Below are 115,343 nucleotides of genomic sequence, written 5' to 3' on the forward strand. Positions count from 1 at the left end.
CTCGATCGACAATCTGTCGCTGATGGCGTTGACCATCGCGACCGGCTTCGTCGTCGACGACGCGATCGTCGTGCTCGAAAACATCTCGCGCCACATCGAAGACGGCGTGCCGCGCATGAAGGCCGCGTTCCTCGGCGCGCGCGAGGTCGGCTTCACGGTGATGTCGATCAGCATCTCGCTGGTCGCCGTGTTCCTGCCGATCCTGCTGATGGGCGGCATCGTCGGGCGGCTGTTCCGCGAGTTCGCGCTGACGCTGTCGCTGGCGATCGCGGTGTCGCTGGTCGTATCGCTGACGCTCACGCCGATGATGTGCTCGCGCCTCCTGCGCGAGCCGCACGAAAAGCATGAGGAAAACCGCTTCGGCCGCTGGCTCGAACGCGGCTTCACGTCGATGCATCGCGGCTACGAGCGCACGCTCGGCTGGGCGCTCGTCCATCCGCTCCTGATCGTCATGGTTCTGCTGCTGACCATCGCGCTGAACGTGGCGCTTTATATCATCGTGCCAAAGGGCTTCTTCCCGCAGCAGGACACGGGGCGCCTGATCGGCGGCATCCAGGCCGACCAGAGCACGTCGTTCCAGGCGATGAAAGGCAAGTTCTCGGAGATGATGGCGATCGTCGGCAAGAACCCCGCGGTCGACAGCGTGGTCGGCTTCACCGGCGGCCGGCAGACCAACTCGGGCTTCATGTTCGTGTCGCTGAAGTCGAAAAGCGAACGCAAGCTGTCCGCCGATCAGGTGATCCAGCAACTGCGCGCGCCGCTCGGCGACGTGGCCGGCGCGCGCACGTTCCTGCAGGCGGTGCAGGACATCCGCGTCGGCGGCCGGCAGTCGAACGCGCAGTATCAGTTCACGCTGCTCGCCGACTCGACGCCCGATCTGTACAAGTGGGGGCCCAAGCTCACCGAGGCGCTGCAGGCACGCAAGGAACTCGCGGACGTGAACTCCGACCAGCAGCAAGGTGGTCTCGAAGCGATGGTGACGATCGACCGCGCCACGGCATCGCGCCTCGGCATCAAGCCCGCGCAGATCGACAACACGCTGTATGACGCGTTCGGCCAGCGCCAGGTGTCGACGATCTACAACCCGCTGAACCAGTATCACGTCGTGATGGAAGTCGCGCCGCAATACTGGCAGAGCCCGGAGATGCTGAAGCAGATTTTCGTCAGCACGTCGGGCGGCAGCGCGAGCGGCGCGCAGACCACCAACGCGCCGGCCGGCACCGTGACGTCCAGAGCGACCAGCACGTCGACCACGACGAGCGCGGCAACCGGCGGCATGGCCGCCACCACCGCGACGAGCGCGGCCAGCATCGCAGCCGACTCCGCGCGCAATCAGGCCATCAACTCCATCGCGGCGAGCGGCAAGTCGAGCGCGTCGTCGGGCTCGGCGGTGTCGACCGCGAAGGAGACGATGGTGCCGCTGTCGGCGATCGCGAGCTTCGGGCCGGGCACCACGCCGCTATCGGTCAATCACCAGAGCCAGTTCGTCGCCTCGACGATCTCGTTCAACCTGCCGCCGGGCGTGTCGCTGTCCACCGCCACGCAGGCGATCTACGACACGATGGCCGAGATCGGCATGCCCGCCACGATTCACGGCAGCTTCCAGGGCACCGCGCAGGCGTTCCAGCAGTCGATGTCCGACCAGCCGATGCTGATCCTCGCCGCGCTCGCGGCGGTGTACATCGTGCTCGGCATCCTGTACGAGAGCTACATCCACCCGCTGACGATCCTGTCGACGCTGCCGTCCGCGGGCGTCGGCGCGTTGCTCGCGCTGCTGCTGTTCAAGACCGAGTTCAGCATCATCGCGCTGATCGGTGTGATCCTGCTGATCGGCATCGTGAAGAAGAACGCGATCATGATGGTGGACTTCGCGATCGACGCATCGCGCAAGGGAATGTCGTCGCGCGACGCGATCTACCAGGCCTGTCTGCTGCGCTTCCGGCCGATCATGATGACCACCTTCGCCGCGCTGCTCGGCGCGTTGCCGCTCGCGTTCGGCAGCGGCGAAGGCGCGGAGATGCGCGCGCCGCTCGGTATTTCGATCGTCGGCGGGCTGATCGTCAGCCAGATGCTGACGCTCTATACGACGCCGGTCGTCTATCTGTACATGGATCGCATCCGCGTGCGCTGGGAGGAGAGAAAGGCACGCCGCGCGGGTGGCGCGGCGCCGACGTCGTCATGATGTAGTGAAGGTGGCGCTCACAGCTTCTGCTCGATGGCCAGCGAGAAAATCCGCTGCCATCGGCGCGCCGCCCGCTCGTTCGACATCGGCACGAGCCACTCGCCGTGCCGTGAGTCCTTGACCTTCAGCGCGAGCCGCGCCTGTGCGTCGCGGCCCTGTGCTTCGGCGCCGAGCAGATCGGCGAAGATATACGCGCCCTGCTGGTCGCCGACGCGAATCTCGCAGAGCCGCTTGGCCGCCGCGAGCCGCACCGAGCCCCAACTGCCCTTCAATTCGTGCGTCCAGTCGCCGTCGCGCACGTTCGGCGCGACTTCGCGGCGCCGCTGCCGCCAGTACGCGAGCGCACCGGCGGTCAGCAACGCAACCAGCACAGCCACACCCTCCGCCACCGCCAGCCCGAAAGCGGCCTGCAGCGCATAAAAGGCACGCACCGCGCCGTACCCCAGCGCGATCAGCGCAATCAACGCAACGACAATCGGCATCGCAAGCTCATCCGGCAAATGGTTTTGGTCGGCTAGCGCGGGCAAACGCGACGGCGCGTTCGGCTCCTCACTGCCCCTCACTGCCCCTTATGCGCGGCCGACCACGCCTTGAGCGCGTTCAGCGTGTACTCGACATGCTTGTCGGGCGACAGGCTCGTGTACTCGTAGATGATCTTGCCGTCGGGCGAGATCACGTACGACACGCGATTCGCCATGCCGGCCTTGAACGGCATGGCCGCGTCGTATGCGTTGATCACCTTCGCGTCGGCGTCGGCCGCGACCGGGAATTTGCTGCGGCATTCGCTGACCGAAAACTTCGTCAGCGTATCGATGTTGTCGTGCGACACGCCGATCACCGTCGCGCCGTACTTCTTGTATTGGTCGACCGCATCGGCGAACTCGTGCGCCTCGATCGTGCAGCCCTTCGTGAACGCGGCCGGATAGAAGTACAGCACGACCGGGCCCTTCTTCAGTTCGTCGGCGAGCGAATACGCGTAGGTCTTGCCGCCGAGCGAGGCCTCGGCGGTAAACGTCGGCGCCGTATCGCCGGGCTTCAGGGTTGCCGAGGCGAGCGGCGAATGCATTGCGAATCCGAACGCCATGACGGCGGCCAGTACCGCCGGTATGTGTTTTGTCTTCATCTGCTCCTCCACGCGTGAGCGCACGCAATTGATCGGGTCCATTGGAGACAGCTTCGGCCGACGTCACAGGCCGTCGCTGAACTTTCTATTGGACCACGGATGCGCACGCGGCGTGGGTCGTCGCCCGGATCACAGGCGAATCGAAAGGGTGCGGCGCGCGAGCTCGACGCCTCAAACGCCCAATTCCGCCACGTGCGCGCCGAACCACGCCGCCGCCGACAGGTTCAGCTCCGACAGCACGTCGGGCGTCAGCGCGTGGAAGCCCGCCGCCGTCGCGACCGGCGCCGCGTCGCCGCCCTCGCCCGCGACCTCGGCGATCAGCAGCAGCGCGCCCAGTTCGCCCTTGCGCGCGACGATCGCGTCGCGAATCTGCGGCGCGAGGCCGAGTTTCTCAAGCACCGTGTCCGGCGTGCTGTCGAGCACGATGTGCACGAGCGAAAAAATCCCGGTCATGAACGCGGCGTCGGCGAATTCGCCGTCGGCCGGACGCAGCCAGTTCGCGGCGAGTTCCATGAAGCGCGAGCGCGTCGCCGCCAGTTGCACGAGCGGATCGGCGCGCCACGGCAACTCGCCGGTGTCCGCGTACAGCAGCAGTTGCGCCCAGCGCGCGATCTGCCGCGTGCCGGTCGCGATGATCGCCTCGCGCAGCGACGCGATGTTGCGCCCGAGGCCGAATGCACTCGAATTGACGAGCCGCAGCAGTTGCACGACCACGCCCGGGTTGACCTTCAGCTCCGCCTCGAGCTCGACGATGCCGGCGTCGCGCGACAGCAACGCGAGCAGCCGCAGCAGGCCCGGACGCAGCGAGCGGTTGCGCGGCGCGGCCAGCACCTGCGGCCGCGCGAAGAAGTAGCCCTGGAACAGATCGAAACCGAGCTCGTGGGCGAGCGCGAAGTCCTCGCGCGTCTCGACCTTCTCGGCGAGCAGCGTCTTGCCGTGGCCGCGCAGCGTCGACGCGAGCTGCGCGACGGTGCGGCGCGGCGTCTGCAGGAAATCGATCTTGACGATGTCGGCGTACGGCAGCATCGCGCTCAGCTCGTCGGACAGATCGTGCACGTCGTCGAGCGCGACCTGGAAGCCGGCGCCGCGCAACTCGCCGAGACGACGCGCGAGCGAGGCGTCGTAGCGCACGGTTTCGAGGATTTCGAGCACGAAGCGCTCGGGCGGCATCAGATGGACGATGTCGCTAAAGAGCAGCGCGCGATCGATATTGACGAAGCCGCGATGCTGGCCGAGCACGGCGGGTACGCCGATTCCGCCGATCGTGCGCGCGACCACCTGCGCGGTGGCCTGCGTGTCGTCGCTGATTTCGGCGTAGTTGTACGTTCCGGCACGGAACAGCAGCTCGTAGGCGTGAAGCGCGCCATCGCGATCGAGAATCGGCTGGCGGCCGACATAGACGTACTGCGGGGCAGCGTCCAGCTCCCCGTGCTCACGATAGCCGGCCGACGCGCCGGCGAGGACATCACGCACCTCGACGTCCCGCGGGACGGGCCGTGGGGCTCTGGCGGACCTGACGACGGGGCGTTCGGACATGGATCATCAGTGCAAGGTTCGGAAAGTCTATGCAGCGCGACGTCATCAGCGTCGCCAATTAAAGGGGATTCGCCGTGTTAACGGCCGCGAAGCGACGTCACTTTAACCGAATCGTCCCGGCGACGGCGCCGGGCTTCTCCTTACCAGATGTTTTTCTCCACGGGCCGCTAAAGATTTCCCCGCATGCGTCGTTATCTCGTTCTGATGGGGCGGCCTGCTATCTCCTGGCCGCCCGGAGCGGAGGACAAGCAGCCCCGCCCGCGGACGAACCCAGGTTGCCAGCGACAAACATGGAAGCGAACACGATCACCGCGCCCCGCCGGGGCTCCTTGCGCACGGTCATCGACCGGCTGCGGGCGTTCGGCCGGCGCGAGGACGACGACCAGCCGAGCAGCGCGAACCGCCCGCCCCCACTGGAACAGGTGGTCGGCGCGGTCGATCTGCTCGCGCACGTCGACGACGCGCTGCGCTTCATCTACGTGTCCGACGCGAGCCTGCGCTTCATCGGCTATCACCGCGAATACCTGAAAACCGCGACGCTGCACGATCTGGTCGCGCCCGCCGACGTGCCGCGCCTCGACGCGCTGCTCAAGCTCGCGGCGGCCTCGGGCAACGTCGAGAAAGCGACGCTCGGGCTCGTCAAGTCGCTGACCTATCCGATCACGGTCGAGCTGCGGGTCGTGCGCAGCAGCCACGACGGCGTCGACGGCTACGCGATCGCCGGCTTCGACGTGTCGTCATGGCGCGCCACCGAAGAGCGCCTGACCCAGGCGCTGCATCTGGACCGGCTGACCAGCCTGCCGAACCAGTCGGGCTTGCTGCACGCGTTGCTCGACGCGCAACAGAAGGCCGACGCGCACGGCACGCCGGTCGCGCTCTTGCTGCTCGATCTCGACGACTATCAGCGCGTGAATCGCGCACTCGGCTACGACGCCGGCGACGAGATGCTGCGCGACACGTCGCGGCGGCTGTTGAACATGACGAGCCCGAACGAAACGATCGCGCGCGTCGCCAGCGACGAGTTCGCGATCCTCGTGAAGCCTGCCGCGAGCCGCACCGACGCGGCGGCGGCCGCGGAAGCGCTGGCGCGGCGTCTGTTGACCGCGATCCAGCAGCCGTACGTGTTCAAGGGTCAGCAGGTGCACCTGTCGGCCAGCATCGGCATCGCGCTGTACCCGGACGTGCGCCACGCCAACGACACCGGCGGCCACGACACGCACCTGCTGCGCTGGGCCGACCACGCGCTGTTGCAGGCGAAGGCCGCGGGCGGCAACACGCTGGCGTTCTACGTACCCGACGACAACCCGGCCGACGCCGAGCGCCTCAAGCTCGAGGCCGACCTCTACGACGGCGTACGCAACGGCGAGTTTTCGCTACACTTCCAGCCGATCACGAGCAGCCGCACGCGGGGCGTGGTCGGTGTCGAGGCGTTGATTCGCTGGACGCATCCGGTGCATGGCCTCGTGCCGCCGTCGATGTTCATTCCGCTCGCGGAGTCGATCGGGCTCATCAACTTTCTCGGCAACTGGGTGCTGAAGGTCGCGTGCATGCAACTGATCCAGTGGGACGCCAAGGGCATCTCGCTGCAGTACGTGGCCGTCAACGTGTCGCCGCAGCAGTTTCGCGATCCGCGCTTCAAGGACTCGGTGTGCGAGGCGATCGAGCTGACCGGCATCGATCCGCGCCGCCTCGTCTTCGAGATCACCGAAAGTCTGCTGATGCACGATCCGGCGCACGCGAAAGGCTTGCTCGAAGAGCTGACCGCGATGGGCATCCGCTTCGCCGTCGACGACTTCGGCACCGGCTATTCGAGCCTCGCGTACCTGCAGCGCTTTCCGCTCGCGAAGCTGAAGATCGACCGGAGTTTCGTCGAGAATCTGCTAACCTCGCGAAACGATCAGGCAATCGTTAGCGCTGTCGTCGGCCTTGCGCAAACGCTCGACCTCGAACTGGTAGCCGAGGGCGTCGAAACGGAAGCGCAACGCGCGTTGCTCACCGAGATGGGCTGCGATCACATTCAGGGCTGGCTCGTTTGCAAGGCGCTGCCGTCCGAGGAACTCGCGCAGCGCTTCGAATCGCGCGAGCTTCAGTTGCACGGCGCGTAACGGGCGATGCAGACACGACGCCCAGGCAGCGCAACAAGCCGGCTCACGACCGGCATGGCATTCACTGGAACACGTATGGCTTTTGCGGGACTCACATGGTAAAGGCGGCAGTGCTCGACCGGCTCTGGACGCGAATGAGCGAGCGCGGCGATTTCCCTATGCTGTCGCAATCGCTGCGCACCACCATGGCGGCAGTGACCAACGACGACCTCGACTTCACCGGCCTCGTGCAAGTGGTGCTGTCGGACTTCGCGCTCACCCAGAAGGTGCTGCGCCTCGCGAACTCGGCGATGTACATCGCGTTCGGCGGCAACATCACGACCGTGTCGCGCGCGTTGATGGTGCTCGGCATGGATGCGGTCGGCCATCTGGTCGTGGGTCTGAAGATCGTCGATCACTTTCATCAAAGCGCGCCGCGCCGCATCGACGCGAAACTCGAACTGAACCGCACGCTGCTGTCGGGCTGCGTCGCGCGCAAGCTGACCGAGCGCGGCGACCTGCGCGCCGGTGAGGAAGCGGTGGTCTGCACGCTGATGCGGCAGATCGGCAAGCTGCTGGTCGTGTTCTATCTCGACGCCGAATGGGACCAGATTCGCCGCCATATCGACGGCGGCGCACTCGAAACCGATGCGTGCGTGCTCGTGCTCGGCGTGACGTTCGATGAAATCGGCGCCGAAGCCGCGGTGCGCTGGCGCCTGCCTGACACGATCCGCTCGGGCATGGGTGAGTTCGATCCGGAGGATGTGACGCAACCGCGCCAGGTGCAGTGGCTACGCGCGATCACCAATTACTCGACCGCGGTCGCCGACGTGCTCACCCAGCAGAACATGCCCGAGGGGGAGCGCGAGGCACGCATCGGCGAGCTTGCGCACGAGTATAGCGGCGCGCTGAACACCGACCCCGAGGTGCTGCTGCAGATGAGCGTCGCGCTATCGCGTGAGGATGGCGGCGACAGCGTGATGCGCGAGATCGTCGAGTTACGCGCGAATGCCGATGCGATCGCGCGCGAGGCGCTTACACCCGAGGCGCGCATCGAGATCGGGGTGAAGGATCTGCGCGGCCTGCCCGAGGGCAGCCCGCTCGCACCGACGCTCGCGATGGCCGCCGAGACCGTGCTCGCGGCGCTCGGCTTCTCGCGCACCGTGGTGTACGTCAAGCACAGCAGCGGCACGTTCAAGGCGCGTCTCGGCTTCGGGCCGAAGATCGACGCGGCGCTGCCGCGGCTCTCGTTCAGCACCGCGTTCGAACCCGACGTATTTCATCTCGCGATCGCGAACTCGGTGGGCATCTTCATCGAGAATGCGCGCGATCCGAAGATGGTCGCGCGGCTGCCCGAGTGGTTCCGGCGCTCGTTCGACGACGCGCGCGCGTTCGTGCTGCTGCCGATCGTCGACGAAACCGATCAGACGGTCGCGCTGCTCTACGGCGACTGGTCGCATACGCAGGAGGCGCGCCGCATCTCGCAGAAGGAGATGAGCGTGCTCAACGAACTGGCACGGGAGTTAGGACGTTTTTTCGGCCAGGGGCAGATGCGGGAAATGGAGACGATGTGAAGACCTGGCGTGATCGTTGATCACGCCGCTTCACGTCGATCCTTTCCGTGTTTGCCCGCAAACGATTTTATCCGGGCACCGTGTGGGGCTTTTACCCCACTCAATCCTCGATTCGCTCGAGCCCTTCCGCGCTGCGATCCGCGACGCCAGCCCATGCGCCGGCCGCGAGACCCATCTGCGCGACCTCTTCCACGGTCAACGGAGCAAGACGCTCGCATAGCGTGGCGACGCGCTCCCATGCGCCGCCTTCGAGCGCTTCGACCGCGCTCAACAGCAGACCCAGCCTGCCCTCCCGATGCAGAATCGCGGCCTGGATCGGTCGCGACAGCGTAAGGATGTTCAGCGTATTTTCGAGCGAGCCGCCGAACACCGCATCGACGAACGAAAACACACCGGTCAGGAAGGCCGCATCGGCTTCGTCGCGGCCCGCCTCGGGCATGCGCTCGATCGCGAGTTCCATGAAGCGCGCGCGCGTGGCCGCGAGTTGCAGCAGCGGATCGTCCTCCAGCGCGACCTTGCGGCCGTCTGCGTAGAGCAGCAGTTGCGTCCAGCGCGCGATGCGGTCGGTGCCGGTCGCGTTGATCGCGTCGCGCAGCGTCGTCACCTTGTGACCGACCGCGAGGCCGCTCGAATTCGCGAGCTTCATCAGATGCATGACGAGCACCGGGTTCAGCTTCAGCTCGGCTTCGAGCTGCGCGACCGTCGGGTCGCCCGCGAGCAGTTGCAGCAGATTGAGCAGCGCGTGGCGCGGCGCGCTGACGCGGCGCGTCGCCGAGCTTTGCGCGCGCGCGAAGTAATAACCCTGGAAGCGGTCGAAGCCGAGCTCGTGCACCGTTTCGAAGTCGGCCTGCGCATCGATACCTGATGCGAGCAGCAGCTTGCCAGCCGACTTCAGCACGCTCGCGAGCTTCGGCAGCAGCGCGCGCGGGGTGCGCGTGACGTCGATCTTGACGACTTCGGCGTACGGCAGCAGCTTCGCGAAAGCCTCGTTGGGCTGCGTGACGTCGTCGAGCGCGAAGCGGTAGCGGCGGCCATGCAGATACACGATACGCGCGATCAACGCGTCGTCGACTTCGAGCGATGAAGGCAGCTCGAGCATGAAGCGCTCGGCGGGCAGTCTCAGGATCGCGTCGTCGAGCAGCAGCTCGCGGCTCACGTCGACGTAGGCCGGATGGCCGGTCAGCGCGCCGCGCACGTCGCCCTGCACGAGCCCGCGCACGATCGCGCGCGCGACGCGTTGCACCGCCGTGGGCGCGCGGCCCGGCAACGCGTCGGTTTCGGCAGGGAGATCGGTATCGGCTTGCGGGGCGATGCGGTCCGCGTCGGCGAGCGGCAGCTCGGGCGCACGCACCTTGATCTCATAGCCGCACAGCATGCCGTCCCGATTCAGAATGGGCTGCCTTGCGTAGCTGGCGGTGAGCGACGCGTCGTCGGTCGTGCCGCTGTGGCTCAGAGTCTCGATTGCGATGGTGGTCATTCCAGTCCCCCGCTCGGCGCCGCTGGCGCCTGGCCGCTATGTTCTGTTTTTCGCTGCACGTTGGCGCGTTCCTGTGACGTTGCAAGCTCCGTCGCGCGCGCAGTGTGCGTCGCAATTTTATCGCAGCGTCATTGGGCACGAACAGGCTTACGAGGCAATATCTCGAAATATTTGTTGAACGTTTGCGACACGCGTGCAGAAAGCAAAACGGCCGCAACGCGCGGCCGTTTTGCACACTTCGATGCATCGTTACTTCAGCACGACTTTCACGTCGAAGTATTTGGCGGCGAGGCGGTCGATCGTGCCATCCGCCTTCAGCTCCTTCAGCGCGCCGTTCAGCGCATCCTTCAGTGCCTTGTCGTTCTTGCGCACGCCGTAGCCGACACCCGCGCCGAGCAGCTTGTCGTCGCTGACGGCCGGACCGGCGAACTCGAAGCCCGCGCCCTGCGGCTTCTTCAGAAAGCCCTTCGATGCCGCTTCGGCGTCCTGGAACGACGCATCGAGACGGCCCGACGCGAGGTCCGCGTAGATCTGGTCCTGCGTCTGATAGGGCACGACGTCGACCCCGGCCGGCGCCCAGCGCGCCTTCGCATAGGTTTCCTGGATCGTGCCCTGCAGCACGCCGACGTGCTTGCCCTTCAGCGATGCGGGCGTCGGCTGCAGAGCGCTGCCCTTCTTCGCGATCATCTGGTTCGGGATCGTGTAGATCGGATCGGTGAAGTCGATCGCCTGGCGACGCTGGTCGGTGATCGTCATGTCCGAGTTGATCGCGCTGAACTTGCGCGCTTCGAGCGCCGGGATCAGGCCGTCGAACGAGTTCTCGACCCACACGCATTTGGCCTTCAGCTTCGCGCACACGGCATTGCCGACGTCGATGTCGAAGCCCTGCAACTCGCCAGCGGGCGACTTCGATTCGAACGGCGCATACGACGCCTCGACGCCGAAGCGCACTTCCTTGATCTCAGCCGCCGACGCGGTGCCTGCCGTCAACACCGCCGTCGCGACCAGCGCGAGCGCGGCCAGGTTGGGCCAATTCTTCTTCATTACGGATGTTCCTTTACGGTGTGGACTGAAACGGAGCCGATTCGGCGCGCACAGGCGGATTACGCCGGCCGCGCTTCGGACTCGCGCGGCCGGCGTGACCCGTAGATGCGACAGCCGCGAGGCCCGCGATTGTACATGGAACCTGTCTAGACAAGCCTGGACAGCGTATCGGCGGTGGTGTCGACGACGAGCAGACCGGCGCGCAGCCCGGGCTTGACCGTCGGGTTCGGAAACACGATGCGCTCTTCGTCGCGCTGCACCGTGTATTGATAGTCGCCGTCGCGCGCCAGCAAGCTGCCCTTTATGAGCGGCGTGAAGTTCGGCACGTCCGGCGCGAGCAGCAGCTCGAATGCGTCGCTTTGCTTGGTCAGCTGATCGACGACGGTGAACACCCGCGGCAGAGCGGCTTGCGCGTCGGCTCGCGTGCCGGCCAGCAGCGCGCGCACCGCGAGATCCGCGCCCTCGAAGCGTGTCAGGTCGTTCTCGCCGAACGGCCGCACCTTGCCGAGTTCGAGCGTGCACGCAGCAGCGCCACACGCTTGCGCGGTGAAGTGCGAATAGGTGTTGCCCTTCGTCGTGTGCAGCAGCACCGCGCTGATACGCGCGTCGCCGAGCCATTCGAACATCGCGCGCGCAAACGGCTTGCCGGTATGCGGCAACAGCGCGAAGCGCTCGAACACCGACGCGCGGATCGCCGTATGCATGTCGATATGCCAGCGCGCGCCGGGCGTGGCGGATGCATCGGCGAAAAAGCGCGTCGCGGCCTGTTCGAGCGCGGCCGCGCGCGGCGCCTCATGACTGTGCGGCAGTTGCAGATGACGGCCGCTGAACAGCCGGTTCAGATCGTCGTCGCGATAGCGGCCGCCGTCGCGCATCGCCTCGATGTTGCCGAGAATCACGAGCAACCGGCATGCAAGCACGGCGCGGCCCTGCGCGATATCGGCGACGATGCGCGACAGCAGTTCGATCGGCGCGGTTTCGTCGCCATGCACGCCGGCCGACACGAGCACGCTACGGATGTCCGCGTGCCGCTCCGCGGGCTCGATGACGAGCACACCGTCGCCCTGCCACGTCCAGCGCACGCCGTTCGCACAGGTGCCTTGCGCTTGCTGCGCGGCAGGCCGGGACCCCGCGAGCGTCCACGCGAGAAAATCGTCGAGCATCGCGCTCGGGGCCGCCATCGCGTGCTCAGCGCTGGAAGTCATACAGCGAGCCCAGAGCGAGGATTTGCGTCAGCTCATCGAGCGCGGTGCGCGACTCGACCAGCAGCTTCGGATCGGTCAGATCGGCGGGTGCGAGACGATCGCGGTAGTGCTTTTCGATCCACGCATCGAGACGGCCGAACAGCGTATCGTCGATCCACACTCCCGGCGCGACCGCCGCGCGTTCGGTGTCGTCGAGTACGACGCGCAGCCGCAGACATGCGGGGCCGCCGCCGTTCTTCATGCTCTCGCGCAGATCGAACACGAGCACTTCGTCGATCGGACCGCTGTGGGAAGTCAGCTCATCCAGATACGCGGCCACGCGCGGATTTTCGCGGCACTCCTGCGGCACGACCAGCACCTGCTTGCCATCGGGCCGAGTCAGCAGCTGGCTGTTGAACAGATACGACGTCACCGCATCGGCGACGCTGACCTGGGCGTCGGGCACTTCGATTACGTTGAACCCTGCGTGCAGGCTCGCGAGCTTCGCGCGCAGCTCGTCGTACACCGCCTGCTGCTCGACGAACGCGAGCTGATGGCAGAACAGCGTGTTGCGATTGCCGACCGCGATCACGTCGTTATGGAACACGCCCGCGTCGATCACTTCAGGGTTCTGCTGCGCGTACACGGTCGCCGCTTCCTGCAAGCCATGACGATGCGCGACCGCGCGGCTCGCCTCGAACGTCTGGCGCGCCGGATAGCGCTTCGGTTCCGGCCCGCGACGATACTCGCTGCGGCCATACACGAAGAATTCGACACCACGCGCCTTGTATTGCTCGCAAAAACGCGTGTGATTCGCCGCGCCCTCGTCGCCGAGCGCGGGCGTGCCGGGCAGCGCCTCGTGCACGACGAAGCGGTCGGTGTCGCTGAACATCGCGCGCAGCGTGCGGCGTGTCGACTCATGTTCGATCGCGCGATGCAGCTTGCTGCACAGATTGGCCGGCGTGAAATGCACGCGGCCGTCGTGCGTATCCGCGGACGGGCTCACCGTCGCCGCGTTCGCGGTCCACATCGCCGAGGCCGAACTCGCCGCCGCGAGCAGTTCGGGTGCGTTGTTCGCGACGCGCGCGATCACCGAAGCATCGTCGCCGGAAAAACCGAGCTCGCGCAACAGACGCATCGACGGACGCTCCTGCGGCGGCAGCACGCCCTGATGAAAGCCGAGGTCCGCCAACTGCTTCATCTTGCGCAGACCCTGGCGCGCGGCGGCCTTCGGATTCGCGACCGACTTCTCGTTGTTCTGCGACGCGACGTTGCCGAACGACAAGCCCGCGTAGTTGTGAGTCGGGCCGACCAGGCCGTCGAAATTGGCTTCAGTGGCTTGCAGCATCGTCGATCCTTAGAATTGAAGGCCCGGCGAGACGCTCGCGGGCATGTTCAGTTGCGCGCTCTCGACCGAGGCCATTGGGTATGCGCAGTAGTCGGCCGCATAGTACGCGCTCGGTCGATGATTGCCGGAGCGGCCCGGCCCGCCGAACGGCGCTCCTGAAGAAGCGCCATTGGTCGGCCGGTTCCAGTTGACGATGCCGGCGCGAATCGTGCGCTGGAAATGCGCCCAGAGCGCTTCGTCGTCGGCGAGCAGGCCCGCCGAGAGACCGAACTCCGTATCGTTCGCCCGTTCGAGCGCGTCGTCGAAATTGCGGTAGCGGATGATCTGCGCGAGCGGACCGAAGTGCTCCTCGTCGGGCAGGTCCTTTACGTCGGTCACGTCGAGAATCGCGGGCGTGACGAAGCCGAGTTGCGGATCGCGCTGCTCCATTTTCAGCAGAGCCTTCGCGCCGCTCGCGAGCAGACGCTCCTGCGCGCCGATCAAACGCGAGGCCGCGCGCGCCGACACCACGGCGCCCATGAACGGCTGCGGCTTGGCGTTGTATTCACCGACGCCGATGCGCGCGGTCACTTCCGTCAGGCGCGCGAGGAAGCGCTCGCCGAACGCATCGTCGGGTACGAAGATGCGGCGCGCGCACGTGCAGCGCTGCCCCGCCGACAGAAACGCCGATTGAATCGTGTGGTGCACGGCGGCGTCGAGGTCCGCGACCGGGCCGATCACGAGCGGATTGTTGCCGCCCATTTCGAGCGCGAGCACGATCTCCGGCCGTCCGCCGAACTGTTTGTGCAGCAATGTTCCCGTATCCGAACTACCAGTGAAGAACAGTCCGTCGATCTGCCGGTGATTCGCGAGCGCGATGCCGGTGTCCTTCTCACCCTGTACGAGATTCAGCACGCCGGCAGGCAGCCCCGCGTCGCGCCAGATCTGCACGGTCAGCGCCGCGACGCCGGGCGCAAGTTCGGACGGCTTGAACACGACCGCATTACCGGCGATCAGCGCGGGCACGATATGCCCGTTCGGCAGATGGCCCGGGAAGTTGTACGGCCCGAACACCGCCACCACGCCATGCGGACGATGCCGCAGCACCGCGGTGCCGTCGGCCATCGCCGAGCGCTTTTCGCCGGTGCGTTCGTTGTAGGACTGAATCGAGATCTCGACCTTCGCGGCCATCGAGGCCGCTTCGGTGCGCGCTTCCCACAGCGGCTTGCCGGTCTCGCGGCCGATCGCTTCGGCGAGCGCTTCCTTGCGCTCTGTCACGAGCGCGGCGAAGCGGCGCACCACCGCGCAGCGCTCGTCGAGCGTCAGCGCCGACCACGCGGCGAACGCGCGGCGCGCGCTACGTACCGCGCGATCGACGTCGTCCGCCGACGCGCTGTTGCCTTGCCACACCACCGCGCCCGTGCCGGGATTGCGCGATGCGAATACGGGTCCTGTGCCGGCGGCCCATTCGCCGTCGATGAAAAGCTCGCTCATGATCATCCTTGTTTGTGTTTCAACGGCAGCACCCGCAGCGGATCGCCTGCCTGCACGCGAAGCGCGTCGGCCTCGGCCGCGCTCAGGCGGCACACACCGTTGCGCGGCACGCCCGCCACGACGCCAACGCGAAAATCGCCGAGCGACGTATTCGATACCATCGACTTCGGCCCGTCCTGCGCCGCTTGCTCCGCTGCCTCGCCGATTTCAGCCGCCACCAGCACGCTTTCGCGCACCGTGCGCAAATCGGCGATATGGCATTCGAGCACCGGACCCGCGTCGAAAATATCGACGTGATTCTCATAGCGCAGCCCTTCGGCTTCGAGCATGCGGCGCGCGGGAATCGTGTCGCTATGCGTGAGGCCGACGCAGCGCTGCGCCTCCTCCGGCAACAGTTCGACGTACACCGGATAGCGCGGCATCAGCTCGGCGAGAAACGCCTTGCGGCCGTGCGAGCTCAGATAGTCGGCCGCGTTGAAATCGATCTGGTAAAAATGCGAGCCGACCGCGCGCCAGAACGGCGACGTGCCCTGCTCGTCGAAATGGCCGCGCAACTCCGCGCACAGACGCTGCGGAAAACGCTCGCGAAACTGCGCGAGAAACATGAAGCGCGAGCGCGACAGCAAGCCGCCGACGCCGCTCGTGCGATAACGCGGGCTCAGGAACAGCGAGCACACTTCCGCATAACCGGTGAGGTCGTGCGAGATGTTCAGCGCGTGCATGCGCGTCCAGATGCCGAGATCCTGGCTCGCGTGCACGACCGTGCTCACGCGATAGTTGTAGAACGGCTGCTGCAGACCCACCGCCGTTTCGATACCGCAGACGCCGGCCACGTCGCCGGTCGCGGTGTCTTCCATCACGAAGAAATAACCGGCCTCGTGCGGCGCGGCCTGATCTTCCATCGTGCGGCGCGCGCGCTCGACACGCGCCGCGAGCGCGTCGCGATCCGGTTTGAAGGTGGTCAGACCGGGCCCGGTTTCCTGCGCGAGCCGCATCAGCGCATCCACATCGCCTCGTTGTACTACGCGAACGACGATCATTGCGCTTCTCCCGATTGTTCATCCTGCGGCTGATGCAGCGGCACGCAGCGCACCGCATCGCCTTCCCGTACGCGGAGCGCGCCGCGCGCCGCCTGTGACAACCCGGCGCCCGATTCCTTGCCGGGCGGGAGATCGCCGAGCACGCAACGGAACTCGCCGGCGGCGCCGTTGTGCGCGATCAGGTACGTTGCGCCGTGCGTCGCAGATGCCTCGCGCACGACGCGCGTTTCGTTGTGCTGCACGCTGACACTGCGATCCACCTGCGCGGTCAGTACCGGACCCGCGTCGAAGATATCGACGTAGCGGTCGGTCTCGAAACCTTCCTCGAGGTGAATCTCGTAGGCGAGCAGCGCGTTCGCGTCCGGTTCGCCGAGCACGCGCTGGGCCGCCTCGGGCAATAGCGGGACATACACGGGATAGGTCGGCATCACTTCGGCGATGAAGGTGCGGCTGCGGCCGCCCGATTCGACTTCGATGTCGGCGAAATCGCGGCCGAAAAACTTGCGCCCCACCGCTTCCCAGAACGGCGATACACCGTTTTCGTCCGTCACGCCGAGCAGCAGCGAGAACACCTCGGCCGTGAAACGCTTGCGATTCGCGGCGATGTACATCATCCGCGCGCGCGACATTAGTTGCGCGGCCGCGTCGCCGCGCAGCGACGGGTCGATGTAGTAGCCCGCGAGCCGGCTCTTGCCGGTCAGCTCGTGCGACATCGTCAGCGCGTGAATCTTGCGATTCACGTGCAGTTCGCGCGACGCATGAATCAGCGCGTCGTTGCGAAACACGTAGAACGGGTCCGCGTAACCGGCCGCCGCGACGATGCTCGCGGTGCCCATCAGCTTGCCGCTCTCCGAGTCTTCGAGCACGAACAGATAAAACTCCTCGCCCGGAAAATCGACCTCCGCGCGAAACGAGTCTTCCGACAATGCGACCCGCGCTTCGAGCGCGCGCCGGTCGTGCGGCAGGGAATGCAGCACCGGCTGCGCGGTGCGCGCCATATGCTCGAGCGCATCGAGATCGGCAAGGCGGCCTGGACGTACGAAGAGCATCATCGTTCCTGTTGAATGTGACGCATGATCCGCTGCATCAGCGTGGACGTGCGGGACTGCCTGAACATCAATGCGACGCCGCCTGCGCGTTCGCGCCGACGAGTTCGCCGAAGGCCGTCTCGAGACGCGCGAAGCCTGCGGCCATGTCGTCGAGCGGCATGATCAGCGACGGCACGAAGCGCAGCACGTCCGGACCCGCCATCAGCATGATCACGCCGTGCTGGCCGGCCGCGGTGACGAAGTCCTTCGCGCGGCCCCGGAACGTGTCGTTCAGTTCGGCGCCGATCAGGAGACCCTTGCCGCGCACTTCGGTAAATAGCCCGAAGCGCTCGTTCAGTTTCGCGAGATGACCCTTGAGCACTTCGCTGCGCGAGCGTACGCCTTCGAGCAGCTTCGGGTCGCTGACGAGTTCGACCACTTTTTCCGCGATCGCCGAGCCGAGCGGATTGCCGCCGTAAGTCGTGCCGTGCACGCCGACCTTGAAGTGCGCGGCGAGCTCTTTGGTGGTCAACATCGCGCCGATCGGGAAGCCGTTGCCGAGCGCCTTCGCGGTGGTCAGGATGTCCGGCGTCACGCCGGTGTCCTGGTACGCGTAGAAGAAGCCGCTGCGGCCCACGCCGGTTTGCACTTCATCGAAAATCAGCAGCGCGTTGTGCTGGTCGCACGCTTCGCGCAGCGCCTTCAGGAACGCCGGATCGGCCGGGATCACGCCGCCCTCGCCCTGGATCGGCTCGACGATCACCGCGCAGGTCTGCGCGCCGATCGCCTGCTTCGCCGCTTCGATGTCGTTGTACGGCAGATGCGTGATGCCGGCCGGCACCGGGCCGAAGCCTTCCGAGTACTTCGGCTGGCCACCGACGCTGACGGTGAACAGCGTGCGGCCGTGGAACGACTGTGCAAACGAAATGATTTCATCTTTCTGCGCGCCGTGACGGTCGAACGCAACGCGGCGCGCGAGCTTCAGCGCGGCCTCGTTCGCCTCGGCGCCCGAATTCGCGAAGAACGCGCGGTCGGCGAACGTGAGGCTTTCGAGGCGCTTCGCGAGGCGCAGCACCGGCTCGTTCGTATAGCCATTGCCGATGTGCCACAGCTTGCCGCCCTGCTCATGCAAAACCTTCAGCAGCTCGGGATGCGCATGACCGAGCGCGGTGACGGCGATGCCGCCGGCGAAGTCGATATAGTCGCGGCCTTGCGTGTCCCACACGCGCGAGCCGAGACCGCGATCCGGTACGAAGGCGGCGGGGGCAAACACCGGCACCATGACTTCGTCGAAGGTCTCGCGTGTCACAGTCAGGTCGTTCATGGCAATTCCTTTTACGGGTGACAGGTAATACAGCTAGTGTAGGAAACCGCGCGCGGCACGTCTTGCGCATACGCGACGCTTTCTATGAGGTTCCGCGCGTCGCGGCTGTCGAGCTTTGCGCTGAACTTGCCGCGGTTTCGCTTTCAGATGGCTTGCGTCAATCGAGCTCGGGCCGCTCGATCAGCGCGGCCGGCCGCGGCTCGCTCGCGCCGCCGTGCGCGCCGCTCTGGCGGTCGATCCAGTTGCGGCGATCCTCGCGCGGCGTGACGCCGAAGCGCTCCCGATACGCATTCGAAAAGTGCGCCGCCGACGCAAACCCGCATGCGAGGCTGATCTGCACGACGGATTTGCTGGTGCGCTGCAATTGCGTGCGCGCCTTCGACAGCCGCAGCCCCAGATAGTATTTGGACGGCATCGAGCCGAGATACTGGCGAAACAGGCGCTCGAGCTGCCGCCGCGAGACGCCGACGAAGCCGGCGATTTCATCGGTGGTCAGCGGGTCCTCGATATTGGCTTCCATCAGCAGCAGCGCGTCGTTCAGGCGCGGGTGGCGCTCGCCCGGCGCGGTCACGAACGGAATGCGCTGACGCTCCTCGCCCGCGCGCAGCACGCCTACGCCGAGCGTATCGGCGATGCGCTCCGCGAGTTCGGGCCCGTGCTCGCGGCCGATCATCGCGAGCATGAAGTCGACGGTCGCCTGGCCGCCCGCGCAGGTCGCGCGATCGCGATCGATTTCGAAGATCTGCTGCGTGACGATCGAGCGTTCGAACTGTTCAGAGAACTGCTGATAGGTTTCCCAGTTCACGCTGACGCGATAGCCGGACAGTTGCCCCGCCATCGCGAGCCACCACACGCCGTGGTGGATACCGGTGACGAGCGGCGTGCGCTGGCCGACGCGCGCGAGGCGCGCGAGAAAGAGGCGGTAGTCGGCGAACTGCTGGAACCGCTCGCTGACGATGATCAGCCAGTCACACGCGATCGCGTCGCCGAACGCGGCATCGGCCGGCCATTGCGCGCCGCCCGCGAGCGGCACCGCGCGGCCGTCCCACGAACATACCTGCACGCGATACAGCGCGCGGCCGTCGATTTCATTGGCGAGATTGAGCGCGTCGACGATCGGCCCGACGCCCGACATCGACACGGGCGGCAGTGCCACTATCGCGACCTGGGTCGTGCGAGCCGGGCTGGACGTGCGGGCCATCGGGTGTCCGTGAAAAGCGAGCCGCGCGTTACTTCAGGCTGCCGGACAGGAACTGCTTCAGGCGCTCGCTGCGCGGCGCGCTGAGCACCTCGGCGGGATTGCCCTCTTCCTCGGTGCGGCCCTGGTGCAGGAACATCACATGGTTCGACACATTGCGCGCGAAGCCCATTTCGTGCGTGACGACGATCATCGTGCGGCCTTCCTCGGCGAGCTTCTGCATCACCTTCAGCACTTCGCCGACCAGTTCGGGGTCGAGCGCGGAGGTCGGTTCGTCGAACAGCATCACGTCCGGGTCCATCGCGAGCGCGCGCGCGATCGCGACACGCTGCTGCTGGCCGCCTGACAGATGCGACGGATACTGCTTCTCGAGACGCGGCGCGAGCCCGACCTTCTCCAGATACTCGCGCGCCCGGTCCTCGGCCTCCTTGCGCTTCAGACCGAGCACATGAATCGGCGCTTCGATCACGTTCTCGAGCACGTTCATGTGCGCCCACAGGTTGAAGTGCTGGAACACCATCGCGAGCTTCGTGCGGATGCGCTGCAGCTGCTTGTGATCGGCGACTTCGAGATTGCCGGCGCGATCGGTCTTCGTCTTGACCGCTTCGCCGTCGACGATGATCTGCCCGGCGTTCGGCCGCTCGAGAAAATTGATGCAACGCAGGAAAGTGCTCTTGCCCGAGCCGCTCGCGCCGATGATGCTGATCACGTCGCCCTTGTTCGCGTTGAGCGACACGCCCTTGAGCACTTCGTTGTCGCCGTAGCGCTTGTGGATGTCCTGTACGGCGAGCTTGCAAGCTTCGGTTTGAGTGGTATGGAGCAAGATGCTCTCCCAGTGAGAATACGGATCGGTCTGGTGCGGACGCCGCCGTGCCGAAGCTCGAGGCGCCCGATGCTATGTCGTCAACGCGCGCTCAGTGCGTGCGCACCGCGAGATGCGCGAGCCAGCGACGCTCGGCGCGCCGGAACAGCGCGACGAGCGCGAACGACACCACGAGATAAATCAGCGCCGCGAGCCCGAACGCGTTGAACGACTGGTAGGTCGCCGAGTTCGCGTCGCGCGCGACCTTCAGGATGTCGGGCACCGTGGCCGTGAACGCGACCGTCGTCGCATGCAGCATCAGGATCACTTCGTTACTGTACAACGGCAACGCGCGGCGCAGCGCGGACGGTATCACAATGCGCCGGTACATCGTGAACGCGCTCATGCCGTAGGCACGCGCCGCCTCGACTTCGCCGTGCGAGGTCGAGCGGATCGCGCCCGCGAAAATCTCGGTCGTGTACGCGCAGGTGTTCAAGGCGAACGCGAGGATCGCGCAGTGAAAGCCGCTGCGAAAGAACGCGTCGAGCAGACTGTGCGAACGCACGAACGCGAGACTGTACACGCCGGTGTAGATCAACAGCAGCTGGACGTAGAGCGGCGTGCCGCGAAATACGTAGGTGTACAGACGTACCGGCGTCGACAGCCAGCGCTTCTTCGACACGCGCGCGACCGCGAGCGGCACGGCGCACACGAAGCCGATCGCGATCGACGCGACCAGCAGCCACAGCGTGACCGCGAGACCCGACAGGCGTTGCCCGTCCCAGAACAGATACGCCTTCCAGAATTGATTGAGGATGTCGATCATGACGCTCAGAGCTCCGCGTGTCGCACGCCGATCGAATAGCGGCGGTTCAGCCAGATCAGCACGAGGTTCGATACGGTGGTGATCGCCAGATAGATCAGCGCGGCGACGAGGATGAAGAAGAACATGTTGAAGGTACTCTTGCCCGCGTCCTGCGCGGCCTTGACGACGTCGGCGAGACCGATGATCGACACGAGCGCGGTGGCCTTCACGAGCACCTGCCAGTTGTTGCCGATGCCGGGCAGCGCGAAGCGCATCATCTGCGGGAACAGGATGCGCGTGAACACGCGCACGCCGCTCATGCCGTACGCGCTGCCCGCTTCGAGCTGGCCGCGCGGCACCGCGAGAAAGGCGCCGCGAAAAGTCTCGGTGAAATACGCGCCGTAGATGAAACCGAGCGTCAGCACGCCGGCCACGAACGGATCGATGTCGATCTGCTCGATGTTGAACATGTCGGTCAGATCATTGAGCCAGATCTGGATGCTGTAGAACAGCAGCAGCATCAGCACGAGGTCGGGCACCGAGCGGATCAGCGTCGTGTAGCCGGTCGCGATGACCCGCAGGGGCCGGTTGAACGAGAGTTTCGCCGCCGCGCCCGCGAGGCCGAGCAACACAGCGGCCGCCAGCGACAGAACGGACAGCTCGATCGTCTGGAGCGTGCCGGCGAGCAGCACGGGACCAAAGCCGTATAGGAACACGCGTGTCTCCATCCAGGTTCGTAGAATTGGCGCGGATGGCGGCGGCTTCATGGGCTGCTCGCTGCTCCGGCATGGCGCGGAGTCTCGCAAGCTGAAATCAATTTCTCAAATACCGGGCGGGTGGTTTGCTGCGACGCAACATGGCACTTCGACGCACGACGGGACGCTCGTAGCGCTTGGTTTCACGGGGGTTGTCGTGTTGTCGGGCGTGCGGCGATTTCGCAAGTTTCGGGTCGCTTTTTCGATAGGCCGCGCCGACGGCGGTGGCACCGCCCGAACGCATCGCGCCGTTGCATCAGCGCGTCCACGCCGGCTCCGACGCCTGACAGCTCGCGCTCAGTCGAGCCCGAGCCGCGCGCGAATCGCCGGCAGCATCTGCTCGACCGCCTCGCGCCCTTCCTCGATGGCTGGCGCCGCGCGATGAAAATCGAAGATGCCCATGCCGCCGAGACGCGGCTGGATCAGGATATCGGCCGGTTCGCCTGCGAGCCGGCTGCGCGTGATGCGCACCTGCATGATGTCGATGCTTTGCGCGATCGAGCTCAGCATCGACGGCACCTGCGCGCTTGGCTTCGGCGGCACGCGCACGTCGTCGGTGGCGCTCGCCTCCGCCGGCGCGAGCCAGCGCGGCCACGGCTTGCCGTTGCGGCGCAGCGCGACGGGCGGCGGCGCGGTGGGATCGAGCGCGGGCGTTTGGATGACCGGGCCGCCGAAATCGCGGCCGTTCAGGATGTCGTTGTTCAGATCGATCGCGATCACGCAGTCCGCGCGCATGCCACGCGCGACCGACACCGGCACCGGATTGCTGAGCCCGCCGTCGACGAGCCACACGCCGTTGTGCCATACCGGCGTGAAGATGCCCGGAATCGCAATCGACGCGCGCACCGAGTCGATCGTGCTGCCGTCCTGCAGCCAGATTTCGCGGCCGGTGTCGAGTTCGGTCGCGACCGCCGCGAACGGCATGTGCAGTTGCGCGATCGAGCAGCCGGCGAATTTGTCGGCGAATAGCTGGATCACCTTGCGCCCGCCAAGCAGGCCGCCCGAGATGCGCAGATCGAGCAGCCGCACCACGGTCTGCCACGTGAGACGCGACACCCACTCCTCGAGCCAGTCGAGATCACCGTTCGCATAGACCGCGCCGACCAGCGCGCCGATCGACGTGCCGCACACGACGTCGGGCCTGATGCCCGCGTCTTGCAGCGCGCGAATCGCGCCGATATGCGCCCAGCCGCGCGCGGCGCCGCCCCCCAACACCAGCCCGATCCGGCTGTATCGACGTCGACGTATCATGCCTACCCCGCTTTTTCGGCCCGCTTATCCGGCCGTCTTCTGATCGACATTGCCCCCGCCTATCGCCCGCGGATCACGTCCGAGCGTGACGTGGTGTACACCCTCTGGTTCCGGTCGAAGTGAACGTTGAAGATGCCTTCTTCGGTCACGCCGCCCTCGCGCCATTTCCAGCTCCACACGGTTTCCGGCTTCAGCGGAAACACCGCCACCTGTCCAGGCTTGCCCAGCAAGCGCCGCACCTCGTCCTCGGTCATGCCCGAGCGAACCTGCGCGAAGTTGTCCGCGGTCAGCACCTGCGTGATCGCCTGCAGCTTGCCGTCGCGATCGATGTCGACCATGTAGGTGTTCAGGCCTTGCGGGCCGCGCGGATATTCGAAGCGCTTCGAGCCGTCGGTGAAGCTGCGCGTGGTCTCGGGCTTGCCCATCTGCGCGAGGATTTGCGCTTCGGTCGTGACGCCCGGCGTCATGTTCTTGAGCAGCAACGCGTCCGGTTTGACGGCGTTGAAAAAGTCCTTGAGTTTTTGCACGGCTTGATCGCTCTGCTGTTGGTCGCAGCCGGTCAGCGCAAAGCACGCTATCAGTAGCGTGACGCCCAGCGGTTTGAGGCTCACTTCGGTTCCTGTCCGGATGTGTGGGATCTGTCGTCGCGGCGCCTGGCCGGTCTGTAGTGTGTACTACAAGGATAACCGCGCACGGAGAAAACCGCGAGCAACGCGGGCGCGACGGGTGCGGCGACGCACGCAACGTGTTGCGCGCAGCGCTAATGGATCGGCTGAGGTCGGTTGAGATGGGCACGCCAGAAGCAAAAAGGCGACGCTGTGTACAGCGTCGCCATGTCGGTCGACAGGATCAACCGGAAGTGACGGCGGCTCATTGGCCGCCTTGCGCGAAGCACCGCGGACGACGCGCAGCGGTCTGCTCCAGACGAAGCGATGAGCAACCTTGGCTACTCACCTTGCGCCATCGCCGAATGACAAACCGCTGCCTTTTATGGCCGCCCTGGTCCCTCGAAAAGTCTTCCAGATACCGCTAATCTAAACGCATCGGAGGCTTTCGACGAGAGCGCGTTTACACCGAATCGGCAGAAGATTCGCGCGGCGCAAGAGGGGTGCCGGATGGCCGGCCCCCGGATGGCCGGCCCCCGGATCGCCGGCCGATCAAATCACACGAAAGCCGTGCGTGCCGTCGCGCGCGAGTTGCGCGACGAGCCCATGCTCCCACTCCAGATACGCGCTCATCGCTTCACGCGCGTTCTCGGTGCCCTCATACGGCCGCTGATAACGATCGATTCGCGGCGACGCCATCCGCGTGCCGCCCGACTCCACGGGCAAGCCCGCGTCGATCCACGCGATCGTGCCGCCGCGCAGCACCTGCACCGGCCGCCCGGTCGCCGCGGCGAGCTCCGGCGCGACGAAGCGCGCGAGCACGTCGCTGCCGCACGTGAGCACATAGCGCTTCGCGTCGGGCAGCGTGCGCAGCGCGTCGGCGAGCTGACTGCGGATCACGAACCACGCGCCCGGAATATGCCGCCTCAGATAGTGCGTGCTGCTCGTGAAATCGAGCACGACGGTTCCCGTCGACTGCAGCAGCGCGGCGAGCTCGGCCGGCGCGATGTCGTCGACGTCGGGCGGCGTGACCGCGTTGCGCGCCAACGGCGCCATGCCCTTCTCGGCGAAATCGGCCGCCGTCAGGCCATCGACCACGTACACCTCTACGTTCATCTGCGCGAGCCACGATGCGGTCATGTTCGCGCGCACACCGTCGCTGTCCGCGAGGATCACGCGCGCGCCGCGCACCGTCACGAACAGGTCGGTTTCCTGCACGAGCTGGCCGCCCGGCGCGCTGCGAAAACCGGGCACATGGCCCGCCTCGTATTCCTCGGGTGTGCGCACGTCGAAGCGATAGACGGTACGCATCGCTTCGTCGGCCCAGCGGCGCGCTTCGTCGCGCGACGTGCGGCGCACGCGCGCCCGGTCGGCAAGCGCGCGCGCGCCGTCTGCCGCGGCGAGACGGGAAGCGTCGTCGACCGCGCCTTCGACACGCCGACCGCTGCCGTGCGCGAGCGGTTGACCGGCGAGCGTCCAGCCCATCGTGCCGTTGCGCAGCGCGGCCACCGGATTCGGCACGCCCGCGTTGATCAGCGACTGCGCGCCGATGATGCTGCGCGTGCGCCCCGCGCAATTGACGATGATGCGCGTGGCCGGATCCGGCGCGAGCTGCCGGGCGCGCAGCACCAGCTCCGCGCCCGGCACGCTGATGCTGCCGGGGATGTTCATGATCTGAAACTCGTCGAAGCGGCGCGCGTCGAGCACCACGACATCGGCCTCACGATCGAGCAGCGCCTGCACCTGCTGCGCGGACAGCGACGGCGTATGACGCACGCTTTCGACCAGTTCGCCGAACGCCTTGCTCGGCACGTTGACATCCTTGAACAACTCGCCGCCCGCTTCGCGCCAGCCTTGCAGGCCGCCTTCTAGCAAGGCGACGTTGGTATAGCCGAGTTCGGCGAAGCGCTCGGCCGCACGCCTCGCGAAGCCTTCGCCGGCATCGAACACGACGATCGGCACGGCCGGGCGAGGCAGCCGCAGCGGCGCGTCGAGTTCGAGCCGCGACAGCGGCAGATTGGCGGCGAACAACGGATGACTGCGCGCGTGCGGATCTTCCTCACGCACGTCGACGAGCGCGATCTCCTCGCGGTCGAGCAATGCGTGGGACACGTCTTGGAATGACCGGGTACGAAACTCTTTGACGACATTCATGGGATCGGGAACTCCTTCGCTACATTCCGGATGTCCGGCAACGGGTCGCGTCACCGCACCGATACTTAACCGTACACTCGAATTCCGATCGGCGCACGGTCACTCGCTGGATTGCTGATTCGGGCGCACTGCGAATGCCAAGCACCGCCGCGCGAACACGCTACGCACGCGCAATTTCCGCGCCATGGGTCGCGCCTTAGCGCGCTTCATCGGTCCTGCCGACCCTTCGGTCGACAGGGGCATCGCCGCGCCGCCAGCAGAAAAGGCGCCGCTTTGCCACAATGCCCCATCGCGCAAAAGCGCCGCCCATCGCAATCAACAGACAATGATCCCCTTCTCGGTTCTCGATCTTTCGCCGGTCACCGCGGGTGCCACGCCGGCTGACGCGTTCAGGAACACACTGTCACTCGCGCAGCACGCGGAAAAGCTGAACTACAAGCGTTACTGGCTCGCCGAGCATCACAACATGACCGGTATCGCGAGCGCGGCGACCTCGGTCGTGATCGGCTACGTGGCAGGCGGCACGAAGACGATTCGCGTCGGCTCCGGCGGCATCATGCTGCCGAACCATGCGCCGCTCGTGATCGCCGAGCAGTTCGGCACGCTCGCGTCGCTGTATCCGGGGCGGATCGATCTCGGCCTCGGCCGCGCGCCCGGCACCGATCAGACCACCGCTCGCGCGCTGCGCCGCGATCTCCAGGCGAGCGCCGAAACCTTCCCCGACGACGTCGTCGAATTGCAACGGTATTTCGCCGAGCCGGTCGCGGGCCAGCGCATTCGCGCGGTGCCGGGCGCGGGCCTGAACGTGCCGCTGTGGCTGCTCGGTTCGTCGCTGTACAGCGCGCAACTGGCCGCGGCGCTCGGGCTACCGTTCGCATTCGCGTCGCACTTCGCGCCCGATTACATGATGACCGCGCTGCAGGTGTATCGCACGCAGTTCCGGCCGTCCGCGACGCTGGCGAAGCCCTATGCGATGGTCGGCGTCAATCTGTTCGCCGCCGACACGAACGACGAAGCCGCACGGCTGTTCACGTCGCTGCAGCAGCAGTTCATCAATCTGCGGCGCGGCACGCCGGGACAATTGCAGCTGCCGGTCGAGCGGCTCGACGCGTCGGAGATGGAGTTGAACAACGTCGCGCGTGCGCTCGCCTGCACGGTGCTCGGCGATCGCGACGCAATCCGCGAAGGTCTGCAATCGATCATCGAGCAGACCGGCGCGAACGAGTTGATGCTGACCGCGCAGATTTACGATCACGCCGCGCGGCTGCGCTCGTTCGAGATCGGCGCCGAGGTTCGCGATGAAATGATGGCGACCAGATAAGCGGTTCGCGAACCGATCGGCCGACACGGCGACGCACGAAAAAAGGGCGGCTCATGGCAAGCCGCCCTTGTCTTTGCACTGAGTTGGGGCCGGTCGTGTGAGAAGCCGGCCCAATGCCCTCGGGGTCTAGAAGGCGCTTTTTATAACGCCCCCGTCGGCGCGCAACGCGGCTCCCGTCGTGGCCGACGAAAGCGGACTGGCGATATAGGCCACGAGCGACGCGATTTCCTGCGGCGAACCAAATCGCTTGATGAGCGAGGTGGGACGGACCTTCTCGAAGAACTCTGTTTCGAACGCTTCAAACGATTTGCCGTCGGCCTTGGCAAGGGTCTCCACGAATTCACCCACTCCCCGCGATTTCGTCGGCCCCGGCAGCACGCTATTGACTGTAATGCCCGTGCCGGCAACGGCTTCGGCGAGCCCCCGCGAGACCGCCAGCTGCGCGGTTTTCGTCATCCCGTAGTGGATCATTTCAGCGGGAATCTGCACCGCGCTTTCGCTCGAAATGAAAATGATGCGCCCCCAGTTGGCCTGCCTCATCGCAGGCAAAAACAGGCGAGCGAGGCGTACCCCACTCAAGACATTGACGTCGAAGAACCGCTGCCAGTCCGCATCGGGGATCTCTTCAAACGGCTTGGGCTCGAAGATGCCCAGGTTGTTGACCAGAATTTCCACGTCCGGATAGCGTCGCGCTAGCTCTTCTGCTGAAGCGGCGGTACTGAGATCGCCCGCAAATCCCTGCACGTCGCCGCCCGTCTGCGCTTTCAGCCGCGCGACCACGTCGTCCACAGATGACTGGGCGCGGCCGTTCACGATCACACGAGCGCCCTCCTGCGCCAACGTGCTGGCGATAGCGAGACCGATGCCGGCTGTGCTGCCGCTCACCAGTGCGAGCTTGCCTGTCAGGTTCAGGTCCATGGGTGGTTTCCTTTCAATGGATGAATTAAAAATGGCGATGTCGGGGCTTGAACGTCGGATGCCGCCAGGAGGTTCACGTACGTGTAATCGATGCGCCACCATCGACCAGTGAGGCGGTTCGGTCAAGAACGCCTGCGATTCGTTGCTGTCGTTCATGCCTGGACACATCTGCGTGTCCACGGCGCGCGGCAACACCGATTAAGTCAGGATCGGGCGTAGAGCCTCGCTTTCGAACAGGAAAAAGAGTAAATGATCTGACGGAGATGGCCAGGAGCAGCAAAGCGTATATGTGGGGCACGCACATGAGTGGCGGGCGGATAGCGAAGCAGGCAGACCTGAAGTACGTGCAGGAGAAGGAAAGCAAGGCCATGTCAGCGATTTTCCAACTTCGTTTGGCTAAGTGATGGTGGCGCCCATACTCGCATCATCGCGATTCACCGGGGGATGGGCGCTCCGCGCCCATCACGCCCGGATGGCATGACATGTGCATTGTGCTGCAAGCAGCCGGCCGCTTAAATGTTTCTACAACCCTCTTGTAAGGAGACACATCATGAACACGCTGACCATCGACGACATCCAGAACGCTGCAGAACTTGATCACCAGGAGATGACCAAAATCCAAGGTGGCCGGATGAAACTACCCGGCCAGCACATCGGCTCGATCCTCACGTCCGCTGATGGCGACCCTGTCGGCGTCTATGTCGACGGCGTGCTGCAAAACTCGGTCACCGACGGCTTCTACCACGGCTGACAGCAAAGGAGGCGCGCAGCCCTGCGCGCCTGATGCCGTCGGTGTGGCAGCCTACCCGTCGTGAAGCTGGCTCACCAGGTAATCGATGAGCGCACGTGCTCGAGACGGTAAAAAACGACTCGACGGATAAAGCAGCCAGACCGGTCCCATATATGTACGGGCCTCGAATTCCCAGTCGGTCAGCACCCGGACAATGTCGCCCCTGGAAATCGCCTGCGCGGCAGCAAAATCGGGCAAGCTCGCAATGCCCAGGCCATGCAGCGCAGCATCCAATCGCGCGCCCGCATCATTGGCGATGTATCGCCCCTTCACTTCGACCGACTGTGTCTCGGAGTCGCGGCGGAAATGCCATCGATTGTCGTCGACCGTCTCCCCTAGATACATGCATGCATGCCGAGCAAGGTCGTGCGGTTCGGCCGGGGTCCCCCGTTCCGCGAGATAGGCAGGTGACGCGCATAGAACCCATTTGACCGCGCCAAGTCGCCGGGCAGCCAGGCCTGGCGCAGGCGAACGCGTGAGTCGGATCACCATATCGACATCGTCACGCAGCGGATCGACTTCGTGGTCGGCGAAGACCAGATGGACATCCACGTCGGGCCACATGCGCAGAAATTCGGGAACAAGCGGATGGATGACAGATCTCGCAAATGAAATCGGCGCACTGATGCTGACCTTGCCTCGCGGATCACCCGTCACTTGTCCAGCGACGTCGACGGCGCCCGACGCTGCGCCGACCATATCCCGGCAATACCGGTAGATCTGCGCGCCTGAATCCGTCAAACGGATGCTACGGGTCGAGCGCTCAAGCAAGCGCGTGCCAAGCGAATCCTCAAGGCGCTTGATTTGCCGACTGACAGTCGACGGTGTACTGCCCAGTTGCCGCGCGGCAATGGAGAAGTTGCCGGCGTCGACAACCCTCGCAAACGTCGCCATGTCAGGTAGCAACGCAAAGAGTTCATTGGGATTCATCGCGACCCTCGCACGCGCACCAGTCATTTGTGCATCTCAAACATAAAAGATGTTCCACTGACCCGGATTATATTTGTCAATGCAATACCCGACAATTTGGGCCGTTCGAATGAAAACAGAAGGTCCGTCATGTCGAAGCAAAAGAGCGCGTTGTGGATATCCGACCTCATGCTGCTTGCGGTCGCGATGGTGTGGGGCACCAGTTATGGGGTCGTGAAAGGCGCGCTCGCGATCTATCCCGTGCTCGGTCTGCTGGCGTTGCGCTTCGGGCTGACGTTCCTCGTGTTGTCGCCGGCGTTGCGCTCGCTGCGACACGTCAAAGCGTCCGCCTTGCTGGGTGCGCTCGGCTCCAGTGCAATCCTGCTCGGCATCTTTTTGGCCGAGACTTTCGGGATAGCGCACACACGCGCGTCGAATGCGGCGTTCCTTATCAGTCTGTGTATCGCGCTTACGCCGCTGGTCGAATGGATGTTGCTACGACGAAAGCCGTCGAGTGGCGAATGGATCGCCGTGGGCCTGTCGCTGACGGGCGCCGCGTTTGTGAGCGGCGGCGTGATCATTCCGACCGCGGGCGACGCGCTGATTCTTCTTGCGGCGTTACTGCGTGCGCTGATGGTGTGTGTGACCAAGCGTGTGATGCGCGAATCGGAACTTGCTCCGCTGTCGGTGACGGCGGTCCAGGCAGGCGTCGTTGCATTGGGCAGTGTCCTGGCGGCGTTCGTGCTGCCGTCACAACATTGGGATGCGCTGCCGTCGCTCAGTGGGCACGGTGACTTCTGGGCGAGCATCGCTTACCTCGTGCTCGCCTGTACGTTGTTCGCTTTCTTCGCACAGAACTTTGCCGTCAAGCGCAGCAACCCAACGCGCGTCGCTTTGCTGATGGGAAGCGAGCCCGCATTCGGTGCGCTATTCGCATACGTATGGCTCGGTGAGCATCTTTCTGGCTGGGCATGGTTTGGCGGAGGTCTGATGGTACTTGCATCGGTGCTGGCGGCGGTTCCGTTTAAAAGGGACGCCAATGCGGCGCTTGAAATGCATCCCGCCACTGCGGTCGACGGTTAGGCTGTCTTCAGGTCGCAAGCAGTTCCTGGCCGACTAGAGCCTGTCCGCAAGCGTCCTCCGTGGAAATCCGCGAAGAGCCATAAAGTAGCTACCAGGACGTTCGTCTGGCGGTGAACGACGCAGGAGTACGGTAGCGAGACAGAAAGCCGTTTGAACGCTCAACGATTGGTCGGCACCGCCGCGAGTCCATCGAGCAGTGCCTGATGAAACGCTTCCGGGTCCTGCATCTGCGGCGCGTGACCGAGCCCCGCGAACTCGACCAGCGTCACATGGGGAATCGCCTTCGCGGCCGCGCGGCCCAATTCGGGGTAATGGCCGAGCTTCGCGCGCACCTCGAGCGGCGAGGCGTCCTTGCCGATCGCCGTCGTGTCCTGCTGGCCGATCAGCAGCAGCGTCGGCATGCTGAGCTGGCCGAGCTCATAAAAAACCGGTTGCGTACAACGGTCATCACAATAAACTTTTCGCCGATGCCTCCCAAATCCCTATCCCATTAGGCTTTGAGCGGAATACAGGTGTGCCAGAGGCAGCAAAATGGTTGTTCGCGGATCTCCGGGGAAAGGCGCTTCCCGACCCACAGCCGCCGCTCGACCGTCTGCCGCTTCGGCGGCAGCTTTTGGACCACTTCGGACGTTGACATCAACACATCGACCACCGAATTTCCGGCCTTCCGGGATGCTTTGCGTGACTCGGTTAAACATGTCACCTCGTCACCGAACCGAGACGGACAGTCTTTTTGCCAACGGTCGCGGAACGGTACGGCAGGTTTTCCTAGGTAACTCATTGAAGCTGCGCGGCCAACATATAACTCATAGCGCGTCGCTTGGCGTGCTGCGCGTCGCGGCGACCGCGGTGTTGGTTTGCCGCACGATCCGCCGTGCACGAGTCCGATGCGACCGAGCGCACCGGCTATGCGGTAGAAATGGCGGCGACTGTTGCCGCGGCGACTTCTGAGCAGCGCTCACTGGCCCAGTTGCCAACGCAGAATCGGGTGCGTCGCGCCCGCCGGTATGACCCACGTCCCGGTCTCACTGAAATCCCACGAGGCGTCAAAGCTGGCCGGATTGCTCATCTGTGCGGTCGTGAGCCCGTTGGACGCCGATAGCTGCGCGCCGTACCCGCTGCTCTTCGTTCGCGTTGTCGTCTCCTTGTCCCAGTAGACGTTGGACGCGAGCGGCACTCCAGCCGGTACGCCCTGGACGGCGACGATGCCGCCATAAGTGCCATAATCCGGGCCCTGGAACGTTGGTCCTCTGACTTCGCCCGACGCAAACGACTGCTCGATGAGACCGGTATTCGAGAGAGCCAGTCCCCCAGCGCTGAATGGGCCGTACACTCGCCCCGTTGCATACGACTGCGAAATCGTTCCGTCGTTAGCGCCGACCAGACCGCCACCGGAGCCATGATTGCCGCCGCTCACCGTCCCTGTCGCATAAGATTGCACGATGGTACCGCCGTTGCCACCGACGAGGCCGCCGAGCAGGCCGGCCGACCCGACGAACGCGCTGCTCCAAGAGCGCTCGATCAGGCCGACGTTGCGTCCCACCAGGCCGCCGAGCACCGCACCTTCGAACGCGCCGGAGCCGCGGCCGCCGGTAGTATAGGCGTAGGTAATCAAGCCCTGATTCTCGCCGGCCAGAATGCCGAGTGCGATTCCCTGTGGGAAATAGACAAACGTCCCGAGATCAGCATTCGTCATCCCGACATTGCGCACGACTCCCGTCGGACCGATCACACCGAACAATCCCACCGCCGGCACCAAACTACCTTGATCGTACTGTGAAAACCTGTTGATCACGTGGCCCATGCCGTCGAACTGACCGGAGAAGGGCGTAGTGGCATTGCCGAGCGAAGAGAAAGCGAATGACGTACCGGTTGCACTGGCGTCGAGATCCTTGCCGAGCGCGTAGTTACCCGCAAGGTCGAGCGAGACGTTCTGCAGATCCGCCACCGAATTGACCAGCCTGTAGCCGGTCACCTGGGTGATGAGACCGCTATACGGAGCCGCTGTCCATGCGCTGTTCGCCACGATCGTGCCGGGATTGTAGCTGCCGTTCATGTCGTAGAGCGCGCTGACGATACCCGTACTCTTCGACCAATCGATGGTGCCGCTGTTGGTGACGCTGCCGCCGTTGTCGATGCCTGATGCGTCGGCGCGCAAGGTCAGATTGCCTGCACCGCTGTTCGCGATCGTCGTGCCCGTCGCCACGGAGACGTTGTGGTACGCGGCAAGCGTGAGCGAAGCCGGACCGCTCCAGCGCAGGCTCGACGCGACGCCCAGGTCGCCCGTCGCGCCGTTCGCGCCTGTGGTCGCGATATCGATCGACGTGCCCGCGTTCAGGCTGCGCTGCAACGTATGCGTGGCGGAGTCGTCGATCGTGAAGTCGGGCGTCGACAGATTCCACTGCCCCGCGTGAACCGCTGCGTGCCTGCCGAAAGTGAATTGTGCCGCTTGCGTGTCGACCGTTCCGCCGCCGCCGTCCGCGTTGCTCGCGGAGATCTTGCCGAGTTGACTGACACGGCCGCCATCGGCGACCAGCCATACGTGGCCGTCGCGGCTGGCCGTGCCCGTCGCGCGGATGCGCGTGCCGCTGCCTGCGAGCGCATACACGTTGCCGTCGGCCGCCTGCAGACTGATCTGCGCGGCGGTTATCCGCCCCTTGTTGACGACCGTGCCCTGACTGCCCGTCTGCACGAACACCTGCCTGCTGCTGCCCGAATCCTGCAGCAGTACCTGCTCGCCCACGGCCAGTTCCGCCGTGCCGTTGGGCGCTGCGACGGTGCCTGCGTTGATGACGTCGTGTCGCGCAATCAGGAATACATCGCCGCCGCCCGAACTGATCTTGCCGAGATTGATCACGGCTGCGTTCGAGTTGCCTGACAGCGTGAGCGAGCCGCTGCCCTGTATGAACGCGTCGTTGCAGATGTCCAGCGTCGACGCGACGAAACGTCCGCCGGTGGTAATAACGCCCGATGGCCCGACGACGATGCCCTGCGGATTGATCACATAGACGCTGCCAGTCGCACCGAGCCTGCCGACGATGGCAGAGGGCGAACCGCCCGTCACCCGGTTCAGCGTCGCGCCCGAGCCGTTGTCGAACGTCACGCTGTTGTTCCTGCCGATCGAAAAGCTGTTCCAGTCGATCACGCCGCGCGTCGAACCTGGTTGTGTGATCACGAGGCCGTTCCCCTGGCTTGCTATCGCGCCCGTGCCGGCCACGTAACGGCCGCCCTGCGGAAGGCTGCCCGCCGCGAACGCCACGGGTGTCAGGGACATCCCAGTCAGCGAAATGCCAATGGCGAGCCAGATGCGTCGGTTTGACTGTTGACGACGGGTTGCGCATCGCGCGGACCGAGGTTGTTCTGGACGTGACATACAGCCCCCTTTCCGCATGCATGCGGAACGGCCACCAACGACCCGCATAGCCGACCGGAGACGCGTGAGTGGCGGCGTCTGAAGAATAGCCAGTTGGCGTCGCGCATGCGTGCCTATATCTCAGCGCTTCGCGCCTTCTTATCGGACTTTTGTGCCACCTCGTTTGGTCAGAACGCGGTAACCACAAGGGAAGCAAGGGAAGGTCCAAACCAAGGCTGTAGACATACCGAACCCGAACAAGGCGGACCAAGAAGACCAGTTGTGTTCCGGTGGCCAATGGCCGCTGGCGGCTGCAGAACCGACGTCTAAATGTCTGGTCAACAGCAGCGGCGAATGACAGTTCCTGGCCGACTACCGCCTATCCGCAGCCGGCCCTCTCCGCAACGCCGCGATGGACCGCAAAATAGCCCCAGGCAACTTCGCTTAACGGAGAGCGACGCAGGACTATGACTGCCGGACAGAAACCCAAGTGATCGATCAACGGTTTTCCGGCGCCGCTGTCAGCCCTTCCAACAGCGCCTTATGAAACGCCTGCGGGTCCTGCATCTGCGGCGCGTGACCGAGCCCCGCGAACTCGACCAGCGTCGCATGGGGAATCGCCTTCGCGGCCGCCCGGCCCAATTCGGGGTAATGGCCGAGCTTCGCGCGCACCTCGGGCGGCGCTGCGTCCTTGCCGATCGCCGTCGTGTCCTTCTGACCGATCAGCAGCAGCGTCGGCATGCTGAGCTGGCCGAGTTCATAAAAAACCGGCTGGGTGTAAATCATGTCGTAGAGCAGCGCGGAATTCCACGCGACGATCTGCTTGCCCGGCCCACGATACATGCCCGCGAGCATCTGCACCCACGGTTCGTAGTCCGCGCGCCATTGCCCCGCGTAATAGGTCGCCTGCTCGTAGCGGCGGATGCCGTCGGCGGTGGTCTTCAGCTCCCGCTGATACCACTGGTCGACCGACAGCGACGGCACGCCCTTCGCCTTCCAGTCCTCGAGTCCGATGGGGTTCACGAGCACCAGTTGCTGCGTTTCGCGCGGATACATCAGCGCATAGCGGACGGCCAGCATGCCGCCCGTCGAATGACCGACCACCGTCACCTCGCTGACGCCGAGCGAATCGAGCAGCGCATGCGTATTGCGCGCGAGTTGCTGGAAGCTGTACTGGTAATGCTCGGGCTTGCTCGATTTGCAAAAGCCGATCTGGTCCGGTGCGATCACGCGATAGCCGGCATCGCTCAGCCGGCGAATCGTCGCGTCCCACGTCGCCGAGCAGAAATTCTTGCCGTGCAGCAACACCACGGTGCGGCCGTTCGCATGCGCGGGCTTCACGTCCATGTAGGCCATCTGCAAAGGCACGCCCTGCGAGGTGAATTCGAAGCGTTCGACCGGCGCGGGGTAGCTGAAGCCCTGCAGCTCCGGACCGTAGGCCGGGCCGGAATCGTCGAGCGAAGACGCGGCCGCGGCGCTCGCGGCGCTCGGGCTCGCCTCGCTGAGCGGCGCGCCCGCCGGCGTGGCGGCCACCGCGACGGACGCCGCGCACAGCATCGCACAGGCGCAAACACTCGACAGGGCAAGCAGGAATGGGCGGTGAAGATTCATCGGGATGCTCTACAAAAAACGCAATAGGGATGCACGAGGCAGGGAGCGCAAGATTCTACGATGCGCCGCCGAACTCCGCCGCCAGTCGCGCACTGCGGACACGGCACACGGCCGCGGCGAGATGGCATGCATATTGCGCGTTCTGGGCTCAAGCATCGTCCGGACACGACCTTGTGGCCAATGTGTTGCGCCGCACCGAAAAACGCGCCGTAACAGGCGATCGTTTGACGATGGTCCGCCGCGCGGCCCCCGCAATAAACATTATTCGCTCGCGTCCAATCGGTGCTAGAACTGACTGACGGACCCGCGAAAACAGGCAGCGAAGAACGGCAATGCAGCACGACTGCCAGGCAGCCCGAATCATCAGCGCAGAGGAAGCGACCAGATCACCCCGGGGGTATATCAATCAAGCAACCATCTTGCATGCGGTCGGAGCGAGTGCTGAAGGGCTCACTCCGATCGACAGGAGACAAATATGAATACTCCGGCACGGCTGAACGACTTACAGCGCACTACCCTCGCGATCGTCCTCGCCGGCGGACGCGGTACGCGGCTCGGACCGCTCACGAACAAGCGCGTGAAGCCGGCGGTGCACTTCGGCGGCAAATACCGGATCATCGACTTCGCCCTGTCCAATTGCCTGAATTCCGGCATCCGCCGCATTGCGGTGGTCACGCAGTACAAGGCGCATTCGCTGCTGCGGCATCTGCAGCGCGGCTGGAGCTTCCTGCGCGGCGAGATGGGCGAGTTCATCGACCTGTGGCCCGCGCAGCAGCGCGTCGAAGGCGCGCACTGGTATCGCGGCACCGCCGACGCGGTGTTCCAGAACCTCGACATCATCCGCTCGATCCGCCCGAAGTACGTGGTCGTGCTCGCGGGCGACCACATCTACAAGATGGACTACACGCGCATGATCGCCGATCACGCGGACAGCGGCGCCGACTGCACGGTCGGCTGCATCGAGGTGCCGCGCATGGAAGCGGTCGCGTTCGGCGTGATGGCCGTTGACGAAAATCGCCGCGTGACCGGCTTCGTCGAAAAACCGGCCGACCCGCCTGCGATACCAGGGCGCCCCGACACGGCGCTCGCGAGCATGGGCATCTACGTGTTCAGCGCCGACTACCTGTACACGCAGCTCGAAGAGAACATCGCCGCGATCGATACCGATCACGACTTCGGCAAGGACATCCTGCCGCGCGTCGTCACGCAGGGCGTGGCGATCGCGCATCCGTTCAGCATGTCGTGCGTGTCGTCGGACCCGAGCGTCGAGCCGTACTGGCGCGACGTCGGCACGATCGACGCGTACTGGGCCGCGAACCTCGATCTCGCGTCGACGATACCGACGCTCGACCTGTACGACGAGTCATGGCCGATCTGGACATACCAGGAGCAGCTACCGCCCGCGAAGTTCGTACGCGACATGAAGGGGCTGCAGGGCTCCGGCAACAATCTGATCGTCTGCGGCGGCTGCGTGATCTCGGGCTCGCAGATTTCGCGCTCGGTGCTGTCATCGAACGTGAAAGTGAGTTCGTTCTGTAATATCAATGAGGCAGTGTTATTGCCGCAGGTCACGGTCGGCGCGAGTTGCCGCCTGCAGAAGGTCGTGATCGACCGTGGCTGCACGATTCCGGAAGGCACGGTGATCGGCGAAGACCCGGCGCGCGACGCCGAGCGCTTCTATCGCACCGACGAAGGCGTCGTGCTGGTCACCCAGGAGGCGTTGCGCGAGCATCCGTAGTAGCGCGCCCCGCCGCATGCCAGCGCCGGCGGCCACGCGCCGCCGGCCAGGCGTCGCCCGGCTTCGCCCGAACCACCGCTGACTATTTGCCGACCCCGAGCAACCCTGCCACCCCGACAGAGACCCGGCCTATGACGATTCGCGCCCTGCACGTCGCAAGCGAGCTGTATCCCCTCCTCAAGACGGGCGGTCTCGCCGACGTCGCGGGCGCGCTGCCGTCCGCGCTGATCGAGCGCGGCGCCGACGTGCGCGTGCTGCTGCCTGGCTTTCCGGCCGTGCTCGCCGGCCTGCGCGATCTGCAGCCGGTCGCGCAACTGGGCAGCCGCTTCGGCGCGCCGAACGTGACGCTCGAACGCGGCACGCTGCCCACCAACGGGCTCGCCGTCTACGTGATCCGCGCCGCGTCGCTGTACGATCGCCCCGGCAACCCGTATCTGAACGACCAACACGTGCCGTACGGCGACAACGCGCAGCGCTTCGCGCTGCTCGGCTGGGTCGCCGCGCAACTCGCGCAGCAAACGGACCCGACGTGGTCGCCGCAGATCGTCCACGCGCACGACTGGCACGCGGGGCTCGCGCCCGCCTACCTGAAGGCCGCCGAACGCGAGCACGGCCGCGCGCCCGCGCGCAGCGTGTTCACGATCCACAACCTCGCCTACCAGGGGATTTTTCCCGCGCATCAGTTCGGCCTGCTCGGCCTGCCGCACGATTTCTTCAACATGCACGGCGTCGAGTTTTATGGTCAGTTGTCGTTCCTGAAGGCGGGGCTCTACTACGCCGAGCGCATCACGACCGTCAGCCCGACCTATGCGCGCGAAATCCAGACGCTCGCGCACGGCGGCGGGCTCGATGCACTGCTGCGCCATCGTGCGCACGATCTGAGCGGCATCCTGAACGGCGTCGACTACACGGTGTGGAATCCCGCCACCGATACGCTGCTCGCGACGCACTACAGCGCGTCGAGGCTGGCGGGCAAGCTCGCCTGCAAGGAAGCGCTGCAAAAGCGCTTCGGCCTCGCGCAGAGAAGCGACGCGCTGCTGTTCGGCGTCGTCAGCCGGCTGACCGAGCAGAAGGGCCTCGATCTGCTGCTCGGCGCGGTGCCCGAGATCGTCAAGCGCGGCGGGCAACTGGTCGTGTTCGGCACCGGCGATCCGGCGCTCGAGAATGGCCTCAGGATGGTCGCGCAGGCGCATCCGGAATCGGTCGCGGTCGAGCTCGGCTTCGACGAAACCCTCGCGCATACGATCATCGCCGGCAGCGACGTGGTCGCGGTGCCGTCGCGCTTCGAGCCGTGCGGGCTCACGCAGCTCTATGCGCTCGCCTACGGGTCGCTGCCGCTCGTGCACTGCATCGGCGGTCTCGCGGATACGGTCGCCGACGCATCGCTCGAAAACCTCGCCGACGATTTCGCCACCGGCTTCGTGTTCGAACGCTTCGATCCGAAGGGACTCGCCTCGGCGATCCGCCGCGCGTTCGCGCTGTACGGACGCCGCACCGAATGGAAGGCCACGCAGCGGCGCGCGATGCGCCAGGACTTCGGCTGGGGCGCGTCGGCCGACCGCTATCTGGCCTTGTATCGCGAGCTCGTCTGAAGCATCCGCCGCACGCTGAACTGTCAGGTTTCGTTAATCTTCACGCGCGTTTGATGGTTCGGCGCAACAGCACGGGGACGGATCAACTCGCGGCTGTCAAACTCCTGTATCGTTTGCTGGCCTGCCGGCTATGCAGTTCGTGGGTTTTTCCTGCACCATCTGTATCAGGCATGTCTGCGCGCACGGCGCCCGGGCCTTCGGCCCGCCCGCGCGAGCCTCCCCTTCCAGTGTTTTGTTGACCGCGCATGACCGGTTGCGCGAGCCTTACCATGACGAAAAACGTTCTGAGCATCCAGTCCCATGTCGTGTTCGGTCACGCCGGCAACAGCGCGGCCGTGTTTCCGATGTGCCGGCTCGGCGTCAACGTGTGGCCGCTCAACACCGTGCAGCTCTCGAATCACACGCAATACGGGCATTGGAGCGGCAGCGCGATCGACGCATCGCAGATGGAAGATCTCGTCGACAGCATCGGCGCGATCGGCATGCTGCCGCGCTGCGACGCGGTGCTGTCCGGCTATCTCGGCACGACGGAACAGGCGCAGTCGGTGATCGAAATCGTCAAGGCGGTGAAGGCCGCCAATCCGCGCGCCTGGTACTTCTGCGATCCGGTGATGAGCGCCGCGGGCGGCTACAAGGTCGAGCCGGGCATCCAGGAATTCCTCGTGCGCGAGATGCCGGAGGTCGCCGACGGGATCGCGCCGAATCACATCGAATTGCAGCGCCTCGTCGGTCGCGAGATCGAGACGTTCGAGGAAGCCGTCACCGCGTGCCGCGAGCTGCTCGCGCGTGGGCCGAAGCTCGTGCTCGTCAAGCATCTGCTCGATCGCAACAGCCCCGCCGACCGCTTCAACATGCTCGTCGTCACCGAACGCGAAGCGTGGATGGGACAGCGTCCGCTCTATCCGTTCGCGCGCCAGCCGGTCGGCGTCGGCGATCTGACGAGCGCGGTCTTCGTCGCGCGCACGCTGCTCGGCGATTCGATCCGCTCGGCCTTCGAGCACACGCTCGCCGCGGTCAACGCGGTCGTCAAGGCGACCTGGCAGGCCGGACGCTATGAACTCGAACTGGTGGCGATGCAAAATGAAATCGCCCAGCCGCGCGAGTGGTTCGATGCGTGGGTCGCGGAAACGGCTTAGATGACTTAGGCACGTCGCTCGTTGCCGAGCGCCCTCGCCAGCACCCTGCTGGCGGCCGTCCTATAATGCGTGCCGCGTGGACCAGGGCTTGCGCCCTCGCGCCACGGCATTTTCAGCATTCGGCATTCAGCAGACGAGGCATTCGATGGACGGTCATATCCGCAGCGAGCGGGAAGAATTTTTTGAGCAGTTGTGCATCAGCGTCGACGCGGACGAAGCGCACGAACAGGAAGCGATCGAGTTCTTCGAGAACCAGTTCGACCAGCCCGACTTCGATCCCGCGCAATGGCTCGATATCGCGCTCTACTACTCGGCCGCCGTCGCGCGCGGCATCGTCGACATGGTGACGCCCGACGACAAGGCACGCAGCAACATCGCCGAAATCATCGCCGACAATCTCGACATCTCGTACGGCGAGGACGATTGCCAGCAGTTCGCCGAGACGATCGAATTCGCGCTGAACAACGGCGTGCCGGTCGATCTCGACGTGGTGCTCGACGGCTGCCAGCGCGCGATCGACGATCTCGACACGTGGGCCGACGAAGACACGAAGGCGCCGCTTTTGCGTCTGCGTGAAGAGCTGCTGCGCCAGCAAGGCGAGCGCTAGGCAAAAGGCTCGAATCTCCTTCGACAACGCAACAACGCAACAACGCAACACCGGCCGGCGCGCTCGCGCCGGCTTCTTAAGCATATGCCGTAATCCGCAGCCCAGGCGGACCTTCGCACGGCAAGCCAGCTTGCATGCCTCACGCACGCTCCATGTGCACCACATGCACCTGTTGCCGCCTATGCCGAAATGCTCATCCAAAACGCCACGAATTGCCAAGACGACGGCAATTTGGCTTTCTATATTCGCCCCAGATTGACGTCGCGAACACGCTGCGAGGCTCAACGCCAGTGCGCGCATTCCAGCATTGTGAGCGGCGAGCGATCCTTCGTAGTCTTGCGATGCGCGAGGGCTTGCCTCGGCCTCACGTGTCGTACCGCATTGCTGTCGTACCGCTTTCATAACTACCGTCGATGCAAGGAGAGACCATGAGTCTTCGCAACACGCTGAAACCGCTGGCCATGCTCGTGGGTGCGATGTTTGCCGTCGCGCCTGTTGCCAGTTTCGCCGACGACCTGCCGGTCAAGATCGGTTTTGCCGCACCGCTGACGGGCGCCAATGCCGGCTACGGCAAGGATCTGGAAAACGGTGTGCGGCTCGCGATCGACGAAGCCAACGCGCAGAAGATCAAGATCGGCGACAAGGTCGCGCATTTCGAGATCGTCTCGCAGGACGACCAGGCCGACCCGCGCGTCGGCGTTCAGGCCGCGCAGAAGCTGGTCGACTCGGGCGTCGCGGTGGTCGTCGGCCACTTCAACTCGGGCACGACGATCCCGGCCTCGCAGGTCTACGAGCAGGCTGGCATTCCGGTGCTCGATCCCGCCGCGACGAATCCGATCATTACGGGCCGCGGCTTCGCGAACACCTTCATGGTGATTTCGACCGACGCGCAAAACGCCGGCAACGCGGGCGCCTATGCCGTCGAGGTGACGAAGGCCAGGCGCATCGCGATCATCGACGATCGCACCGCGTTCGGCCAGGGCGAAGCCGACGAGTTCGAGAAGGCCGTGAAGGCGCACGGCGGCAACATCGTCGCGCGCGACTACACCGACAACCACGCGGTCGACTTCAGCACGCAGATCACCAGGTTCAAGGGCGCCAATGCGGACCTCGTGTTCTTCGCCGGCCTCGACAGCCAGGCGGCGGGCTTCGCGCGGCGCATGAAGCAGCTCGGCCTGAACGCACAGCTGGTCGGCGGCGGCGGCGTGATGGACGAGGACTTCATCAAGCTCGCGGGCGATGCGTCCGACGGCGCGATGGCCTGGGAATACGGCCGCCCGCTCGCGCAACTGCCGGGTGGCAAGGACTTCAACGCGAAGTTCAAGAAGCGCTTCGGCGCGGACGTGCTGTCCTATGCGCCGTTCGGCTACGACGGCGCGTGGGTCGCGATCAAGGCAATGCAGCAGGCCAAATCCGACTCGCCGAACGTGTACCGTCCAGCGCTCAAGTCGATCGACTACGACGGCGTGACCGGCAAGATCTCGTTCGACAGCACCGGCGCGTTGAAGAGCGGCGCGTCGACGCTGTATCAGGTGAAGAACGGCGCGTGGGTGCCGGTCGTGACCAAGAGCGGCACCTAAGCTCCACGTCCGGTAGATCGTCGCGGCCCTGCCCGGCGCGCGGCCGGCGCGGGGCGCGCTACTGCCACGCGCTCGCCGCCCGGACGACCACCTCGGCATCGAGATCGCGCTCGATGCGCACGAGGGCGTCGCGAATCGCCGCGAATTCGTTTGGCGTACACATCTGATGGCCGAACGCGGCGCGCAGATGCCGGTTGACCTGCAACGTGCGCGTCGCCGGATCGAAGACGTAGTGCGACGCAAACGTGAGCAACGGGTTCTCGACCGTGCTGTCGGTCGGCAGGTCCGTCACGCGCACGAAGCGCGGCAAGCTCATTTCCAGCGTTTCATCGAACTCCCCGCCGATGCACGCCCACGGTTGCGTTCTGACGGGCTCCGCGAGCCACGCCTCGACCTGCGAGCCCATGCCGCCGGCGAGGCTCGTGAGCGCCCGCACAGCAGTCGTGCCGTCCGGCCAGATCAGATGCGGCACGCTGCCCTGCATCGACGTCGCGAACGGACCGCCGGTCACGGCGACGTCGTCGGTCTGCAATTGCGCGGAGCCGTGCAAGCCCGCTTGCAGCAGACGCCTGGCGGCAAGCTGCTGCGCGCCCTGGCGCGTCGCGCGGCGGAACGTGTTGCGTTCGAGCTCCGCGGTATAGCCCTGATCCTCGACGCGGTACGCATAATGTGCGGTGCCGTTTTCGTCGATGTCGATCTGCACGCGCGCCTTGCGTTCGCGCCGTTGAGTGGCCGGCGTGCGCGCGAGCACGCCGTCGTCGACGAGCAGCACCGGTCGGTCCATGACGCCGCCAGGCAGATAGCCGAACGCGGTGCCGCCCGCCGTCGTGTCCGCGAATTGCGCCAGCTCGGGAATCCAGATGATCGCGTGATTGATCGCGCTCGCGCCGTAGCCGGAGACCTCGGGCAACGTGTAGTACGGACCGAGATTGAGCAGCACCGGCTCGCTGCGAATGCCGGCGGCCGCGAGCAGCGCGCCGTATAGCGCGACGTGGTCCTTGCAGTCGCCATAGCGGTTGCGCAGGATATCGGCCGCCTTGTGCGGAATCGCCGCCGTCTCGCCGAGAAAAAGCGCGACGTAGCGGATGTTCAGACGCATCCAGTCGTACAGCGCGCGGGCTTTGTCGCGGGGATCGGTAAGGCCGGCCGTCAGTTGCTGTGCGAGACCGATGATCGCGGGATCGTCGCGGGTCGCGTCGTTCTCGGCGGGACCGCGATAGCGCGCGGCGAAGCTCGCGAAGTCCGGCACCGTCGACACCATCAGCCGGTCGCCCCAGTTCGCGTAGCCGACCGCGCCCGCTTCGAGCCGCGCATAGGGGCCGTGCCGGTAGTCGAACTCGTAGCGCGTGCGGCCGTTCGCGGTGACGGGCGGCATCGCGACGTAGCCGCGCGCATCCGCATAGAGCGGCACGTCGGCGGGAAGGTCGAAGATCAGACGCTGCTCGTCGACGGGCTGGAGCGACGGCTCGACCAGATAGGCGAAGGTGCCCGCTTGCAGCGGCTTCGCGCGGGTCTTGCGAAATTCCAGGTGCACGCGCGAGCCGATCGTGACGCCGGGGAAGATCACGGTGCGCAACACACCGTCCTCGAAGCTCGGCGCGCCGGACGAGCGCGGCTCCTGCACGTCGCGGATCGCCTCGGGACCGACCGCATGCGCGGTGCCGTCGGGGTCGATCGTTTCGGCGGCCAACTGTTGCACCTGCTCGATGTCCTTGTTGAACCACACGTAGCGTTGCGCGATCTCGTCGACGCCGCTGGCCGTGTCCGCGCGCATCAGCGTGTCGTCGTGTTCCTCGATGGAACCGTCTTTCTGGATCACGAACAAATGGACGTCGCGCTCGATCGTCGCAGGGGCACGTTCGTTGATGGAGGTGGCGATTTCGCCGGCTGCCGCACAAAGGGACAAGACGATGCCGCTCGCGGCGGATAGCGCGGCAAGCAACGCCGCGGCGCGCACGCCGCGCACGCGGCACGCGAGCCCGATCATCGCGATCGACGTGTGCGCCAACGTGACGACGACGTTCCCCAAGATCCACCTCGGACAGGTTCGTGTCGTCGTTGTAGCACATCGCCGACCCGTGCGTTTCGGGCCGGGGTCGGCGTTGCCGCGTCGAGCTCGAGCGGCATTGGAGTCACCGGCGCACCCGCGACGCAGCGGCCGCCGTCGATCGTCTTCACTCGCCGTCGTCGAGCTGGCTCAGCAGCGCCTGCAGTTTTTCCACGTGCCGCAGCAGCATGTGCCGGTGCTTGTCGATCTGTTCAAGCCGGCCCTCCAGGTCGGCTTGAATGCGGTCGTCGAGTTCGGCCGCGGCCATCACGTCCTCGACCTTCGCGCGCATCGACGCAAGCTCCACCGGCGCGTGCAGCAGATGCCGCTCGAAGCGCCGCACTTCCTGCGTCGCGAGATCGCGCACCTTGCGAAAATGCGCGTGACGGCGGTGCGCTTCGACATCGAGCGTTTCTTCCTCGATGCGTCGCGCGGGCGGCGGCTGCCCAAAAATCGGCTCGGGCCGCAACACCGTCTTCTTGCGCACCGGATGCGCGGTGCCCCGAAAGCGCGCGAGCGGCTGCTCGTTGTCGATTGCCTCGCGCGCATTCGGCGGGATCTCGTGACCGGTGTGCGGCACGTTCATCCAGCCGCCCGGCAAACCGGTGACGGCCTCGACGCCGCGCACGAATTCCTCGCTGAATTCGCGTTGCCCGGACAGCATCAGCTTCAGGTAGCTCGCGGAAAACGTCATCATGCGCGCGAGCCGGCTCGCGGCGCCGACCTCGCTGGTCAGCAACACCAGGTTCGCGCGCCAGACTGGCAGCAGCAATTCGTCGGAATCTTCCATCGCTGGGTCTTCCATCTTTTCGCCTGATGAATCGATGACCGCGTCGCGCATGTCATCGTTTTGAAAGGGTAGTCGTCTCGCGGTGTCGTGTGCAATGCCGCTATGCCGCTTTGCGTGCGGTGGGGCCCAGATGCCGAAGGTACACATTTGACACGGTACGCACCGGCCAATTCAGCGCAAAGCGCGTTAAAACAGGGCTTACGACACATCGCGTGTTGCATTGACACACGTATTCGCGCGCCGGTCCTATCCGCGGCCGCTTGATGTGGCATGCTTACACGCCGATGCGGCACGCGTCGTGCTGCATGGCTTGCTCCACAACACTGACTTAAGGGTTTTGTAATGAAGAAAATCGTTCTCGCCGTCGCCGCAGCCGTCGCCACCCTGAGCGCAATCGTCCCCGCTCAGGCCAATGAGCATCAGCACGAGTGCCATAAGGTGCGCGTGCATCATCATTGGGAAAAGCGCTGCCACTAATGGCGGTGAAACCGTGTCGATGGATGCGGTGCACATCAAAAAGCCCCGCTTTCGCGGGGCTTTTTTTCATGGCGCGCCGCGTCTTGAAACAGCCGGCGCACGATACGCTGTGCGCGCTCGACGCTCAAACCATTCCATATGAACGCGCCCGCACGCAATCACGGACACATGCTGTTACACCTTCGCGATACGCTGACCGATGCAGGCCGACGCAGACCACGATGCCGCGCGCTCCTGCAGCAATCGTGATCCGCGTGGTGAGAAAGGAATACAAGCTTCAGGCTGATTTCACGCGAGCGAGAGCCGCCGTTACCAGCGCTTCGAGCAGCGGCGCGACCTTCGCGGCGAGGTCTTCATCGTATGCATAAGGCAGGCGTTCTTCCATGTACGTGATCTGCGACAGCTCGAGTTGCACCGCATGCACGCCCTGCTCGGGCTGCCCGTATTGCCGCGTGATATAGCCCCCCTTGAAGCGGCCATTGGCGATCGCCGTATAGCCGCCGTGACGCCCGACCAGCGCGGCGAGTTCGTCAGCCAGGCCCGGCGCGGCGCTCGCACCGTTCGACGTGCCGAAGTTGAAATCCGGCAGACGTCCGTCGAAAAAACGCGGCACGCGCGAGCGGATCGAATGCGCTTCCCACAGCAGCACCTTGCCGTGCTTCGCCTTCAGCGCCGCGAGTTCGCCGGTCAGCGCGTCGTGATACGGCTTCCAGTACGCGTCGCGACGGCGCGCGATTTCGGCGTCGTCGGGCAGATGGCCGTCGCGATAGAGCGGCTCCCTGTCGAACGTATCGACCGGCAGCAGACCCGTAGTGTCCTGCCCCGGGTACAGGTTCGCGCCGTCGGGCGGACGGTTCAGGTCGACCACGTAGCGCGCGTAGGTCGGCGTCAGGATCGACGCGCCGAGGCGCTTCGCGAATGCGTACAGGCGATCGAGATGCCAGTCGCAATCGTCGGTGCGTTGCGCGACCGGTGTCATCGTCACGGCGATGTCGGCGGGGATTTGGGTGCCCAGATGCGGGATCGAGATCAGCAGCGGCAGGCTTCCCTGATGCAGCGAGAAAACCGGCGTGAGGTTCGAAGCAGTCATGTCAGTCCGGAATCAGTGGGATCGGAGAATCAGTTCGGCGGGTCATGGCCGTTATTTGAGCAGTTCCGCGAGCGCCGCGCGATAGCGCGCATAGGCGCCCTCTTCGTCGCGATGCCGGCGATCGTCGACGACCTTGACGCCGCCCGCGTAGACGTCGCGGATCGGCGTATCGCCATGCTCGCAGAATACGACGCCTGACAGCCACGCCTCGCGCTCATGCCCGGCGATGCTCGTATGGTCGGCGTCGAGCACGAGCCAGTCCGCGCGACGGCCCGGCTGCAACGCGCCGACTGCGCGGCCGGTCGCACGCGCGCCGCCGTCGAGCGCGGCCGCGTACAGACGATCCGCGACATGCGGAGCTTGCGCCGACGCCAGCACGTTGCGCTGCCGGCGCGTCAGACGCTGGCCGTATTCGAGCAGACGCAACTCGGCGCGCCAATCGACGCCGACATGGCTATCCGAGCCGACGCCGATGCGGCCGTGCGCGTCGAGATAGTCTTGCGCGGGAAAAATGCCGTCGCCGAGATTGGCCTCGGTGGTCAGGCACAAACCCGCGACCGCGCCGCTCTTCGCGAGCGCGAGCGTTTCGTTCGCATCGACGTGGGTCGCGTGCACGAGACACCAGCGGCTGTCCACATCGAAACGATCGAGCAGCCATTGCACCGGCCGCGTGCCTTCGGTTTCGAGGCACGCGTCGACCTCGGCGGTCTGTTCGGCGATATGGATGTGGACCGGCACGCTTGCGTCGATGCCGCCGAGCAACGTGCGCAGCGACGCCTCCGATACCGCGCGCAGCGAATGCGGCGCCACGCCGTAACGCAGCGCCGCATGTTCGGGGCGCGCGGCGCGTAGCGTGCCGAGCAGATCGAGCAGGCTCTCAGGTGTATTGATGAAGCGCCGCTGATCGTCGCGCGGCGCGCGCGCGCCGAAGCCGCTGTACTGATACAGCACCGGCAGCATCGTGATGCCGATACCGCTCGCCGATGCCGCGTCCACCACGCGTTGCGCAAGCTCGGCCTGATTCGCGTAGCGCTGGCCGTCCTGCGCGTGGTGCACGTAGTGGAACTCGCACACCGACGTATAGCCCGCCTTCAGCATCTCGATGTAGAGCCACTGCGCGACGCTCGCGAGGCCTTCCGGCGTGATGCGCGCGGCAAAGCGATACATCAGGTGGCGCCACGACCAGAAGTTATCCGTCGCATTGGCGCGATATTCGGTGAGCCCCGCCATCGCGCGCTGAAACGCGTGCGAGTGAAGATTCGGCATGCTTGGCATCAGCGGGCCCGCCGCCTTCGGCACACCCGCCGGCGCCTCGGGTCGATCCGTCGTGACCGCGGTCAGCGTGCCGTGAGCGTCCCATTCGAGCAGCACGTTGCGGCGCCAGCCCTCAGGCAGATACGCGTCAGCGGCGAACAGCGATTGATTGGATTGCGTCATCTCTCAGGTTCTAGTTCAGGTCACACGCGACTCGCGCCGCGTATAAACGGTTTCGCCCGCGCGCACGACGCGCGCGCAGAGCGGCCGGCCAATCCAGTAAGCGAGCTCCGCCAGCGAATCGACCGACCACACCGCGAAGTCGGCCGCGCGACCGACCTGCAGCGCACCGTGCCGATCGCTCTTGCCGAGCGCGCGCGCAGCGTGCGTGGTGACACCTTGCAGCACCTCGGGCACGGTCATGCGAAACAGCGTGCTCGCCATGTTCATCATCAGCAGTAACGAAGTCGCCGGTGAGGTGCCCGGGTTGCTGTCGGTCGAGATCGCGATCGGCACCTCGTAGCGCCGCAGCAGTTCGAGCGGCGGCAACTGGGTCTCGCGGATGAAGTAGTACGCGCCCGGCAGCAGCACCGCGACGGTGCCCGCTTCCTTCATCGCGGCGACGCCGGCTTCGTCGAGAAACTCCAGGTGATCCGCCGACAGCGCGCGATGCCGTGCCGCGAGCGCGGTGCCGCCGCCGTTCGACAACTGCTCGGCGTGCATCTTGACCGGCAGCTCGTAGCGCGCGGCCGCGTTGAACACGCGCTCGCTCTGTTGCAGCGAAAAACCGATGCGCTCGCAGAACACGTCGACCGCATCGACGAGGCCTTCGTCCGCGAGCGCGGGCAGCATCGTGTTGCAGACTTCGTCGATATACGCGTCCGCTCGGCCCGCGAATTCAGGCGGCAACGCGTGCGCGCCGAGAAACGTCGTATAGACCGTGACCGGATAGCGCTCGCCGAGTTGCCGCGCGACGCGCAGCATCTTGCGCTCGCTCGCGAGATCGAGGCCGTAGCCCGATTTGATTTCGATCGCCGTCACGCCTTCGGCGAGCAACGGTTCGAGCCGCGCGGCCGCTTGCGTGAACAGCGACGCTTCGTCCGCGGCGCGCGTCGCGCGCACCGTCGACACGATGCCGCCGCCCTGTCGCGCGATTGCTTCGTAGCTGACGCCCGCGAGCCGCTGCGCGAATTCGTCGGCGCGCTGGCCGCCGTACACGAGGTGCGTATGGCAATCGATCAGGCCCGGCGTCACCCATGCGCCGCGCAGATCTTCGCGCGGCCATGCGGCATAGGGCGTGGGTAAATCGGCGAAAGCGCCGAGCCACGCGATACGGCCGCCGTCGACCGCAATCGCGGCATCGGCGAGCGTGTGGCGAGGATCGCCCTGCGGGCACAAATTCAGGTGATGCCAGACGGTTTGCTTCATCGCGTGCTCTTTGCCGCTCGTTGCGTGTCTGTGGATGGGTTGTCCGCGATGGAGCGCATGTGAGGCCCTATCGCGGTTGATTCGTCATCGCGTGTAGCGGATCGTGATCGCGAGCACCGCGCCGTCGCCCGTCAGCGTACAAGCGAGCGCGTTCGGCCCGTCGACGCGCAGCGTGTCGCCGGTGTCGAGCCGCACGGCTTGCGCGTGGTCCGCCGCCAGTCCGACCGTGATCGCGCCGCCCGCGCAAAACAGCAGCGCCACGTCGCCGTCGAGCACGCGCGGCGCATCCTGCCGCGTGCCAGTGCGCCACACGTCCAACTCGCCCTGCGCCACGGCGCGCCGCACCATCAGGTTGAAGTCGCGCGTCGCGCCGTCGACGAGCCGCGCATCGATGCGCGTCGCGCCATCGAAGCGCGCGATGTCGAGCGGCTGCCGCAACACATGCGTCGAGGCGACGCCCGCGTCGCCCAGCTCATCGAGCAGCATGCCCGCGCCAGACAGCAACACCAGCGTCCGGTCGACGCCGTCGAAGCGCGAGAACGGTCCCGCCTGCGCAACCTCGGCGACGCTCACGCGCCACACGAAGTCGGCGCTCGCCGCACCCTGCCCGCCGCCTGGCGACGGAAACGCCGCGACCTCACGCGTGAGCCCGCCGCCGTTTTTCCACGGCGCCGCCACGAGGTCGGCGCCGCGAATCAGCGTGACGCCTGCCATGCCGCCCGCGTGGTTGGCCATGGTCACGATCAGCGGCCCAGCATCGGCAGATTGAGACCGGCCTCGCGCGCCGTCTGCTGCGCGAGTTCATAGCCCGCATCCGCGTGACGCATCACGCCGGTGGCCGGATCGTTCAACAGCACGCGGCCGAGGCGCTGGTGCGCGGCTTGCGTGCCGTCCGCGACGATCACGACGCCCGCGTGCTGCGAGAAGCCCATGCCGACGCCGCCGCCGTGATGCAACGACACCCACGACGCACCGCCCGCCGTGTTCAGCAGCGCGTTCAGCAACGGCCAGTCGCTGACCGCGTCCGAGCCGTCCTTCATCGATTCGGTTTCGCGGTTCGGGCTCGCGACCGAACCGGTATCGAGGTGATCGCGGCCGATCACGATCGGCGCCTTCAGCTCGCCGTTCCTGACCATTTCGTTGAACGCCTGGCCGAGACGATAGCGATCCTTCACGCCGACCCAGCAGATCCGCGCCGGCAGACCCTGGAACGCGATGCGCTCGCGCGCCATGTCGAGCCAGTTGTGCAGATGCGGATCGTCGGGGATCAGTTCCTTCACCTTCGCATCGGTCTTGTAGATGTCCTCGGGATCGCCCGACAGCGCGACCCAGCGGAATGGGCCCTTGCCTTCGCAGAACAGCGGCCGGATATACGCCGGCACGAAGCCCGGGAAATCGAACGCGTTTTCCACGCCCATTTCGAGCGCCATCTGGCGAATGTTGTTGCCGTAGTCGAGCGTTGCCGCGCCGCGTTCCTGCAGCGTCAGCATCGCCTGCACCTGCGCGGCCATCGACTGCTTGGCCGGCGTGACGATGCTTTCCGGCGCGGTCTTCATGCGCTCGCGCCAGTCTCCGACCGTCCAGCCCTGCGGCAGGTAGCCGTGAATCGGATCGTGCGCGCTCGTCTGGTCGGTCACGCAGTCCGGCGTGATGCCGCGCGCGACGCACTCGGCGAACACGTCGGCGGCATTGCCGAGCAGGCCAACCGAGATCGGCTTGCCCGCGCGCTTCGCTTCGTCGAGCATCGCGAGCGCCTCGTCGAGCGTCTTCGCCTTCTTGTCGACGTAGCGCGTCTTCAGACGGAAGTCGATGCGCGTCTCGTCGCATTCGACCGCGATCATCGAGAAGCCCGCCATCGTCGCCGCGAGCGGCTGCGCGCCGCCCATGCCGCCGAGACCGCCGGTCAGAATCCAGCGGCCCTTCGGGTCACCGTTGAAGTGCTGGTTCGCGACCGCGAAGAAGGTCTCGTAGGTGCCCTGGACGATGCCCTGGCTGCCGATGTAGATCCAGCTGCCCGCGGTCATCTGGCCGTACATCATCAGGCCCTTGCGGTCGAGTTCGTGAAAGTGTTCCCACGTCGCCCAGTGCGGCACAAGGTTCGAGTTCGCGAGCAGCACGCGCGGCGCGTCCGCATGGGTGCGGAACACGCCGACCGGCTTGCCCGACTGAATCAGCAGCGTTTCGTCTTCGTTCAGGTCCTTCAGCGACGCGAGGATCTGATCGAAGCAATCCCAGTTGCGCGCGGCGCGGCCAATGCCGCCGTACACGACGAGCGCGTGCGGGTGCTCGGCGACTTCGGGGTCCAGATTATTCTGGATCATCCGGTACGCGGCTTCCGCGATCCAGGTCTTGCAGGTCTTTTCCGCGCCGCGCGGTGCGCGGATCGTGCGAGTCGGATCGAGACGCGGATCGATGTGTTTCGGATTGTTCATGGTGTCCCTAATCATGCGTGAAGAGGTTCGATAAAGATTCGGCGAAGACGAAAAAGCGAATTCAGAAATGCCCAGTGAAGCGGTAACGGGTGCCCGGATGCCACAGATTCGCGATCGAGGCGACCTCGCCTTGCGACCACGTGCGCCGGTGCAGCACGAGACACGGCTCGCGTTCACTCATGTTCAACAGCTCGCGCGTGATCTCGTCGGCGGCGAGCGCCTCGATGCGGTACTCGACGCGCTGCAGCGGCGCGACGCGCACGAGGTACTGGTTGGGCGTGGTGTTCGTGAAGTCCTGCCGCGCGTATTCGGGTGCGACGGCCGGATTGACCCAGCGTTCCTCGAGCTGCACCGGCTCGTCGTTTTCGAAATGCAGCAGGCGCGAATGAAACACGGGGCTGCCCGCGCTCACCTGCATCTCTTCGGCGAGCGCCGCATCGGCAATGCTGGCGCCGATGTTCAGCACCCTCGCCTGATAGCGATGACCGCGCGCAACGATTTCATCGGAGATGCTGCGGATCGCCACCAGGGTCGACTCATACTTGGGACGGGCCACGAAAGTGCCCGAGCCTTGTACACGTGTCAGCACCTGCTCCGAGGTCAACTCGCGCAACGCGCGGTTGACCGTCATGCGCGCGACGCTGAATTCGCGCGCAAGCTCGTTTTCGGAGGGCACCTGGTCGCCTTCGGCCCACTCGCCCGCATGAATGCGCGCGAGGATGAAGTCCTTGATGCCCTGATAAGCGGGTGCGTTCATCGGCGTGATCCGCGCTCTCGACGACTCATTGTTCCGACGCGAACGAGAACGGGCTCAGCTTCGCGACCGCGCCGGCCTGCACGAGCTTCGTGACCGCCGCGATGTCCGGCGCGAAGTAGTGATCGAGCTCGTAGTGCGCGACGTCCTTGCGCACGAGGTCCATCACCTTCTGCAGGCTCGGGCTGGTCTTGTGCGGCGCGCGCAGATCGACGCCCTGGGCGGCGGCGAGCAGTTCGATCGACAGGATGTTCGCGGTGTTGTCGGCAATATCGCCGAGCTTGCGCGCGGCGAACGTCGCCATCGACACGTGGTCTTCCTGGTTCGCGGACGTAGGCAGCGAATCGACCGAAGCCGGATGCGCGAGCGTCTTGTTTTCCGAGGCGAGCGCGGCGGCCGTCACGTGCGCAATCATGAAGCCGGAGTTCACGCCGCCATCCTTGACGAGGAACGGCGGCAGGCCCGACAGCGTCGCGTCGATCAGCAGCGCGATGCGGCGTTCGGCGAGCGCGCCGATTTCCGCCACGGCGAGCGCCAGGTTGTCGGCCGCGAACGCGACCGGCTCGGCGTGGAAGTTGCCGCCCGACAGCACTTCGCCGGTGTCCGGGAAAATCAGCGGATTGTCGGAGACCGCGTTCGCTTCCATCAGCAGCGTTTCGGCGGCATTGCGCATCTGATCGAGACACGCGCCCATCACCTGCGGCTGGCAGCGCAGGCTGTACGGGTCCTGCACCTTGTCGCAATCGGCGTGCGACACGTTGATCGCCGAGCCTTGCAGCAGCGAGCGATAAGCCGCGGCCGCGTCGATCTGGCCTCGATGGCCGCGCAGTTCGTGGATGCGCGCGTCGAACGGCTTGACCGAGCCCATCGCCGCATCGACCGATAGCGCGCCGGCGACGAGCGCCGTGCGGTACAGGTCTTCGATCGCGAACATGTTGTACAGCGCGAGCGCGGTCGAAGCCTGGGTGCCGTTCAGCAGCGCGAGACCCTCCTTCGCCTGCAGCGTCAGCGGCTTCAGACCGACGAGCGCGAGGCCTTCGGTGGCCGGCATGCGCTCGCCCTTCGCGAACACTTCGCCGACGCCGAGCAGGGTCGCCGACATATGCGCGAGCGGCGCGAGGTCGCCCGACGCGCCGACCGAGCCCTTGACCGGGATCACCGGCAGCACGTCGGCGTTGAACAGCGCGATCAGCGCCTCCATCACTTCGCGGCGGATGCCCGAGTGGCCGCGGCCGAGGCTCGACAGCTTCAGCGCGATCAACAGACGCACGACCGGGCGCGACATCGGCTCGCCGACGCCGACCGCGTGCGACAGCACCAGATTGCGTTGCAGCAGTTCGAGCTGATCGCGCGGAATGTGCGTGCTGGCGAGGCGGCCGAAGCCGGTATTGATGCCATAAGCCGGCTCGCCCCTGGCGGTGATGTCGGCGACGGCCTGCGCGCACGCGTCGATGGCGGCATGGCTCGCGGGATCGAGTTGCAGGGTGACCTGCTCACGGGCGATCTGGCGCAGTTGCGGGAGGCTCAGGTAGCCGGGCTTCAGAATCATGGTTGTCGTCCTGTCTATACAAGTTCAAATAAGTCTAGCCGGCGGGTCTTGTATATACAACTTGTTTTTCGAGATTTCGTGCCTGGGGATTTCCATTATTTGGCACGTGGCTCGGCGGGAGCGCGGCGGGTTTGGCGGCAGGTCGCAGGCGGCGGGTCCTGGACGCATGGGTCGGCGTGACCGCCGTGATTTAGCCCACAGTTGTATATACACCTTCGCGGCGCGGGTCGCCATCTGGCCAAAATTGGCGAGCTCTCGCTGGCGGGAAGCCGGACACGCCGGCTCCGCCGATATCTGGGTTATAGGACAGAAGGCGCTGCGACGCGGATCAGAGCTTGACCCGCGCCGCGATGAAATCCAGAAAGCACTGCACGCGCCCCGCGAGCGATGCGCTCTGGTAGTACACCGCATGCACCGGCTGCCGTTCATCGACGAGCAGGTTGCCGAGAATCGGCACGAGGCGGTTTTCGCGCACATCGCCGGCGGTCATGAAGTCGGCCAGACAGGCGACGCCCCACCCGGACAGCGCCAGTTGCCGCAAGGTTTCGCCGCTCGATGCGGTGATCGACGGTGCGATCTTCAGCAGCGCGGCTTCGTCGCGCTGCCCCTTGGCGCGCTTCGTTCCCCTGCCCCCTTCCCGCAACGGCCAGCGATTCAAATGCTCCGGCGCCGTAAAGCCGATCAGCCGATGCGCGTGCAGCGCGTCGAGCGTGGTCGGCTCGCCGTGCTCGGCCAGATACGCCGGGCTCGCGAGCACGCGCAGCCTGCTCTCGCCGAGCGCGCGCGCATGCAGCGTCGAATCCTGCAGCGCGCCGATGCGAATCGCGATGTCGACCTTCTGTTCGAGCAGATCGACGATCCGCTCGTTGCTGGTCAATTCGAGCCGGATCTCCGGATACAGCGCCGAAAACGCGGTCATATGCGGCGCCACGCAATGCAGCATGAACGGCGACGCCGCATCGACGCGCAAGCGCCCCGACGGCCGTTGCCGCCCGCGCGCGACTGACTCCTCGGCCTCTTCGAGCGCGTCGAGGATCGCGCGGGCGCGCCGCAGGAACGCGTCGCCTTCCTCGGTCAGATGCAGACGCCGCGTCGTGCGCCGCACGAGCGCGGTGTCGAGCTTCTGCTCGAGGCGCGTGAGCGCGCGGCTCACGCCGGAGACGGTCTGCCCCAGCTTCTCGGCCGCCGCGGTAATCGAGCCGCTGTCGATCACGGTGACGAACACCAGCAATTCGTCGGTGGAGGTTTTCATTGTTGATTTCAGATCAAGATTGATTTGAGACTAACACGCTTTTTGCGAGAATCCGCGCGAGCGATACTGCGTGCCTGTCGATCGGAGTTGGCGCTTTAGCGCTTACTCCGATCCCATGCAAGAGATTGCGGTCTTGGCATTTCCCTCAGGAGAACGTCTTGAAGATTTTCGTTACTGGCGCAAGCGGTTTTATCGGCGGCTCGATCGCGACGCATCTGGCGCGCGCCGGCCATCAGGTGCGCGGGCTGATTCGCCAACCCGAACACAGCGGCGGGTTGCAGCGGCTCGGCATCGAGCCCGTGCCCGGCACGCTCGACGACCGCGCGTTGCTGATCGCCGAAGCGCAAGCGGCCGACGCGGTGATCAACGCCGCGAGCAGCGATCACGAAGGCGCGGTACGCGCGCTGATCGACGGACTCGCCGGTTCGGGCAAGGTGTTCCTGCACACCAGCGGGTCGAGCATCGTCGGCGATGCGTCGGGCGGCGAAGCGGGTGAAGCACGCATCTATCACGAAGACGCGCTGCCCACCCCGACCGCCGACAAGGCCGCGCGCGTCGCGATCGATCAACTGGTGCTCGACGCCGCGCAACGCAACGTGCGCTCGGCCGTGCTGTGCAACACGCTGATTTACGGTCACGGCGCGGTGGCCGGCAGCGCTAGCGTGCAGTTGCCGCGACTCGTGCGCCAAGCGCAGAAAAGCGGCGTGGTGCGTCATGTGGGCAGCGGCGGCAACGTCTGGTCGAACGTGCATATCGACGACGTCGCCGAGCTGTATCGCCTCGCACTCGATAAAACCCCTGCCGGCACGTTCTATTTCGTCGAAAGCGGCGAAGCATCGTTCCGCGACATGAGCGCCGCGATCGCACGCGCGATGAAGCTCGGCGCGCCGCAGGACTGGCCGCTCGAAGACGCGAAACAGGAATGGGGCTACGAAATGGCCTCGTACGGTCTTGGCTCGAACAGCCGCGTGCGCGGCGAACGCGCGCGCAAACTGCTCGGCTGGCAACCGCGGCGCACGTCGGTGACCGAATGGATCGAACGCGACATGATGGGGCCGCAAAGCACCGTTTGACGCGGCTTTGCGCGCCGCGCACCGTAAGCTGTGTAAGCGCGGCCGTTGCGAATCCGTAAGCTCCTTTCGATAAAATCGCGGGCACCTGACGGTGCGATTCCACCGTCGCACACACGCCCCGATTCGACCGATGAGCTTCGCGCTGAACTTCGACTGGCTGACCAACCTGATGGCGATTCTGTTCGTCGTCGCGTGTCTGTACGACACGCGCTACGACGAATACGGCGTGCTGACGCTCGCGGCCGCGGCGATGAGCCTCGTCGTGATGGCGATGGAAATGTTCGTCAGACCCGCCTTCGAGATGGCGCTGTAGCGAGCTGATGCAGCGCTCGTGCAGCACAGAGGCGCCGCGCCAGCTAGCGCGGCGCGCGCCCCTCGCCCCCTTCGCCGACCCGCTTCACCGCTTCACCGCTTCACACCGTGTACGATCCGCACGCCGGGCAAGCCGCGCGCGCGTGGTCGTCGTAGCGGTCGTGATGCCTGACCCAGTCGGTCAGACTACTGTTCTCGTTGCGGCCTTTCGGCGCGATGTCCAGAAGCGCGTAGGTGTTCACGAAGCGCTCGTCGCCGCGTGCGTAGCATGAGTACGTGTGATACACGTCGCCGTTTGCGTCCTTGTAGAACACGCTGTGGCCGTGCTGTTCGTCAATGCCGACGTCCTGCTCGGCGAAGTTGTAGAACGCCTTTTTACTCGCCACCTGCTCCGGCGTGAACGACACGTGGTAGTCGAAATTGAAATCGCTGCCGCTCGACGACACCCACGGAAAAGTCCACCCCATGCGCCGCTTGAACGCGTCGATCTTCTCGAGCGGCGCGTGCGATACCGTCACATAGCTGACGTCGTGATGGACCAGATGCGTGAGAATGCCGCTCATATGGTCCGACAGAAACGAGCAGCCGACGCACCCCTCTTCCCAGTCCTGGCCCAGCATGAAGTGATAAACGATCAGCTGGCTGCGGCCGTCGAACAGCTCCGCGAGCGTCTTGCGGCCTTCCGGCGTATCGAACGTATAAACCTTGTCGACCTTGACCCACGGCAATTCGCGGCGCTTGCGCGCGAGTTCGTCGCCGGCGCGCATATGCGCTTTTTCGTCGGCGAGCAGCGCGCGGCTCGCGGCGAGCCACTCTTCCCGGCTGCCGATGCGATGTTGCGGTTCCATCTGCGTCTCCTTTCCTGCGGATGCAGGGCTTGACCTCAAGGTTAAGGTTTAGAGACGCTGACGCGAAAGTCAAGGAGCCGCAACGAAACTCAGATGGCCCAGCCGCCGACATAAAACCCGACCAGCACGACTGCGATCGCCACGGTCCCGACATTGAGCTTGCGATACTCGCCGCTGACGACGCGCCCGATCACGAGCGTCGCGAAGCCGAGCATGATGCCGGTCACGATGTTCGCGGTCAGCACGATGAACACCGCGCACACGAGCCCCGCCATCGCGTCGACCATGTCGTCCATATGCAGCTTGCTGACGTTCGACAGCATCAGCAGCCCCACGTACATCAGCGCGGGCGCGGTCGCATACGAAGGCACCAGCGCGGCGAGCGGCGAGAAGAACATCACGACGAGAAACAGCAGACCGACGACCGCCGCCGCCATCCCCGTCTTCGCGCCCGCCGCGACGCCGACCGTCGACTCGATATACGCGGCCGCCGGCGCGCCGCCGAGCAGGCCCGAGAAGATCGAGCTCAGCGAATCGGCGGTCAGCGCGCGGCCGCCGTTGATGATGCGGCCGTTTTCGTCGAGCTGCCCCGCCTGGCCCGCGACCGCGCGGATCGTGCCGGTCGCGTCGAACACGGCGGTCATCACGAGCGCGAGCACGCTCGGCAGCACCGCCATCGACAGCGCGCCCTTCACGTCCATCGCGCCGATCAGCGACGCATGCCCCGGCGCGCTCAACGACGGCACCGCGAAGATGCCGTGAAACGCCACGGCCGGATCGATCGCGAGCCCGATCGCCGAGATCGCGACGATCACGATCAGGATCGAGCCCGGCACGCGCCGCCGCACGAGCCCGAAGATCGCGCCGAGTCCGGCGACCGACATCAGCGCCGGCAACGCCGCAATATTGCCGAGCGACACCGGCAGCCCCGCGCCCGGATTCTTGACCACGAGCCCGACATCGTTCGCGGCGATCAGCAGCAGGAACAGGCCGATGCCGATCCCGGTGCCGTGCGCGATGCCGACAGGCAGGTTGCGCAATATCCACGAGCGCACGCCGGTCACCGAAATCGTCGTGAACACGACGCCCATCAGGAACACCGCGCCGAGCGCAACGGTTGGATGCAGCCCCTTGCCGAGCACGAGGCCGAACGCGGTGAACGCGGTCAGCGAGATCGCGCAGCCGATCGCGATCGGCAGACGCGCCCACACACCCATCAGCAGCGAGCCGAACGCCGTGGTCAGACACACGGCGACGAACACCGCGCTGGTATCGAAGCCCGCCTTGCCGAACATGCCCGGCACGACGAACACGGAATAGACCATCGCGAGGAAGGTCGTGATGCCCGCGACGATCTCCTGGCGCTGCGTGCTGCCGCGCGCGGAAATGTCGAAGTAGCGGTCGAGAAAGCCCTTACCGCGGAATGATTCGGTGTCGAAGGATTCGCTCGCGACGTCGGAATTCGCGAGGGCCTGGGGTTCCATCATGATGAGTGCCTCCTTTATCAGCGCGCTGAAACGGCCGCTAAAGCGGCCGTCATCAGGTTCGTCTCGTGGATTGGTTGGTGTGGGTAACGCTTTTCTGAGTCGAAATGTAGGTGAAGCGAACTATGTGTCCAATCGCATGAATGGCATGCCGGACATGTCGCGCGACTTATAACTTTTGCGCGACGGTCGCTCGCGCGAGCGCTGCGCGCGTATACACCTACGGCATACGGGCAGCCGCGAAACGCACGAACCCACCCCGGCGATCGCGTTCCAGGCACGCGGCGTGCAACGCTATACCGCCAGCGCATCGGCGAAACCGCCTGCAACGCAACCGGCGAGAGGCTGCCCGCGCGGCAGCGCAGGTTAAACTCTGGGCCGTACCCCATCCAACCGCGGCGGCTCATCGCGCCCGTCCGCACCTGCCCGTGGAGTTTTTCCTGATGACTGGCGGTTTTCCGCGCCCCGCCGGGCGCCTGCCGATTGTCCCGTTTGGACCGCTTGGATCGCTTGGCCCGCTCGATTCGCCTGATTCGCTCGATGTGCTTCGACTGTTCCGCTGGCTGTGCACCGTGGCCGCGCTGTTCGCGCTCGCCGCGCTGTCCGGCTGCAGCAGCCTGCTGTGGGGTACGCAGCAGGCGCCGATCGTCGATGCGACGGTGATGCCGGTCGAGCCGGCAAGCGCGCCGGTCGCCGCGTCCGCGCCCGAGCCGGTCGAGAGCGAGGCGAACGAGGGGCCCGAGGTGCCGAAGAAACCGAAGAAGCCGGTCGTGAAGCCGCACAAGGTCGAACCGCCGCCGCCCGTTGTCGTGCCGGCTCCGCCGCCGCCCCCGCCGCCGCCGCCGCTGATCGTGCTGCGCACGATCGAGCGCAGCGACGCGCGCGCGCTGCTCGACAGCCAGGTGCAGAAGCCCGACGGCAAGGTGGTCGGCCGCGCGGTCGACATGATCGCGGACGCAGCCGGCAAGCCGCGCGAGATGGTCGTCAATCTGCAGGGCTTCCTCGGCGTCGGCGACCGCAAGGTGAACTTCCCGTGGGGCGCGTTCCACTTCACGCCGACCGCGAAGGGGGCGCCGATCACGCTGAACCCGACGGCCGTGCCGAGCACCGCGAACAAATCGAACCCGCTGGAACTGCCGCTGCTCGATGCGACCGTCGAGCGCGCGAACGGCGCCAAGGTGGGCCGTGTGGTCGACGTGCTGATCGACGGCAACGCGCAGCCGCAGGCGATCGTCCTCGACGTCGGCGGCATGGTCAGCCCCGACCGGCGCACGATCGCCGCGAACTGGTCGGCGCTGCGCTTCGTCACGCGCGACAAGGAACTGCATCCGCAGATCGATCTGAGCGACGCGCAGATCAACGCGACGCCGCTCTACGCGAGCGACAAGCCGATTCGCGCGGTGTCGCCGGCGCCGCCCGCGCAGCCTGCCGCCAGCGCCGCCCCGGCGGCCTCGGCGCCGCCGGCCGCGTCGTCGGCCGTCGCGGTTTCCAACGCACGGGCGGTCCGATGACGGTCCGTACTATGGTCACGGCGCGAAGTCTGCGCGCTCTCGATTGGCTCAACTTCTTCGTCGCCAACGTGCAGACGGGCTTCGGGCCGTTCATCGCGTCCTACCTCGCATCGCACAAGTGGACCCAGGGCGAGATCGGCATGGTGCTGTCGGTCGGCACGATCAGCGCGATGGTCAGCCAGGTGCCCGGCGGCGCCGCGGTCGACGCGTTGCGCAACAAGAAAGCGGCGGCCGCGTGGGCGATCGGCGCGATCATCCTCAGCGCGATGCTGCTCGCGATCAGCCCGACCGTGCTGCCGGTGATCGCCGCCGAGGTGTTCCACGGCTTCGCGAGCTGCATGCTGACGCCGGCGCTCGCGGCGATCTCGTTCGCGCTGGTGGGTCGCGCGAATCTCGGCGACCGGCTCGGCCGCAATGCGCGCTGGGCATCGATCGGCAGCGCGGTCGCGGCTGGTCTGATGGGACTGTTCGGCGAGTACTACTCGCCGCGCGCGGTGTTCGTCCTGACCGCGGGCCTCGCGGTTCCCGCGCTGATCGCGCTCGCGATGATCCAGCGCACCGACACGATCGAGCTGCCGCAAGCGGCGCCCACCCCCGAGCAGCTCGAGCGGCGCGAAAGCCTGCGCGAGCTGCTGCGCGACAAGCGCATGCTGCTGTTCGCCGCCTGCATCGTGCTGTTCCACCTGTCGAACGCGGCGATGCTGAACCTGGCCGCCGGCGAAGTGACGGCCGGCATGGGAGACAACGTGCAGCTCGTGATCGCGGCATGCATCATCGTGCCGCAGGCGATCGTCGCGATGATGTCGCCGTGGGTCGGGCGCTCGGCCGAACGCTGGGGCCGCCGGCCGATTCTGCTGCTCGGCTTCTCCGCGTTGCCGATCCGCGCGCTGCTGTTCGCGGGCATCAGCAGCCCCTATCTGCTCGTGCCGGTGCAGATGCTCGACGGCTTGAGCGCCGCGGTGTTCGGCGTGATGCTGCCGCTGATCGCCGCCGACGTCGCCGGCGGCAAGGGCCGCTACAACCTGTGTATCGGCCTGTTCGGGCTCGCGGCCGGCATCGGCGCGACGTTGAGCACGACGGCGGCGGGCTTCGTCGCCGATCATTTCGGCAACACGGTGAGCTTCTTCTGCCTCGCGGCGGCCGGTGCGCTCGCGGTGCTGCTGGTGTGGGCGGCGATGCCCGAGACGCGCGACGCGGCGACGGCCAGCGACGGCGACGGCGACGGCGCGGCTGTGCCCGGTCGCGGATAGTCGGCGGCGAGGTGAGTCGCGCGAGCTGTATCAGCCGGGGCGTGATCTGATGGTCGCAGTCGGATCACGTCGCAACCGGCTTGATCACTCCGGAAGTCAGGTGAGTCAGTCGGCGAGAAACACCTCTTCGCCTCGACCCAATGGCACGACGACGGGTCGCTGCACGACGGTCTCGATATCGACGTGCCGCCCCTCGCGCGACGAGCGTTCGAAGGCATCCAGCACCTCCAGCACGTGTAACGCCAGTTCGCCGCTCGCGCGATGCGGCCGACCTCGGCGCAACGCCATGGCCATGTCCAGCACGCCCACAGCGCGGTAATTGGCCACCCGCGCACCACTCCTCAACGTGAAGTTGTCGACGCCAAAAGCATGGACCTGTGTGTCGAGCGGCTTAAAGCCGCTATCACGTTCAGCGACGCGCGGACTCCCGCCAAAGAAATTGGGATCGACGCCCAACAGGCTACCTTCCGTGCCATAGATCTCGATAGGCGCACGCTGATGGGCCCACACGTCCCAGGAGGCGCTCATCACCACGTTGGCCCCACTCTCAAAATGCAGGATACCGTTGACCGTGGTGGGCACCTCGACCTCGATGACCTGGCCCCTCAGCGGCTCACTGGAGATGATGCGCTGGGGAAAACCGATGGTGGCGCAAGCAGACACGCGTGCCACCGGCCCAAGCAGGTTGACCAACTGCGTCACGTAATACGGGCCCATGTCGTGAATCGGGCCGCCGCCAGGCTTGAAAAAAAACTCAGGATTGGGATGCCAGGACTCCATGCCGCGGGACAACACGGCCACGGCCCCGCCAATGGCACGCCCAATGCGGCCCGCATCGAGCGCCGCGCGGCACGCCTGATGGGCCGCGCCGAAGAAGGTGTCCGGTGCGCAGCCCACGCGTAATCCCGAAGCCTCGGCTCGCGCCAGCATCGCGCGTGCGGACGCGAACTCGGTACCCAGGGGCTTTTCGAGGTAGACGTGCTTGCCCGCCTCCAGAATCTGCAGGCTTACCGGCACATGCGCGTGCGGCACCGTCAGGTTGATGACGATTTCGATGTCGGGGTCGGCCAGCAGCGCATCCACCGTCATCGCGGCGACGCCGTGCTGCGTGGCCTTGGCCCGGGCGGCCTCCGGACGCAAGTCGGCGCAGGCCTTGATGCGGACGAATTCCGAATTCGCCGCGCCGGTGAAATAGGCATCGCTGATGTTGCCGCAACCGATGATGCCGACGAAGACAGGTTTCATGGATCAGGCTCCGAGCTGGTGCAGATAGGCAAAGGCATTGCGGGCGAAGCGTTCACCGTCGCTGGGATTGTCGTGCTCGGCGGCGAGGAAACGCGCCCCCGCTTCGCGGCAGGCGGCGGCCAGCGTGGGCCAATCCATGACGCCGTGGCCGACGTCGGCCCAGCCATCCTCGTCCAGTTTTTCACCCGCGGGCGCGAGGTCTTTCGCATGGGCCGAGACCACGCGGCCCGTATAACGACGAAGCCATGGCAGAGGATCGGCGCCGCCGCGCACGAGCCAGGCTACATCCACTTGCCAGCCGAGCGGGCTTGCCCCGGCGGACTCGAACAGCAGTTCCAGCGCCGTTGCGCCGTTCTCCCTGGCGCGGAGTTCCCAATCATGGTTGTGGTAAGCGAGGGCGATGCCCTGAGCGGCTAGCCGATGGGCGAGGCTGCCCAACTCGTTGCCGAGCGCCCGCCAGTATGCGGCGTCACTGTTGCGCTCGGCGGGCGGCACCGCGGGCATGACCAACTGGGTGATACCGAGGGTCTCGCACGCCGCGCTCACTTCGTGCAAACGCTCACGCAGCATGGCCATGCTGAGGTGGCTGGAGGAGGCGCTAAGGCCGCGCGCCTGAAGCTTGTTCCGGGTGTCGGCCGCATTTTCGAGCAAGGACCCGATCAGCTCCACCTGGCGAAATCCGGCTTGGGCGGCAATGTCGAACTGCCGGTCGAGTTCGCCCGCATTACGCAGGCTGTAAATCTGGATGGAAATGGGCAAGGCTTGATTCATGGTCGTCAATCCGAAGAGTCAAGATGGATGCGGCACGGATGGCCTACGGAGCTGGGCGCAAGTCAAAAGGTAAGCGCTTTCCCGTTTACCTGGAACAGGGGCTTTACCCTATGCAGCAGGGACCGGCACAAACAGGAGTACGCGAGAAGCTTCGAATAAGCGGATTGCATAACGCCGCGGTTTGCAGCAACGCCATGGATTCCCGCAAGCCGAGTCTGAATCCCCGCTCAGTTTCGAGGTTCGATGACGCATGAGGGGAAAACCTTTTCCCGCGATGCTAAAATTGTTACCTTCCTGCTGGCGACAAACGCGCCGCTGCCTGAACGAACCAATGCGAAGCAAACCCTCCATCGAAGCCGTTGCCCGCGAGGCTGGCGTTTCCATTGCCACGGTGTCGCGTGTGCTCAACGGGACGAAGGCCGTGACGGCGGCCACGCGTGAGCGGGTCGAGGCAGCCGTACGGACACTGAACTACCGGGCCAATCCGTTCGGCCGCAGCCTGAGTACCGGTCAGAGTCGCATTCTGCTGATGCTCATGCCGGATTTCGCCAACCCCTACTACGCCGAGATCGTGCGCGGGGCCGGCGCGGTCAGTCGCCAGGCCGGTTACATGCTGCTTCCGGCGGACCTGGAAGCCTGGACTGGCACGGCGGACGCCTCGCTGCCGACGCTGGCCGGCAGTCTGAGCGACGGCGTCATCAATCTCGTGCCCATGTCCGATCCGGCAGCCCGGCGCGAGGCGGCGAACGGCAAGCCATGGGTCAATTGCTCGGAATTCTTGCCCGGTAGCGACGTGCCTTATGTCAGCATCGACCACCGCCAGGCCGGTACGGATGCCGTGCAGTACCTCATCAACAAGGGCCACCGGCGCATCGGCTTCATCACCAGCGATGAGCGCTTCCTGTATGCGCGTCAGCGCCGCGAGGGCTATCACGCAGCACTACTGCGCGCCGGTCTCGCGCCTGCGCCCGAGCTTGTCTGCGTTACTGGCGACAATAGTTACGCCGCCGGAAGCCAGGCGGCGGCAAAGCTGCTGGCGGTGGTGGATCCACCGAGCGCCGTGTTCGCCGTGTCGGACACGTTGGCCATCGGCGCGATCAAGGGCTTTAGCAAAGCCGGCCGGCGGGTGCCGCACGACGTGGCGGTAATGGGCTTCGACGACGTGCCCATCGCTGGCATCTTCGAGCCGGGGCTGACGACCGTGGCCCAGCCCATGGTCGAGCTGGGCGCCGCGGCGGCCGAAATGCTGCTGGCGCTGCTCGACGGCCAACGCCCAGCGTCGCGCATCCTGCAGCATCAGCTGGTGCTGCGGGAGTCGGTTTGAGCGGTCGATCGGGAGAAAGTAAAGATCTGCTTTGCCCACCGAGGTGGTTTGTAGCTGGCTCAGTTTTGGTGAGGCTGCCGACGCCGATGCATGTCGGCCACCTTGCTCCCACGGCTCATGAAATCGTTCGTTGAAGCTTTCGTGGTCGCCGTGGTTGGCGCCGTCGCTGTGGCGGTTTTTGCTCAGTCGAGCCAGCCGAAGACCCATCAGCAAATAGCACGCGCGGGCGCACGCGAGCGAATGGCTGGAGATGGGCCGGCTACCACCCGATGCGCTCGGCTGTTGCCGACCCTCAGGAGTCAGTCAGGCGCGGCCTGCGAGCGTCTCATTCCAGGGCGACTTGAGACTTCTGGCAACGCGGCAAGCTGTCACAGGTCGATGCCTGCAAGTAACACATGGCATAATGCGCCGCATTCATCTTCACCAGACCAATATCGAATCGTCGGCCTTATGCTGAGCTGTTTCTGCCGGAAATTGGGCTCCTATCTGGGATTGCTGGCAATCCTGATGGCAACGCTCGCGCCGACGGTTTCGCACGCACTGGCTGACCGCAATGAGGTTGGGCTTCCTTCAGCCTCGCTCTGCTCCGCACATTCGACTCCAGGCAATCCGCCGGGCAACGAGGACCCCTCCCACTCGCTGGCTGCTCACTGGCATGCTTGCGGCTACTGCAACCTGATTGCGCACACGCCCGTGCTGCCGAGCGTCCAGCCTGAATTTGCGGTCACGGTCTGGGCCATCCAGCATCGCGTTGCGACGCGGTTCGAGAGCATCCGTCGCGTCGAACCGCTGGCATCCGCCCAGCCGCGCGCGCCCCCCGTTTCATCCTGAATTGAGCCCTGATGGCGATGCCGTGCACGAAGGCATCGCCAGGCGTCGTCGTGTCTCTTCACAGACACGCGGCGGCGCGATGACGACCTCAATCAATGGATGAAACATGCATGCCAATACCTTGCGCCATGGGAAACCCTTCTTCGCCACGGCAACGATCTCGTTCGCCGCAACTGCGCTCCTGCTCGCCTCATCGTCAGCCGCTGCCCATGCCATCGCGGGCGACCGCGTCTTTCCGTCAACGTTGGCTGTCGATGATCCAGGTGTCGGCGATGAAGCTAACTTCGAATACGGGCATCTGCGTGTTCCTGGAGACGACGGCGATCAAAGCATCAATACGTTCAGCTTCGAGTACGACAAGCTGATCACGTCAAGGCTTGCCCTGTCCGTCGACGGCGCTTACGTGATGCAGAACAATCCGACTGCGCACGGGTTCGATAACTTTGGAGTCGGCCTGAAGTATCTGCTGTATGTGAACGCCCCGCACGAATTCATGACTTCAGTCGGGGTGCATGCGGAATTGGGTGGAACCGGCAGCCACGCGATTGCGAACAGCTTTTCGACCATCTCGCCGACGATCTACGTGGGCAAGGGTATGGGCGATCTGCCTGACTCACTGGCCTATCTCCGACCCGTTGCCATTACCGCCGAAGCGGGGCCTTCGTTGACCACCGGGGCCGGTCAGCCCAATTCTTTCGACTACGGTTTCACGGTCCAGTACAGCCTGCCCTATCTGCAGCAGCAGGTGCATGATTTCGGCTTGCCGCAGCCGCTCTCGAACATTGTTCCCATCGTCGAGTTTCCGCTATCGAGAAGTCAGGGCCAAACCACCGGCACGATCAATCCGGGATTCATCTGGATCAACCGCTATGGGCAGTTCGGTGTCGAAGCCCAGATACCAATCAACAGCGCGAGCGGTTCGCATGTGGGCATCCTGGTACAGGCCCATCTTTTCTTCGACGATATTGCGCCGAAAACGCTCGGCAAGCCGCTGTTCTAACGTGTAAGGAGTCCTCTCATGAAACTGCACACGACTGCACGCGCGGCCATCGCCGCGCTGATGATCGCCGCCTGCAATCTCGCGCAGGCGCACGCCTACCCGACCCAGCAGGCGCCGGGGGCCGGTGCGACCGTCACGACCTCGCAGAAGGACGTGGCGATCGACTTCGACGATGGTCTGGAGCCCGCATTCAGCTCGATCGCCGTCACCGACTCGCGAGGCAAGTCGGTGACGAGCGGCAAAGCCGCGGTTGACCCGTCGAACAGGAAGCACATGTCGGTAGGGCTAAATCCCCTCGTGCCGGGCGCCTATACCGTCTCGTGGGTCGCCGTTGCCAACGACGGCCATCGCACCCAGGGGCATTACAAGTTCACGGTGAAGTAACGGTGGATCCGCTCGTCGTCGCCCAGATTGCACTGGCCGCGATGCAGGACATTCTGTTTGCCGTCGCTACCGGCGCTCTTGCATGCGGCGTGCTGGGCGCGCGTAGCGGATTGCCTGGGCAAGACACGACGCGAGTCTGGCGGACCGTCGCGTCAGTCGCACTCGCTCTCACCGCCCTGGCGTATCTCTGGCTTCAGGCCGCAATCATGAGCGGTTCGCCGCTCGGTGAAGCTGGTTCGGCTATCGCCCCAGTACTGACGCAGTCCCACTTCGGTAAGGCATGGTCGATCGGCGTTGCCGGCGCGCTGCTCGCGGCATTGAGTGGCCTCAAGAAACAGCGCGGCTCAGCGCTCTTTGCTGCGGGGTTCGTCCTGTGGGTCGCGGGCAAGGCAGCCGCGAGCCATGCGGCCGACTCCGGCGACTTCTCGTGGCGTGAGGCGATTCACGTCGTCCATCTTTCCGCGACTGCGCTTTGGGCCGGCAGTGTCATCGTCGCCGCGATCCTGCTGCGCCGGCTCGAACGCGAACCAGGCCGTCCGCCCCGCCAGAGGGCTGCGTTCTGCTCGGCGCTGTCTCATCTGGCGACGGCTGCGCTCGTGTTTGTTCTCGTCACCGGTTTCTACAACGCCGTTCAGGACACGGCGCAGGCCAGCGCGCCGCTGTTGCGCACACACTGGGGCCGGTTGCTCACCGCAAAGCTTGCATGTGTGGTCCTGGCGACATTGCTCGGCAGCTGGAACCGGATGGCGATTCTGCCCGATCTGCTCGTGCTTGCCGAGCGCAACGATCCGGATTACCCCGCCGCGCAACGCCGCTTCGACGGCGTTCTCTCTGTCGAAGCGCTCGTCATGCTAGCCGTACTTGCGCTGGCTGCGGTGCTGGGCCATACGTCGCCGACGGGCGGATAGCGGAGCGACCATGTAGACATGCGACCGATATGACGATCGAGCGGCGCCCCGGTGCCGCGACGTACGTCCCGCCAACCCATCACATTTTCCTTAACGTAGAACAGGAGGTTATGCCATGCACCACCCCTTTTTCCGCCTGGCTATCGCGCTGCCGCTCGCGGCTGCTTCGCTAACCGCTTTCGCCGCTTCGTCGGGCGCCATGATGGTGTCCGACTGCTGGATCCGCTCGATGCCGGGCGACGTGCCGTCCGGAGGCTACTTCAAGCTGATGAACATGGGAGACAAGCCCGTCGATCTCGAAGGTGTTAGCACCGATGCGTTCGGGATGTCCATGCTGCATCAGACGCAGACTACCGGGAGCACGTCGAAGATGGTCATGGTCGACAAGGCGACCGTCCCGGCCAACGGGACACTCGCATTCGCGCCGGGCGGGTATCACGTGATGTTCGAGAAGGAAAAGAAGCCGCTGACGGTCGGTTCGACGGTTCCCGTCACGTTCAAATTCAGTGACGGGCAGAGTATCGTCGGGCAATGCGCGGTGAAGAGCGCAACAGGCCAGTAATGACGCTTGCAGCCCGCGCGAAATCGATCGCGAGACTTGAGAACGCGGGCTGCAACGATTCGGGCAACCGGCGGACGTTTGTATCAGGTCAATGATGCTCGATGCGCTCGGCGATGTGAAATGATGCTGCGCCGTGGCGACGAGCGAAAAATGCGTGGGTTTAGCGCATCGCCACGCCCGGAAATTGAACGTCGCTGTCCGAGGCGGAAGCCGGCCTTCGCGCGTTCTATGGGAAGGGCGGCTGTTGGCCGCGTGCCGCCTCATGCATTGGGCTGCGCAGCTTGAACCTCGCAAGGCTGCGTTCGGCGGCACGCGACCCCGAGCCGCCTTTCGGACTCGCGACACCGCAACGGCCGCTTCGGAGGCGCAACCTGTCGTCTGTTGTATGGCGATGCCCCGAAGCACCCGGCGGATCGTCTAAACTGCAGAATCGACGAACAGGCCATTGCCGCTCGGCTACCCCGCCATGGCGCACATCTTCTTCGCTGCTTCGATTCAACGGCATATCGCAACGCCCGAGCGCGAGATCGACGCGCGCACGCTCGGCGAAGCACTGAAGGCCGTCTTCGCCGCGCAACCTCGACTGCGCGGCTACATCCTTGACGATCAGGGCTCACTGCGAAGACATCTCGCCGTGTTTGTCGACGGCCGGCCGGTGCGCGACCGACAACATCTGTCCGATGCGCTCGGCGAGGAAAGCCGGGTTTACGTCATACAGGCGTTGTCGGGCGGATAAGAAGGTTCCACTCTTACTCGAGCTTTGCATGGGACCAGAGTAAGCGCTAAAGCGCCAACTCTGGTCGACAGGAGACACTCCACATGAGCGATCGATTGCTTGTTGCAACCCGCAAGGGATTGTTCGTTCTGCAAGCCGACGGCGAGGGCGGCTGGACGCTCGGTGAGCCGTATTTCGTCGGCGAGCCGGTGAGCATGGTGCTGCCTGATCCGCGCGACGGTTCGCTGTACGCCGCGCTCAATCTAGGCCACTTCGGCGTGAAGCTGCATCGCCGGCGCGCGGGCATAGAGGATTGGGAAGAGTGCGCAGTCCCCGTCTACCCGCCGCAGCCTGCCGACGAGACGCATACCGGTGACGGCGCGGACACGAGCGCGGACAATCCGAGCGCGGCCGTGCCCAGCCCGCCGGCCCCTCCCTGGACGCTCCAGCAAATCTGGTCGCTCGAAACCGGCGGCCCGGACGAGCCGGGCGTCCTGTGGGCCGGCACGATTCCCGGCGGGCTCTTCCGTTCCGACGACGGCGGCGACACATGGCTGCTCAACCGGGCGCTGTGGGATCGCCCGGAGCGCCGAGAATGGTTCGGAGGCGGCTACGACGCGCCGGGCATCCATTCCGTGATGGTCGATCCGCGCGACAGCCGGCACGTGACGATCGGCGTGTCGTGTGGCGGCGTCTGGCAAACCGCCGACGGCGGCGCGACCTGGCGCGTTAGTGCCGAAGGCATGGAGGCCGACTACATGCCGCCGGAGCGGCGCGGCGATGCCAACGTGCAAGACCCGCACCGCGTCGTGCAATGCGCCGCAAATCCAGATGCGCTGTGGACGCAGCATCACTGCGCGATCTTCCGCTCGACCGACGGCGCGGCGCACTGGCAGCGGATCGAAGCGCAGCCTTCGAGCTTCGGCTTCGCGGTTGCCGTGCATCCGCGCGAGCCGGACACCGCGTGGTTTGTGCCCGCCGTGAAAGACCAGTGCCGGACCCCGGTGGACGGCCAGTTCGTCGTCACGCGCACACGCGACGGCGGCCGCACGTTCGAGCGTTTCTCGAACGGGTTGCCGCCTGCACCGGCGTATGACCTCGTGTATCGGCACGGGCTCGCTGTAGATGACTCCGGCACGCGCCTCGCAATGGCGTCGACCACCGGCGCGCTATGGACGTCCGACGACGGCGGCGAAAGCTGGCATTTGATTTCAGCGCATTTGCCGCCTGCTTATTGTGTTCGGTTTGGATGAGGGCGCGGGGTGGGCTGGTGAGACATGAAACGCCTACATTGCCATTCATGCGCCGGACATAGCCTGAATGCGTGCATCGGCGTGATGGATCGATACTTCGAGCCGTACGCGCCGGCGAACCGCTTTGTGTAGCTCGGCTTGTCGCAAGAGACCTTTTGACACTTCGCCGAACGTCTAATCAGCACCAGCAGTCACGCGGACGCCCCGGCGCGAGAGACAGCTTTTGGCGATGACGCAGCTACTACAGCGTCAAGGCGTGCGAGACTTCAGTGCTAGTTTTCCGCCTTTTTCGCCTCGTCTGCTGTACGTAGTGCTGCGTTAGCTGTGACCAGCAGTTTCGCATCGTGGTCTTGGACTGCAGCGTCAACCGTGTCGAACGCTTTCTTCAGATCCTTTTGTGCCAGCTTTGTCGCGCTTCCATTTTCCAAAATGGTTTCGGCTTCCTTTCTCAGGCGCTTAACTAGTTTCGCGGCGCATCTGGTGTCGAGCGTCCCATTGATGACGAACTCACTGATGTAATTCGCCAGCGCGGCCAGCGTCGCAGCGGTCGACTCATTCGCGCCGCTCGTACCGCTCGTTTCGGACTTCTTGCTCATCAGGACTCTCCCGTTAGGACACACTTCCGCAATGCAGGACCAACGCTACGCTCACGGTCGGTGCCGCATGAAATGGTGACAGATTTCGAGCGAAAATAAGACGGTTTTTTTGGATGAAGAGGCGCTGTCATATCGCAACGTTCGGATATCGGCCGAGTTCGCCCCCTTTGCGGACATCCGGCGCTCGGAGGACAATGCCCTTGCGAATCTCTTCCGAGGCTGCCCAACATGGCTAAATTTCAGCCCGATGGATGGCATACCGTCACGCCCCGAATCGTCGCACGGGATCCGGAAAACCTGATCACATTCATCAAGATGGTGTTTCAGGCACAGGGCGAATTCTGTCACGGGCGGCCTGCCGAAATCATGATCGGCGATTCCGTCGTGATGGTTAGCGGCGGAGACGGCCCTCGCGATCCGATGCCGGCATTTCTGTATGTCTACGTCGAGGACGCCGATTCGACCTACCAGCGAGCGATTGCCGCGAATGCGATCTCACTCGAAGTTCCGACCGACATGCCATACGGCGACAGGCGAGCGATGGTAAGAGATCCGTGGGGAAACACATGGCAGATTGCCACACATCAGCGCGACCTCTGTGCTGCCGAGATCCGTTCAAGGTAGGACGTTACCGACAGCAGCACTTTTCTGTCGGGTCGTCTATTCGCTAAAGCTCAAGAACGGTGCGGCACGCTCGGTCGACGTTGGGTGTTTTGCCTCCCGACGAATGCCGTCACCCCTTCGACGAAACCGGGCTCATCTGCGCAATCGATCCATTTGCGCCGTCCGCCAGCCAGATGCGCCGGCAGACTGACGTCGTAGGCAGAGCGGTGTCGCTTCGGTGCAAGCCTGGCAGCGGTCCGGACTTACTTACGAGAACCACTTACTGGCCGAATACGCGTTTGAGTGTCAGATTGTTTTTCACGGTTGTCACGCCCGGCACGGCTTCGGCAACCCCGGCCGCCCTGTCGATCTGCGCTGCATCGGGCACCGTGCCAAACAGCGTCACCGCGCCACCTCTCGCACGGACACTGATGTTTGAAGCACCGATCTCCTTGTCCTTCATGAGCGCAGCGCGTACCTTCCTGCCGAGCGCGCGATCAGCCTGCCTGGAACTCGCCGAAGCGCCGCTGCCCGGCGACGCCATGACGGTTGACGCTGGCCCACTGCCCGATTCGCCAGGCTGGGACCATGCATTGATCCATGTCGTCACGAGCAGTGCGCCGACCGCCAGTTTGAGTGCCCTGATTACCTTCATTGCTTTCTCCAGTCTTCCTGAGTCTTGTGGGATCCCGGTTGGAATCGCTGTTCTGCTACCGCGTGGCGAGCCGGCACGCTTCACCGGCCAGAGGTCTTCATTTCGAGCTCAATACGGAGGATCCCTAGAAGTAGTGGCGTATCCCGAGCATGACCGCCGTCGTCCCGAGGCCAGGCGCGACGGGCTGGCCGTACGTAATCGTCTGCGTCATATCTCCGTGGTTGTTCACCCAACCCACCTGGCCATAGAGCAAAGTGGCCTTGGACAGACTGTATTCGGCGCCTCCGGCGACCTCGAGCGATTTGTTGGCCGAATTGTTCGCGTCCTTCAGGTAATACACGCCACTGGTGAGCTTGAATGCCGGTGAGAACCGATAGCCGAGGCCGGCCGAATACAGGTCGAGGTTGACCAGATTCGCGTGCGCCGGATTCCTGCCGTTGGCATATGACGCGGAAATGGAGAAGGCGTGATAGGTGTACAGCGCCCCGAGGTAGTAGAGGCGGTTGTTGGCGAGTCCGGTGGGCACCGTCGTCGGTCCGGGATTGGTGTCGTGACCGTTGTAGTAGACGGCTCTCAGATTGAGGCCATAGTTCGAGTATTTGAGCACGGCGGACTCGCGCGTGCCGCCCTGGAAGCTGCCTGCCACACCGCCGGGCGCATATTCGAGCGCTGCGGACACGCCGGCGAATGTCGGCGACTCGTAGACGATCGCATTGCTGTCGTACAGCGCGCCGATCGGTCCGTTGGTGCTGGTACCGGACCAGCCTGCGGCCTGGTTCATGCCCAGCCACGCCGTCAGGATGCTGCCGAAATACTGGCCCGCCCGCACGTCGGTATCGGCCATCGCGTAGGCCATCGGCACGATCTGGCGACCGAAGTTCACCGTACCGAACGGTCCCGACACGCCGAGCGTCGCGAACTGGTTGAACTGCGCCACCGCGCCCGGCGTATCCGCCAGGCCGAACTTGCCGGTGCCGCTGTCGAACGACCCCTGCAGCTTGAAGTTGACGTGATAGCCGCCGCCGATATCCTCGGTCCCCTTCATGCCCCAGATGCTCGAGTAGATCCCGCCGTCCTTGTAGCGATAGACCTTTCCCAGATTCTTCGCCGTCGGGCTGAACGAGGCCGCCGAGGTACTTTGATATAGCAGACCGGAATCGACGACGCCGTACAGCGTCACCGACGACTGCGCATAGGCCGGACTTCCAAGGACGGCCACCGCGGCCGCAGCTACCCATTTCAGTTTCATTGCGTCTCCAGTTTTGTAGCTTTAATCCACCCGTAACGACGTACGTTCAAGACGTACGTTCAATACTCAACACGCCAGGCCACCTGCTTCCTTAAGTCGGCAACAGATAGTCCTGAAACGCTTCGCGCAGCTGGTTCTTCAGCACCTTGCCGGTAGCGCCAAGCGGCACCGCATCGACAAATACGACTGCATCCGGCGTCCACCATTTCGCGATCTTTCCTTCGAAGAACGCCAGCAATTCTTCGGCTGTCACCTGTGCACCGGGCTGTTTCACGGCGACAAGCAGTGGCCGCTCGTCCCACTTCATATGCTTCGCCGCAATGCAGGCCGCGCTCGCTATCGCGGGATGCGCGGCTGCGAGGTTCTCGATCTCGATCGAGCTGATCCACTCGCCGCCGGACTTGATCACGTCCTTGCTGCGATCGGTGATCTGCATGAAGCCGTCGGCGTCGATGGTCGCGATATCGCCGGTCGGGAACCAGCCATGCGCGTCGGCATCGATCCGCAGCGGGTTGCCACCTTCATTGCGGAAGTAGTTGCGCACCACCCATGGGCCACGCACCAGCAGATCGCCCGAGCTCACGCCGTCCCATGGCAGTTCCTGGCCGTTCTCACCGAGGATCTTCATATCGACGCCAAATACCGCGCGCCCCTGTTTGGATTGCAGGGCGCAACGGTCTTCCGGACCCATTGCGAGGTGCCTTGCTTTCAACGCGCCGATGGTCCCGAGCGGACTCAGTTCGGTCATGCCCCATGCGTGCAGGACCTCCACGCCGTACCCATCCTGGAACGTGTGAAGCATTGCGGGCGGGCAGGCTGCGCCGCCAATGACGGTGCGCTTCAGGGTCGAGAAGTTCAGGCCACCTTGCTCGAGCCAGGTCAGCAGGCCTTGCCATACTGTCGGCACACCAGCCGCGAAGGTGACCTGCTCGGCTTCGACGAGTTCGTAGAGCGCTTGGCCGTCCAACCCGGGGCCGGGGAAAACCAGCTTGGCCCCGACCATGCACGCGACATACGGAATGCCCCACGCATTGACATGGAACATCGGCACGACCGGCAGGATCACGTCGCGCGCCGAGCAGTTCAGCGCATCCGGCAGTGCGGCAGCGAACGTGTGAAGCAGCGACGAGCGATGCGAGTAGAGGACGCCCTTCGGGTTGCCGGTGGTACCGGACGTGTAGCACAGCGCACAGGCGGTATCCTCGTCAAAATTCGGCCACACGTAGGTCGACGAGCTGCGCTCGAGCAGATCTTCGTAGCACAGCAGGTTGGCAATGCCGGTATCCAGCGGCATATGCGCGCGATCGGTCATCGCGATAAACGCCTTGACAGTCTTGCAGCGGTCGGCAATGGCCTTGACCAGCGGCAGGAACGTCAGATCGAAGAACAGGACCTGATCTTCCGCATGGTCGACGATGTAGGCGATCTGCTCTGAGTGCAGGCGCGGATTGATCGTATGCATCACTGCGCCCATGCCGGATATGCCGTAGTACAGCTCCATGTGACGATAGCCGTTCCAGGCGAGGGTGCCGACACGGTCGGACGGCCTGATGCCCAGACTCGTGAGCGCATTGGCCATCTGTCGCGCGCGCCGGTGACAGTCGCGGAAGGTGTAGCGATGGATGTCACCCTCTACCCGCCGCGACACGATCTCCGTATCCCCATGATGGCGATCGGCATGCACGATCAGCGAGGAAATCAGCAACTGCTTTTGCAGCATCAAACCGTTCATTTCGTCCGTCCATTCTTTAATGCAAAGTCACGAGCCGACATCGCCCGCGGCAGCATTCGAGCCATTGAGCGCCTGCGGTCGTTTACCGGTCAGTCGTCTTTTGTCAAAGACCGATCTCCAGAAACGCTCACAATCCTATTTGCACAACTGATTGTTATGGCTGATCCTGAAGAGGTCGATGCAAGGATTTGCAGGCGTGATCGCTTCAGGTCACGCGGCGCACCCGGTCATATCACCACGCCGCCATTCGGGCTGATCACCTGGCCGACCAGGTAGTGGTCGCCGGCCAGATAGGTCACCGTCGAGGCGTATTCCTCCATCGTGCCCAGGCGTCCGGCTGGCACCACTTGCCAGAACTGGTTGCGCTTTTCCTCACCGGCGGCCTCGAAGTATTCCGTGAATTCGGGAGTGGCCACACCCCCTGGCGCCATCGCGTTGACGAAGATATTGGCACCCGCCACTTCGGCTGCGACCGACTTCGTGAAGGCAACCACCGCGCCCTTGGTGGCGCTGTAGTGCGGGCTATGCGCGCTCATGGCCGAGATGCCCGCAATCGACGCGATGTTGATGATCCGGCCGTCGCGCTGCGGTTGCATCAGCCTGAGCGCTTCGCGGGTGCAGTAAAAGAGGCCGTGCACGTTGACGTCCCAGTAACGATGCCACTCCTCGTCGCTGATGCTGCTGGTGAAAGCCAGCGATTGCCGCTGCACGGGCGTGGTGAGATAGGCGTAATGCCTGTTGCGGCGCGCCGTATCGATCGGCGTGTTCGGCACGAGCGCGGCGTTGTTGACGAGAATGTGCAACGTCCCGAAGCGCTCGACGATCGCGGCGAACAGCTTGGCGACTTCGCTGCTGGACGAGACGTCGCAGCGCAGCGCCAGACACGGTGCGCCGGCCGCTTCTACCGCAGCGCGCGTTTCTTCGAGGGCCGGCACGTCGATATCGCAGATCGCGACCCATGCACCGGCGCGGGCCAGATCAACGGCGATGGCACCGCCCATGCCGCGACCGGCACCGGTGACGAGGGCGACACGCCCTTCCAGATTCCGACGTTGGTCTTGCATGTCCATTACCTCGCAGGTTGTATGTTTTGCAGCGCGAGCGCACGCTGCCTGCGCGAGGCGCGCGCCGCGAGGGCGAAAAACAGCGCCGAACTGATCGTCAGCACGTCAGTGGCGATCAGGACACCCGTCAGCGGAGCGGTGGCGCCAGCCTTGATGAAATGGTCGGCGGCCATCCCGATGACCACGGTGCCGATGGCAAGGGCGAATACATTGATCGACAGCATCGTGAAACCGAAGATCGTCGAGCGCATCTTCTGGGGTGCCATGCTCATGATCGCCGCCGCCCCCGGGCCGTACACCGCCAGCGGCAGGAAGAATCCCGCGCACATGCCGATGTAGAACAGCGGCGAACTGACCGGGACGAAACGACAGGCCAGCATCAACGGCGCGCAGATCACGACAAGGAGCGCCATGAAGCTGGCGTGTCCGCCCCGCAGTTTGCTCGCCACACGATCGCCCATGACGCCACCCATCACCGCGCCCAGCGTGCCGAACACCAGTTGTAGCGCGCCGATCCTGGTGGCAATGCCAGCCGCGTTCATGCCGCGTTCGTTGACGAGCCACAACTGCGAGAAGGAAAAGCTGGCAAAAACGAGGTGTACCAGTACGAAACCAACGATCACGAAGCCCAGCGCACGGTTGCTGCCGACGGTGCGCAACACCGCGAGCGCCTGGGCTACGAACGGTGCGCCGCGTTCCTGCGGTGCGAGCTGGCTACGGTCTTCCTTGAGCAGCGTCAGCGGCAAGGCAACGGCGACGCCGACGATGCCAAGGACATAGAACGTGGTCCGCCAGCCATGCGTGGCGCCAAAGCTGCCGGCGAGCAGGAAACTGCAGCCGACGCCCATGGGTATCCCCATGAAGAACAGCCCCATTGCCGTGCCTCGTCGCTTCTCCGAGAAGAGTTCAGCCAGCAGGGCCACCGCGGCAGGTACCAGCGCCGCCTCGCCGCTGGCGACGAAAAAGCGCGCCACCACCATCTGCTCAAAGCTCTGGGCATGGCCCGAGGCCAGCGTGCAGGCGCTCCAGATCAGCACGCCGGCGGCGATGACCCGGGTGCGGCTGAAGCGGTCCGCAAGGGTGCCCATGAACATCGCCATCACGCCGAAGCTCAGCACCCATACCGCGCCGACCAGAAAGCCGTATTGCGTGTTGCTGAGCGCCAGATCTTTAATGATCTGCGGCGAGAAGCCGAGCAGCATATTGCGGTCGATGTGTGCCAGCAGGTGGATCACCAGTAGCGATGCCAGAACCGCAGAGGGGCTTTTCTTCCAGTACATCATCTGTCTCCATGCCTGAGAGGGTTCAGAGCGAGGCGCAACGCGATACGCTGCTGCGTTGCGCCCCGTTATCCCCGCTCAGGCGACCTTGCGTGCCGGCACGTTGCGCCGGCCGGACGTGCGATTAGGTACCATGCGCAGGTTGTCCAGCGTCTCGTCGACCGAACCCCACTGGGTGCCGATCTGATAGATGCGGTGGGCATCCTCGCCGCTCGCGATGTCGCGATTGAGCTCGCGCGCAATGCGCACCATCTGCTCGATCTGCTGCACTGAAGTCGCCCGCTCGCCGTTCGGGCCGAACAGCGTGTCTTCGATACCGACCCGTACATGCAGGCCCAGCGCAATCGCCAGCGTATTCATCGGCACCACGTTCCGATTCAGCGTTTCGAACGTAAGCACCGCGCCCTCCGGGGTGCGGCGGGCAAACTCGATCATGTCGGCGGGATGCAACCCGGCCGCGCCGCCGCCAATTGCCACGTAATTGATATTCAGCGGACCGCTATACGCACCGTTGCGAACAAGACGCTCGACCGTTTCGAGTTGCGTCAGATTCCCCAGCATGAACTGCGGCTGGATGCCGTTGGCGACGAGACGCCTGATGTGTTCGACGTGCCATGAGGGATTGGACGGCACGATCATGTCGCGATAGGCAGCCTGCAGCGCCGGGTTCATGAGCGAGGTACCCGCGATGTCGGCCTCGGTCATCAACTCCATCACGTTCATCTGGCTGGTGTTGATTGCGACGGTGACCTGATCCGGACGGGGGTTCAACTCCGCGAGCATGTGACGCGTGTCATCGTTTTGCCATTGGGCCGCTTCGCCTTCATTCTCCGGCGCGAATGAGATCGAGCCGCCGACCTGCAACACCATCTTCGGCACAGCATCGCGCAGACGGGCAAGCATGTCGTTGAACTTCGACAGACGCTTGCTGCCCTTGCCGTCCTCCTCGCGCACGTGCACGTGCAGCACGGTCGCGCCTGCGTTGTAGCAGTCGACGGCCTTCTGCACCTGCTCGTCCATCGTGACCGGGATATCGTCCGAATCGCCGGGGATCCATTGCGGCCCATAGGGCGCCACCTGGATCACGAGCTTTTCCTGGTTTTCAGGCAGCAGGGAGTCGTCAAGGAAATGCATGGTCTGTGTTCCTCTTTGAAAATTAATGAAGTGACGGCGCTGACGTCAGGCAACGGCCTGCGCAGCGTCGACGTTTGCCTTCTCGAAGGCGGCCAGTTCTTCCAGCAGGATCGGCGCGCCGAGACTGGAGGAATGAATGCCAAGGACGCTAACCGCCTGTAAGACCGCAGCGATTTCTTCCCTGGTGGCGCCCAGTTCGAGCGCGCGGCGGATGTGACGGCGTGTGCCCGGCGCATACATATGCGTGCAGGACGCGTCCACCGCGATGGCGAGGAACTCGAACACCTTCGGTTCCAGCACACCCGACATCACGGTGTGCATGCCCATCGCCATGAATTTCTCGGCCCAGACAGGATCGAGTTCTGCAATCGCATCCCAGGCGGGATTCCAGTTGCCGGTTGCGCGTAGCTGATCGCAGACCGGGGTCGCGCTGCGGCTCGTCTCATTGCTCATTGTTTCGCCTCCTCTCGAACTTCTCGAATTTCCGCACGCGTTGGTCCATCACGCGTCTCTGGAGGCAAGTATCGGATACTGGCAAATAGCGGTTTGACAGATTGAGGCAAAAAATTTACATTTTGATGCACGAGGGAAAACCATATGTCCTATCTGCTTCGCAGTGCCGCCCTGACCAGTTACGTCGAAGTGGCCCGATCGGTGGGCCTTGATCCGTACCAGCAGTTGAGTGATGCCGGCATTGACCGTTCCGCGTTGCTGAACCCTGACATCATGATTCCGGCCGAGGCAGTGGCGCGGCTGCTGGAAACCTCCGCCCGGGCCGCTGCCGTCGAGGATTTCGCGCTGCGCATGGCCGAGACCCGCCACCTCTCCAACCTTGGCCCTCTCGGTTTTGCGATGCGGGAACAGCCGACGTTGCGCCGCGCGCTCGAATCGATGGCGCACTATCTGCGCCTGCAGAACGAAGCAGTGGTGATGCGCGTCGAGGAAACGGCAGGACTCGCCATCATCCGGGAAGACCTCATGGGCGGCATGCCTGGCTCGATGCGCCAGGCAACGGAGTTGATGCTGGGCGTCATGTACCGGACGCTTGGCCTGGTGCTGGGCGCAGCGTGGAAGCCGCGCACCATCTGTCTCACGTACAGCGCTCCAGCCAGCCTCGCCATGCATACGCGTGTATTTGGCGCGCCCGTTGAGTTCAACCAGGATTTCGACGGCATCGTGTGCCTCGCAGCGGATCTCGACGCCGCGATTCCAGCTTACGATCCGGTCATGGCGCAGCAGGTGCGCCAGTATCTGGATTCGATGCTGCTTCAGTCCAACGCAACCATGTCCGACAAGGTCAGGAAACTGGTCATTGCGCTTTTGCCGTCTGGCACCTGCTCGGCCGACCGGATCGCGCAGCATCTGGGCGTGGATCGCACGACCGTGAATCGCCACCTCGCCCGTCAGGGTGACAGCTTTCTGTCGATTGTCGATGCGGTGCGGGTTGAACAGGTGATGCGGTATGTCGGTAGCGGCGACCGGCCGCTGTCTGAAGTGGCTACGCTGGTAGGCTTCTCATCGCTGAGCGCGTTTTCCCGCTGGTTCAACGGCCGCTTCGGCTGCAGCGTTTCGACGTGGCGCCGCAAAAATGCACAACGAAGTGCTGGGGCCCGCGATGCATCGCCTCGCTAGCCAGCGCGTTGGGCCGCTGATTCTCTACCCTTGCGCCCCAGCGCCAGCGATCGTGACTATCGTTTGCGATTGCGCCCATGCCGCACAGGGCACGGCCAGAAGGATGATCCAGGCAGACTGGATAAGCCTCGCGCGAATGGAGCAATTCATCGCTGAGCTCCCGGAGTTGTCCCGCCCAAATGATTTTCACGACAGCATCTGCGTCGTGTCGAGTTCCCCCCTTGCCGACAAGCCTTCGCCATCTACTGACCCAGTTGCCACCGCAGCACGGGGTGCGTTGCTCCGGCGGGCATGGCCCATACCCCGCCAGGTCCGAAATCGTATGTGGGACCGAAGCTGACGGGGTTGCTCATCTGGGCGGTGGTCAGGCCCTGGGCGTTGCCAACCTGGGCGCCATTAGCCACACTCACTACAGCGACGGTGGCGCCGGTCGTCTGTGTATTCCAGAACACGTCGCTGCTTATGGTCACTGGCCCGTAGTTGAAGCCCGCGATGCCACCTCCGCCTCCCTGCCCTCGAACGCTGCCAGTGGCAAATGATTGCTCAACACTGCTATATAGATTCACTCCCACTAGCGCTCCCGCGGCTGCATCAGTCGCGCTGACTGCACCCGTGGCGTACGACTGCGTGATCGTTCCTGCGTTTTGACCGGCCAGCCCGCCGGCATAGGTCGAAGTGCCCACAACGCTCCCCGATGCGAAAGACTGCCTGATGACTCCCCCGTTGTAGCCGACGAGGCCACCATCGGAGAAACCTTGAGACGACGACACGTCAGCATTGCTGGAGGACCGTGTGATAGTGCCATCGGACCAGCCAACGAGGCCGCCCGCCTCTTGAGCGTTCTCGACCGCGACCGTACCACTGGTGTGGACGGACGCAATGATGCTGGTGTTGAGCCCAGTACCCGACAGGCCGGCCAGAATCCCATAGTAGCCGCCGTTAGCCGTGCCACTGACCTCGCCTTGCACCGTCAGGTCGCGTACGACACCGCCAGATCCTATGGCGGAAAACAAACCTACGCCCGGGTCGATGTCCGACGGTGATCCCTGAATCTTGAGGTTAGATATCGTATGGCCCATGCCATCGAACTGTCCGGTGAAAGGACTCGCTGGGAAAGCGCCAATCGGCGCATTGAACGTGCCCGACGGCGGCGTTGCATCCACGTCCTTGCCTAGCGCGTAGATGCCCGAAAGGTCCTGGTTGATTTTCTGGAGGTCGGCGAGCGAGTTGACAAGTTCATAGGCGGTCGACTGCGTGACGAGACCGCTGTCAGGTGGCGCCGTCCACGCCTGATTCAACAGAATGGTTCCCGCGCTGTAGTTGCCCCCGATGTCGTACAGCGCACTAACGATACCCGTGCTTGCCGACCAGTCGATGATGCCGTTATTCGCGATGCTGCCGCCATTGTCGCTGCCCGTTGCGTCAGCGCGCACGGTCAGATTGCCGGCACCGCGGTTCGCTATCGTCGTGCCCGTCGTCACCGAGACGTTGTGGTACGCGGCAAGCGTCAGCGAAGCCGCTCCCTCCCAGATAAGGCTGGATGCAATGCTCAGGTCGCCCGTTGCGCCATTGACGCCCGTCGTCGTGACCGCGACCGATGTGCCCGAATTCAGGCTCTGCCGCAACGCCCGGGTGGCCGCACTATCGATTGTGAATGTGGGTGTCAACAGGTTCCATTGGCCCGCGTGAACGGCGGCATGCCTGCCAAAGGCCAGTTGTACCGCTTGCGTGTCGACCGTTCCGCCGCTGCCATCCGCGTTGCTCGCGGAGATCTTGCCGAGTTGACTGACACGGCCGCCATCGGCGACGAGCCACACGTGACCGTCACGATCCGCCGTGCCCGTCGCGCGGATGCGCGTGCCGCCGCCAGCAAGCGCGTAGACATTGCCGTCGGCGGCCTGCAGGCTGATCTGCGCGGCGTTTATGCGCCCTTTGTTGACCACGGTACCTTGGCCGCCCGTCTGCACGAACACCTGTCTGCTGCTGCCCGAATCCTGTAACAACACCTGTTCGCCTGCAGCCAGTTCGGCCGTACCGTTGGGCGCTGTGATAGTGCCCGCGTTGATCACGGCGTGTCGCGCAATCAGGAACACATCGCCGCCGCTCGAACTGATCTTGCCGAGGTTGATCACGCTTGCGTTCGGGTCGCCCGACAACGTGAGGGAACCACCGCCCTGCATGAACGCGTCGTTGCAGACATCGAGCGTTGACGCGACGAAACGGCCTCCCGTGCTGATCACGCCCGATGGCCCCACAACGATGCCTTGCGGATTGATCACATACAGACTCCCCGTTGCACTGAGCCTGCCGAAGATGGCGGACGGCGAGCCGCCCGTCGCGCGGTTCAGCGTCGCGCCCGAGCCGTTGTCGAACGTCACGCTGTTGTTCCTGCCGATCGAAAAACTGTTCCACTCGATCACGCCGCGCGTCGAACCCGGTTGCGTGACCACGAGGCCGTCTCCATGGCTTGCTATCGCGCCGGCGCCGGCCACGTAAGTGCCGCCTTGTGGAAGTTTGCCCGCCGCGAGCGTCGCATGGGCAAAGCACAGTCCGGTGAGCGCGCTGCCGATGACGAGCCACCAGCGTCCGGCTGACTGCCGACGACGCAGTGCGCGTCGCGCGGGCCGAGGTAGTTCTGTACGTGACATACACCCCCCTTTCCGCGTGGGACGCGGAATGGCTGACGACGACCCGCAGAGCCGGCCTGAACCGCGTTAGTCGTAGCGTCTGAAGAATAGCCGCTGGCGTGGCGGATGCATGCCGATACCTCTGCTTTTTGCGCCTTTTTGACCGGGCGTTTGTGGCCGCTCGTCCTGTGGGGACCCTTCTGATGCGGTTCTTCTATCCCTCAGGTTGTGCGTTGTTCAAGTGCCCAAGACTAATATTTTTCCGATGAAATATAAGCGGTCTCGTAAGCGATTCTTGAACTGGACTCTAAGGCTTGCTAAATTTCAGGGACATTTCCAATGTAAGTTGATGCGGCGATCGATAAGCAAAGGGGAAAGTTCTATGGCTGTCGTCGTTCACAACATCGCTGTGGGTCATTCGAGCTGGAGCGTGACGTGATGCCGAACCAGGCAGCGCCCGGTACGTGCGCCTATCAGCATATCGTGCGCGCCCAAGATATCAGCCTGTCCTACGGCAAGATACGGGCGCTTGCCGGCATCGATCTGGCCATTGGGCGGAACGAGATCGTCGGCCTGATCGGTGATAACGGCGCGGGTAAGTCGACGCTCATCAAGGTACTGACTGGTGTCGTGCGGCCGAGCACGGGCAAGCTGTTCATCCGGGACGAGGAGGTCGACTGGAACCGCTTTTCGGTGCGCGAGGCGCACCGACTGCGCTTCGAGACGGTCTATCAGGAAAAATCGCTGGGCGAGAAGCAGCCGCTGTGGCGTAATTTTTTTGTCGGCCGGCAGATCACCAACCGGTTCGGCTTCATCAAGGTTGCCGAACAGCGGCGCATTGCCAACGATATTTTGAAGCGCCAGCTCGGTTTCCGCGGCGTGGGGATCGACGCGGATTCGCTGATTGCGAAACTCTCCGGTGGCGAGCGCCAGGGCATCGCGATCGGACGGGCGATGTATTTCGACAGCGATCTGATCATTCTCGATGAACCAACGGTTGCGCTTGCCATTAGCGAGGTACGTAAGGTTCTCGACTTCGTACGGTCGATCAAGGAGTCCGGCCGCGCCTGCATCTACATCGAACATAACCTCGCCCATGTGCACGAGCTCGCCGATCGGCTCGTCGTGCTCGATCGTGGCCGGATCGTCGCGGATATGAAGTCGGGTGAGATGAGCCTCGAGGAACTCACCCGGTTCCTGATTTCGCTACAGCAGAGCGGGCACGGGCCGGCGCTGGCTGCGGGGCAAGGACGTGAGTGATCCGATAAAAGACGAACAGCCGGCGCGGCTGGTGCGTTTTCGCCTGCCGGATTTTGCACGCATCGAGGGAGTGCCGAGCCTGGTCGTGTTCGCGTTGGTGGTCGGCCTGTTCATGGCAACCGCACCGCGCGTCTTTTTAGGCTGGCCAATCTACTTCTCCTTCCTGACCACCGTGCCACCGCTGGCGGTGTTGGCGATCGGGCTCACTCTGGTGGTTGCGGCGGGGGAAATTGATCTGTCCTTCCCCTCCGTGATGGCATTCTCGGGCTTCCTGTTCGCCTGGTGCGTGAACACCACCGGATCAGCCTGGCTAGCCGTGATCGCGGCATTGGCGGGCGGCGCGCTGGTCGGCGTGGTGAACGGGGTGCTGGTCGCGGTGGTCGGTGTGCCTTCGATCATCGTGACAATCGGCACGCAGTTCCTCTGGGCTGGGGTTGCTTCGATCCTGTCCGGCGGGCTCTCCAATGCGCTACAGGAGCTCGCCAACGGTTCAGCCTATGCAGTATTCGCGGGCACGTTGTTCGGCGTGATCCCGATGCAAGCGCTCTGGGCGCTCGGGCTCGCAGTGTTCATGTGGTTCATCCTCAATCGTCACCGTTTTGGCGAGCACCTGCTGTTCATCGGAGACAACCGAAACGTGGCGAAGGTCGTGGGCATCAATGTCGTGCGTGAGACGGTGAAATTGTTCACGCTGATGGGTGTGCTGGCCGGTTTCGCCACGGTGCTGCTCACGCTCGAGAATCTGAACTATTTTTCGACCCAGGGGCAGGGCTATCTGCTGCCGGCGCTGGCCGGCGTGTTCATCGGCGGAACCTCGGTGTTTGGTGGCACGGCGACGATCGTGGGTACCTTCTTCGGCACTTTCGTGATAGGCATGCTGGAGGCCGGAATCGTTGCGACAGGTATCGCCGGCTTCTGGGTACAGGCGATCGAAGGGGTGGTGTTCATCGTCGCTGTGACGCTGCATCTGTTGGTAGAGAATCCCGCCAAGCTGCGCGTGTTGCGCGAAAGATTCAGGCTTGGGGGGCGATAAAGCCGTTAAATCAGGAGAAAGGAGCAGAAATGATCAAGATCATGACGGGATCCCTCCTGGGGGCGAGTATTCTCGCGTTTGGCCTCGCGCAGACGGCCGGTGCCACCGAGCCGACCACGACGGGGCCGCTCGGCGTCGGTATGACAATGTATATGCAGATGGGCGGAAACCCTGGCGACGGCGCGACGCTGCCACGTCAGACCGGGGCTGCGGACGCGGGGCATGCCTTAGGCATCAAGGTGATCGAGCAGTTCTCGGCCTGGAGCCCAGAGAAAATGCTTGCGCAGTTTCGCCAGGCGATGGCGGCGCATCCGACGTGCATCGGCATCATGGGCCATCCGGGCGATCCAGCCTTCGCGCCACTGATCAAGCAGGCGGTAGACCAGGGCATCATCGTTACCGTCGGCAACACGCCGCTACCCGAGAACCAGAAACTTTACGACGCGAAGGGCTTCGGCTACGCCGGCGTCGAACTCTACGTAGGCGGGCAGATCACCGCGCAGGCGATGCTCAACGCTGGGATCAAGAAGGGCGACGAGGCGCTGGAATACGGCGTGTTCAACGAGAGTGTGCGCAGTCAGTCTGACCGTGGTCTTGCCGAAACGCTGGAGAAGGCCGGCGTAAAGGTGACCAGGCTCAATATCTCACCTCAGGTGGATTCCGATTCATCGCTCGCCGTGCCGATCCTGGTCGCCTTTATCCAGGCGCACCCCAATCTGAAGGCGATTGGAACTCAGCACGGCGGTGTAACCGGGTTCATTCCGCAGGCGCTCCAGCAGGCTGGCAAGAAGCCGGGGCAAATCATCATTGGCGGCATCGATCTGGCACCAGCCACGATTTCGGGGCTGCAGAGCAAATACATCACCGCGACGCTCGACCAGCAACTTTATCTGCAAGGCTTCCTGCCGGTCACGCAATGCGTGCTCTCGGCTGCTTATCATTTCGCGGGACTGACCATCAACACCGGCGCGGGTGTCCAAACACCTGCGACGATCGACTCGCTCATTCCGTTGATCAAACGCGGAATCCGCTAAGGTCGGATGATGTGAGATGGAATGGCGTGTGCGTTGCCGTCACACACGGATCAGGGTTGGCGTTTGCCGCGGCCACCAGCGGGTTTGCCGGCCGGCTTACGTGAACCCGCAACTGGCTTGCTGGCCGGTTTGCTGCGTGGCTTTTGCACGCTGAATGGGCTACCGCTGGACAAGCTTGTGCCTTTACCCGCGGCCACAGCGCGTTGCGCTGCAGGCTTGCGTTTGTTTTCGCCACTTTGCGGGCGCGGTTTTTTGCTGAGCACCTGCATGGCGCCCGGCGCAGCTTGCGGCACTTTGGGCTTCTTAGGCTTTTTGGGTTTCTTGATGATCTGGCCCGTCGCGCTAGTTTGCGGCACGCGGTGTTCGGCTTCAAAACCCGGCTCTTCTTCACGGGGCAGCGGTTGCCGGATCAGCGCTTCAATCGCGGCCAGTTGCGGGGCTTCATCGGCGCACACAAGGGACACCGCCACGCCGCTGGCGCCCGCTCGGCCGGTACGGCCGATACGGTGCACATAGTCTTGCGCCACGATCGGCAGATCAACGTTGATCACCAGCGGCAGATCGTCGATATCCAGCCCGCGCGCAGCCACATCGGTAGCGACCAGCATATGTACTTCGCCCGTCTTGAAGCGCTCCAGCGCACGCAGGCGCGCGGGTTGCGGTTTGTCGCCGTGGATGGTGTCGACCGCATAGCCCGCTTCATCCAGCATGGCCGCCAGGTAATCCACGCCATTGCGGGTTTTGACGAACACCAGCGCGTGCTTCCAGTCGTTCTCAGCCACAAGATGCATGAAGAGGTCGGGCTTGTTCTTTTTATCCACCGGCACCACCCACTGCTTGATCTTACTGGCCGTGGCATTGGGCGGGCTGACGCTGATATTGACCGGGCCGCGCAGAATGCCCGCCGCCATGGCGCGGATCTCATCGGTAAACGTGGCAGAGAACAGCAGGGTCTGGCGCTCAGCGGGCAAGGCAGCGAAGACGGCGTTGAGTTCGCGCGCAAAGCCCAGATCCAGCATGCGGTCGGCTTCATCCAGCACCAGTGTTTGTACCTGATCAAACTGCACTGCGTTCTGGCGATGGAGATCTAGCAAACGGCCCGGCGTGGCGACGAGCACGTCCACGCCTTTGCGCAACTTCATCATCTGCGGGTTGATGCTCACACCGCCGTAGGCGGCCAGAAATCGTAAGTCGAGGCCTTTGCCGTAAGCGATAAAGCTTTGCAGCACTTGTTCGGCCAGTTCACGCGTGGGCACCAGCACCAGAACACGCGCGCGGTTGCTGGACACCGCCGGGCCGTGTTGCACCAGCCGTTGCAACAGCGGCAGCGCAAAACCCGCCGTTTTGCCAGTGCCGGTCTGTGCCCCAGCCATGACGTCCTTGCCACTGAGCACAGCAGGAATCGCCTTGGCCTGCACCGGCGTAGGTGTCTGGTAATTGAGGTCCTGCACATTGCGCAGCAAGGGATCGATCAGGCCAAGCGAGGCAAAAGACATTGGCGTATTCCGGGCTAAAGCCGCAATTCTAGCGGTTACCGCCTGAACCGTCGGTCTCTGGATGGCCCCTGCAAATCCCGCCGGAATGATATATGATGGTCATCATGAAAAATCCACCCATCACCCGGAAGCCAGCCAGCCGCAAGGAAATCACGCACGAGCGCATCGTCGAGGTCGCCGCACGCGCGATTCGGCGCAGCGGCTACGACGGCACGGGCGTGGCTGACGTCATGAAGGAGGCAGGTCTGACGCATGGCGGCTTCTATGCCCATTTCCCGTCGCGCGAGGTGCTGCTTGCCGAAGCCGCTGACCGCGCCGGAGCTGAATCCGTGGCGCTGTCGGAGCGTATCGCCGCGTCCGTGCCGCCGGAACAGGCGTTGCCGGCGATGATGCGCGCCTATCTGTCGAAGCAGCATTGCGAGAGCATCGAGACAGGTTGCCCGATCTCTGCCCTCGGCTCGGAGATGCCGCGCCAGGCGCCGGCCGTACGGCGCGCAGCCACCCGCCGCATCAAGGAGATGATCGATGTCGTTGCGCGCCAATTGCCCGATTGGGGTCAGCCAGGCGCGCACGAACAGGCGCTTTTGATGGTCGCCACAATGGTTGGCACGATGGTGATGGCGCGTGCCGTCGACGACCCCAAACTATCGGAGAGTTTTCTTGAAGCGGCATTGAAAAAACTCGCACCGACTGATGCGTAAAAACGCCGGCCCTGTGCCGGTTTTCGTTGGACCGAAAATATGACCATCATCATATTTGAATGAAACGAGTGCTCAACCAACCACGCAAGGACATCTTGGGAAGAACATCATGCAAACCAAAATAGCGCTCGTGACGGGCGCCTCGTCAGGAATCGGCGAAGCCACGGCAAAGCGGCTCGCGAAGGCCGGATACAAGGTCTACGGTACCAGTCGGCGCGGCCAACGAGCCGGCCAACAGTCGTTCGACATGCTGCCGCTCGATGTGACCAGCGATGCATCCGTTGCAGCCGCCGTCAGCGAAGTGCTGCGCCTGCAGGGCCGCATCGACCTGCTGGTGAACAATGCCGGTTTCGGCGTCGCCCCTGCCGCCGCGGAAGAGAGTTCGATCGACCAGGCACGCACGATCTTCGATACGAACTTCTTCGGGATCATCCGCATGACGCGTGCTGTCGTGCCTCATATGCGGCGACAACGCAGCGGCCGCATCATCAACATCGGTTCCGTGCTCGGTTTTCTGCCAATGCCCTATATGGCGCTGTATTCCGCCACCAAGCACGCGGTGGAAGGTTATTCGGAGTCGCTCGACCATGAGTTGCGTACGCTGGGCATCCGCGTATCGGTCATTGAACCTGCCTACATCAAGACGCCTTTCGACGCGAACTTCATCGCGCCCGACGCCCCTCTCGACGAATACCGCGAGGTGCGCTCGGCCGTGGACAAGCGAGTGAAGGAAGTGGTCGAGGGTGCCGACGGTCCCGAGGTCGTGGCCGAAACCGTACTGCAGGCCGCCATCGCGGCTCGTCCGAAACTCCGCTATACCGCTGGCGGACTCGCCGCCCGTCTGCGATTGCTGCGCAGATTTGCGCCCGCTGGACTGGTGGACGCCGGTATCCGCAAAGATCTGCGGCTGGCAACGTAGACGACGCGACTGTCTCCACCCTGTTCAAAGGCTCTGCATCCGTGCTATTGCCAGCGAAACAACCAGACTTAACGAGCAACTGACAAGGAACCATGATGCAAGCATTCGTCGTCGATCGATATGGACGCAACAATGGCTTACGATCCGGCGATATGCCGGTTCCAGAGCCGCGCGAGGACGACGTATTGATCCAGATCCACGCCGCGGGCGTGAACCCGCTCGATGCCAAAATCAGAGACGGAGAGTTCAAGCTCATTTTGCCCTATCGTTTGCCGCTGATTCTGGGCAACGATCTGGCAGGGGTTGTCGTGCGCGTCGGCTCGCGCGTGCGGCGATTCAAGCCCGGCGACGAGGTCTACGCGCGCCCGCACAAGGATCGCATCGGTACTTTCGCGGAATTCATCGCGGTCAAAGAGGATGGCCTGGCCCTCAAGCCGACAGCACTCACGATGGAGGAAGCGGCTTCAATCCCGCTGGTGGGATTGACCGCCTGGCAGGCGCTGATCGAAAAAGGGCAATTGAAGCAAGGGCAGAAAGTGCTGATACATGCCGGCTCGGGCGGTGTCGGCAGCTTCGCCATTCAACTGGCGAAGCATGTTGGCGCGACCGTCGCGACAACAGCGAGCGCGCGGAATATCGAGCTGGTGAAGCAACTCGGTGCGGATATCGTCATCGATTACAGGAAAGACGACTTTGCGACCATCCTGAAGGACTACGACCTGGTACTGGATACGCAAGGCGACAGTGCGCTCGAGAAGTCGCTGCGTGTGCTCAAGCCGGGTGGCAAACTCATCGGGATCGCCGGTCCGCCTGATGTCGAATTTGCGAAAGAGATCGATGCGTCGTGGTTCCTGAAAACGGTGATGCGCTTTCTGAGTTATCGCATCAGAAAGGCCGCGAAACGTCATGACGTCAGCTATACATTTCTCTTTATGCGGGCCAGCGGAGAACAGCTCAGCCGGATTGCCGCACTGATCGACGCGCGAGCGATACGACCCGTCATCGATCGGGTCTTTCCGTTCGAGTCGACCCAGGAGGCTTTGGCTTATGTCGAAACCGGACGCACAAAGGGTAAGGTTGTCATCAAGATCCGATAGTCGGCGTGAAGCAGGGCAAATGGCAACAGAGGCGCGATCGAAAAGATCGCGCCTCTTTTTTCAGCGGAGCCCGATCGCCATCACGTCAATCGATCGCCCTACCCGCGGTCTCTCGCATGAACGGCAACGGCAGCAACGACACGACGCTGCAACCGATCAGATACCACGCCGGCGCGAGATTGCTGCCCGAAATCTGGATCAGCCAGGTCGCGAAAAACTGCGCGAAGCCGCCGAAGACCGACACGCCGAGGCAGTACACGATCGACATGCCGGTCGCGCGGATCGCGCGCGGAAACAGTTCGGGCAGCATCACGATATTGGGCACCGCGGTGAACGTGACGAGCAGCGCGAGGCCCGCGACCACCGCAAGCAGCACCGGCACCGTCGGCGACGCGTTTATCGTCATGAAGGCGGGGTAGACGGCGAGAATCAGCACCACGCGCGATACCCACAGCACGCGCTTGCGGCCGACCCGATCCGACAGCGCGCCCGCGAACGGCGAGCAGATCACCGTGACCACCGCGCCGGTCCACGCGGCCCACAGCGCGGTCGCCATCGGCAGATGCAGGATGCGGATCGCGTACGTCGACAGGTAGAACAGCACGATGTAGTTCGCCGCGGTGCCGCCGATCGTCGTCAGCACGCCGGTCGTGATCGAGCGCGCGTGGTCGCGGAACAGGTCGCGAACAGGTAGCGACGGAACTTGCGCAGCGGGCTTCGCAACGGTATCCGAAGCAGTCTGCGCAACAGCGCCGCCACACGCTGCCGTGCCATCTTCAATACCCGGCAGCGTCTCGTCGAGATGCCGCCGGATATAGATGCCAATCGGCCCCATCGCCATGCCGATCACGAACGGCACGCGCCAGCCCCAGCTTTCGAGCGCGGCCGGCGACAGCGTCGCGGCCAGGGCAACGCCGAGCAGCGAGCCCACCACCGTGTTCATCCCCTGGCTCACGAACTGCCAGCTGCCGTAGAAGCCGCGCGTGCGATCGCCGCCGTATTCGAGCAGCAGCGCCGTCGATGCGCCCACCTCGCCGCCCAGCGCGAAACCCTGGATCAGCCGCGCGAGAATCACGAGCAGCGGCGCCGCGACGCCGATCGCCGCATAGGTCGGCGCGAACGCGATGATCGCGGAACCGAGCGTCATCAGCCACAGCGTCAGGCTCATCGCGGCCTTGCGTCCGGCGCGGTCCGCGTAGCCGCCCAGTACGATGCCGCCCACCGGCCGCATGATGAAGCCGACGCCGAACGTGCCGACCGCGAGCATCAGCTGCGCGAGCTGACCTTCGACCGGGAAATACAGCTTGCCGATGATCGTCGCGAAGAAGCTGTAAATCGTGAAGTCGAAAAACTCGAGGCCGTTGCCGAGTGTGATCGCGGCGATCGCCTTCGCGTGGCCGACGCGCTTTCGAGGTTCATCGGCGAGGCGCTGCGCATCGAGCACATCGAGCGCATCGAGCCCATTGGCGCTTGCGGACCGCGGCGTGGCTGAATAGTCCATCTGTGTCTCCGTCATTATCTTGTGACTGCTACGGCAAGGCGCTCGCGCGCCGCCGCCGCGTCAAACGAGGAACGTCTGCGCGAGCTTGACCCAGTAGGCCGCGCCGGTCGCGAGGCAAGCGTCGTTGAAGTCGTAGCCGGGGTTGTGGACCATGCAGCCGCCCTCGCCGTCGCCATTGCCGATGATCAGATAGCTGCCCGCGCAGCGTTCGAGCAGGAACGCGAAGTCCTCGCTGCCGGTCAGCGGTTGCATGTCGTGAATCAGCCCGTCGACGCCCAGCCAGTCGAGCGCGACCTGGCGCGCGAGCGCGGTCATGGCCGCATCGTTGACGAGCACCGGGTAGCGCCGCTGATAGTCGACCTCGGCACGCGCGCCGAACACAGCCGCCTGCCCGGTCGCGACCTCGGTGATGCGCTGCTGCAGATGGTCACGCACCTCGGGCCGCAGCGCGCGCACCGACAGGCGCATCTCGGCGGTTTCGGGGATCACGTTCGGCGCTTCGCCCGCGTGAATCGCGCCGACCGTGATGATCGCCATATCGAGCGGTGCGATGTTGCGCGACACGATCGACTGCAGCGCGAGCACGATCTGCGCGCACACGACGACCGGATCGACCGCCTTGTGCGGCACCGCGCCGTGGCCGCCGCGGCCGATCACCTTGATGATCACCGTATCCGACGACGCCATGAACGACCCCGGCATGAAGCCCAGCTTGGCCGTAGGAAAGCCCGGCATGTTGTGCATCGCGAACACGGCGTCGCAGGGAAACTGTTCGAACAGGCCGTCGTCGAGCATTTTCTTGGCGCCGGCGAGCCCTTCCTCGGCCGGCTGGAAGATCAGATTCAGCGTGCCGTCGAAGCTTTTTTCGCGCGCCAGATGCCTGGCGGCGGCGAGCAGCATCGCCGTATGGCCGTCGTGACCGCATGCGTGCATCTTGCCGGGCAGCTTGCTCGCGTACGGCAGGCCAGTGGTTTCTTGGATCGGCAGCGCGTCCATGTCGGCGCGCAGGCCGAGCCGGCGGGTGCCGTGGCCGAGCTTCAGTTGCCCGACCACGCCGGTCTGCCCCAAGCCGCGATGGACGCTGTAGCCCCACTCCCGCAGGCGGTCGGCGACCAGATCGCCGGTTGCGAACTCCTCGTAGGCCAGCTCCGGATGCGCGTGGATGCTGCGTCGCAGCGCGATCATTTCCTGTTCGACTTCGGCGATGCCCGCCGGAATGACCATCGTGTTCATGCCGTCTCCTGTCGATCGGACCTGGCGCTTCAGCGCTTGGTCCGATCCCATGCAACTGGTTGCGCCCCTGTCAGCGTGAACCCAGCATAGCGGCGCCGATATCCGGGCGGCAGGCGTAGAATCGTTGCGGTGCCAACCCTTGGTTGCCCCCCCGTCACGCCTCTCATTCGAATGAAGCTGCATCAGCTCAATACCTTGGCGGCGATCGCCGATACCGGAAGTATCCGGGCGGCCGCCCGCTCGCTGGGGCTTTCCCCGGCCGCCGTGACCAAGGCGATGCGCGAGCTCGAAGCCGATCTGCACGCGCCGCTCGTCGTGCGCAGCGCGAGCGGTGTCGCGTTCACCGAGTTCGGCCGTGCGCTCGTCGTGCATGCGCGGCTCGTGCTCGGCCAGTTGCAGCGCGCGCAAGCCGAGATCGAGGCGTTGCGCGGAGCCGCGGCCGGCAAGCTGTCGATCGGCGTCACGCCGTGGGTCGCGCTGACTTTTCTGCCGCCTGCCGTGCGGCGTTTTCGTGAGCGGATGCCGGAGGTGCAACTGGAATTTTTCGAAGGCCTGCTCGCGGTCGTGCAGCCGCGTCTGCGCGACGGCAGCCTCGATTTTTCGATCGGCCGGCCGCCGCCCGCGTCGCCGCAGTCGGAGTTTCAGAACGCGCCGCTCTTTTCGACGCATGCGGCGGTGGTCGCGCGGCGCGACCATCCGAAGGCCGGTTGCCGCACGCTGCTCGACCTCGAAGACGCGGAATGGATACTGAACTGGGACCCGGCGAGCCGCGAGTCGATGTCGAACAATCTGTTCGTCAAGCGCGGCATGCCGGTGCCGCACACGATCGTGCTCGCGCATTCGCTCGCGATCGTGCTGGGCCTGCTCGCGCACACGGATATGGTCAGCGTCTTTCCGTGGCCGCTCGTCGAGGTGATACGCGCGAAGGAAAACCTGTGGGCGCTGCCGCTGCGTGAAACGCTGGACGAAACCATCGTCAGCATCACGTCGCGGCGTGGCGCGCCCACGAGCCCGGCGGCCGCGTGCTTTCTCGACTGCCTGCGCGAGACGATCGACGAAGGCGCGCGCTCGCAGGACCCGCAACAGCGCCGCCTGTTTCATTCGATCGAGCTGTTGCTGTAGCAGCTGCCGCATTTCTGCATGCGGCACCGCCGCGTAGTCAATCGAGAAACTCGCCCGCCCGCTTTCTGAGCATCGCGCTGAAATCGTCGAGCCAGCCGATCGACAGACGCCAGCTCTGCCAGTACAGATCGACGTCGATATGCTTGCCCGGCGCGATCTCGACCAGTTCGCCGCGTTGCAGATGCCCGGCGATCATCCGCTCGGGGCACATGCCCCAGCCGAGGCTCATCACGCACGCGCGCAAAAAACCGGCGACGTGCGGAATCCAGTGCAGCGGCGGATCGAGCTCCGCGCGCGTAATGCGCCGCATGAAGCGCTTTTGCAGCTGATCCTTCGGATTGAAGTCGACGCACGGCGTGCGCCGCAGGCTGTCGCGTGTGACGCCGTCGGCGAAATAGCGCGCGAAAAACGCCGGCGAACACACCGCCAGGTATCGCATGCGGCCGAGGCGCGTCGAGCGACAGCCCTGCACCGGTTCGGCCTGCGTCGTGATCGCGCCCTGCACGCTGCCGTCGCGAATGCGCTGCGCGGTGTAGTCCTGGTCGTCGATCACGAGGTCGAGCAGCATCTCGCGTTCGACGCAGAACGGCGCGACCGCGTCGATGAACCAGGTGCCGGCGCTGTCGTCGTTGACCGCGACGCGCAGTGCCGGCCACTGCTCGACGAGCGCGCCGGGCAGTGCCGGCAGGCGGCCGTTCAGTTCCGCTTCGAGCAGTTGCACGCGTTCGGTATGGCGGCATAGCAGCGCGCCCGAGGTGGTCGCGACGCACGGCTGCCCGCGCTTCACGAGCACGCTGCCGACGCGCTCCTCGAGCAGCTTGACCCGCTGCGACACCGCGGACGGCGTGATATTGAGCTCGCTTGCGGCACGGTCGAACGAGCCGTGGCGGACCACGGCGGCCAGCGCGTCGAGCAAGGCGTAGTCCAGCATTAGCGTTCTTTAATCGGCATTAAGTAAATTAGCTTCTCTTAGGAGATGCCAACCCGCAGACTAGCGCTGTTGGATTTTCCCGTCTATCCCCGCTGCTTTCCTTTTTCCGGACCATTTATGAACTGGTTGTCTTTTTCCCATGGCGCGGCGCTGTGCGCGTCGCTGATCGTTACGATCGGCGCGCAGAACGCGTTCGTGCTGCGGCAGGGCATCATGCGCTCGCATGTCGGCAAGATCGTGCTTTTGTGTACGTTGTCCGATTTCATTCTGATCGGCGCGGGCGTCGGCGGCGCCGCGGTGCTGATGGAGCGTTTCCCGCGCTTCGTGCACGCGATGCTCTATGTCGGGCTCGCGTATCTCGGCTGGTTCGGCATCAGCGCGCTGCGCCGCGCGGTGCGGCCCGGACACGCGGTGCTCGATGGCTCGGCCGGCGCCTCCCGCGATCAGGCGCCGCCTGCGCAACGCGCGCTGCCGATCATCCTGATGACGCTTGCGTTCACGTGGCTCAATCCGCACGTCTATCTGGACACGTTTCTGTTGATCGGCACGGCCGGCGCGCGCGAGCCGGAAGGCGCGCGGGTCGCCTTCGCGCTCGGCGCGATGACGGTCAGCGCGGTGTGGTTCGTCGCGCTCGGCTATGGCGCTCGCATGCTCGCGCCGCTGTTTCGCCGCGCAACCGCGTGGCGCGTGCTGGATGGCGCGATCGGCAGCATGGTGTTGCTGCTCGCGTTCACGCAATTGCGTTGAGCGTTCGACGCGGGCCTGATATCAGCGCCGATTCTTGCGGCTCGCCTCGCGCGGCGGGCGCATCGGCTTCGTCGCGCGGCACGAGGTTCATCAGGCGCGCGAGCACCGGCCACTTCAGCAGCGACTGCTGGTAAGCCTCCTTCGCCTGGGCAACGAAATAGCGCCCCGTCTCGACCTCCGGCAGACGCGGCGCGAGGCCGCCGATGTCGTCGACGGGCCAGCCGCCGCGCGCGGCGGACCGCCGCGCTTGGCGGGCGGCGCTCGTCGGCTATCTGATCGTGAATCGCTGGAACGGCGGCGGCAATCAAGCGATGGCACATCTATTGCTGAAATCCGCTCGCCGGCATCTCACCCGTGAAGCCGCGTGACGTACGCAACGGGGCGCCGTTCAAACGTCATTTCAACAATCCACCGGTGGAGGCACCATGCTTCGATACGCTGTGATTTTCTTCATCATCGCCATAATCGCCGCAGTGTTCGGCTTTGGAGGCATTGCCGCGGGCGCAACCGAAATCGCCAAGGTGTTGTTCTTCATCTTCCTGGTGATCTTCCTCGTCACCCTGCTGATGGGCGTGATCCGACGCTGACGGCTGCATACAGCGTTCGGTGAATTCACGCCTCGCCCGATGCGAACCGGCCACGCTGCGTGGGTACCGCGTTGAGGACTGCGCGGCCGCTGTCGCCGTTGCAATACTTGCCGCAGCATATTGCAATAGTTGCCGAAGCATCGGGCGCTTCAATTCTGCTTTCCTTCCGCTTCTTTTCTCCGTATGCCGGAGGCGTATGCGGCATCGCTTCAGGCCGCATACGTCTGCGGCGTCATGGAACGCGATCTGCTGCGTGGCCGGTTGCGGCTTATCGAGTGCGAGTTGCACATAGCCACGCATCGCGGCCCAATGTTCGGCGAACGCGATCGGTAACGTGCCGATGCCGCGCCCCTGCCATGCGGGATCGACCGCGAACTGACGCAGGCTCGCGACATCGCCGTGCCGGTATAGCTCGCACGATGCTTCGCCATCCGAAGCATAAAGCGTCATCGTGCCGACGATGTGTCCTTCATACACCGCGACATGGCAATCGCCGCGCAGCACACGGCCGCGGGTCGTCTCGATGGTCTGATCCACGCACGTGCAATTGAGCCCCTGCGCGCCGAGCGACACAAACGCGCGACACACATAGCGGACCGGAACGGATTGCGGATGGCTTGCGCGACGCTTCACGTTGAGCACCTCGTACTGACTGGATGCCCGACGTGTAGGGTTGGCCCGTGAGCGTCTCGAGAAGAAATGTCGCAGATACTCAGGCCGATCAGCCGTCGTTCACGAGGTGTTTTCGGCCTCGTACAGACGACGGCCCGCCGCATCCTTGCTGCCGAGGATGGGCTGAAAGTCGATCGGCCACTCGATGCCGATGTCGGGATCCGACCACAGCAGGCAGCGCTCGAGTTCGGGGAACCAGTACTCGGTGGTCTTCCACATGCATTCGGCGACATCGGACAGCACGACGAAGCCGTGCGCGAAACCGGGTGGCACCCAGATCTGCCGATGGTTGGCTTCGCTCAGATACTCGCCGCTCCATTTGCCGAAGTTCGGTGAGTTCAGGCGCACGTCGACCGAGACGTCGAAGATCTCGCCGCGCACGACGCGCAGCAGCCGCCCCTGGGGACGCTGCACCTGGTAGTGCAAGCCGCGCAGCACGCCATGCACGGCGCGCAGATGGCGGTCCTGCACGAAGTTGAAACCTTGCGCGACGTCGTCCGAAAACTCGTCCGCGCTGAAACTCTCGAAGCAGAAGCCGAACTCGTCGATGAACACTTCCGGCTCGATGAGTTTCACCTCCGGCAATGCCGTCGCCATGACCCTGTTGCCCATCGCCACTGTGCTCGTAGAAAGGCTGGCTAGCGAACATACGGCCGCTCTCGCGACCGCGTCCGACAGGCGAGGCGCGCCCGCAACGCGGGCGCCCTATCGCATGCTAAAGATACATGCTACGCCTCAGTGGCCGCCCGGCTGCGAGCGCGATACTCGGTTGGCGACAAAGCCATACGCTTGCGGAAAATTTTTGCGAGACGATCGCCGTTGCCGGTGCCGCTGCGACGCGCGATCTTGTCGACCGGCAATTCGGTCTCGGTCAGGAAGTTGCACGCGATACGCAGCCGCACCTGCAGCAGGTAGTCCGACGGCGTGATCTGCATCTCGTGCTTGAAACGGCGCAGGAAATTGCGCTCGCTCATTGCGGCGACCTGCGCGGCATCGGCGACCGAGACCGGACGGTCGCAGTTGGCCTCCATCCAGCGCGCGGCCGCGCGAATCTTTTCGGCGACGCTCAGCGTGCCGCCCTCGGCCGGCAGCGGCACCCACGTCGCAGCCATGCCGGGCATCACGCGATCGGCGACGCTGCGCGCAAGCTCGGCGCCCAGGTCGCGCTTGATGAACATCAGCGCGCTGCGGGCACAGTCGTGACGGTCGTTGGCCGCGCTGAACGCGCCTTCGCTGGCGCTCGCGCCCGGATAGCGGCTCATCAGGCCGTCATGCTCGGTCGGGCCGGCCGCTTCGAGCACGAGGCGCCCCTCGCCGATCGTTTCGATCGCGCGTGTGCGCGATTGCACGGCGCGCAGCCAGTTCAGCAGGCGTTCGTCGCGCGCGGCCACGTGGGCGCCGTAGCCGCCGGCGATGAACAGCACGTCGAAACCGCCGCCAAAGCGCGTGTCGATGCGGTCAGTCCAGATGCGCGCCGACGACGAACTGGCGACATTGCCGCCGTCCATCGACAGGAACTGCACTTCGTAGGGCGGATCTTCGCCCGCTCGCGTGCCCGCGAACTCATTGGCGGTCTGGAACATTTCCACGACGGTACCAGGGCCGAGCAGCCAGAAGCCGTCGAACAGCAGAATGCCGATTCGCCGCGCTGCAGTACGGACGTTCAAAGCGGGCGTGTGTAGCCACGTAATTCTCGTTGTATCAAGGTGCATGTGCGGCATGATCTTCCCCAAACGGTCATACGTTGCGGACCCCGATTTGCCCCGCCATCAGACGGAACGAGAGAATGCGTTATTACGGCGAAAAAACAGACTCACGCCGCATAAAGGATTAAGCGTGATGTTAGCGGAATGGATCGCTATAGTAAATTTGAAAAGCGAATTTCATCACGACAGCCCATGTCTGAGGAAAAGCGGTTATTGAGCGATCGATATGAGCGCGCGACAGGCCGGGCAACTATGCAAGCCGCGCGAAGGGCTTGAGGAGATCTTACCGCAAAGCTTTGATGGACGGGACTCTCGCGCATTCGGACAAAGTTGCCGATAATGCGAAGCCCGGCCATTGCGCGTTACCGAGTACGTTTCTTGCGCGCTTCAAAAATGTTTCAATTGTGAACCGCTTATCGCCCGATTATGTCCGGGCAATTCGGTCGTTTATTCGCAAAGCGTAAATTTATTGCCCGCGGCATTCGGCATTTCCGTGGCATTCGCTCCGCACCACAAATTAATATCCAAATGCTGATTTATCGGAGGTTCTAAAAATGTTTCTATTTTGAAACATCGCTGGCCTCTTTCGTATGATTTTAAACGCGCGCATGCGCCGCATTGATCGAACCTCGGATGATTGGATGCAGCGCAGCAATCATGTGTGGCGGACAGGCGACGAGGCGCCGGCCGTTGCAACCTGCGAAGTTGCAACGGCATACCTGATGCGGGCGTCTGGGAATGCGAGTAAACAGTCTGCTGGGGAACGGCATTGCGGCGCGCAACGGCCGCGCCACCGCTCGTCACCTTGCCTCAGCCATTCGTCCCTTCGCCGGCCAGCGTCGACGTAGCGGCCGTGCGCGCGAGCACCGGCCGCAGAGCCGCGCCCGTGTGACTCGCGGCCACGCGCGACAGGCTTTCCGGATCCGTTGCCGCAACGATCGTACCGCCGCCCACGCCGCCCTCCGGACCGAGGTCGATGATCCAGTCCGCCTCGGCGATCACGTCGAGATCGTGCTCGATGACGACGACGCTATGCCCGCCATCCACGAGTCGGTGCAGCACGCGAATCAGCTTCGCGACGTCCGCCATGTGCAGGCCAACCGTTGGCTCGTCCAGCACGTACAGCGTGTGCGGCGGCTTCTGGCCACGCCGCGTGATGTCGTCGCGCACCTTGCTCAGCTCGGTGACGAGCTTGATGCGCTGCGCCTCGCCACCCGACAGCGTCGGCGACGGCTGGCCGAGCGTCAGATAGCCGAGCCCGACGTCTTTCATCAGTTGCAGCGGATGCCCGATGTTCGTAATCGACGCGAAGAACTCGACCGCTTCGTCGATTTCCATGGTCAGCACGTCGCCGATGTTCTTGCCGCGCCACGTGACCGCGAGTGTCTCCGGATTGAAGCGCTGGCCGTGGCAGACGTCGCACGGCACCTTCACGTCGGGCAGGAAGCTCATGCCGATCGTGCGCACGCCCTGGCCCTCGCATGCGGGGCAGCGGCCCTCGCCCGTGTTGAACGAGAAACGCGACGCGGTATAGCCGCGCGCGCGTGCCTCCAGCGTGCCCGCGAACAGCTTGCGGATCGCATCCCACACGCCGATGTAGGTGGCGGGACACGAACGCGGCGTCTTGCCGATCGGCGTCTGATCGACTTCCAGCACGCGGTCGATGCTTTCCCAGCCGGTGACCGAATCGCAGCCCTGCCATATGTGCGTGACGTTCAGCGGCGCGCGCGGCGCCGAGCGCGCGAGCACGCTCGAACGCCGGTTCGCGGCCGGCTTCTCCTGGGCGGCCGCACGCGCGCGGCGCGTGGCCGGCGACGACAGCACCGAGCGCCCGACCGCATCGAGCAGATTGGTCATCAGCACGTCGCGCGCGAGCGTCGACTTGCCGGAGCCGCTGACGCCCGTCACCGCGACGAGCCGCGCGAGCGGAATGCCGACCGTCACGTCGCGCAGGTTATGCAGCTTGCCGCCATGCACAGTCAGCCAGTTCTCCGGCACCGCGGCCGCACGCTTGCCCGGCGCGACGACCTCGCGACGCGGCTGCAGCGGATGCACGATCGGCTGCGCGAGGAAACGCCCGGTCAGCGAATCGGGCTGCGCGGACAGGTCCGCGACGCTGCCCTGCGCGATCAGCGTGCCGCCGCGCTTGCCCGCGCCCGGCCCGATATCGATGATGTGATCCGCGCGCCGGATCGTATCTTCGTCATGCTCGACGACGACGAGCGTATTGCCCTTGTCGCCGAGCTTGCGCAGCGCGTTCAGCAGAATCTGGTTGTCGCGCGGATGCAGACCGATGGTCGGCTCGTCGAGCACATAACACACGCCCTGCAGATTGCTGCCGAGCTGCGCGGCGAGCCGGATGCGCTGCGCTTCGCCGCCCGATAAACTCGGCGCCGCGCGATCGAGGCTCAGATAGCCGAGCCCGACTTCTTCGAGGAACTGCAGCCGGCTGCCGATTTCGCTGATCACGTCGCGCGCGATTTCGGCGTCGCGGCCCGTCATCCGCAGCGTATCGATCCACGCGCGCGTGTCGGACACGGTCCATTGCGCGACGTCGACGATCGCCTGCGAATCGAACGTGACCGCGCGCGCGACCGGATTCAGACGCGTGCCCGCGCAATCCGGACACGGCTCGTCGACGAGTCCTTCCGGTTCCTGCTCCTCCGAGGGCAGGCTCTGCTCGCGACCGCGATTGTCGTCGTCGACGATCGTGTCGTCGTACGCGGCCCGCTGCTCGCGCGTCAGCGACAGCCCCGTGCCGACGCAGCTCGTGCACCAGCCATGCTTGCTGTTGTACGAAAACATGCGCGGGTCGAGCTCGGGGTAGCTCGTGCCGCACACCGGACACGCGCGCTTGGTCGACAGCACCTTCACGTCGCCGAGCTTCGCGGTGGACTCGCCGCCGTTGAGCGCGTCGTGCAGACCGTCGAGCGGCGCGAGCAGATGCATGATGCCTTTACCGATGTCGAGCGTCTGATCGAGCGCTTCGCGCAGCTCCGCTTCGTGATCGGCCGAGATGACGAGGTCAGCGACCGGCAGCTCGATCGTGTGCTCGCGGAAACGATCGAGCTTCGGCCACGGATCGACCGGCACGAACTCGCCGTCCACACGCAGATGCGTATTGCCGCGCGCTTTTGCCCATTTCGCGAGGTCCGTATAGACGCCCTTGCGATTCACGACGAGCGGCGCGAGGAAGCCGACATGCTGGCCCTTGTGATCGCGCAGCAACTGCGCCGCGATCGATTCGGCGCTTTGCGACGTGACCGGCGTGCCGTCGTGAATGCAGTGCTGCAAGCCGAGCTTCACGTACAGCAGACGCAGGAAGTGCCACACCTCCGAGGTCGTGGCGACGGTACTCTTGCGACCGCCGCGCGAGAGCCGCTGCTCGATCGCGACGGTCGGTGGAATGCCGTACACCGCGTCGACTTCGGGCCGTCCGGCTGGCTGCACGATCGAGCGGGCATACGCGTTCAGCGATTCGAGGTAGCGCCGCTGACCTTCGTGGAACAGGATGTCGAACGCGAGCGTCGATTTGCCCGAGCCCGACACGCCGGTGATCACGTTGAACTTGCCGTGCGGAATGTCGACGTCGAGCGCCTTCAGGTTGTGCTCGCGCGCGTTGACGATGCGCACCACGTCCTCGCCTTCGATCGCGCGACGTGCGCGGGCCGCGCTCAGCGCCTTTTGCAGCGGGATGCCCTGGGGCTCCGCCGCGGTTGCGGTGTCCATCGCGCGGTCGTATTGCAGCAACGCCTCGCCGGTATGCGATTCGGCGCACGCTTTCACTTCGTCCGGCGTGCCCGCGCACAACACGCGGCCACCGCCGTCGCCGCCTTCGGGACCGAGGTCGATGATCCAGTCGGCCGCGCGGATCACGTCGAGATTGTGCTCGATCACGATCAGCGAATGACCGCTCGCGAGCAGCTTGCCGAACGCCTGCATCAGCTTCGCGATGTCGTCGAAATGCAGACCCGTGGTCGGTTCGTCGAACATGAACAGACGCTTCGCGATCACCTGCTTCGCGCCGCGTGCGCCGCGCGCCTGTGCCGATTCCGCGAGAAAGCCCGCGAGCTTGAGCCGCTGCGCCTCGCCGCCCGACAGCGTCGGCACGGGCTGGCCGAGCTTCACGTATTCGAGCCCGACGTCGACGATCGGCTGCAGCACGCGCAATACTTCGGCGTCCTGCGCGAAGTATGCCGCAGCCTCGCTGACGGTCAGTTCGAGCACGTCGGCAATGCTCAACCCGCGTGCCGGCTGGTCGCGCTCGATCTTCACCTCCAGCATTTCCGCGCGATAACGGCGCCCGTCGCAATCGGGGCAGCGCAGGTACACGTCAGAGAGGAACTGCATTTCGATGTGCTCGAAGCCCGAGCCGCCACAGGTCGGGCAGCGGCCGTCGCCCGAATTGAAGCTGAACATGCCGGGGCCGTAGCCGCGCTGTTGCGCGAGCGGTGCCTTCGCGAACAGCTTGCGGATTTCGTCGAACGCGCCGACGTAGCTGGCCGGATTCGAGCGTGCGGTCTTGCCGATCGGCGACTGGTCGACGAACACGACGTCGGTGACCTGGTCCGCGCCGTTCAGCGCCTTGAACGCGCCCGGCGCCTCGGTGGCGAGCCCGAAGTGGCGCGCCATCGCCGGATACAGCACGTCCTGCAGCAGCGTCGATTTGCCGGAACCCGACACGCCGGTCACGCAGACGAGCCGCTGCAATGGAATTTCGACCGTGACGTCGCGCAGATTGTGCTCGCTCGCGCCTTCGAGCACGATGCGCGGCGTGCTCGCGTCGACCGCGCGACGCGACCAGTGCGCGGCATCCGCGACATGGCGCCGGCCGCCGAGGTACTCGCCGGTCAGCGTGCCGGTCGAGCGAATCGCCTCGGGTGCGCCGTCGAAAATGATCGAGCCGCCGCGCTCGCCCGGTCCCGGACCCATGTCGATGAGCCGGTCCGCCGCGAGCATCACCGACGGATCATGCTCGACCACGACCAGCGTATTGCCCGCGTCGCGCAGCCGGTGCATCGCTTCGACGATGCGGTTCAGGTCGCGCGGGTGCAGGCCGATGCTCGGCTCGTCGAGCACGAACAGCGTCTTGGTCAGCGACGTGCCGAGCGCGGTGGTCAGGTTGATACGCTGCACCTCGCCGCCCGACAGCGTGCGGCTTTGCCTGTCGAGCGTCAGATAGCCGAGACCGACGTCGCATAGATACTTGAGGCGCGTGCGCACTTCGGCGAGCAGCAGCTTCAGCGCGTCGTCGAGCAACGCGCTCGGCAGCGTGATGCCGTCGAAGAAGCGGCGGATGCGCTCGATCGGCATCAGCATGAGATCGTGCACGGTCAGGCCCGGCAACGCTTCGAGCTGCGCGCGCGACCACTTCACGCCGCGCGGCATGAAGCGCTGCGCGGGCGCGAGCACGTCGTTCGCATTGGCCTTGCTGCCGAGGCGCCACAGCAGCGATTCGGTTTTCAGACGCGCGCCGCCGCAGGTTTCGCACGGCGTGTAGCTGCGGTATTTCGACAGCAGCACGCGGATATGCATCTTGTACGCCTTCGATTCGAGATAGTCGAAGAAGCGTTTGACACCGTACCAATGCGTCTGCCACTTGCCATTCCAGTCCGGCGAGCCGTTGATGACCCAGTTGCGTTCGCGCTCGCTGAGCTCGCCCCACGGCGTGTCGCGGCGGATGTCGGCTTTCGCCGCGTAGCGCATCAGGTCGTCCTGGCACTCCTTCCACGCGGGCGTCTGCATCGGCTTGACCGCACCTTCGCGCAGCGTCTTGCGCGCGTCGGGGATCACGAGACCGAGGTCGACGCCGATCACGCGGCCAAAACCGCGGCAGGCATCACAAGCGCCATAGGCCGAGTTGAACGAGAACAGCGCGGGCTGCGGATCGGCATAGCGCAGATCGCTTTCGGGGCTGTGCAAGCCGGTGGAGAAACGCCAGATGCGCGGCTCGGCGGCTTCGGCCTGCGGCTCGTCCGAGGTAGCCGGCAGCACGTAAATATTGACGCGCCCGCCGCCGCGCTTCAGGGATGCCTCGATCGCCTCGATCGCGCGTGCTTTATCCACCGAGCGCAACCGGAAGCGGTCGGCGACGACGTCGAGCAGCTTGCGCTTGCCGGTCGGCGAATCGACTTCGCGCTGCGCCTGCACGCGCGTATAGCCGCTCGCCGACAACCACTGCTCGACCTCCTGCGCGGACGCCGACTCCGGCAGCTCGACCGGGAACGTGACGACGAGCCGCGGCTCCTCCTGCGCGGTGCGCTCGAGCAGTTCCGCGTAGATCGTCTCCGGCGTGTCGTGCCGCACCAGATACGCGCTCTGGCGGTCGAACAGCTCGGCCGCGCGCGCGTACAGCAGCTTCAGGTGATCGTTGAGCTCGGTCATCGTGCCGACCGTGGAGCGCGAGCTGCGCACCGGGTTGGTCTGGTCGATCGCGATGGCGGGCGGCACGCCGTCGACGCGGTCGACCTGCGGCCGATCCATCCGGTCGAGGAACTGGCGCGCGTACGCGCTGAAGGTTTCGACGTAGCGGCGCTGGCCTTCCGCATAGAGCGTGTCGAACACGAGGCTCGACTTGCCCGAGCCGGACGGCCCCGTGACGACCGTCATTTCGCCGGTGCGCACGTCGAGGTCGACGTTTTTCAGGTTGTGCTGGCGGGCGCCGCGAATGCGGATCGTGCCCTGGATCTTGTTGCCGCTCGGGTTGCCGTCTTGGGGAGTGTCAGCGAGGGTGTCAAGGGTTGCGTCGTTGGAGGACAATTTTTCCGACCGTCTGAAGGAGTGGGTCACCTCTCACGGCCGGCTCTCGCGACCGCGCAAGTTCGGTGCAGCCGGGTCGGCGCGAGGAGCGCCCGGAAGCCTGGCTGTAGGGGGATACTATACTGTATGTTTATACAGTTTTCCATGGCGGGCTCGGGCGCCCTTTGACCTCTGGATCGGCGGCGATGAGCAAACGGCTGCGCCGCGGTCACGCCACCCGACTAGCCGACCGCGCTTTCAACCCGCGAGCACCCGGCATTGCGCAACCCGCCGGTGTGCCACGTGCGACACCGTCGCCAAGCGCATACGCAACGCAACGCCTCGCCAGCACGTCGGTCGGATCGACCAGCCGCACCACGCGCCCGCCCGGACACGCGAGCACCGGTTCGCGCAACAGCAACGGCAACTCCGTGCACGCGAGCACGATCACCTGCACGCCCTGTGCGAGCAGATCGTCGACGGCCGCCGCGAGGTCGTCGCAACAGTCGCCCGCCGTGTGCCCCGCCTTCACGCCGCGCGGGCCGTAGATCGCGTTCATCAGACGCACTTGCGCAGTGGCGGACGGCGCGATCTGCACCAGGCCGCGCGCGTCGAGCACCTGTTCGTAGACGCGGCTCGCGAGCGTACCCGAGGTGGCCAGCACGCCCACTTCGCGTAGACCCGGAACGGTCTCGCGCAGATAATCGGCGGTACAGGTCAGCATATTGACGATCGGCACGCGCAGCGCCGGCTGGAGCCGCTCGACGAACGCATGCGCGGTATTGCACGGAATCGCGATCAGATCCGCGCCGCCGTCCTCGAGCGTCTTGCAGGCCGCGTACAGCGCGAGGGTGGGATCGTCGCCGCGCTCGAGCAGCGCCGCGGTGCGGTCGGGGATCTGCGGATTCTGCTCGACCATGATCCGGATATGGTCCTGGTCGCGCGCGGCCGGCGTGTTGCGCACGACCTTGGCCATGAAATCGACGGTCGCGGCCGGCCCGATGCCGCCGACCACGCCGAGGCGGAACGCCCGCTCCGGCTGCGTGTACTGCGCCGCCGCGACATAGCGCGCATACACCTGGTTCGTATCGACGAGCGGCACCTCAATGCGCCCGAGCGCGCGCAGCACGAGGCCGATCTCCGCGAGCCCCGGCACGATCACGTCGACGCCCTGCGCGACCAGATCCGCGCACGCCGCGCGCAACAGCTCGACGGGCCGCCCGTGCAGGCGCCCATCGCGGATGCCCCCGACACCAAAGACGGCACTCGTCACGCCGTCGAAACCGGTGTCGTTGCGCGGATAGCACACGTCGAACCGCGCGGCTTCGAAGTAGCGCTCGAACAGGCCGTTCGCGCGAATCGCCGCCGACGTCAGCACGCCGATTCGGCGCGCCGACGGATAGGTGCGCCGCACGTGCGCGGACAGCGCGGTCATGATGTTGGCGACCGGCACGCCGACGTTGGCCGCGAGCTCGTCGATGAAGGTGTGGCTCAGAAAGCATGGCAGCACGATCGCGTCGACGCCGCGTTTTTCGAACGCGCGCATCGTGTCGAACACGTGGATCTTGAACTGCGGGTCCGTCGCCTCGGGCGCGGCGGGCCCCTGCCACGCGCGCGGTTCGAAAATCAGATCGAAGGGGCGCGCGGCGCCTGGCCGGCGCGACGCCATGCTCATGCGGCTGAGGATGTCGGCACTGGCGAACTGCGCCGCGCCCGTCGCCACACCCAGCGAACGAAAACGATTCATGATCAGATCCCCCGGTCGTTCCGCGCGTCCACCCTCGATCACGGGCGGCTTTCTGCGCTCTTGAGAATGACATTATGCGAGGCGCACATGTCCAGGCGTTAACCACGAAAACGCATTCCTTTGCGTTTTTCGCTCCCTCAGTTCACCGGCTCGAAAATCTCCCGCAGCCACTGCGCGAACACCCGCACGCGCGACGACAACTGCCGGTTCTGCGGATACAGCACCGACACCGGCATCGGTGGCGGCGGATAGTCCGCCAGAATGACCCGCAGCCGCCCCGCCGCCAACTCGCCATCCACGCGGTAACGCGGTACCTGCACGATGCCGAGCCCGGCGAGGGCCGCGCCCGTGTACAGTTCGGCGCCGCTGACCGACACCGCCGACGGCAGCACGAGCGCGGCATCCCGCCCGTCGACGCGGAATTCGAGCGGCACCGGCTTGCCGGTCGCGCTCGACACGTAGTTGACCGCGCGATGCGTCGACAGCGCATCAGGATCGGCCGGCTCGCCATACGCGGCCAGATACGCGGGACTCGCGACCGTCACCTGCTGCAGTTGCGCGACGCGCCGCCCGACCATCGACGAATCCTGCAGCACGCCCGCGCGCAGCACGCAATCGATGCCCTCGCGCACGAGGTCGACGAGCCGGTCGTCCTCGCCGATCATCAGCTCGATGCCGGGAAAGCGCGCGAGAAACGCGAGCAGCGCCGGCACCACGAAGTGCCGCGCGAGCGTGCCCTGCACGTTCACGCGCAACAGCCCCTTCGGCGCGAGATTGGAAAACGCCCCCTCGGCCTCCTCCAGATCGGCGATCAGGCGCACGCAGCGCTGGTAGTGCGCTTCACCGTCGGGCGTGAGCCGTACCGTGCGGGTCGTGCGTTCGAGCAACCGCGCGCCGAGCCGCTGCTCGAGGCGCTTCATCAGGTTGGTGACGGTCGCGCGCGGAATTTGCAGATCGTCGGCGGCGCGTGTGAAGCTCTGGCGCTCGGCGATCCGCACGAATACGCGCATTTCCTCGAAACGGTCCATAGCGGCCGATTATTAAAGCAAACGGAATGATGATGACGAGTCTAACTGGATTATCTCTGCGCGCAAAGCGTTCATGATTCACCTCACCGATCCACCACCTTCTATGAGGAAACCAGTCATGAGCACGAACCCACAACCGAAAGTCGCCATCGTCACGGGCGCATCGCGCGGCATCGGCACGGCGATCGCACAGCGGCTCGCGAACGACGGCTACGCGGTCGCCGTCAACTACGCATCGAGCGCGGGCGAAGCCGACGCGCTCGTCGGCGCGATCCGCGAAGCTGGCCGCAAGGCGGTCGCGGTGCGAGCCGACGTGTCGAAGCCCGGCGACGTGCGTCGCATGTTCGAAATCACCGAACGCGAACTCGGCAAGGTGGATGTGCTCGTCAACAACGCGGGCGTGATGAAGCCCACGCCGCTCGCCGACACGCCCGACGCACTCTACGACCAAACCTTCGACATCAACGTGCGCGGCACCTTCAACACGCTGCGCGAAGCGGCCGCGCGCCTGAACGACGGCGGGCGCATCGTCAATTTCTCGACCAGCGCGCTCGCGCTGAACCTGCCCGGCTACGGCATCTACACGGCGACCAAGGCAGCCGTCGAAGCGTTCACGCGTGTGTTCGCGAAGGAACTGCGCGGGCGCAACATCACAGTGAATGCGGTCGCGCCGGGACCGATCGCGACCGCGCTGTTCCTCGAAGGCAAGACCGACGAGCAGATCGAGACGTTCGCGAAGATGCCGCCGCTGCAACGCCTCGGCGAGCCGGAAGACGTGGCGGGCGTGGTCGCGTTTCTGGTCGGCCCGGATGCGGGTTGGGTCAATGGGCAGGTATTGCGGGCCAATGGCGGTTTGGCCTGATGGGATGCGCTGGTCCAGCGTGCGGCCGCGCTGGCCCAGCGCATTGCGCCGGCTGCGGCGCCTGGAACGTGGTCGACCCGCCGCTCAAACCGCCTTTGGATTGCGTTCCGCGAAGCCTTCCTGATGCCAGTACGGATACGCGGGCCGCACCGTGCTGGCCGCATCGAGCTTCGCGACCTGCTCCGGCGTCAGATTCCAGCCGACCGCGCCGAGGTTCTGCCGCAGTTGCTCCTCGTTGCGCGCGCCGATCAGCAGCGTCGCGACGGTCGGCCGTTGCAGCAGCCAGTTCAGCGCGATCTGCGGCACGGTCTTGCCGGTTTCGGCGGCAATTTCGTCGAGCGCGTCGAGCACGCGGAACAGATAGTCTTCCGGCACCGGCGGCCCCATGTCGGCGGTCTTGTGCAGACGGCTCGTCTCCGGCAGCGGCTGGCCGCGCTTGAGCTTGCCGGTGAGGCGACCCCAGCCGAGCGGGCTCCACACCACGGCACCGACGCCCTGGTCGACACCGAGCGGCATCAGCTCCCACTCGTAGTCGCGCCCGACCAGCGAGTAGTAGGTCTGATTAGCGACATAGCGCGGATAGCCGTAACGGTCGGCGATATCGAGCGACTTCATCAGATGCCAGCCGGAGAAATTCGACACGCCGATATAGCGGATCTTGCCCGCGCGCACGAGGTCGTCGAGCGTGGACAGCACTTCGGGGATCGGCGTTTTCGCGTCGAAGCCGTGCAACTGGAACAGGTCGATGTAATCGGTTTGCAGACGCTTGAGCGCTGAATCGACCGCCTGGATCAGATGGAAGCGCGACGAGCCGACGCCGTTCGGATCGTCGTCGAAACGAAACGTCGCCTTGGTCGACAGGATCGCCTTGTCGCGCTTGCCCTTCAGCGCCTCGCCGAGCACCGACTCGGACGCGCCATTCGAATAGATGTCGGCGGCGTCGAACATCGTGACGCCTGCGTCGAAACAGATGTCGATCAGACGCCGCGCTTCGGCGACGTCGGTCGCGCCCCACGCCTGGAAAAATTCACCCTTGCCGCCGAACGTACCGGTGCCGAGACTCAGCACCGGTACCTTGAAACCCGATGCACCCAGATGTCTGTATTCCATTGAAGAACTCTCCGTGGCATTGCCGTCGATGAACGGAGGTTCAGTCTACGCGTGTCCGCCAGAACGCGTCACGAAGGCGAGGGGCTCAGATCCGCCAATGCATCGCGCACGGCATCGATCACGCCGCCCCAATCGCCGAGCGCCGGTTGACGGAACAGACGTGCGCACGGATACCACGGCGTGTCGCTGCGTTCGAGCAACCAGCGCCAGCAGGTGTCGAAGCGGTTCAGGATCCAGACGGGTTTGTCGAGCGCGCCGGCCAGATGCGCGGTGGAGGTGTCGACCGAAATCACCAGATCGAGACTGGCGACGAGCGCGGCGGTATCGGCGAAATCGTGCAGCAGCCCGGTGTAATCGGCGACACGTTCACCGTAGGCGCTTTCGGCTAATTGCGGTGCGGCCGCGCCCTTCTGCACGCTGAAGAAGCGAACGTTCGGCACCTCGAGGAGCGGCGCGAGTTGCTCGAACGTGAGCGACCGACGCGCGTCGATCTTGCGCAGCTCGGCGATATGCGCGCGGTTCTCGCCGGCCCAGACGAGGCCGACTTTCAGCGGCCTGATTGCGTCGGCATCCGCGTTGATGTTGCCGTCGTGTTCGATCCGCTCACGCCATTCGCTGACGGCCGCCGGCTGCGCAAAAAGATAAGGCGTCGCCGCCGGAATGCTCGCTTCGTTCGTGCCGAACGCAAGCGGCAAGCTCAGCAGCGGGCAATGACAATCGAACGGCGGCAACGGCTGCCCCGCTTCGATCAACTGATCGACACCATCGAGCGTCGACAGCAATCGCAACAGCGCGCCCGGCACTTCGAGCACGACCTTCGCGCCGAGCTTCGCCACGAGCGGCGCATAGCGGCAGAACTGCAACGTGTCGCCCAGGCCCTGCTCCGCATGCAGCAGAATCGTTTTGCCGTCGAGCGGAACATCGCCGAGCCACAACGGCTGCGCGAACGCGCGCCTGCCGTCCTTGATGCGGCTGCGCTCCCAACGCCATTCGTATTCGCGCCAGCCGGTATCGAAGCGGCCCATTTGCAGCAGGCACAGCGCCTGGTTCCAGTGCGTTTCGACCGACACCGGATTCAACGCAAGCGCGCGCTGATAGCTCGACAACGCCTGTTCGCGCTGATTCAGATCGATCTGCGCGAGACCGAGGTTGTTCCATGCATCGACGAAAGCAGGCGCAAGTTCCAGCGCGCGTTGGTAGCAGTGTCGTGCTTCGTGCGGCTGGTTCAGATCGCCGAGCACGTTGCCGCGATTGCTCCACGCATCCGGATAGTTCGGCTGCAACGCGAGCGCCTGGTCGCAGCTATCGAGCGCATCGGCATAGCGGCCGAGGTCGCGCAGCACGCATGCGCGATTGTTCCACGCCGGCGCAAACTCCGGCACGAGCGAAAGCGCGCGTTCGTAGCTCGCGAGCGCATCGAGCGGACGGTTCAGCGCCGCCAATGCGTTGCCGCGATGGTTCAACGCATCGGCGAATTTCGGCTGCATCGCGAGCGCCCGCCCGGCACACGCGAGCGCTTCGTCATGGCGCTGCAACGCGTTCAGCGCATAGGCGAGATTCGAATGCACGGCCGGCTGTCTCGCGTCGACCACGAGCGCCTTCTTCAGCAGATCGATGCCTTCCTGCAAGCGGCCCGTTTGCAGCGCGAGTTCGCCGAGCCAGCGCAACGCGTCGCCATGCTTCGGCTTCAGTTCGAGTATCTCGCGATACATCTCCTCGGCTTCGACGAGCGCGCCGTTCTGCTGGAGCGCGACGGCTTGTCGAAGCAGATGGTCCAACTGTTGCGGCAGACTGGCGTGCTTGCTCATGCGGTACCTGGAATCGGAGGCGCGAAGAATCGTCGGAAGAAGCGCACGATTATCGCCGAAAAGCCCGGGTTCGAAGTACCGCCGCCTGCCGCGTAGCGACGTGACGCCGCTTATTGCGCGGCCACGGACAGATGCTTGCGCTTCGCGAGATCCTGCGCCATCGCATAGTGCTGCTGGATCGTCGGCAGCGCCTGTTTCGCGGCGGCCTTCAACTGCTCGTCGCGGCCCGCTGCGAGTTCCGCCTGGAAAGCGGACAGTGCCTTCTGTTCACCCGCGAGCGCGACCTGCTCGATGTACACCTTGTCGAAGTCCGCGCCGCGCAGATGGTTGATGCTTGCGAGCACGGCCGCATCGGGATCGTTCTTCGGCACGTCGACACCGCGCGGACTCGCCGCGCGCAACGCGTCGGTGATCCTGGCGTCGTCGCTCGACACGCGCTCGGCGAAGGCCTTCACGTCGCGGTCGGCCGAACGCGCGGTGGCGATACGCGCGGCATCGCGCTGCGTCGCGACGGCTTGCGTGCCGTCCGCGATGAAGGTCTGGTCGGCGGCATGCAGGCGGCCCGTGTCCGTGGACGCGGCACTCTGCGCGCTGGCCACCGAGGCGGCCGTCAGAAGACCACCGAAGCAGGCAACGGCGGCGATGCGGGCCAAAGCGACGGAAGGGACGGAAGGCAGGCGGATCATACGTTCTCCTTGAGGTGAAAGCATCTGAAAGCAAAACGACGGGCACGTGTGCGCCGCGAACGAAGCGGGCGATGCAAAACGCTGCGGACTGCTTGCGAGCCCAGCGCGGCGCCACGCTTTTATCGCTGCCGATTCTAGAAGCCACGCCGTCGGGCAGGTGAAACGCTGCTGTCGCTTCTGTAACCTTAGGTAACCCTCATATGAATGCGCACACGTTTGCCGTATTCGCGTGAATCGCGCGCGCCGCTCGACGCTGCCACGTAGTGCTGAATTTTTCGCCATCGGCGCCGATAACCAGATACAGGCACGCTCAGCACCGCTCAGCACCGCAATTCTGGAGAACGATTCCGATGGCAGACGACCACCGTGCCAATCACGAGCGCCACACCGAACGCAGCAACCTGACGAGCTCCAACAAGTTCGAGCTGCTGCTATACCGCCTCGGCCACGTGCCCGGCAGCGACGCGCACGAGTTGTATGGGATCAACGTGTTCAAGGTGCGTGAAATCTCGACGATGCCGACCGTCACGCCGATCGCCGGATCGTCGCCTTACGTGATGGGCGCGGTCGACATTCGCGGGCAGATCATCCCCGTGATCGATCTGCCGCGGTTGATGGGCTGCGAGCCGACGCGCGGCCTGAACATCCTGCTGGTCACCGAATTCGCGCGTTCGACGCAGGCCTTCGCGGTCGAGGAAGTCGACGACATCGTGCGGCTCGAATGGAACCAGGTGCTGTCGGCCGATGGCTCGGCGGGCGGCAAGCTCGTCACGAGCATCGCGCGCATCGACGGCAATACCGGCGACTCGCGCCTCGCCCAGGTGATCGACGTCGAGCAGGTGTTGCGCGACGTGTTCCCGTCGCAGCATCCGAGCGTCGATCCGGCCTCGGTCGGCCAGGCGCTCGGCATCCGCCGCGGCGCGAAGATCCTCGCCGCCGACGACTCCGGCTTCGCGCGCAAGCTGATCGAACAGGCGCTCACCGCGATCGGCGCTGACTACATCATGACGAAGACCGGCGAGCAAGCGTGGCAGACGCTGCAGCAGGTCGCGCGCGCAGCGCAGAAAAACGGCGCGCGCGCGAAAGACACCATCGCGCTCGTATTGACCGATCTGGAGATGCCGGAGATGGACGGCTTCATGCTGACACGCCAGATCAAGGCCGATGAACGCACGCGCGATATTCCGGTGATCATTCACTCGTCGCTGACGGGCGCGGCCAATGAGGCGCATGTGAAGAACGCGGGCGCCAACGGCTATGTCGCGAAGTTCGCGGCGAGCGAGCTCGCCGACGCGATCCGTGATGCGCTGGGCGCCGCGCCGGCGAAGGCGGCGGCGGTTTGAGGTCTGGGGTGTCGAGCAGTGAATCGGGTCGCCGCGCTCAACGATGCGCGGCAAGCTCGATCGAGAAGTCCATCCGGCCGATCTCGACGCCCATCGTGTTGAGGCGCTGCGGCGCATGAAAGCCGTCGAGCGCCGCGCGTTGTTCAGGCGTACCGATATCGAGCACGGCGAGCAACTCGGCGGTGACCGCGTAGAGCACGGCGGGATTGCCGTCCTCGATCTTCAGCGCGATGCCTAGCGCA

The 115,343-nt window shown here is 64.8% G+C and carries 96 protein-coding genes and 2 pseudogenes (2 of these 98 only partly in view); 38 read left to right on the forward strand and 60 right to left on the reverse strand.

Features of this window, described 5'->3' with window-relative positions:
• On the forward strand, positions 1-2,182 hold the 3' portion of the coding sequence (locus HDG37_RS03220; RefSeq protein WP_184044208.1) for an efflux RND transporter permease subunit. Its footprint begins 1,145 nt before the window's first position; 2,182 of the gene's 3,327 nt are visible here — the last part of the coding sequence; its start codon lies beyond the left edge, outside the window; its stop codon occupies positions 2,180-2,182.
• A 17-nt stretch (positions 2,183-2,199) separates the two neighbouring features.
• Here HDG37_RS03220 and HDG37_RS03225 read toward each other — a convergent pair whose 3' ends face one another.
• The 3 genes from HDG37_RS03225 to HDG37_RS03235 all read right to left on the reverse strand — a co-directional run bounded on the left by HDG37_RS03225 (position 2,200) and on the right by HDG37_RS03235 (position 4,778).
• Positions 2,200-2,664: a hypothetical protein gene (locus HDG37_RS03225; protein WP_184044210.1), complete on the reverse strand. Its 465-nt coding sequence runs from the start codon at positions 2,662-2,664 to the stop codon at positions 2,200-2,202.
• Positions 2,665-2,741: 77 nt separating this feature from the next.
• The gene (locus HDG37_RS03230; RefSeq protein ID WP_184044212.1) at positions 2,742-3,305 is read right to left on the reverse strand and encodes a peroxiredoxin; all 564 of its coding nucleotides are present in this window, start codon (positions 3,303-3,305) and stop codon (positions 2,742-2,744) included.
• 171 nt (positions 3,306-3,476) lie between these two features.
• The gene (locus HDG37_RS03235; RefSeq protein WP_184044214.1) at positions 3,477-4,778 is read right to left on the reverse strand and encodes an EAL domain-containing protein; all 1,302 of its coding nucleotides are present in this window, start codon (positions 4,776-4,778) and stop codon (positions 3,477-3,479) included.
• A 353-nt stretch (positions 4,779-5,131) separates the two neighbouring features.
• On the opposite strand from HDG37_RS03235, the gene HDG37_RS03240 reads away from it, so the two are divergent.
• Together HDG37_RS03240 and HDG37_RS03245 are read left to right on the forward strand one after the other, a co-directional pair.
• Positions 5,132-6,946, forward strand: a complete 1,815-nt coding sequence (locus HDG37_RS03240; RefSeq protein ID WP_184044216.1) for a bifunctional diguanylate cyclase/phosphodiesterase — start codon at positions 5,132-5,134, stop codon at positions 6,944-6,946.
• Between the two features lie 95 nt (positions 6,947-7,041).
• Positions 7,042-8,499, forward strand: coding sequence for an HDOD domain-containing protein (locus HDG37_RS03245; RefSeq protein WP_090804012.1), 1,458 nt, complete (start codon positions 7,042-7,044; stop codon positions 8,497-8,499).
• A 100-nt stretch (positions 8,500-8,599) separates the two neighbouring features.
• Here the strand turns inward: HDG37_RS03245 and HDG37_RS03250 are convergent, their stop codons facing one another.
• From HDG37_RS03250 to HDG37_RS03320, 15 genes are all read right to left on the reverse strand, one after another.
• Positions 8,600-9,976: an EAL and HDOD domain-containing protein gene (locus tag HDG37_RS03250; RefSeq protein ID WP_184044218.1), complete on the reverse strand. Its 1,377-nt coding sequence runs from the start codon at positions 9,974-9,976 to the stop codon at positions 8,600-8,602.
• Positions 9,977-10,225: 249 nt separating this feature from the next.
• A complete protein-coding gene (locus HDG37_RS03255; RefSeq protein ID WP_090804009.1) occupies positions 10,226-11,020 on the reverse strand; it encodes an ABC transporter substrate-binding protein in 795 nt (264 codons plus the stop codon).
• A 146-nt stretch (positions 11,021-11,166) separates the two neighbouring features.
• On the reverse strand, positions 11,167-12,225 hold the full coding sequence (gene astE / locus HDG37_RS03260; protein ID WP_184044220.1) for a succinylglutamate desuccinylase: 1,059 nt from the start codon (positions 12,223-12,225) through the stop codon (positions 11,167-11,169).
• On the reverse strand, positions 12,209-13,549 hold the full coding sequence (gene astB / locus HDG37_RS03265) for an N-succinylarginine dihydrolase (RefSeq protein ID WP_184044502.1): 1,341 nt from the start codon (positions 13,547-13,549) through the stop codon (positions 12,209-12,211). The genes astE and astB overlap by 17 nt, the downstream gene beginning before the upstream one ends.
• A gap of 12 nt (positions 13,550-13,561) precedes the next feature.
• Positions 13,562-15,025, reverse strand: coding sequence for a succinylglutamate-semialdehyde dehydrogenase (astD, locus tag HDG37_RS03270; RefSeq protein WP_184044222.1), 1,464 nt, complete (start codon positions 15,023-15,025; stop codon positions 13,562-13,564).
• 2 nt (positions 15,026-15,027) lie between these two features.
• Positions 15,028-16,065: an arginine N-succinyltransferase gene (gene astA, locus HDG37_RS03275; protein ID WP_184044224.1), complete on the reverse strand. Its 1,038-nt coding sequence runs from the start codon at positions 16,063-16,065 to the stop codon at positions 15,028-15,030.
• Positions 16,062-17,114, reverse strand: a complete 1,053-nt coding sequence (gene aruF / locus HDG37_RS03280; RefSeq protein ID WP_184044504.1) for an arginine/ornithine succinyltransferase subunit alpha — start codon at positions 17,112-17,114, stop codon at positions 16,062-16,064. The genes astA and aruF overlap by 4 nt, the downstream gene beginning before the upstream one ends.
• A 67-nt stretch (positions 17,115-17,181) precedes the next feature.
• On the reverse strand, positions 17,182-18,417 hold the full coding sequence (locus HDG37_RS03285; RefSeq protein WP_184044226.1) for an aspartate aminotransferase family protein: 1,236 nt from the start codon (positions 18,415-18,417) through the stop codon (positions 17,182-17,184).
• A 157-nt stretch (positions 18,418-18,574) separates the two neighbouring features.
• Positions 18,575-19,618 (reverse strand): GlxA family transcriptional regulator, encoded by a 1,044-nt coding sequence (locus tag HDG37_RS03290; RefSeq protein WP_184044227.1) that lies wholly within the window; start codon positions 19,616-19,618, stop codon positions 18,575-18,577.
• Between the two features lie 28 nt (positions 19,619-19,646).
• Positions 19,647-20,438: an ABC transporter ATP-binding protein gene (locus tag HDG37_RS03295; protein ID WP_184044229.1), complete on the reverse strand. Its 792-nt coding sequence runs from the start codon at positions 20,436-20,438 to the stop codon at positions 19,647-19,649.
• A 91-nt stretch (positions 20,439-20,529) separates the two neighbouring features.
• Positions 20,530-21,243 (reverse strand): ABC transporter permease, encoded by a 714-nt coding sequence (locus tag HDG37_RS03300; RefSeq protein WP_184044231.1) that lies wholly within the window; start codon positions 21,241-21,243, stop codon positions 20,530-20,532.
• A gap of 5 nt (positions 21,244-21,248) precedes the next feature.
• Positions 21,249-21,938: an ABC transporter permease gene (locus tag HDG37_RS03305; protein ID WP_184044506.1), complete on the reverse strand. Its 690-nt coding sequence runs from the start codon at positions 21,936-21,938 to the stop codon at positions 21,249-21,251.
• Between the two features lie 336 nt (positions 21,939-22,274).
• Complete coding sequence (locus tag HDG37_RS03310; protein ID WP_184044233.1) at positions 22,275-23,228, reverse strand: patatin-like phospholipase family protein; 954 nt, start codon at positions 23,226-23,228, stop codon at positions 22,275-22,277.
• A gap of 59 nt (positions 23,229-23,287) precedes the next feature.
• The gene (gene bamE, locus HDG37_RS03315) at positions 23,288-23,839 is read right to left on the reverse strand and encodes an outer membrane protein assembly factor BamE (RefSeq protein WP_184044235.1); all 552 of its coding nucleotides are present in this window, start codon (positions 23,837-23,839) and stop codon (positions 23,288-23,290) included.
• A gap of 546 nt (positions 23,840-24,385) precedes the next feature.
• On the reverse strand, positions 24,386-25,987 hold the full coding sequence (locus tag HDG37_RS03320; protein WP_184044237.1) for a rhodanese-related sulfurtransferase: 1,602 nt from the start codon (positions 25,985-25,987) through the stop codon (positions 24,386-24,388).
• Between the two features lie 325 nt (positions 25,988-26,312).
• On the opposite strand from HDG37_RS03320, the gene HDG37_RS03325 reads away from it, so the two are divergent.
• A complete protein-coding gene (locus HDG37_RS03325) occupies positions 26,313-27,308 on the forward strand; it encodes an LLM class flavin-dependent oxidoreductase (RefSeq protein WP_184044239.1) in 996 nt (331 codons plus the stop codon).
• A 126-nt stretch (positions 27,309-27,434) separates the two neighbouring features.
• On the opposite strand, the gene HDG37_RS03330 is transcribed toward HDG37_RS03325, so the two are convergent.
• A complete protein-coding gene (locus tag HDG37_RS03330; protein ID WP_184044508.1) occupies positions 27,435-28,226 on the reverse strand; it encodes an SDR family NAD(P)-dependent oxidoreductase in 792 nt (263 codons plus the stop codon).
• A 550-nt stretch (positions 28,227-28,776) separates the two neighbouring features.
• Between HDG37_RS03330 and HDG37_RS03335 the strand changes: the two genes are divergently transcribed.
• Entirely contained in the window at positions 28,777-28,977 is a 201-nt protein-coding gene (locus tag HDG37_RS03335; RefSeq protein WP_184044241.1) for a hypothetical protein, read from the forward strand.
• Between the two features lie 51 nt (positions 28,978-29,028).
• Here HDG37_RS03335 and HDG37_RS03340 read toward each other — a convergent pair whose 3' ends face one another.
• Positions 29,029-29,946: a LysR family transcriptional regulator gene (locus tag HDG37_RS03340; RefSeq protein WP_184044243.1), complete on the reverse strand. Its 918-nt coding sequence runs from the start codon at positions 29,944-29,946 to the stop codon at positions 29,029-29,031.
• Positions 29,947-30,075: 129 nt separating this feature from the next.
• Between HDG37_RS03340 and HDG37_RS03345 the strand changes: the two genes are divergently transcribed.
• Positions 30,076-31,008 carry a DMT family transporter gene (locus HDG37_RS03345; protein ID WP_184044245.1) on the forward strand — a complete coding sequence of 311 codons (933 nt, stop codon included), beginning with the start codon at positions 30,076-30,078 and terminating at the stop codon, positions 31,006-31,008.
• 158 nt (positions 31,009-31,166) lie between these two features.
• Here the strand turns inward: HDG37_RS03345 and HDG37_RS03350 are convergent.
• From HDG37_RS03350 to HDG37_RS03360, 3 genes and pseudogenes are all read right to left on the reverse strand, one after another.
• Positions 31,167-31,445, reverse strand: a pseudogene (locus HDG37_RS03350) (alpha/beta fold hydrolase); the annotation flags it as partial.
• A gap of 521 nt (positions 31,446-31,966) precedes the next feature.
• Positions 31,967-34,381, reverse strand: a complete 2,415-nt coding sequence (locus HDG37_RS03355; RefSeq protein WP_184044247.1) for a filamentous hemagglutinin N-terminal domain-containing protein — start codon at positions 34,379-34,381, stop codon at positions 31,967-31,969.
• Positions 34,382-34,858: 477 nt separating this feature from the next.
• Positions 34,859-35,971 (reverse strand): alpha/beta fold hydrolase, encoded by a 1,113-nt coding sequence (locus HDG37_RS03360; RefSeq protein WP_184044249.1) that lies wholly within the window; start codon positions 35,969-35,971, stop codon positions 34,859-34,861.
• Positions 35,972-36,446: 475 nt separating this feature from the next.
• Between HDG37_RS03360 and glgC the strand changes: the two genes are divergently transcribed.
• The 5 genes from glgC to HDG37_RS03385 all read left to right on the forward strand — a co-directional run bounded on the left by glgC (position 36,447) and on the right by HDG37_RS03385 (position 42,624).
• On the forward strand, positions 36,447-37,709 hold the full coding sequence (gene glgC / locus HDG37_RS03365; protein ID WP_184044251.1) for a glucose-1-phosphate adenylyltransferase: 1,263 nt from the start codon (positions 36,447-36,449) through the stop codon (positions 37,707-37,709).
• Between the two features lie 131 nt (positions 37,710-37,840).
• Entirely contained in the window at positions 37,841-39,301 is a 1,461-nt protein-coding gene (gene glgA, locus HDG37_RS03370) for a glycogen synthase GlgA (protein WP_184044253.1), read from the forward strand.
• 269 nt (positions 39,302-39,570) lie between these two features.
• Positions 39,571-40,437, forward strand: a complete 867-nt coding sequence (gene pdxY / locus HDG37_RS03375) for a pyridoxal kinase PdxY (RefSeq protein ID WP_184044255.1) — start codon at positions 39,571-39,573, stop codon at positions 40,435-40,437.
• Positions 40,438-40,582: 145 nt separating this feature from the next.
• Entirely contained in the window at positions 40,583-41,044 is a 462-nt protein-coding gene (locus HDG37_RS03380; protein WP_184044257.1) for a hypothetical protein, read from the forward strand.
• A gap of 428 nt (positions 41,045-41,472) precedes the next feature.
• Positions 41,473-42,624: a branched-chain amino acid ABC transporter substrate-binding protein gene (locus tag HDG37_RS03385; protein WP_184044259.1), complete on the forward strand. Its 1,152-nt coding sequence runs from the start codon at positions 41,473-41,475 to the stop codon at positions 42,622-42,624.
• Between the two features lie 58 nt (positions 42,625-42,682).
• Here HDG37_RS03385 and HDG37_RS03390 read toward each other — a convergent pair whose 3' ends face one another.
• Both HDG37_RS03390 and HDG37_RS03395 read right to left on the reverse strand, forming a co-directional pair.
• Positions 42,683-44,611 (reverse strand): DUF3857 domain-containing transglutaminase family protein, encoded by a 1,929-nt coding sequence (locus HDG37_RS03390; protein ID WP_409259897.1) that lies wholly within the window; start codon positions 44,609-44,611, stop codon positions 42,683-42,685.
• 187 nt (positions 44,612-44,798) lie between these two features.
• On the reverse strand, positions 44,799-45,461 hold the full coding sequence (locus HDG37_RS03395) for a hypothetical protein (RefSeq protein ID WP_184044263.1): 663 nt from the start codon (positions 45,459-45,461) through the stop codon (positions 44,799-44,801).
• Between the two features lie 342 nt (positions 45,462-45,803).
• Between HDG37_RS03395 and HDG37_RS38995 the strand changes: the two genes are divergently transcribed.
• On the forward strand, positions 45,804-45,938 hold the full coding sequence (locus HDG37_RS38995) for a hypothetical protein (RefSeq protein ID WP_260332722.1): 135 nt from the start codon (positions 45,804-45,806) through the stop codon (positions 45,936-45,938).
• A gap of 277 nt (positions 45,939-46,215) precedes the next feature.
• Here the strand turns inward: HDG37_RS38995 and hutG are convergent, their stop codons facing one another.
• The 8 genes from hutG to HDG37_RS03435 all read right to left on the reverse strand — a co-directional run bounded on the left by hutG (position 46,216) and on the right by HDG37_RS03435 (position 55,697).
• Positions 46,216-47,028, reverse strand: coding sequence for an N-formylglutamate deformylase (hutG, locus tag HDG37_RS03400; RefSeq protein ID WP_184044265.1), 813 nt, complete (start codon positions 47,026-47,028; stop codon positions 46,216-46,218).
• A gap of 51 nt (positions 47,029-47,079) precedes the next feature.
• Complete coding sequence (locus HDG37_RS03405; RefSeq protein WP_184044267.1) at positions 47,080-48,465, reverse strand: formimidoylglutamate deiminase; 1,386 nt, start codon at positions 48,463-48,465, stop codon at positions 47,080-47,082.
• Positions 48,466-48,480: 15 nt separating this feature from the next.
• Entirely contained in the window at positions 48,481-49,710 is a 1,230-nt protein-coding gene (gene hutI, locus HDG37_RS03410; RefSeq protein ID WP_184044270.1) for an imidazolonepropionase, read from the reverse strand.
• A gap of 84 nt (positions 49,711-49,794) precedes the next feature.
• Entirely contained in the window at positions 49,795-50,445 is a 651-nt protein-coding gene (locus HDG37_RS03415; RefSeq protein ID WP_184044272.1) for a HutD family protein, read from the reverse strand.
• 8 nt (positions 50,446-50,453) lie between these two features.
• Entirely contained in the window at positions 50,454-52,142 is a 1,689-nt protein-coding gene (hutU, locus tag HDG37_RS03420; protein WP_184044274.1) for a urocanate hydratase, read from the reverse strand.
• 61 nt (positions 52,143-52,203) lie between these two features.
• On the reverse strand, positions 52,204-52,899 hold the full coding sequence (gene hutC, locus HDG37_RS03425; RefSeq protein WP_184044276.1) for a histidine utilization repressor: 696 nt from the start codon (positions 52,897-52,899) through the stop codon (positions 52,204-52,206).
• 25 nt (positions 52,900-52,924) lie between these two features.
• Positions 52,925-54,445: a histidine ammonia-lyase gene (gene hutH, locus HDG37_RS03430; RefSeq protein WP_090803955.1), complete on the reverse strand. Its 1,521-nt coding sequence runs from the start codon at positions 54,443-54,445 to the stop codon at positions 52,925-52,927.
• A gap of 328 nt (positions 54,446-54,773) precedes the next feature.
• Positions 54,774-55,697, reverse strand: a complete 924-nt coding sequence (locus HDG37_RS03435; protein ID WP_184044278.1) for a LysR family transcriptional regulator — start codon at positions 55,695-55,697, stop codon at positions 54,774-54,776.
• A gap of 158 nt (positions 55,698-55,855) precedes the next feature.
• On the opposite strand from HDG37_RS03435, the gene HDG37_RS03440 reads away from it, so the two are divergent.
• A complete protein-coding gene (locus tag HDG37_RS03440) occupies positions 55,856-56,770 on the forward strand; it encodes an NAD-dependent epimerase/dehydratase family protein (RefSeq protein WP_184044281.1) in 915 nt (304 codons plus the stop codon).
• A gap of 130 nt (positions 56,771-56,900) precedes the next feature.
• Complete coding sequence (locus HDG37_RS03445; protein WP_184044283.1) at positions 56,901-57,083, forward strand: hypothetical protein; 183 nt, start codon at positions 56,901-56,903, stop codon at positions 57,081-57,083.
• A gap of 100 nt (positions 57,084-57,183) precedes the next feature.
• Here the strand turns inward: HDG37_RS03445 and HDG37_RS03450 are convergent, their stop codons facing one another.
• Both HDG37_RS03450 and HDG37_RS03455 read right to left on the reverse strand, forming a co-directional pair.
• Positions 57,184-57,930: a thioredoxin family protein gene (locus tag HDG37_RS03450; RefSeq protein WP_184044286.1), complete on the reverse strand. Its 747-nt coding sequence runs from the start codon at positions 57,928-57,930 to the stop codon at positions 57,184-57,186.
• 89 nt (positions 57,931-58,019) lie between these two features.
• The gene (locus HDG37_RS03455) at positions 58,020-59,414 is read right to left on the reverse strand and encodes an NCS2 family permease (RefSeq protein WP_409259898.1); all 1,395 of its coding nucleotides are present in this window, start codon (positions 59,412-59,414) and stop codon (positions 58,020-58,022) included.
• 443 nt (positions 59,415-59,857) lie between these two features.
• Here HDG37_RS03455 and HDG37_RS03460 point away from each other — a divergent pair, with 443 nt between their 5' ends.
• Positions 59,858-60,925, forward strand: a complete 1,068-nt coding sequence (locus HDG37_RS03460) for a PRC-barrel domain-containing protein (RefSeq protein ID WP_260332723.1) — start codon at positions 59,858-59,860, stop codon at positions 60,923-60,925.
• On the forward strand, positions 60,922-62,175 hold the full coding sequence (locus HDG37_RS03465; protein WP_184044290.1) for an MFS transporter: 1,254 nt from the start codon (positions 60,922-60,924) through the stop codon (positions 62,173-62,175). The genes HDG37_RS03460 and HDG37_RS03465 overlap by 4 nt, the downstream gene beginning before the upstream one ends.
• Positions 62,176-62,280: 105 nt before the next feature.
• Here the strand turns inward: HDG37_RS03465 and HDG37_RS03470 are convergent, their stop codons facing one another.
• A complete protein-coding gene (locus HDG37_RS03470; protein WP_184044292.1) occupies positions 62,281-63,420 on the reverse strand; it encodes a Gfo/Idh/MocA family protein in 1,140 nt (379 codons plus the stop codon).
• 3 nt (positions 63,421-63,423) lie between these two features.
• Positions 63,424-64,191, reverse strand: a complete 768-nt coding sequence (locus HDG37_RS03475) for a sugar phosphate isomerase/epimerase (RefSeq protein WP_184044294.1) — start codon at positions 64,189-64,191, stop codon at positions 63,424-63,426.
• A gap of 331 nt (positions 64,192-64,522) precedes the next feature.
• On the opposite strand from HDG37_RS03475, the gene HDG37_RS03480 reads away from it, so the two are divergent.
• The 8 genes from HDG37_RS03480 (at position 64,523) to HDG37_RS03515 (ending at position 71,168) form a co-directional block, all read left to right on the forward strand.
• A complete protein-coding gene (locus tag HDG37_RS03480) occupies positions 64,523-65,515 on the forward strand; it encodes a LacI family DNA-binding transcriptional regulator (RefSeq protein WP_184044295.1) in 993 nt (330 codons plus the stop codon).
• A 450-nt stretch (positions 65,516-65,965) separates the two neighbouring features.
• Positions 65,966-66,346 carry a DUF2946 domain-containing protein gene (locus HDG37_RS03485; protein WP_184044297.1) on the forward strand — a complete coding sequence of 127 codons (381 nt, stop codon included), beginning with the start codon at positions 65,966-65,968 and terminating at the stop codon, positions 66,344-66,346.
• A gap of 106 nt (positions 66,347-66,452) precedes the next feature.
• A complete protein-coding gene (locus tag HDG37_RS03490) occupies positions 66,453-67,346 on the forward strand; it encodes a hypothetical protein (protein WP_184044299.1) in 894 nt (297 codons plus the stop codon).
• An 18-nt stretch (positions 67,347-67,364) separates the two neighbouring features.
• Positions 67,365-67,730, forward strand: coding sequence for a copper resistance protein CopC (locus tag HDG37_RS03495; RefSeq protein ID WP_184044301.1), 366 nt, complete (start codon positions 67,365-67,367; stop codon positions 67,728-67,730).
• 2 nt (positions 67,731-67,732) lie between these two features.
• On the forward strand, positions 67,733-68,638 hold the full coding sequence (locus HDG37_RS03500) for a CopD family protein (RefSeq protein WP_184044302.1): 906 nt from the start codon (positions 67,733-67,735) through the stop codon (positions 68,636-68,638).
• Between the two features lie 115 nt (positions 68,639-68,753).
• Positions 68,754-69,200: a copper chaperone PCu(A)C gene (locus tag HDG37_RS03505; protein WP_260332724.1), complete on the forward strand. Its 447-nt coding sequence runs from the start codon at positions 68,754-68,756 to the stop codon at positions 69,198-69,200.
• Positions 69,201-69,666: 466 nt separating this feature from the next.
• A complete protein-coding gene (locus HDG37_RS03510; protein WP_090803938.1) occupies positions 69,667-69,936 on the forward strand; it encodes a MoaD/ThiS family protein in 270 nt (89 codons plus the stop codon).
• 83 nt (positions 69,937-70,019) lie between these two features.
• The gene (locus HDG37_RS03515; protein ID WP_184044304.1) at positions 70,020-71,168 is read left to right on the forward strand and encodes an exo-alpha-sialidase; all 1,149 of its coding nucleotides are present in this window, start codon (positions 70,020-70,022) and stop codon (positions 71,166-71,168) included.
• A 272-nt stretch (positions 71,169-71,440) separates the two neighbouring features.
• On the opposite strand, the gene HDG37_RS03520 is transcribed toward HDG37_RS03515, so the two are convergent.
• Positions 71,441-71,764 carry a hypothetical protein gene (locus tag HDG37_RS03520; protein ID WP_184044306.1) on the reverse strand — a complete coding sequence of 108 codons (324 nt, stop codon included), beginning with the start codon at positions 71,762-71,764 and terminating at the stop codon, positions 71,441-71,443.
• Positions 71,765-71,992: 228 nt separating this feature from the next.
• Here HDG37_RS03520 and HDG37_RS03525 point away from each other — a divergent pair, with 228 nt between their 5' ends.
• On the forward strand, positions 71,993-72,388 hold the full coding sequence (locus tag HDG37_RS03525; RefSeq protein ID WP_184044308.1) for a VOC family protein: 396 nt from the start codon (positions 71,993-71,995) through the stop codon (positions 72,386-72,388).
• 259 nt (positions 72,389-72,647) lie between these two features.
• Here the strand turns inward: HDG37_RS03525 and HDG37_RS03530 are convergent, their stop codons facing one another.
• From HDG37_RS03530 to HDG37_RS03560, 7 genes are all read right to left on the reverse strand, one after another.
• Positions 72,648-73,022 (reverse strand): BON domain-containing protein, encoded by a 375-nt coding sequence (locus HDG37_RS03530; protein ID WP_184044310.1) that lies wholly within the window; start codon positions 73,020-73,022, stop codon positions 72,648-72,650.
• Between the two features lie 124 nt (positions 73,023-73,146).
• Positions 73,147-74,271, reverse strand: a complete 1,125-nt coding sequence (locus HDG37_RS03535; protein WP_184044312.1) for a porin — start codon at positions 74,269-74,271, stop codon at positions 73,147-73,149.
• A 91-nt stretch (positions 74,272-74,362) separates the two neighbouring features.
• Positions 74,363-76,003 carry a 3-(methylthio)propionyl-CoA ligase gene (locus HDG37_RS03540; RefSeq protein WP_184044314.1) on the reverse strand — a complete coding sequence of 547 codons (1,641 nt, stop codon included), beginning with the start codon at positions 76,001-76,003 and terminating at the stop codon, positions 74,363-74,365.
• A gap of 227 nt (positions 76,004-76,230) precedes the next feature.
• Positions 76,231-77,067 (reverse strand): SDR family NAD(P)-dependent oxidoreductase, encoded by an 837-nt coding sequence (locus tag HDG37_RS03545; protein WP_184044316.1) that lies wholly within the window; start codon positions 77,065-77,067, stop codon positions 76,231-76,233.
• Positions 77,068-77,072: 5 nt separating this feature from the next.
• Complete coding sequence (locus HDG37_RS03550) at positions 77,073-78,350, reverse strand: MFS transporter (protein WP_260332725.1); 1,278 nt, start codon at positions 78,348-78,350, stop codon at positions 77,073-77,075.
• Positions 78,351-78,425: 75 nt separating this feature from the next.
• A complete protein-coding gene (locus HDG37_RS03555) occupies positions 78,426-79,481 on the reverse strand; it encodes a 3-keto-5-aminohexanoate cleavage protein (protein WP_184044318.1) in 1,056 nt (351 codons plus the stop codon).
• Positions 79,482-79,526: 45 nt separating this feature from the next.
• A complete protein-coding gene (locus HDG37_RS03560) occupies positions 79,527-79,934 on the reverse strand; it encodes a carboxymuconolactone decarboxylase family protein (protein ID WP_184044320.1) in 408 nt (135 codons plus the stop codon).
• 144 nt (positions 79,935-80,078) lie between these two features.
• Between HDG37_RS03560 and HDG37_RS03565 the strand changes: the two genes are divergently transcribed.
• The gene (locus HDG37_RS03565; RefSeq protein WP_184044322.1) at positions 80,079-81,113 is read left to right on the forward strand and encodes an AraC family transcriptional regulator; all 1,035 of its coding nucleotides are present in this window, start codon (positions 80,079-80,081) and stop codon (positions 81,111-81,113) included.
• 242 nt (positions 81,114-81,355) lie between these two features.
• On the opposite strand, the gene HDG37_RS03570 is transcribed toward HDG37_RS03565, so the two are convergent.
• On the reverse strand, positions 81,356-83,761 hold the full coding sequence (locus HDG37_RS03570; protein WP_184044324.1) for a filamentous hemagglutinin N-terminal domain-containing protein: 2,406 nt from the start codon (positions 83,759-83,761) through the stop codon (positions 81,356-81,358).
• A gap of 417 nt (positions 83,762-84,178) precedes the next feature.
• On the opposite strand from HDG37_RS03570, the gene HDG37_RS03575 reads away from it, so the two are divergent.
• Genes HDG37_RS03575 through HDG37_RS03585 form a run of 3 tightly spaced genes read left to right on the forward strand, consistent with a single transcriptional unit; the run spans position 84,179 to position 87,067 of the window.
• Positions 84,179-85,000: an ATP-binding cassette domain-containing protein gene (locus HDG37_RS03575; RefSeq protein ID WP_221311865.1), complete on the forward strand. Its 822-nt coding sequence runs from the start codon at positions 84,179-84,181 to the stop codon at positions 84,998-85,000.
• The gene (locus HDG37_RS03580) at positions 84,993-86,033 is read left to right on the forward strand and encodes an ABC transporter permease (RefSeq protein ID WP_311540101.1); all 1,041 of its coding nucleotides are present in this window, start codon (positions 84,993-84,995) and stop codon (positions 86,031-86,033) included. Before HDG37_RS03575 ends, HDG37_RS03580 begins: the two co-directional genes overlap by 8 nt.
• A 29-nt stretch (positions 86,034-86,062) precedes the next feature.
• Positions 86,063-87,067, forward strand: a complete 1,005-nt coding sequence (locus HDG37_RS03585; RefSeq protein ID WP_184044328.1) for a substrate-binding domain-containing protein — start codon at positions 86,063-86,065, stop codon at positions 87,065-87,067.
• A 50-nt stretch (positions 87,068-87,117) separates the two neighbouring features.
• Here HDG37_RS03585 and HDG37_RS03590 read toward each other — a convergent pair whose 3' ends face one another.
• Positions 87,118-88,563 carry a DEAD/DEAH box helicase gene (locus tag HDG37_RS03590; RefSeq protein ID WP_184044330.1) on the reverse strand — a complete coding sequence of 482 codons (1,446 nt, stop codon included), beginning with the start codon at positions 88,561-88,563 and terminating at the stop codon, positions 87,118-87,120.
• Between the two features lie 92 nt (positions 88,564-88,655).
• On the opposite strand from HDG37_RS03590, the gene HDG37_RS03595 reads away from it, so the two are divergent.
• From HDG37_RS03595 to HDG37_RS03605, 3 genes are all read left to right on the forward strand, one after another.
• Positions 88,656-89,264, forward strand: coding sequence for a TetR/AcrR family transcriptional regulator (locus HDG37_RS03595; RefSeq protein WP_184044332.1), 609 nt, complete (start codon positions 88,656-88,658; stop codon positions 89,262-89,264).
• A 109-nt stretch (positions 89,265-89,373) separates the two neighbouring features.
• The gene (locus tag HDG37_RS03600) at positions 89,374-90,183 is read left to right on the forward strand and encodes an oxidoreductase (protein ID WP_184044334.1); all 810 of its coding nucleotides are present in this window, start codon (positions 89,374-89,376) and stop codon (positions 90,181-90,183) included.
• Between the two features lie 95 nt (positions 90,184-90,278).
• Positions 90,279-91,280, forward strand: coding sequence for an NADP-dependent oxidoreductase (locus tag HDG37_RS03605; protein WP_184044518.1), 1,002 nt, complete (start codon positions 90,279-90,281; stop codon positions 91,278-91,280).
• A gap of 85 nt (positions 91,281-91,365) precedes the next feature.
• Here the strand turns inward: HDG37_RS03605 and HDG37_RS03610 are convergent, their stop codons facing one another.
• Both HDG37_RS03610 and HDG37_RS03615 read right to left on the reverse strand, forming a co-directional pair.
• Complete coding sequence (locus tag HDG37_RS03610; protein ID WP_184044336.1) at positions 91,366-92,781, reverse strand: MFS transporter; 1,416 nt, start codon at positions 92,779-92,781, stop codon at positions 91,366-91,368.
• A 60-nt stretch (positions 92,782-92,841) separates the two neighbouring features.
• Complete coding sequence (locus HDG37_RS03615; RefSeq protein WP_184044338.1) at positions 92,842-94,014, reverse strand: M20 aminoacylase family protein; 1,173 nt, start codon at positions 94,012-94,014, stop codon at positions 92,842-92,844.
• Between the two features lie 171 nt (positions 94,015-94,185).
• Between HDG37_RS03615 and HDG37_RS03620 the strand changes: the two genes are divergently transcribed.
• The gene (locus HDG37_RS03620) at positions 94,186-95,136 is read left to right on the forward strand and encodes a LysR substrate-binding domain-containing protein (RefSeq protein ID WP_184044340.1); all 951 of its coding nucleotides are present in this window, start codon (positions 94,186-94,188) and stop codon (positions 95,134-95,136) included.
• A 37-nt stretch (positions 95,137-95,173) separates the two neighbouring features.
• On the opposite strand, the gene HDG37_RS03625 is transcribed toward HDG37_RS03620, so the two are convergent.
• On the reverse strand, positions 95,174-96,067 hold the full coding sequence (locus tag HDG37_RS03625; RefSeq protein WP_184044342.1) for a LysR family transcriptional regulator ArgP: 894 nt from the start codon (positions 96,065-96,067) through the stop codon (positions 95,174-95,176).
• A gap of 117 nt (positions 96,068-96,184) precedes the next feature.
• On the opposite strand from HDG37_RS03625, the gene HDG37_RS03630 reads away from it, so the two are divergent.
• The 3 genes from HDG37_RS03630 (at position 96,185) to HDG37_RS03640 (ending at position 97,401) form a co-directional block, all read left to right on the forward strand.
• Positions 96,185-96,814: a LysE/ArgO family amino acid transporter gene (locus HDG37_RS03630; protein WP_184044344.1), complete on the forward strand. Its 630-nt coding sequence runs from the start codon at positions 96,185-96,187 to the stop codon at positions 96,812-96,814.
• Between the two features lie 203 nt (positions 96,815-97,017).
• Positions 97,018-97,182 (forward strand): hypothetical protein, encoded by a 165-nt coding sequence (locus tag HDG37_RS03635; protein ID WP_184044346.1) that lies wholly within the window; start codon positions 97,018-97,020, stop codon positions 97,180-97,182.
• Positions 97,183-97,239: 57 nt separating this feature from the next.
• A complete protein-coding gene (locus HDG37_RS03640; protein ID WP_013089029.1) occupies positions 97,240-97,401 on the forward strand; it encodes a DUF1328 domain-containing protein in 162 nt (53 codons plus the stop codon).
• Positions 97,402-97,668: 267 nt separating this feature from the next.
• Here HDG37_RS03640 and HDG37_RS39965 read toward each other — a convergent pair.
• The 6 genes and pseudogenes from HDG37_RS39965 to HDG37_RS03670 all read right to left on the reverse strand — a co-directional run.
• A pseudogene (locus tag HDG37_RS39965) lies at positions 97,669-98,043 on the reverse strand (GNAT family N-acetyltransferase); the annotation flags it as partial.
• 90 nt (positions 98,044-98,133) lie between these two features.
• Positions 98,134-98,685 carry a dTDP-4-dehydrorhamnose 3,5-epimerase gene (gene rfbC, locus HDG37_RS03650; protein WP_184032679.1) on the reverse strand — a complete coding sequence of 184 codons (552 nt, stop codon included), beginning with the start codon at positions 98,683-98,685 and terminating at the stop codon, positions 98,134-98,136.
• A gap of 116 nt (positions 98,686-98,801) precedes the next feature.
• Positions 98,802-99,794: a GlxA family transcriptional regulator gene (locus HDG37_RS03655; protein ID WP_184044348.1), complete on the reverse strand. Its 993-nt coding sequence runs from the start codon at positions 99,792-99,794 to the stop codon at positions 98,802-98,804.
• A gap of 795 nt (positions 99,795-100,589) precedes the next feature.
• Positions 100,590-106,538, reverse strand: a complete 5,949-nt coding sequence (gene uvrA, locus HDG37_RS03660; RefSeq protein WP_184044350.1) for an excinuclease ABC subunit UvrA — start codon at positions 106,536-106,538, stop codon at positions 100,590-100,592.
• A 208-nt stretch (positions 106,539-106,746) separates the two neighbouring features.
• Positions 106,747-108,264 carry an amino acid racemase gene (locus HDG37_RS03665; protein ID WP_184044352.1) on the reverse strand — a complete coding sequence of 506 codons (1,518 nt, stop codon included), beginning with the start codon at positions 108,262-108,264 and terminating at the stop codon, positions 106,747-106,749.
• Positions 108,265-108,401: 137 nt separating this feature from the next.
• Positions 108,402-109,292, reverse strand: coding sequence for a LysR family transcriptional regulator (locus HDG37_RS03670; RefSeq protein ID WP_184044354.1), 891 nt, complete (start codon positions 109,290-109,292; stop codon positions 108,402-108,404).
• A gap of 118 nt (positions 109,293-109,410) precedes the next feature.
• Between HDG37_RS03670 and HDG37_RS03675 the strand changes: the two genes are divergently transcribed.
• Positions 109,411-110,154: an SDR family oxidoreductase gene (locus HDG37_RS03675; RefSeq protein WP_184044356.1), complete on the forward strand. Its 744-nt coding sequence runs from the start codon at positions 109,411-109,413 to the stop codon at positions 110,152-110,154.
• Positions 110,155-110,238: 84 nt separating this feature from the next.
• Here HDG37_RS03675 and HDG37_RS03680 read toward each other — a convergent pair whose 3' ends face one another.
• The 3 genes from HDG37_RS03680 to HDG37_RS03690 all read right to left on the reverse strand — a co-directional run bounded on the left by HDG37_RS03680 (position 110,239) and on the right by HDG37_RS03690 (position 113,758).
• On the reverse strand, positions 110,239-111,264 hold the full coding sequence (locus tag HDG37_RS03680) for an aldo/keto reductase (protein ID WP_184044358.1): 1,026 nt from the start codon (positions 111,262-111,264) through the stop codon (positions 110,239-110,241).
• 68 nt (positions 111,265-111,332) lie between these two features.
• Complete coding sequence (locus tag HDG37_RS03685; protein WP_184044360.1) at positions 111,333-113,072, reverse strand: tetratricopeptide repeat protein; 1,740 nt, start codon at positions 113,070-113,072, stop codon at positions 111,333-111,335.
• A 110-nt stretch (positions 113,073-113,182) separates the two neighbouring features.
• The gene (locus tag HDG37_RS03690; protein WP_184044362.1) at positions 113,183-113,758 is read right to left on the reverse strand and encodes a DUF4142 domain-containing protein; all 576 of its coding nucleotides are present in this window, start codon (positions 113,756-113,758) and stop codon (positions 113,183-113,185) included.
• A gap of 350 nt (positions 113,759-114,108) precedes the next feature.
• Here HDG37_RS03690 and HDG37_RS03695 point away from each other — a divergent pair, with 350 nt between their 5' ends.
• Entirely contained in the window at positions 114,109-115,101 is a 993-nt protein-coding gene (locus HDG37_RS03695) for a chemotaxis protein (RefSeq protein WP_184044364.1), read from the forward strand.
• Between the two features lie 37 nt (positions 115,102-115,138).
• Here the strand turns inward: HDG37_RS03695 and HDG37_RS03700 are convergent, their stop codons facing one another.
• On the reverse strand, positions 115,139-115,343 hold the 3' end of the coding sequence (locus tag HDG37_RS03700) for an asparaginase (RefSeq protein ID WP_184044366.1). 881 nt of this gene lie beyond the right edge of the window; the window shows 205 of its 1,086 coding nt (coding positions 882-1,086); the start codon falls outside the window, past its right edge; its stop codon occupies positions 115,139-115,141.

The organism is Paraburkholderia sp. MM5384-R2 (assembly GCF_014201025.1).
Classification (GTDB): Bacteria; Pseudomonadota; Gammaproteobacteria; order Burkholderiales; family Burkholderiaceae; genus Paraburkholderia; species Paraburkholderia tuberum.

Coding starts and splice junctions, on each gene's coding strand:
- HDG37_RS03225 (WP_184044210.1), bottom strand. CDS start 2,664: ATGCCGATTGTCGTTGCGTTGATTGCGCTGATCGCGCTGGGGTACGGC.
- HDG37_RS03230 (WP_184044212.1), bottom strand. CDS start 3,305: ATGAAGACAAAACACATACCGGCGGTACTGGCCGCCGTCATGGCGTTC.
- HDG37_RS03240 (WP_184044216.1), top strand. CDS start 5,132: ATGGAAGCGAACACGATCACCGCGCCCCGCCGGGGCTCCTTGCGCACG.
- HDG37_RS03245 (WP_090804012.1), top strand. CDS start 7,042: ATGGTAAAGGCGGCAGTGCTCGACCGGCTCTGGACGCGAATGAGCGAG.
- HDG37_RS03250 (WP_184044218.1), bottom strand. CDS start 9,976: ATGACCACCATCGCAATCGAGACTCTGAGCCACAGCGGCACGACCGAC.
- HDG37_RS03255 (WP_090804009.1), bottom strand. CDS start 11,020: ATGAAGAAGAATTGGCCCAACCTGGCCGCGCTCGCGCTGGTCGCGACG.
- astE (WP_184044220.1), bottom strand. CDS start 12,225: ATGACTTCCAGCGCTGAGCACGCGATGGCGGCCCCGAGCGCGATGCTC.
- astD (WP_184044222.1), bottom strand. CDS start 15,025: ATGAGCGAGCTTTTCATCGACGGCGAATGGGCCGCCGGCACAGGACCC.
- astA (WP_184044224.1), bottom strand. CDS start 16,065: ATGATCGTCGTTCGCGTAGTACAACGAGGCGATGTGGATGCGCTGATG.
- aruF (WP_184044504.1), bottom strand. CDS start 17,114: ATGCTCTTCGTACGTCCAGGCCGCCTTGCCGATCTCGATGCGCTCGAG.
- HDG37_RS03285 (WP_184044226.1), bottom strand. CDS start 18,417: ATGAACGACCTGACTGTGACACGCGAGACCTTCGACGAAGTCATGGTG.
- HDG37_RS03290 (WP_184044227.1), bottom strand. CDS start 19,618: ATGGCCCGCACGTCCAGCCCGGCTCGCACGACCCAGGTCGCGATAGTG.
- HDG37_RS03300 (WP_184044231.1), bottom strand. CDS start 21,243: ATGATCGACATCCTCAATCAATTCTGGAAGGCGTATCTGTTCTGGGAC.
- HDG37_RS03310 (WP_184044233.1), bottom strand. CDS start 23,228: ATGATACGTCGACGTCGATACAGCCGGATCGGGCTGGTGTTGGGGGGC.
- HDG37_RS03320 (WP_184044237.1), bottom strand. CDS start 25,987: ATGAATGTCGTCAAAGAGTTTCGTACCCGGTCATTCCAAGACGTGTCC.
- HDG37_RS03325 (WP_184044239.1), top strand. CDS start 26,313: ATGATCCCCTTCTCGGTTCTCGATCTTTCGCCGGTCACCGCGGGTGCC.
- HDG37_RS03330 (WP_184044508.1), bottom strand. CDS start 28,226: ATGGACCTGAACCTGACAGGCAAGCTCGCACTGGTGAGCGGCAGCACA.
- HDG37_RS03335 (WP_184044241.1), top strand. CDS start 28,777: ATGAACACGCTGACCATCGACGACATCCAGAACGCTGCAGAACTTGAT.
- HDG37_RS03340 (WP_184044243.1), bottom strand. CDS start 29,946: ATGAATCCCAATGAACTCTTTGCGTTGCTACCTGACATGGCGACGTTT.
- HDG37_RS03345 (WP_184044245.1), top strand. CDS start 30,076: ATGTCGAAGCAAAAGAGCGCGTTGTGGATATCCGACCTCATGCTGCTT.
- HDG37_RS03355 (WP_184044247.1), bottom strand. CDS start 34,381: ATGTCACGTCCAGAACAACCTCGGTCCGCGCGATGCGCAACCCGTCGT.
- HDG37_RS03360 (WP_184044249.1), bottom strand. CDS start 35,971: ATGAATCTTCACCGCCCATTCCTGCTTGCCCTGTCGAGTGTTTGCGCC.
- glgC (WP_184044251.1), top strand. CDS start 36,447: ATGAATACTCCGGCACGGCTGAACGACTTACAGCGCACTACCCTCGCG.
- glgA (WP_184044253.1), top strand. CDS start 37,841: ATGACGATTCGCGCCCTGCACGTCGCAAGCGAGCTGTATCCCCTCCTC.
- pdxY (WP_184044255.1), top strand. CDS start 39,571: ATGACGAAAAACGTTCTGAGCATCCAGTCCCATGTCGTGTTCGGTCAC.
- HDG37_RS03380 (WP_184044257.1), top strand. CDS start 40,583: ATGGACGGTCATATCCGCAGCGAGCGGGAAGAATTTTTTGAGCAGTTG.
- HDG37_RS03385 (WP_184044259.1), top strand. CDS start 41,473: ATGAGTCTTCGCAACACGCTGAAACCGCTGGCCATGCTCGTGGGTGCG.
- HDG37_RS03390 (WP_409259897.1), bottom strand. CDS start 44,611: ATGATCGGGCTCGCGTGCCGCGTGCGCGGCGTGCGCGCCGCGGCGTTG.
- HDG37_RS03395 (WP_184044263.1), bottom strand. CDS start 45,461: ATGGAAGATTCCGACGAATTGCTGCTGCCAGTCTGGCGCGCGAACCTG.
- HDG37_RS38995 (WP_260332722.1), top strand. CDS start 45,804: ATGAAGAAAATCGTTCTCGCCGTCGCCGCAGCCGTCGCCACCCTGAGC.
- hutG (WP_184044265.1), bottom strand. CDS start 47,028: ATGACTGCTTCGAACCTCACGCCGGTTTTCTCGCTGCATCAGGGAAGC.
- HDG37_RS03405 (WP_184044267.1), bottom strand. CDS start 48,465: ATGACGCAATCCAATCAATCGCTGTTCGCCGCTGACGCGTATCTGCCT.
- hutI (WP_184044270.1), bottom strand. CDS start 49,710: ATGAAGCAAACCGTCTGGCATCACCTGAATTTGTGCCCGCAGGGCGAT.
- HDG37_RS03415 (WP_184044272.1), bottom strand. CDS start 50,445: ATGGCCAACCACGCGGGCGGCATGGCAGGCGTCACGCTGATTCGCGGC.
- hutU (WP_184044274.1), bottom strand. CDS start 52,142: ATGAACAATCCGAAACACATCGATCCGCGTCTCGATCCGACTCGCACG.
- hutC (WP_184044276.1), bottom strand. CDS start 52,899: ATGAACGCACCCGCTTATCAGGGCATCAAGGACTTCATCCTCGCGCGC.
- hutH (WP_090803955.1), bottom strand. CDS start 54,445: ATGATTCTGAAGCCCGGCTACCTGAGCCTCCCGCAACTGCGCCAGATC.
- HDG37_RS03435 (WP_184044278.1), bottom strand. CDS start 55,697: ATGAAAACCTCCACCGACGAATTGCTGGTGTTCGTCACCGTGATCGAC.
- HDG37_RS03445 (WP_184044283.1), top strand. CDS start 56,901: ATGAGCTTCGCGCTGAACTTCGACTGGCTGACCAACCTGATGGCGATT.
- HDG37_RS03450 (WP_184044286.1), bottom strand. CDS start 57,930: ATGGAACCGCAACATCGCATCGGCAGCCGGGAAGAGTGGCTCGCCGCG.
- HDG37_RS03455 (WP_409259898.1), bottom strand. CDS start 59,414: ATGGAACCCCAGGCCCTCGCGAATTCCGACGTCGCGAGCGAATCCTTC.
- HDG37_RS03460 (WP_260332723.1), top strand. CDS start 59,858: ATGACTGGCGGTTTTCCGCGCCCCGCCGGGCGCCTGCCGATTGTCCCG.
- HDG37_RS03465 (WP_184044290.1), top strand. CDS start 60,922: ATGACGGTCCGTACTATGGTCACGGCGCGAAGTCTGCGCGCTCTCGAT.
- HDG37_RS03470 (WP_184044292.1), bottom strand. CDS start 63,420: ATGAAACCTGTCTTCGTCGGCATCATCGGTTGCGGCAACATCAGCGAT.
- HDG37_RS03475 (WP_184044294.1), bottom strand. CDS start 64,191: ATGAATCAAGCCTTGCCCATTTCCATCCAGATTTACAGCCTGCGTAAT.
- HDG37_RS03480 (WP_184044295.1), top strand. CDS start 64,523: ATGCGAAGCAAACCCTCCATCGAAGCCGTTGCCCGCGAGGCTGGCGTT.
- HDG37_RS03485 (WP_184044297.1), top strand. CDS start 65,966: ATGCTGAGCTGTTTCTGCCGGAAATTGGGCTCCTATCTGGGATTGCTG.
- HDG37_RS03490 (WP_184044299.1), top strand. CDS start 66,453: ATGCATGCCAATACCTTGCGCCATGGGAAACCCTTCTTCGCCACGGCA.
- HDG37_RS03495 (WP_184044301.1), top strand. CDS start 67,365: ATGAAACTGCACACGACTGCACGCGCGGCCATCGCCGCGCTGATGATC.
- HDG37_RS03505 (WP_260332724.1), top strand. CDS start 68,754: ATGCACCACCCCTTTTTCCGCCTGGCTATCGCGCTGCCGCTCGCGGCT.
- HDG37_RS03510 (WP_090803938.1), top strand. CDS start 69,667: ATGGCGCACATCTTCTTCGCTGCTTCGATTCAACGGCATATCGCAACG.
- HDG37_RS03515 (WP_184044304.1), top strand. CDS start 70,020: ATGAGCGATCGATTGCTTGTTGCAACCCGCAAGGGATTGTTCGTTCTG.
- HDG37_RS03520 (WP_184044306.1), bottom strand. CDS start 71,764: ATGAGCAAGAAGTCCGAAACGAGCGGTACGAGCGGCGCGAATGAGTCG.
- HDG37_RS03525 (WP_184044308.1), top strand. CDS start 71,993: ATGGCTAAATTTCAGCCCGATGGATGGCATACCGTCACGCCCCGAATC.
- HDG37_RS03530 (WP_184044310.1), bottom strand. CDS start 73,022: ATGAAGGTAATCAGGGCACTCAAACTGGCGGTCGGCGCACTGCTCGTG.
- HDG37_RS03535 (WP_184044312.1), bottom strand. CDS start 74,271: ATGAAACTGAAATGGGTAGCTGCGGCCGCGGTGGCCGTCCTTGGAAGT.
- HDG37_RS03540 (WP_184044314.1), bottom strand. CDS start 76,003: ATGAACGGTTTGATGCTGCAAAAGCAGTTGCTGATTTCCTCGCTGATC.
- HDG37_RS03545 (WP_184044316.1), bottom strand. CDS start 77,067: ATGCAAGACCAACGTCGGAATCTGGAAGGGCGTGTCGCCCTCGTCACC.
- HDG37_RS03550 (WP_260332725.1), bottom strand. CDS start 78,350: ATGATGTACTGGAAGAAAAGCCCCTCTGCGGTTCTGGCATCGCTACTG.
- HDG37_RS03555 (WP_184044318.1), bottom strand. CDS start 79,481: ATGCATTTCCTTGACGACTCCCTGCTGCCTGAAAACCAGGAAAAGCTC.
- HDG37_RS03560 (WP_184044320.1), bottom strand. CDS start 79,934: ATGAGCAATGAGACGAGCCGCAGCGCGACCCCGGTCTGCGATCAGCTA.
- HDG37_RS03565 (WP_184044322.1), top strand. CDS start 80,079: ATGTCCTATCTGCTTCGCAGTGCCGCCCTGACCAGTTACGTCGAAGTG.
- HDG37_RS03570 (WP_184044324.1), bottom strand. CDS start 83,761: ATGTCACGTACAGAACTACCTCGGCCCGCGCGACGCGCACTGCGTCGT.
- HDG37_RS03575 (WP_221311865.1), top strand. CDS start 84,179: ATGCCGAACCAGGCAGCGCCCGGTACGTGCGCCTATCAGCATATCGTG.
- HDG37_RS03585 (WP_184044328.1), top strand. CDS start 86,063: ATGATCAAGATCATGACGGGATCCCTCCTGGGGGCGAGTATTCTCGCG.
- HDG37_RS03590 (WP_184044330.1), bottom strand. CDS start 88,563: ATGTCTTTTGCCTCGCTTGGCCTGATCGATCCCTTGCTGCGCAATGTG.
- HDG37_RS03595 (WP_184044332.1), top strand. CDS start 88,656: ATGATGGTCATCATGAAAAATCCACCCATCACCCGGAAGCCAGCCAGC.
- HDG37_RS03600 (WP_184044334.1), top strand. CDS start 89,374: ATGCAAACCAAAATAGCGCTCGTGACGGGCGCCTCGTCAGGAATCGGC.
- HDG37_RS03605 (WP_184044518.1), top strand. CDS start 90,279: ATGCAAGCATTCGTCGTCGATCGATATGGACGCAACAATGGCTTACGA.
- HDG37_RS03610 (WP_184044336.1), bottom strand. CDS start 92,781: ATGGACTATTCAGCCACGCCGCGGTCCGCAAGCGCCAATGGGCTCGAT.
- HDG37_RS03615 (WP_184044338.1), bottom strand. CDS start 94,014: ATGAACACGATGGTCATTCCGGCGGGCATCGCCGAAGTCGAACAGGAA.
- HDG37_RS03620 (WP_184044340.1), top strand. CDS start 94,186: ATGAAGCTGCATCAGCTCAATACCTTGGCGGCGATCGCCGATACCGGA.
- HDG37_RS03625 (WP_184044342.1), bottom strand. CDS start 96,067: ATGCTGGACTACGCCTTGCTCGACGCGCTGGCCGCCGTGGTCCGCCAC.
- HDG37_RS03630 (WP_184044344.1), top strand. CDS start 96,185: ATGAACTGGTTGTCTTTTTCCCATGGCGCGGCGCTGTGCGCGTCGCTG.
- HDG37_RS03635 (WP_184044346.1), top strand. CDS start 97,018: ATGTCGTCGACGGGCCAGCCGCCGCGCGCGGCGGACCGCCGCGCTTGG.
- HDG37_RS03640 (WP_013089029.1), top strand. CDS start 97,240: ATGCTTCGATACGCTGTGATTTTCTTCATCATCGCCATAATCGCCGCA.
- rfbC (WP_184032679.1), bottom strand. CDS start 98,685: ATGGGCAACAGGGTCATGGCGACGGCATTGCCGGAGGTGAAACTCATC.
- HDG37_RS03655 (WP_184044348.1), bottom strand. CDS start 99,794: ATGCCGCACATGCACCTTGATACAACGAGAATTACGTGGCTACACACG.
- HDG37_RS03665 (WP_184044352.1), bottom strand. CDS start 108,264: ATGAATCGTTTTCGTTCGCTGGGTGTGGCGACGGGCGCGGCGCAGTTC.
- HDG37_RS03670 (WP_184044354.1), bottom strand. CDS start 109,292: ATGGACCGTTTCGAGGAAATGCGCGTATTCGTGCGGATCGCCGAGCGC.
- HDG37_RS03675 (WP_184044356.1), top strand. CDS start 109,411: ATGAGCACGAACCCACAACCGAAAGTCGCCATCGTCACGGGCGCATCG.
- HDG37_RS03680 (WP_184044358.1), bottom strand. CDS start 111,264: ATGGAATACAGACATCTGGGTGCATCGGGTTTCAAGGTACCGGTGCTG.
- HDG37_RS03685 (WP_184044360.1), bottom strand. CDS start 113,072: ATGAGCAAGCACGCCAGTCTGCCGCAACAGTTGGACCATCTGCTTCGA.
- HDG37_RS03690 (WP_184044362.1), bottom strand. CDS start 113,758: ATGATCCGCCTGCCTTCCGTCCCTTCCGTCGCTTTGGCCCGCATCGCC.
- HDG37_RS03695 (WP_184044364.1), top strand. CDS start 114,109: ATGGCAGACGACCACCGTGCCAATCACGAGCGCCACACCGAACGCAGC.